Origin of the sequence: Affinirhizobium lemnae (assembly GCF_022968395.1) — a bacterium.
GTDB classification, from domain to species: domain Bacteria; phylum Pseudomonadota; class Alphaproteobacteria; order Rhizobiales; family Rhizobiaceae; genus Neorhizobium; species Neorhizobium lemnae.
This window is the reverse complement of sequence record NZ_JALJQZ010000008.1, coordinates 56128-156601: the sequence shown is the minus strand read 5'-3', so window position 1 is coordinate 156601 and position 100474 is coordinate 56128. Positions and strand designations below refer to the sequence as shown.

The following is a 100474-nucleotide window of genomic DNA, read 5'->3' as shown; positions in this document are numbered from 1 at the left end:
CGATCTCCAAAATCAGCTTTGAATCCGATTTGCGCTCTTTTGGGAATCCCAATCCTTAAATCATCACCACGACCTAGTACAATGACCGAGCGACGCCTGTAGTCCGGGTCTTTCCTCCGAGAGGAAATAGTTTTGATCAGGTGCGTACACAACCGCAGAGCAAACCGCCTATAGAACCTGCAAGGGCACCGATGATCATGGACAGCGCAACACAGGTGCATCCTTTGTGAATGCAGGGTATGCTTCCGCAGAATCATGCAGATACGTCTACGCTATTCTTTCCTTCTCCCGCCTCCCTCGTGCGAAGGGTAAGTGGGAACTTGGCGAACATTACGGTATTGCCGGCAAGCGTCAGGCAAAGGCCGAAAACCCCCGGCCATGTCCAGTGATAATCCTCGAAAATGCTCGACAATGTCAGTGCCACGACGGGAAAGAGAACCGTCGCATAGGCCGCCTTCTGTGAGCCGAGACGCGAGACCAGCATGAGATAGGTCGTGAAACCGACCACGGAGCCGATCGCTGAGAGATAGATCAGTGCAGCGATATAGATCCGATCTGGCGGTGCAACGACAGGTGTCTGCGTGACAGCAACCAGAAACAGCAAGGCCAGAGATCCGTATGTCATGCCCCAGGCATTGGCCGTGATGGGCGAGAGACCAGCGGCACTATTGCGGCGCGACGCCATGTTGCCGAAGGAAAAGAAGAGCGTTCCAAGAGCCGAGAGGGCAATGCCCTTCCAGCTGTCCGGCTTGACCGCCAGAAACACATCCGGTCCAAAAAGCAGGCATAGGCCTGCCACGCCAAGGGCCGCGGCAACAAGCGCCCGTGACTTGATGGGATCGCCGAAAAAGATCCTGGCATTCACGGCATTATAGACGGTGGCCAGAGAGAAGACGACAGAGATCAGTCCTGACGGCACATAGGCAGCCGCATGATAAAAGCAAAGAAAGTTGCAGCAGAAGAGTGATAGCGCCTGAATGACCACGAAAGGCTGCTGCTGGAGTGTCGGAACCTTCAACCGGCCAGAGAGCACGAGCGCTCCAACAAGAATGAGGGCAGCAAGAGCGAAGCGATAGAACACGGACACCAGCACCGGCACAGGCCCGATCTGCAGCGCAATCGCAATCCAGGTCGTTCCCCAGATGAGCACGGTGGAAGAGAAAAGCAGCAGATTGGTCATGTTGGCATCCGAGCGTTAGGTCAGGCAGACCCTAACGCACCGGATGAGGCTCGCTCTTGCAGGATCTTGCGGCGAACTCTCTTTGCATCCAGATTGCAGAATATTTCCGATGGTCAGGCCGCCGCTTTCAATTGTAGGAATAAGGCCTGCCACCACTGAGCTTGCCATGCTGAACACTGCATCCGTTTTTGGTTCCCTGTCTGCTTCCTCCCGGGCTATGAGCCTGGGCGCTCTCGATATGGGTAGCGACAGGGCAGCAGCGCTGTGGAGCAACAGTCATGACCGGATGCGCTATGAACGGCCCGACGGCCATACCTTCAGCTGTTATCTGCGTGGCGGCGACGGAACACGGCGGGTCGACGGCAAAAGATTATCCGGGAGGCCTGGCGCGGTATGCATTATGCCGCAGGGCGCATCTTCGGAATGGGAAATCACGGACCGCTTCGACTTCGTCCATCTCTATCTGGCCGACGACGAACTGAAACGGTTGTTCTCGGAGATCTTTGATCGGGACGCACGGTTGATGCTTCTCCCTGAAGCGACCTTCGAGGACGCGCCTCGTGTTGCCGATGGTCTGGGCAGGCTTGCAACGGCGCTCCAGAGCGACAACCGGAGCCTCGCAGAAGAGGCCATCGTCTCGACGGTGCAGAATCTCTTCAGCGATCCTCGATACGGCGATCAAAACCTGAGACAGTTGCGCGGTGGTCTTGCAGCACATATCCGCCGTCGCCTGCTCGACTATATCGAGGCGCATCTGCAGAGCCAGATTTCGCTGCGCGATCTCGCCGCGATTGCGGATCTCAGCGAATTCCATCTGCAACGAATGTTCAAGCAGAGCTGTGGTATCAGCCCCTATGGCTATATGCTCAATCGCCGGACGGAAAGGGCACGGCTGATGCTGGCGGGGGCGGAGCCCATTGCCCAGATCGCCACTGCCTGCGGTTTCAGCAGCCAGAGCCACCTCACGCGCGCCTTCAAGACGATGACGGGAATGACGCCTTTGGCCTATCGCCTGATGGCCAATGGCACAGCTTGCGAGCTACCAAACGATTACGAGCTGCCAAACAGCTGAAGTCGGCAGCCTCACTGACTGCCGACCCGCCTCATTTTATCAAGCGCGAAGAACGCCGCCTGTTGTCTTCTCGACATTGCCGACAATCTTCTTCGTCAGCGCGTCGAAATCCTCATCCGTCAGCGTCTTGTCCGTCGGCTGGATCAGAACCTCGATCGCGATGGACTTCTTGCCTTCGCCAAGGGATGCGCCCTCAAAGACGTCGAACACATTGACGCCCGTGATCAGCTTGCGATCGGCACTGGTTGCCGCCTTGATGATGGAACCGGCATCAACGGCCTTCTCGACCACGAACGCGAAGTCACGCTTCACCATCTGGAAGGGTGACAGTTCGAGAGCAGCCTTTGTGCGGGTTGCCTTCTTCTTCGGTTCCGGCATGACATCCAGATAGACCTCGAAACCTGCCAGCGCACCAGAGACATCCAGAGCGGAAAGCGTATTTGGATGGAACTCACCGAAATGTCCGAGCACCACTTTCGGGCCCATCTTGATCGTGCCGGAACGACCTGGATGATACCAGGATGGACCGCCCTGCTCGACCTGCACATTCGCCATTGGCATGCCGCACGCTTCGAGAACAGCCAAGGCATCTGCCTTTGCATCGAACACATCGACCGGTTTTCCGCCACCCTTGGCCGCGTTGGACCACAGACGGCCTGAACCGGAAAGCGAGGCCGTGCCACGGCGAATGCCACCGGCAACGCGACGCTGCTTCTCGGGCGTATCGCCCTCATAGGTGCCGGATACCTCGAAGATCGCCACGTCGCCATAGCCCTTGTCGGCGTTGCTCTGGGCGGCAGTCAGCAAACCGGGCAGTAGCGATGGACGCATGTCCGACATGTCGGCTGCAATCGGATTGACCAGCTTCAACGCCGGGCTTCCACCGCCGAACAGCTTAGCCTGATCTTCCGGGATGAAGGACCAGGTGACAGCTTCCAGCATGCCGCGCGAGGCAAGCGCGCGCTTGGCAACACGAGTGCGGATCTGCAGCGTGGTCAGGATACGCGCATTGACCGTGTCCTTCGCGGCAAGCGGTTCCGGCTTGATGTTGTCGACACCGTGGACGCGCATGACCTCTTCCACGAGATCCGCCTTGCCATCGACATCGGGACGCCAGGATGGAACAGCTACCTGCACGCGCTCTTCGTCACCGGAGAGGATCTCGAAGCCGAGACCCGTCAGGATCTGGCGGCTCTCCTCAACGGAAACGTTGAGGCCGGTCAGGCGCTTCACTTCCGAGAAGGGAAAATCCACGACCTTGCGATCATGTCCCTTGTAGCCGGAAACACGCGCCTTTGCAGCGGTGCCCCCGCACAGTTCCAGCACCAGTTCGGTGGTGCGCTCAAGACCCGGCATCATGTATTCGGGATCGACGCCGCGCTCGAACCGGTAGCGGGCATCGGTGATGATGCCCAAAGCACGACCGGACTTGGCAATGTTGATCGGATCCCACAAGGCGGACTCAATCAGCACATCCACCGTGTTTTCATCGCAGCCGGAATGTTCGCCGCCCATGATGCCGCCGATGGATTCGACTCCGTTATCATCGGCGATGATCACATTATTCGGCGATAGCTTGTAGGTACGCGTATCGAGCGCAAGGATCTCCTCTCCCTCTGTCGCACGGCGAACGGTGAGATTGCCCTTCACTTTGGCCGCATCGAACACGTGCATGGGGCGACCCTGGTCGAAGGTCATATAGTTGGTGATGTCGACCAGCGCGTTGATCGGACGCAGACCGATCGCCTTCAGACGCTGCTGCATCCAGGCAGGGCTTGGGCCATTCTTTACGCGGCGAACCAGGCGCAGCGCAAAGCCGGGGCACAGGCGCTCATCGTCCAGATCGATGGAGACTTCGACGGGAGTTTCACCTTCCACCTTGAAGGCGGGCGTCTTTGGCTGCTTCAGCGTACCGAGACCGGAAGCCGCCAGATCGCGGGCGATACCGAAAACGCTCGTGCAATCCGGGCGATTGGGTGTGAGATTGATCTCGATCACCGGATCATCAAGTCCTGCGAAAGATGCAAAGGTCTGGCCGACCGGCGCATCCTCTGGCAAGTCAATGATGCCGTCGTGATTATCGGATATGTTGAGCTCCTTCTCAGAGCACATCATGCCATGGCTTTCGACGCCGCGGATATTGCCGACAGCCAGCGTGACATCAATGCCCGGCACATAAGTGCCCGGACGCGCCAGAGCGCCAACCAGACCAGCACGGGCATTCGGCGCTCCGCAGACAACCTGCACCGGCTTTCCATCACCTGTATCGACCATCAGCACCTTCAACCGATCAGCAGACGGATGCTTCTCGGCGGACACGACCTTGGCAATCACGAACGGCTTGTAGGCTGCACGATCATCGACATCCTCGACTTCGAGGCCGATCGCCGTCAAGCGCTCGCAGACCTCTTCTAACGAGGCATTGGTGTCCAGATGTTCCTTCAGCCAGGAGAGCGTGAATTTCATTTTACTGTCTCGTCTCAAACGATGGGCACAAGTGCCCTAATTTCCTCGATAGAGAGATCGGTCTTTTCAAAGCAATCCGCTCTCATGGACATACAAACATTTGCAACTAGCCGCCGCACTTCAGCGGCATCGCGATTAAAGCGATCATTGTTTGTGATCGCATAGAAGTTCGACAACTTACCAACAGCTTGGACAACGGTATCAGACCCAACGACCAGCAACTCCACTTCACTCTGATAAAGCCGCCGCCGAATTTCGTCGACACCTTGCGGACTATCCGACATTGCCATAAAGGAATTCAGATAGTTGCGGTAAGCTACCCTCCTTAACTCAAGCAAAGCGTGCTTTCTATCAACACGCTTGTTCCATGAATAAGCGAACACTCCAGCGAGAGCGGTCAATAGGGCAACAAGAAGAGGAATCCACGCTGCAATTTCCACAACTACACCCTAAGCCGCCTTTTCCGGCACCTTGGCTCCCGGTGCCTTCCAGCCAGCCAGCATGCCGCGAATGGAAAGATCCTCATCTACATCAGGCCAGTGGACACCAGCCAGCATGAGGTGGACGTTGTTTCGTTGCGCGGGCGTTGCATTCAGAAGACGCGGATACCACCACAAGGGAGTGGAGATCTGACGACCATCGGCAAGGCGCACGTGGACCTCATGCAAATCGCACCAAGCTTCAACCGGGCGTTCGGCTTCCGGATATGGATCATGCGAAATAGTCATTCCATGCCTCCAGCATCTCTTGCCTATGTTCTTCAACCACTTCCAGTATACGTGCAAGGTCTCTTTGACTAAAGCCCCCGGCCTCTGCCAAACGGATCTCCATCAACCAGACCTTGGCTTCGCCACCATTGCCTTCCACGTGAATGTGCGGCGGTTCATACTGGTCACCTGAGTAGAAATGGAAGCGAAAGCCGTATTTGCGCAGAACAGTCGGCATGGCCCTTACGTGCTCAAACCACCGAACAGCGTCGGCATGTCGAGCGGACGGAAGCCGTAATGGCTCATCCAGCGCACGTCCGCGTTGAAGAAGTCACGCAGATCCGGCATGCCGTATTTCAGCATGGCGATACGGTCGAGCCCCATGCCCCACGCAAAGCCCTGATACTCATCGGGATCGAGACCACCGGCGCGCAGGACATTCGGGTGAACCATGCCGCAGCCGAGAATTTCCATCCAGTCGGTCCCTTCGCCGAACTTGACGATCGGGCCGGACGAACGGTCACACTGGATATCCACCTCGAAGCTGGGTTCGGTGAAGGGGAAGAACGAGGGGCGAAAGCGCATGGTCACGCTGTCTACTTCAAAGAAGGCCTTGCAGAACTCTTCCAGGATCCAGCGCATGTTGCCGACATGGCTTTTCTTGTCGACGACCAGACCTTCCACCTGGTGGAACATGGGCGAATGAGTGGCATCGCTGTCCTGCCGGTAGGTCTTGCCGGGAATGATGATGCGGATCGGCGGCTTCTGGGCTTCCATGGTGCGCACCTGCACAGGCGAGGTGTGCGTGCGCAGAACCTTGCGCTCACCCTTCTCGTCCGTGGACAAAAAGAAGGTGTCGTGCATCTCGCGGGCCGGGTGACCCTCCGGGAAGTTCAGCGCCGTGAAATTGTAATAGTCGGTCTCGATATCCGGACCTTCCGCGATGGAGAAACCCATATCTGCAAAGATGGCAGTGATTTCATCGACGATCTGGCTGATCGGATGGATGCGGCCACGCTCGGCGGGCGAAGAGCGTACCGGCAGCGTCACATCCAGCGTCTCGGCTGCAAGCCGGGCATTGATGGCGGCGTCGCGCAGCACGGTCTTGCGCGCGTTCAACGCCTCCGTCACCTCGGTCTTCAAGGCATTGATGGCAGCACCTCGAGTCTGGCGCTCGTCTGGACTCATGGTGCCCAGTGTCTTCAGCAGTTCGGAGACGGAGCCTTTCTTGCCCAGCGCCGAAACGCGAACGCCTTCCAGGGTCGCCTCGTCGGACGCATCGTTGATTTCGGCCAGAAGCGAGGATTTCAGGTTTTCCAGATCGGACATGATGATTTCCGTTTGATGCCGGGCAGTGAGCAGACAGGTTCGGATCGCTGCTTGCGGCATGTGGTCGTAACGGTCAAATGAAAAACCCGCGCCAGCCCAAACCAGCGCGGGTTTCCCAAATCAATGAAGCTCGTGAAGCTTGGGAAGCGCTGGTTAACGAACCGCGCTTTCAAACTCGTTTGCCGTACCGGCATCCTTGAGGTAGGCGAGCGCCTTCTTGGAGGCTTCGACGAGAGCGCCGAATGCTGCCGGCTCATGGATTGCCATGTCCGACAGAACCTTGCGGTCCACTTCAATGCCAGCCTTGTTCAAGCCGTCGATGAAACGACCATAGGTCAGGCCGAATTCGCGGACAGCAGCATTGATACGCTGGATCCACAGAGCGCGGAAGTTGCGCTTCTTGACGCGACGGTCGCGCGTTGCGAACTGACGCGAACGATCGACAGCCGCCTTTGCGGCGCGGATGGTGTTCTTACGACGACCGTAGAAGCCCTTTGCGGCCTTCAGGGTCTTGGTGTGCTTTGCGCGTGAGGTTACGCCACGTTTTACGCGTGCCATGTCATGATCTCCTTAATGTTCCGAAAGCGAAATGGTCTCAGAGACCGTTTGGCAGGTAGTTCTTGATGACCTTCTTGCCGTCAGCTTCGGCCAGAACCATCGTACCGCGAGCATCGCGGATGAACTTGTTGGAACGCTTGATCATGCCGTGGCGCTTGCCAGCAGCAGCGGCGAGAACCTTACCCGTCGCAGTGACCTTGAACCGCTTCTTGGCGGACGATTTCGTCTTCATCTTGGGCATTTTGCTACTCCGTATTCTTGTATCGAAGCTGGCTGATGAGGCTGGCTTCAAGCTATTCAAAAACGGCCACGGCATGCCCTGCCGGACCGTTCGGACGCGCGCTTATACCGACAGACCGGTAAAAGCGCAATGGGGGTGAACAGAATTGCGTGCGCGGCTGGAAATGGGCCGGCACAGGATGGGAAGGCACCGATCAGCGCGGTGCCAGAACCATCATCATCTGGCGGCCTTCCAGCTTCGGCTCGGCTTCAACCTTGGCGATTGCCGCGGTATCTTCCTTGACCTGAAGAAGAAGTTTCATGCCGAGTTCCTGGTGCGCCATTTCGCGGCCACGGAAACGAAGCGTTACGCGAACCTTGTCGCCATCTTCGAAGAAGCGATTGATAGCCTTCATCTTCACCTCATAGTCGTGGGTGTCGATGTTCGGACGCATCTTGATTTCTTTGATTTCGACGATCTTCTGCTTCTTGCGCGCTTCGGCAGCCTTCTTCTGGTTGGCATACTTCAGCTTGCCGAGATCGAGGATCTTGCAGACCGGCGGCTCGGTGTTCGGAGAAATCTCGACGAGATCGAGACCTGCCTCCTCGGCCATTCTCAGCGCCTGGTCTGTCGGCACGATGCCAAGGTTTTGACCCTCTGCGTCGATCAGCTGGACGCGAGGAATGCGGATTTCCCGGTTAGAGCGCGGTCCGTCTTTGACAGGAGCGTCGGTCTTGAATGGTCTGCGAATGGTCGTATTCTCCTCGAATAATTAAAGGGTCGCAGCGGCGGCCCGTGCGCTCGTGGCGCAATGAAAGGGCAATTTCGTCAACGCTGCTCCGAAGTCAATAGCATAGTGTCGCCAATAAATCACCTAGTGCCGCGTTTTTACGAATCTGTTTTGTAGGCGCATCTGTTTGAAGGAGAATGAGCCATGAATCTGCCGGTCGCGCCCGAAAAAAGCACCCACATCACCGTAGGTGAGGGCGGACAAGCCCGGCAGATCGCGCTGGTTCACAGGCAGGGGCGCGCAGCCGATTCCCCCATGCTCGTCTGGCTCGGCGGCTACCGGTCAGACATGAGCGGCACGAAGGCTCTGGAAATGGAGCGGCTGGCGGAAGAGCTCGGCCTGCCGTCCTTGCGTTTCGACTATTCGGGCCATGGCGTTTCCGGAGGCGCGTTTCGCGACGGCACGATCTCGCGCTGGCTGGAGGAAGCGCTCGCCGTCATAAAGGCTCATCCGGCCAGAGACGTCATCCTTGTCGGATCCTCCATGGGCGGGTGGATTGCCTTGCGAGCGCTTCAGGAACTTCGCAAACAAAGCGAGATCGGGATAAAGGGCCTCGTCCTCATCGCTCCGGCGCCCGACTTCACGCATGACCTGATCGAGCCTGCGCTCAGCGAGACCGAACGCCAGTCGCTCCAGGAGCGCGGCTTTTTCGAAGAGCACTCTGAATACAGCTCGGAACCGAATATCTTTACGCGTGATCTGATGGAGGACGGCTTCAGCAACCGCGTTCTGACCGGCATCATCGAAACCGGCTGCCCGGTTCACATTCTGCAAGGCATGAAGGATGCGGATGTCCCATTCCAGCATGCTCTGAAGCTCGTGGAATTCCTGCCTGCTGATGACGTCGTCCTGACACTGATCCGCGACGGTGATCACCGCCTGTCGCGACCCCAAGATATCGAGCGTATGCGGGCAGCAATCATCGGACTGATCTGATTTCCAGCCGCAACATTAGATGTTTCTGAAATGAATCGATCTTAACCATAAATTACGAGCGAGCTTGTTAATCTTTCGTTCATAATTGACACCGCCCCCCAGACGATCTTAACGTTTCGTTAGGATTTGAAGGGACGGGTTCATGATGTATGCCCAGAAGGCACGGCAATTGGCCGTGATCCTCGCGACTGTGCTTGTGTCGGCTTCAGCGGCTGTTCCGGCACCACGCACATCTTCGGCACAAATGATCGTGGGTGGTATTACCTCCCAGCCGATCGGCCATTATGAATTCTGCCAGCGCCTGCCTGCCGAGTGCGATCAGCGTTTTGCATCGACTCCCGCCCCCAAGGTTACGGAGTATGGCTGGGAAATGATCCAGCAGATCAATTTCTCTGTGAACCATCGCATCGAAGCCCGCACGGACATGGAAGTCTATGGCCGCGAAGAATATTGGGCCTATCCGGTGACGGCTGGCGATTGTGAAGATTACGCGCTTCAGAAGCGCAAGGAACTGAAGGACAAGGGTTTCTCGCTCGCGGACCTCCTGATCACCGTCGTCCGCAAGCCTGATGGCGAAGGTCATGCGGTCCTGACCGTCCGTACATCAGAAGGTGACTTCGTGCTCGACAATCTTTCTGACGAGGTCAAGCTCTGGAGCGACACGCCCTACACGTTCCTCAAGCGCCAGGCGTCCTTCAACACGGGGCGCTGGGTATCGATCGAGGATGGCCGCGAAGTGGTCGTCGGCGCATTGCGCTGAGAAATTTCGCAATGAGCGTTTGAAGGCCGGGCGTTTGCTCGGCCTTTTTCGTTGAAGCGTCCGACCCGGCTGTACTTACGAATTGCCGATGAGGATACCGGCAGCGAGAACCAGCGAACCGCCAAAAACAACCTGGAAGACTGCACGCATGAACGGCGTTTCCATATATTTGTTCTGGATGAAGGCAATGGCCCAGAGTTCGATGAACACCACGATGGCGGCGACGATGGTAGCCGTCCAGAAATGCGGGATCAGGTAGGGAAGCGCATGACCCAGGCCACCAATGGTGGTCATGATGCCGCAGGCAAGGCCGCGCTTGAGCGGTGAGCCTCTGCCGGAAAGCTTTCCATCATCATGCGAGGCTTCTGTGAAACCCATGGAGATACCGGCACCAACCGAGGCCGAAAGACCAACAAGGAAGGTTTGCCAGGTATCCTGAGTGGCAAAGGCGGCTGCAAAGATGGGCGCCAGCGTCGAGACGGAGCCGTCCATCAACCCCGCGAGACCGGGCTGAACATAGGTCAGAATGAACTGCCGGCGTTCGCCCGCGGCTTCCTCATCGCGCACTTCATCAGGCGTATGTTTCTCGCCCAGCATGTGCGCAATATCGCTGTGCCCCTGTTCCGCAAGAGCAAGATCGCCGAGCAATTGCCGGGTGGAGGCATCGGTCACACGCTTTTGCGCTTCCACGTAAAAATTATAGGCCTGCTGCTCCATGAGTTCGGCCTGCGCGCGGATCGTCTCCAGCGAAAGATTCTTGACCAGCCAATCAGGCTTGCGCTGATAGAAACCCCGCACGTGCTCACGCCGGATCAGCGGGATCTCTTCGCCGAACCGCTGTCGGAACTGGTTGATCAACATGTTGCGGTGAGTTTGCTCGACCTCGGCCATATCCCGGAAGACTTTTGCCGAAGCCGGCGCATGTGCATGCAGAGCCCGGGCGTATGACAGATAGATGCGGGAATCCTCCTCTTCAGAGGAAATCGCAAGGGCGAGGATTTCCTCTTCGCTGAGGCTTTCGAACGGACGCCGGCCTGAGCCCCGGAACAAATCAAACATGGTAGCCACCTTCTTTAGAATTATTCTAATCTTAGTCTTGCCTGAGGAGAAAGCAAGATGCTGCGGTGCGACGTATGGTCTGCGGCATTACGACCATTGCCTGCAGAGGGAGCGAAAGGAACCATCGCGAGCGCACGGTACACGCGTAACTTCTGTCATTTCCAACTTGCGACATCAGCAACAAAATGTTTTAGCAGAGGCCGATGTGAGCGAGACTCACCTGCACTACTGATGTGAAGGCATTGATTTCATGAACCGCAGAGCATTCTTTCGCCAAGCTGGTACTGCCGGCATTGGCGCCGCCGCCGCAACCGCCCTGGCAGCCCCGGCAATCGCACAGGAAAATCCGGAAATCACCTGGCGCCTGACGTCCTCCTTCCCGAAGAGCCTGGACGTTCTGTTTGAAAGCGCGACGGAAATTGCCAAAAGCGTTTCCGAAGCAACAGGCGGGAAGTTCAAGATCCAGACCTATGCGGCGGGTGAAATCGTCCCTCCGCTTCAGGCAGCCGATGCAGTTTCTTCCGGAACGGTCGAGATGGCGCATACCTGCGCCTATTACTACGTCGGCAAGGACCCGACATTTGCGCTGGGCACCGCCATTCCCTTCGGCCTCAATGCGCGGCTGACGAATTCATGGTTCACGGTGGGTGGCGGCAACGACCTGCTCAACCAGTTTCTGGCCGGTCATAACCTCTATGCCCTTCCTGCTGGCAATACGGGCGCGCAGATGGGCGGCTGGTTCCGCAAGGAAATCAAGACCGTCGACGACCTGAAGGGTCTGAAGATGCGCATCGCAGGCCTGGCCGGTCAGGTTCTGACAAAGGTCGGCGTCACCCCACAGCAGATTGCTGGTGGCGATGTCTATGCCGCTCTGGAAAAGGGCACGATCGACGCGACGGAATTCGTCGGTCCTTATGACGATCACAAGCTCGGCTTCTATAAGGTTGCGAAGTACTACTACTATCCGGCCTTCTGGGAAGGCGGCCCGACGGTTCATGCCTTCTTCAACCGCGAGAAGTTCAATGCGCTGCCGAAGAGCTATCAGCGTATTCTGACGGACGCTTGCGCACGCGTGAACGCACTGATGCTGGAGCGGTACGACGCGCTGAACGCCAAGGCACTGCGCGAACTGGTGGCTCAGGGCGCCATCCTGAAGCCCTTCAGCCAGGACATCATGGACGTCTGCTACAAGGCCGCACAGGAAACCTATGCGGAAATCTCGGCAAAGAACGAGAACTTCAAGAAGATCTACGACAGCCAGCAGGCCTTCAAAAAGGATGGCTATCTCTGGATGCAGATCGCAGACTACAGCTTTGATACATTCATGATGATGCAGCAGCGCAAGGGCACGCTGTAATCTTCACATGAAAAAGAACGCGGCGAGGCGTCGCCGCGTTCTTCTGAGAGGAATTCGATCAAGGATCAGTTGGATCCGTCATTCGGGCGTGCCTTGCCGCCTGAGTGGAGCTTGGTCGTGACGGTTTTGCCATCCGGCTCCTGTCCGTAGTAGGTTCCGCCCAAATGCCCACCGGCACTTGTATTGGCGACCTGCGCCTTTGCGCGTTCCTGCATTGCTTTCACATCGCTTTTCGACATTTTCGTCTCCATTGTTCGATGGGTTGCGAGGGAAAAACGATCGCCGTTGCGAGATGTTCCGACATTCTCACGAGGGACAAGAACGTGATCTTGGACGACCTCGAACAGGTTCAAGGTCGCGTATGATCAGGCAGATCGGGAATTTCGGTTCGTCTCGAAACCGAAAGGCTCCACCATGAAACATCTTCTCTCGCTTGCCGCACTTATTGCCGGCAGCATCGTCCCGTTCGTAGCCTCAGCCGAAACCAGCATCGGCTGGACCACCATCTCCATACCCTCACCCCAGCGCGGCAAGCCTTTGTCCGTCGATGTCTGGTATCCGTCGGATGCCAGGGCGCCGGAGACCCTGGTCGGCGACAACCGCATCTTCACCGGCGCGCCCGCAAAGCCGGATGCTGCCATCAATCCCGGCAAATACCCACTCATCCTGCTGTCACACGGTTCCGGCTCCCGCGCCCAAGGCATGACATGGATTGCCGCACGTCTGGCTGAAAAAGGCTTTATCGTAGCCGGACCGGATCACCCCGGCACGACCAGCGGTGATTCCACGCCCATCGCCACACCCCGTATCTGGGAGCGAACCCAGGATCTCTCCAACATCATCACCTGGATGACCGGCGATGCGAAATGGGCACCGTCCGTCCAGGCGTCGAAGATCGGCGTGCTTGGCTTCTCCCTTGGCGGCAGCACGGCGCTGGAAATCATTGGCGCGCGGGCCGATCTCAATGCCTATGCCGACTACTGCGATCGCTATAGCATGATGATGGATTGCCAGTGGTTTGCGGGCGGCTTCGGTTTCGTCGATGGCAAGCGCGTTGCCTCGCCGGTCGTCAAACTGCGCGAGTTCGACAAGCGGTTCGAGCAATCGAATCATGATCCACGCATAACCTCCGCCGTCATTGTCGATCCCGGTCTAGCGCAGGCCTTCAAGCCGGAGAGCCTGAAACAGATCAAGGCCAAGGCAACCATCATCAATCTGGGCAGCGGTGATACGTTACCCGCAGCGGTGGATGCGGCGAGAATCGTCGCCCAGATGCCGGGCGCGGCCTATCATCAGATTGCCGGCGCCAACCACTTCAGCTTCCTGCCGGTGTGCAAGGCGGGGGCGCAGGATTTCCTCTCCGAAGCCGGTGACGTTGATCCGATTTGCGATGGCAAGGGCTTGCGCGAGCGCGCCGAGGTTCACATGGATGCAACGAAATTGATTGTCGACGCGTTCGAAAAAGCAATGAACTAGGCGATGCGCTTGTAGAAGAAGGTCGAATCGCAAAAGCCGCCTTGCGGCCAGAGCGCGTAATCGGGAATGACGCCAACACGTTGCCAGCCGAAGCGGGGGTAGATCGCCTCCGCTTCACTGCCAGTTGCCGTATCGAGAACGAGAATCGTGCGGCCAAGGCGCGCAGCCTCCTTCTCGACCGTCTCCATCAGTTTGCGGGAAAGGCCAAGCCCGCGGGCCGACCGATGGACGAGAAGCTTCATGAGGTCGCCGCGATGCGGCTGGTTGGGCTTCTGAGCAAGCCCGACCTGAACCGTCCCGACGACCCTTCCCTCATGCTCCGCCACCGCGATCACGGCATGTCCAGCCGCGACAGACTTTTGCACATCCAGCCAATAGGAACGCGCATCTTCAGGCGCAAAAGGCTGCATGAAGCCGAGCGACGCGCCACCGTTGACGCAATCGGCAAGCACCTCACAGAGATCATCGATACGAGGCGTCAGGTCTTCAGCCGCCAGTACATGAATTGTCGTCATATCGAATACCTTTGTCAGCGCCTTCCGCAGTCCAGAATGACAGCGTAACGAGCGGGTTTGTCGGAAGGGTTGTGAAATTCGAAGGCGTCGCCGATATGCATGTAGAGGCAATCGCCGGGCTGCATTTCATAGGTCTGGTCCGGCAGCACCATGTTCAACCGCCCCTCGAACAGCCACACATGCTGGGTCATCTCTCGGCTTTCCTCGCGTGGCGGGAACGACACCCGCGCGCCGGCCGGAAACTCGACCTCGACGATATCGACAGCCGATGCGGTTCCCGGTGGAGAAACCGAACGTCGCAGGTAGCCGGTGACCGGGTCGCGCCATAGTCTTTGATCGTCGTGACGGACAAAAGGGTCAGACGCCGGACCATCCGGCGCAAAGAAATGAGACAGGCTCAAACCAAGCGATTCGCATAGCCGCGCCAGAAGCGAGGCGGTGGGGCTGACCTCCCCTCGTTCGATGCGTGAGATCATGGCTCGGCTGACGCCGGACGCTTTTGCCAGTTCGTCCAGCGTCAGGCCTTCACGTTGCCGCAGGATTTTCAGTCGGCTTCCCGTGGCTTCTGCGAATTGTTGCTGTGCGTCACTCATGGAGCAACGCTACAATTCCACTATAATAGAATAAAGAGGCCTTATATGCGAATTTTTATTTTGCGACCTGCGCGATCCAGTCGTTGAGATTGTAGTAGTTGGTGACGCGGGACACTTTACCGTCGCGAAGTTCGAAGAAGGCTCCCGCGGGCAATGTGTACGTTTGACCATTGGCCTCCGGCAGCCCTTCATCGGTTGCAAGGTACTGCCCATTCACTATGAATTCTGCTGCCGCACGGGTTCCTGCTTCGCTCGCCATGATCATCATGTCCGTCAGCGTTTCCTTGTAGCAGCGGTTCATGTGCTCCATGAAAGTCGCAAAGGCCGCCTTTCCTTCCTGCCGCTCATCCTGGTTGATGTCGTGCACCACGTCATCTGTCAGAAGGCTCAGGAAGGCGTCCATATCCTGCGCGTTGAAGGCATCGTAATAGGCGCGGATGATGTCGCTGGCGCTCATGCGGAATTTCCCTTTTTCTGGCAGCTTCAAATGATCTTGGCGCAAGGCTATAACGCGCCGATCAGGAACAGAACATAGTCTATGGCTCTCATCGTCAAATCCTTTTCCGGCAGCGACGCCACCCCCTTCTTTGACGACCTCGCCCGGTTGCGCATCACTGTCTTTCGCGAATTTCCCTATCTCTATGACGGTGACGCGACTTATGAGCAGGCCTATCTTGCGACCTATGCCCGCTCTGAAGGCTCCGTTTTTGTGCTTGCTTTCGATGATGATGCTGTCGTTGGTGCGGCGACCGCAACACCGATGGCGACAGAGACCGATGAGGTGAAGGCGCCATTTCTCGCGAGCGGTCGTGATCCGCGCGATTTCCTCTATTTCGGCGAAAGCGTACTGCTGCCCACCTATCGCGGACAGGGCATCGGCCTTGCCTTCTTCGAAGGACGAGAAAGACAGGCCAGAACGCTTGGGCTCTCGCATTGCACCTTCTGTGCGGTGGAACGTCCGGCAGATCACCCGCGCCGACCGCAGGATTACGTGCCGCTGAACAGCTTCTGGCAGAAGCGCGGCTATACGCATCACCCGGAGCTTCGCACGACATTCTCATGGCGCGATCTGGACGAAGACCGAGAAAGCCCGAAGCCCCTCTCCTTCTGGATCAAGAGTATGCCCGCATGACCATCACGCTTGCCGCCTGCCAGTATAAGATCGATCTCATCGAAAGCTGGGATGCCTACGTCGCCCATCTCAGCGCGCTTGTCGAAGAGGCTGTCTCGCAAGGTGCGCAACTGCTTCTATTGCCGGAATATGCCGGTCTTGTGCTGACCGGCCTGCTGCCCGAAGCCGAACGCTGCGATCTGCATCAGTCGATTGCGGGCATCCAGACCCACGTTCCAGACTGGATGCAGCTGTGTGAAGATCTGGCCCGCAAGCATCGGATTGTCTTCCAACCGGGAACCATGCCGGTTCTTGATGCGGATGGACAATATCGCAATCGCGCCCCGCTCTTCGGCCCTGAAGGCTTGCTCGGCCATCAGGACAAGCAGATCATGACACGCTTCGAGCGCGAGAAATGGAATATTGCAAGGAGCCTTGAAGGTCTGAGAGCTTTCGATACACCACTTGGTCGCGTCGGCATCCTGATCTGCTACGACAATGAATTTCCCATGCTTGGTCGAAGGCTGGCGGAACTCGGCGTTGAGCTTGTCCTTGCCCCCTCCTGCACGGATACGCTGGCCGGAAGCTTTCGTGTTCGCATCGGTGCGCAGGCGCGTGCGCTGGAAAGTCAGTATGCCGTGCTATCAGCCCCTACCGCGGGCAATGCGCCGTGGTCTCCGGCGCTCGATGAAAACAAGGGACGGGCCGCGCTCTATGTTCCATCAGATTATGGCATGCCGCCCTCTGGAATCTTTGCCGAAAGCCAAAGCGACGATGTTGAGGAAAGCCACTGGCTCATCACGCAGATCGATCTGACGCAGGTTGCGCGGCTCAGGACGGAAGGTCAGGTGGCGACGCGGCGCGACTGGGCCGAGCAGTTCTCGTAAGCTGGTCAGTAAAAACGCCTTGTTTTCTGGCTTTTGAATCAATTTCCCGCTTTGCGATGATACGGCTCGCTGCTATATGCGCCAGCCATGAGCACCGATCGCACGCCCCTTGACCATATCCGCAATTTTTCCATCGTCGCCCATATCGACCATGGCAAATCGACGCTGGCCGACCGCCTGATTCAATCCACGGGCGGCCTTGCCGAACGTGAGATGTCGGAACAGGTGCTTGATTCCATGGATATCGAGCGTGAGCGCGGCATCACGATCAAGGCGCAGACTGTCCGCCTTCACTACAAGGCGAACAATGGCGAAACCTATGTCCTCAACCTGATCGACACGCCCGGCCACGTGGACTTCGCCTACGAAGTCTCCCGTTCGCTATCGGCCTGCGAAGGTTCGCTTCTGGTCGTCGACGCCTCCCAGGGCGTGGAAGCCCAGACTCTCGCCAACGTCTATCAGGCGATTGACAACAATCATGAACTGGTGACCGTTCTCAACAAGATCGACCTGCCAGCCGCCGAGCCGGATCGCATCAAGGACCAGATCGAGGAAGTCATCGGCATCGACGCATCCGATGCAGTTCTGATTTCCGCCAAGACCGGCCTTGGCATTCCCGATGTCCTGGAGGCCATCGTCAACAAGCTGCCAGCGCCAAAGAGCGAAGGCGGCGAGAAGGCTCCCCTGAAGGCGCTGCTGGTCGACAGCTGGTACGATACCTATCTCGGCGTCATGGTCCTCGTGCGCATCATCGATGGCGTGCTGACCAAGGGCCAGCAGATCCGCATGATGGGCACCGGCGCAAAATACGGCGTCGAGCGCGTGGGCGTTCTGACCCCGAAGATGGTCAATGTGGATAGCCTCGGCCCCGGCGAGATCGGTTTCATCACCGCCTCCATCAAGGAAGTGGCCGATACGCGCGTTGGCGATACCATTACCGACGACAAGCGCCCGACCGAAAAGGCGCTGCCGGGCTTCAAACCTGCTCAGCCGGTGGTGTTCTGCGGTCTCTTCCCGGTCGATGCCGCGGACTTCGAAGACCTGCGCGCTGCCATGGGCAAGCTGCGCCTGAACGACGCATCCTTCTCTTTTGAAATGGAAAGCTCTGCCGCTCTCGGCTTCGGCTTCCGTTGCGGCTTCCTGGGTCTGCTTCACCTCGAAATCATTCAGGAGCGCCTGGAGCGCGAGTTCAACCTCGATCTCGTCGCAACCGCGCCTTCGGTCGTCTACCAGATGACGCTGACGGACGGTTCCGAGAAGGAACTGCATAACCCGGCGGATATGCCGGATGTGGTCAAGATCGACGAGATCCGCGAACCCTGGATCAAGGCAACAATTCTGACGCCGGACGAATATCTCGGTTCCGTTTTGAAGCTCTGCCAGGATCGCCGCGGCATCCAGACCGAACTGACCTATGTCGGCACGCGCGCCATGGTAACCTATGAGCTGCCTTTGAACGAAGTCGTGTTCGATTTCTACGATCGCCTGAAGTCGATCTCGAAGGGCTATGCCTCGTTCGACTACCAGATCACCGATTATCGTGCGGGCGATCTCGTCAAGATGTCGATCCTCGTCAACGGCGATCCGGTCGACGCGCTCTCCATGCTGGTTCACCGCTCGGCAGCGGATCGTCGCGGTCGCGGCATGTGCGAGAAGCTGAAGGAACTCATTCCGCCGCACATGTTCCAGATCCCGATCCAGGCCGCATTGGGCGGCAAGGTTATTGCCCGCGAAACGGTTCGCGCCCTGCGCAAGGACGTAACGGCCAAGTGCTACGGTGGCGATGCCACCCGCAAGCGAAAACTTCTGGAAAAGCAGAAGGAAGGCAAGAAGCGCATGCGTCATTTCGGCAAGGTGGAAATCCCGCAGGAAGCCTTCATCGCGGCCTTGAAGATGAATGACGAGTAAAGACAATCCAGACATCGCCTAAGCGAAGGCCTCCCAATCACCATGTTTGGGGGGCCTTTTTCGTTATGCATTGCGCCACCTCGCCTGCAATTCCCCATTTGTTCTTATGCAAACTAACTTTACATAAGAAAAGCATGGATTGACACAATACGGTCGACGGATGCATTATGCATTCAAAGGAGATGGCCATGACCGATTCTGTTGAGACACTATCTGCGATTAAGGGCGTCAGGGACAGCATTCGCCGCAAACTCCAGTCAAATCCGGATTTCATTGCACTAATTGCTTTGGACAAAGTCATTGCGGAGATTGAAGGTACATCGAAGGCAGATGCCAACCACTTGAGAAGCTCCGCTACGCTATCTATACCGAGATCTCTGACGCAGCCAGAAGCAGCTGCGAAGCTGCTGGAGCAACATGGGCCGCTTACAACAGCTGACATACTCGCACGAATTGGGTCTTTTGGCGTTACCGTTTCCGGAAACGACCCGGCGGTTAACCTATCTTCGTCTCTTTCAAAGTCAGGGCAGTTCCAGTCCATTCGCATGAATGGCGCCTCCCATTGGTGGTTCAAAGATCGAGAACTACCAGTGCAATCCGCGTTTGACCCGAGTGCGGATGAATTCAAAGATGTCTGGGGATGAGGGAAATCAGGATGAAAAACATAATACCAATAGCCAATCGCACCCCTGAGCACCGTCGCGGTTGGCTGTAACAAAAAGGGCCACAAAACAGGAAGGCTGGTACCCCGACCTGAGATGTGACCCGTGGTGTCAGCGGACAAGCCCAAATCCGTTGGACGGAGTAACTGGGAGTGCCGATATCTGAACCGTTTGCTTATTCAGAATCGCATTTCCCAGTCTCCGTTTCAAGAGGGCATTATGTCGTAAAAGGAGGTCATGATGACCAACGACAATATGCCGAGCTACGCGCTCACCTTCGATGACGCCGTCCAGATCTGGCTTCGCCATTGGACCGGCGAGTTTCAGAACCGGATTGCGGCCAGTTTCGATGTCAATCCGGGCCGTGTGAACGAAGTTCTCAAGGAACGGAAGTTCATCGGCAGCCGTGACGCGGCTCTTCAGAAACGCACAGCATGACGAAGCGAGGTCGCTGCGAAAGCGGCGGCCTTCCTCCTCACGAGCGAGAAAAGGATTTTGGAAATGACCAAACGCAATCAACACGTCGTCCCGCATCCCAATGGCTGGGCGGTCAAGGGTGCAGGCTCCGAGCGGGCCACTAAGGTCGTCGAAACCCAGCGCGAAGCGATCGGCATTGCCCGTGGCATCGCGCAAAACCAGCAGTCGGAAATGCTGATCCACCGAGAAAACGGTCGCATTCGCGAGCGCAACTCTTATGGCAATGATCCCCATCCACCAAAGGGATGACAGTTTTGCCGGGGGTGGTTATCTGCCCTCGGCTTCCTTTCATCAGTTATCTGAATACCGGGCTTTTCATCGCCGCTTTTCTACGACATACTCCTCTCCTGAACCTGGACGGGATGTTTTCCTATGGTGCAATCGGCGCGCAAAGAAGGTGATATTCCGATCGATCGTCGCCTTCTAGCAGAAGCGCACGATCTTAAGCTTGATGTCACCCGCGCCACCGAAGACGGCATCGCGCGCGCAATTCGCGCTGAGAAGGAACGGCTTTGGCGCATTGAAAATGCCGAGGCCATTGCCGCATCGAACGATTACCTTGAAAGGCATGGACTGCCGCTGGCCAAATATCGGCTGTTTTAATGGCTCGGTTCTTGGTTCATCAGTTTGGAACTGACGGTGCTCTGGCGCTTGATCTTCAGGCGAATATCTTCGACGGTTTAAACACGCGCGTTATGGCACCGCTCGTTCACCATGCAGATGTTGCTCGACTGATACCGAGGCTTAACCCGCGCTTTGAGATTGGCGGAGACGTTTACGTCCTGATGACCCAGTTCATTGCTGCCGTTCCGCTAAAGGATCTGGGTGAGCGCCTCATCGATTTGTCTCATCGATCAGACGATATTACTGCGGCGACCGATTTTCTGTTTCAGGGCTTTTAAGCATGAAAGGACCCCATGGCCGAAGCCACGGGGTCACAATTTCTAGCCATTATCGTTTGATTACCGCGCCGGTGTCATGCCCTGAAAGGCAGACGCCTGTTCAAGCTGCTCGCGCGTGACGTTCAGGACTATCCTCTGTGGAAGACCATCCGCGCCAATCTTGGCTGTATCGGGTGTAGCCTTGGAGTTCGCGTCGGCCGCCATCTGGCTGTTGCCAGTCGCAGGGGCTGCGGGGGTGGTGGTGGAGGAAGTTGTTTCACCAGAAACGGCCGGTGTCTGGTCAGCAGCCTTGTTAGCCTGATCCTGCGTCATGCCGGGGCCAAGCTGTAATGCGCTCATATCGACCGCTACATCCTTCTGGTTGATCCCGAGGAAACCGCCGACACCGACGATCACTGCATTGACGCTTCCATCCTGGCTGACGAGTACATCGCTGATCTCGCCAATGCTTTCACCACCCGTGGTGTAGACCGACTTTCCCTCAAGATCGCTGACACGCCAAGCACCGTACCCCGGTACGGTGATAAAAGGGCCTTCCGTGGTAGCGTGAGTGCTGCGGGGCGCATCAGCCATGCCGCCATGCGCATTGTTCTGGTTCGTTGCCTGCCCTTGCTCAGGGGTGATTGGCGCCGTCGTCTGCGCTTGCGCCATCGCAGACAGTGGCAACGCGACCGCGACCGCGAGGGCTGCGAAACAGGTTTTCGTATGATTGGTCATGGGTGCCTCCTGTATGCTTCAAGACAGCAAAACAGAAGGGATACCGACTTGTTCCATTCCAGAATCACAAGTCGACGGGAAGAGCCGACGAATCCGAGAAGGACCGTCTCAGGCCGTTGCGACGGTCGTATCGTCGATTGAAGCCTCGGCTGCATTCTTCTGGATCGACTCGATCGCCTTCATCGCGGAAGCCTTGGCCTTATAGCCTTCCGAGGCAAACATGGTCTCACCATTGGTTGCCTTGTAGCGAAAACGGAATTCGCCAGCCTTGTCCTTGTACAGTTCGAACTTTGCCATGCTACGTCCTCCACAGTCTATGAGTACCTACGAATTCTATTAACTGGTCGAGAGACCTTCAAGCTTCTTCTTGAGCATGAGCGATTTCCCCTCCTATGGCCGAACATGTCTATGATGCATAAGATATTCACCATCATCAGGGAGGTTGTGCCGAGACAATGAATGAGAAACCCCGAATCGCAATCCGCTACTGCACCCAATGCAACTGGTTGCTCAGATCTGCATGGATGGCGCAGGAACTTCTCCAAACTTTCAGTGATAGCATCGCAGAGGTGGCGCTGATCCCCGGAACCGGCGGCGTGTTCGATATCCGGGTCAATGACGACCTCATCTGGGAACGCGTCAAAGATGGCGGTTTTCCAGGCCCGAAGGATCTTAAACAGCGTGTTCGGAACAACATAGAACCGGGACGGGATCTCGGCCACGTTGACCGAACTACGAATAAAAACAATGTGGATAGCGGCTCCGCCAGTTGACCTTTGCTGGCGTTTTTGACGGCCTCCGTGCGTCGCACAAATTAATTTCGCATCAGGCACAGAAAGTTCAAAAACGCCGTTGACAGTGGCGGCTCAGACCAGTACATCGCTCCTCGTCGCCCAGATGGCGGAATTGGTAGACGCGCCAGCTTCAGGTGCTGGTACTCGCAAGGGTGTGGAGGTTCGAGTCCTCTTCTGGGCACCAAATTCCGGTTTTAGTTGATCCGATGTGATCCTAGAACAACTCAAAAAGCCCGGTTCGCCGGGCTTTTTCGTTGCCCGACGTCCAGAGACGTCCCGTTGCATCCGAAAGTTTTGTTGGTAGCATCGTTGGTACATGGCCTGTCATGCCAACAAGGCCGGGCCACTTACCAACACAAGTTTCGCTAGGTACCAACATGGCACTGACGGATACGGCACTGAAGGCGCTGAAACCATCACCGAAAACCAACAAAGCATAGCGATGGCGGCGGTCTTCATGTTCTGGTGACGGCGCAAGGTTCCAAGCTGTGGCGTCTGTCTTATCGCTTTGATGGAAAGCAGCAGACCTTGGCACTCGGTGCATATCCGGCTGTATCTCTTGCCGACGCCCGACGTCAGCGGGATGGCGTTAAAGCTCTTTTGGCTAAGGGCATAAATCCGGCGCAACATGCAAAGCTGGAGCGGATCGCAAAACAGACCAGCAATGCCGTAACTTTTAAGGTGGTGGCGGAAGAGTACCTTAGAAAAATAGCGAAGGAGGGAAGAGCCGAAACCACCCGGAATAAGAAGGAGTGGCTGCTGGGTCTTGCAATGCCGGATATCGGCTCGAGACCCATTTCTGAAATTACCGCTGCCGAAATCCTTGTCCCGCTACGGAAGATTGAAGACAAAGGAAACTACGAAACGGCGCGTCGTGTACGATCTACGATCGGCCAAATCTTCCGTTACGCCATATCGACGGCGCGCACCGACAATGATCCGACATTTGGCCTGAAGGGCGCTTTAACGGCACCGGTTGTCTCGCATCGCGCAGCGATTACCAACCAAAGGGCATTCGGCGGGCTGCTTCGCGCGATATGGGCCTATGAAGGCATGCCGGAAACGCGCATTGCGTTGCAATTGATGGCGCTCCTGTATCCAAGGCCGGGAGAACTTCGCCAAGCGGAATGGAGCGAGATAGATTTTGAAAAGGCAATTTGGACGATACCGGCCTCCCGCATGAAGATGCGCCGCGAGCACCGCAAACCGCTTAGCCCGCACGTCATAGCGATCCTAGAAGAACTGCGCATGCTCACTGACCAAGGAAAGCTGCTATTTCCTGCCGTTACTTCCCCGAAGCGCACCATGAGTGAAAACACGATGAACAGCGCTCTTCGCCGCATGGGCTTCTCGCAAGATGAAGCAACGTCCCATGGGTTTCGAGCAAGCGCCTCATCGCTGCTAAATGAAAGCGGCAAATGGTCAGCGGATGCGATTGAAGCGGAATTGGCGCATGTGGGGGCAGACGAGGTGCGCAGAGCCTATCACCGGGCACTCTATTGGGAAGAGCGGGTGAAAATGGCCGACTGGTGGGCACAAGAAACGCATCGTTTACGGGAAACCTTGGGATAAAGCCCGGCCTGCAATCCCACGACTCGTTTGAGATCAAATCTTCGTCGATAGTGCAGCAAGCCAAGATTGAGGACTTGCAGCATGTACGTTCAGTTGCCGCAATGGGAAACCGACCCTATCGGATTTGTTATCGATCGGCTTTTTCCTGATCAACGTGTTTTCGCGAACAAAGACTATTGGGAAAAGTATCCAGAGCACCGAATTAGCGAGATGAGCAATCCCCGTTGCAATGATCACTTCAGCAAGGATGCAAAGACATGAGAAAGCACCACCCGAAAAATGAGCGGATCAAGCGTCGCTATTTTGACTATCTGAAGGAAGCCAAAAGGATGGACGCCAGCAGTATTGACCAGATTGCCGCATCGATCGCCGCTTTCGAGCAATGGTCAAACTATCGCGATTTTGCCAGCTTTCATATCGAGCTTGCCAAAGGCTTCAAGGCGCACTTGATCAAACAGCGCAACATAAAGACTGGGAAAGAGCTTTCGAAAGCAACGATCCATTCACACTTGATGGCGCTGAAGGCTTTCGTTTTCTGGCTGGCCGGACAATCGGGTTACAAGTCTCGAATTTCCTATGCCGATGCCGATTACTTCAACCCAAGCGCCAATGACAGCCGCATAGCAACCGCGCGACGTGAACAGAAGGTGCCAACGGTCGAACAGGTCAAGCATGTGCTTTCATGCATGCCGCATAGCAGCGATATCGAGAAGCGCGACCGGGCAATCATTGCATTTACACTACTGACCGGCGCGCGTGACGATGCGGTTGCTTCGTTTCGAATGAAGCATATCGATCTTGCCGCACGCAGCGTGCTTCAGGATGCAAGGGAGGTGAGAACCAAGGGCCGCAAGACATTCAGCACCTTCTTCTTTCCGGTAGGCGAAGAGGTGGAAGCGATGGTTCGCGAATGGGTGCATCACCTGAAATGCACACTTTTGTTTGGGCCGGATGATCCGCTGTTTCCAGCAACCAAGGTTGAATTGACCAATGCGGGCCTTTTCGGTGCTTCAGGGCTTTCGCGGCATAACTGGAAAAACGCTTCCGCAATCCGCAATCCGCCGCATCTTCAAAACTGCTTTCGAGGCAGCGGGGCTTGCCTATGCCAATCCCCACAGCTTGCGCAATACCGTTGCTTTGCTTGGTGAACAGCGCTGCCGGACACCGGAAGAATTCAAAGCGTGGAGCCAGAACCTGGGCCATGAACAGGTGCTGACAACCTTTACCAGCTATGGAACGGTGGCCACCAATCGGCAGGCGGAAATTCTAATATCGCTGTGGAAGCCGCGCGCAGACACGCCAATGTCAGATGATGCAATGTCCGCAATCGCCGCGATCTTGGAACGGGAGCGCAAGAAGGCGTGACAGGGTGAAAGCGGATGAGTACAAGGCATGTCAGCGAACCAATGATAGATTGCAGGACTGCCCATGCCCACACTCGACTGGATCGGCAAAAAGGCCGTGGTGAACCATCATCGGGAGGTTCCCTATAGGCTGATCCATTGCGACAAGGACAAGAGCCATGGTGACCCGGATGCAGGCAATCTCTTGGTTCAAGGCGATAATCTGGAAGCGCTGAAAGCGCTCTTGCCCTACTACGCGGGCAAGGTGAAGTGCATCTATATCGACCCGCCCTATAACACCGGCAATGAAAGCTGGGTCTATAATGACAACGTCAACTCACCGGAAATCCGCGCCTGGCTTGGCAGCGTGGTAGGCAAGGAAGCGGAAGACCTGTCCCGTCACGACAAGTGGTTGTGCATGATGTACCCGCGCTTGCGGTTGCTGAAGGAGTTTTTGAGCGAAGATGGATCAATCTGGATTTCGATTGATGACAATGAATTCCATTCACTAAGATCACTCTGCGACGAGATATTTGGTCGTAAAAATTTCGTTGCTACAATAGTTTGGCATAAAATGGATAGCCCGAAAAATAGTGCGATCCATTTGAGCGAGGATCATGAATACATCGCTTTATACGCCAAAGATGCAGACATTTGGCGACCCAATCCGTTACCTCGAACCGCTGAAATGGTAGCCCGCTACAAGAACCCTGATAATGATCCCCGTGGCCCTTGGTTATTGAGCGATCTTGCTGCGCGAAATTTTTACTCTGAAGGACGTTACTCAATTGAGACACCTTCTGGCAAGATCATAGCCGGGCCACCAGCTGGCAGCTTTTGGCGCATTAGCAGGAGCAAATTTCACGACTTGGACAGGGACAACAGAATTTGGTGGGGTACCAGCGGCTCCAATAGGCCAGGCATCAAGAGGTTTCTGTCTGAAGTAAAAGACGGAGTAGTTCCCCAAACTTACTGGCATTGGAAAGATGTTGGAAGCACTCGGCACTCCAAGCAAGAACTTAGTAAATTACTAGGAGCTAGCGCATCCGAGGATTTATTCGTCACGCCTAAGCCAAGTCGGCTGATCCAGAGAATACTCCAGATCGCGACGGATGCCGACTCAATCGTTCTGGACTCATTCGCGGGAAGTGGAACAACTGGTCAGAGCGTTTACCAGGCCAATAGAGAGGATAATGGTAATCGTAAGTTTATCTTGGCAGAGATCGACGAGACCGTGATACGCACCGCGACGTCAAAACGCCTGATCGCGGGGTCAAGTCAAACTGATACTTCGCAAATGCAAATAGGTTTTGCGCCCGAGAATTCCGGCTTCCGCTTCTGCACCCTTGGCGAACCGCTGTTCGATGCGGATGGCAATGTTTCGCCTGCCGTCACCTTTCCCGATCTTGCAGCCCATGTGTTCTTCTGTGAAACCGGCTCGCCAATCCCCAAGCGCGCCGATGGGTCTTCGGCCCTGATCGGCACCTTCCAGAACCGGGCGGTCTATCTCCTGCATTCGGCGGAAGCTGTGGGCCTTGCCCGCGAACAGGCGGGCAATGTGCTGACCGGCACAATTCTGGAAAGCCTTCCGCTGCCATCGCCTGATTTTACCGGCGCGCGCATTGTCTATGCGGAAGGCTGCACGGTGCCGGATGATCGGCTATCGGCCATTGGCGTCACCTTCAAGCAGATCCCCTATCAGATCGAGGGGATTTGAAGCGATGGGGGAACCTTCGTCCGAAATCCTGTTGTATCAAGCGGAAACCGGAGAAACGCGCATAGAGGTGCGGTTGCTGGATGAAACTGTCTGGCTGACACAGGCCCAGATGGCCGAACTCTTCGACCGGGACGTTCGCACCATTAACGAGCATATCGGCAACATCTATGATGAGGGTGAATGTGAGGAAGCGGCAACTCTCCGGAAATTCCGGATAGTTCGAATGGAGGGCAATCGCGAGGTTTCCCGCGAGGTTGCTCACTACAATCTGGACGTCATCATTTCGGTTGGTTACCGGGCAAAATCCCATCGTGGCGTGCAGTTCCGCCGCTGGGCAACGCAGCGCCTGAAGGAATACATCATCAAGGGCTTCGTCATGGATGACGAGCGGCTGAAGCTGGCCCGGCATGATTATTTCGATGAACTGGTGCGGCGCGTCCGGGCCATTCGCGTGTCGGAACGACGCTTCTATCAGAAGATCACCGATATTTACGCCACCAGCATTGATTACGACCCCAAGAACCCGATGACGCAACAGTTCTTTGCGACGGTGCAGAACAAGTTTCATTTCGCCATTCACGGCATGACGGCACCGGAAGTGATCAAATCTCGCGCCGATGCCAGCAAGCCTATGATGGGCATGACCTCCTTCAAGGGCGATAGCCCACGACCGGAAGATGCGACGGTGGCGCTGAACTATCTCACAGAAGACGAATTGCTTTCCATGGAACGCATTGTGGATCAGTACCTGTCCTTTGCGGAAGAACAAGCCGCGCGGCGCAAACCAATGGCCATGGCAGACTGGATTACCAAACTGCACGGTTTTCTGGAGCTGAACGACCGTGATGTTCTAACCAATAGCGGCAAGGTGAGCCGTAAGGATGCCGATGCCAAGGCTTTGGCCGAATTCGAAAAATACAGGATCGAACAGGATCGGATTTATGTGAGCGATTTCGACCGCTCGACCCGCGAACTCCTGAAGTCCAAGCGGGAGGAAAAGCCATGAGCCTTCCGGTCTTTTCACTCAAGAACTATCAGCTCAAGACGCTCGCCAGCCTTCGCCGCTTTCTGGAAAAGACGGTGGAGCTGAACGATGCGGACACGGCTTTCTACGCAATCACCAAACGGCCATTCGTGGCACCGCCGGGCTTGCCCGGCCTGCCCTATGTGTGCCTACGTGTGCCGACCGGCGGGGGTAAAACCATTCTTGCCGCACATAGCATTGCTATCGCCGCCGATGCCTTCCTTCGTTGCGACAATCCAGCAGTGCTGTGGCTGGTGCCATCAGATACGATCCGCGAACAGACGCTGGCAACACTTTCCGACCGTGCACACCCCAACCGGCGGGCGCTGGCGGATCGCTTCGGCGAGAATGTGCGCGTGATGACCATTCAAGACGCGCTTTATGCCAAGCGTGCCGATTATGACGGCGGTGCTGTTGTCATCGTGGCAACAATCCAAGCGTTTCGCGTGGAAAAGACCGAAGGCCGCAAGGTCTATGAGGCCAATGGCGAGTTGATGGACCATTTCAGCGGTATCGGCCATGAGCAACGCGCCATTTTGGAGGCCGGTCCTTCCGGCGATCCCCTGCCCTCGCTTGCCAATGTGCTGCGCATGCGCCGCCCTATGGTTATTGTGGATGAGGCCCATAATGCCCGAACCGATCTTTCCTTCGACACACTGGGCCGTCTCTCGCCATCTCTGATCGTGGAATTCACGGCAACGCCTGTCACGCCCGAAGAGCACAAGCCCGAAAAGGGCATTTATGCCTCGAACCTGCTGCACCATGTTTCGGCGGCAGAGCTGAAGGCCGAAGAGATGATCAAGCTACCGGTCATTCTTCGTGGTCGGGTCGATCCACGCGATACGATCAGCGATGCCATGGCTTGGCTGGATGAACTTGCAGCCACGGCGCGCGCCGAAGAAAACATCACCCGTGAGTTCGTGCGGCCCGTGATGCTGGTTCAGGCGGAACCTCGCTCAAAAGATAAGCCGACCCTTCATGCCGAAGAGGTGAAGAAGCTTCTGATCGAAGATTTCCGCGTGCCGGAAGAGCATATCGTGATCGCAACCGGAGACAGCAAAGGTCTTGATGGGGTTGATCTGTTCGACCGTGATTGCAAGGTGCGCTTCATCATCACCCAACAGGCGCTGAAAGAGGGCTGGGATTGCTCTTTCGCCTATGTGCTGTGTTCGGTTGCCGAACAGAAGTCAGCGCGCGCGGTGGAACAGTTGTTAGGCCGCGTTCTTCGTCTTCCCCATGCCAAGCGCAAGCACCACGAAGACCTGAACCGGGCCTTCGCCTTTGCCACCACCACAAGCTTTCAGAACGCCGCAAACACGCTTCGCGACGGGTTGGTGAATAACGGATTTGAGCGCGTAGAAGCGCAATCGCTGGTGCGGGCCATTGCCGAACCATTGCAAGGGCTGGAGCCTGGCGGTGCCGCCTATCTTCATGAGGAAGCGGTTCCGTTTGAGCTGGATTATCAGGCATTCGAAAAGAACGTTCACACCCTCACCGGTGGCCGCGTGGAGTTTGATACGGAAAAGCAGGTTATTCGCGCGCGCGGCGCTTTGACAGACTACGATAAAACCGCCCTGCTTCTGGCTCTTCCCGATGCAGCCGCAAACATGATCGAAGCCTTGGTGCATAAGTCACGTGGCGCTCGATTGAAGTCAGTGGAAGTAGACAAAGAACCGGTCCGTTTTGCGGTGCCGCGTCTCACAGTCAAAACCGCCCATGGTTTGCAGCTTTTCGATCGCGGTCATTTCCTCGATATTCCGTGGAAACTGGAAAACGACGACCCGGCTCAAATCATGGATTTCTTCGTTCCGCCTAAACAGGCGCGTGACGAAGCGCATGTTGACGTGGATCAGACTGGCCATGTGAATGTGCAGTTTGTTACCGATCTGCACGAACAGCTGATGCTCAATCTACAAGAACGTGGATGGACGACGAACGCTTTGGTCAACTGGCTGGATCGGCGGCTTCCGTTCACGGCGCGGCGCGACATTACCCGCGTTTCATCCACACTGTTTATTGCCAAGGCGCTGGACCATATTTCCGCACAAACTGGCATGTCGCTTGAAGCATTGGCGCGAGCAAAGTTCCGGCTTGTCGAGGCGCTGGTGAAGGTTATTGCCAAGCACCGTGATGGACGCGAAGCGCAAGCCTTTCAGATGGCGCTCGTTCCTCAGAGCGGATTGGATTTTAAGACGAGCGCTGATGTGGAGCTTGTTTTCGAGGAAAGCCGCTATGCCTATCGCGAACCCTACAAGGGCCGTACCGATTTCAAGAAGCATCTGTTTCGCGTGATTGGAGATCTGGAGCCATCTGGTGAAGAGCATGAATGCGCCGTCTATCTGGAGCGCATGCCCGAGGTTAAGGCGTGGGTGCGCAACACCTCGCAGCAACCAAATTCATTCTGGCTTCAGACTGCAACCGACAAGTTTTATCCCGACTTCGTAGCCTTGCTATCCGACGGGCGCTATTTGGTGGTAGAATACAAGGGTTCGCACATAGCTAGCGGCGATGACGCAAAAGAAAAGCGACTCATCGGCGAGCTTTGGGCGGATCGTTCTGGTGGAACTTGCCTGTTCCTCATGATCGAAAATAAGGAATTCAGCAGGATCGACGCAGCAATTCGGCAGCGAGATTAACTTTGTTGGGGATTGCCGGAAAATTGGTCGGATTGAAGTCGAGGCTGCAAGAGGGATTTCGATTTGTTGGTATCTTTGTTGGCACTTCGAATAATACATGTCATCTAAATATAGATATTCCAATATCTTAAGCGAGAAAGTCGAGTCCTCTTCTAGCACCAAATTCCGGTTTTAGTTGATCCGATGTGATCCTGGAACAAGTCAAAAAAGCCCGGTTCGCCGGGCTTTTTTGTTGTCTTTTTTTCCAATAACCCAACGGTTTGGCGCGGAAAATCATCCCGTCGTTTCTAATGTCAATGCGGCAGGTCGTAAGGGTTCAATCCGGGCACCCAGGGCCGATTGGGCAGTTGCGTGCCGGTGTAGGTCACCCCGTCCTTCTCGCATCGCCAGGCAGCAACAGGAAAATCCGGAAAGACATCGCGGCGATCAAAACGACGATAGAGCGTCGCAGGCTGGCAATCACCGCTGTCCGAAGTCTCCACAAGGCTTTTCTGCGGTTTGACGCCGGGGAGATCCTTGAAGGTCGGAACCGGATTTCGAAGTTGCGGCTTGCCCTGTTCCGCCCCCGCAGCGGCAGGAAGAATGGTCACCAATGCCAGCAGTGTCATCGCAAGTTTACGCGGCGTCATCGTCGATACTCCGGTCGTCGTCCTTTATATAGGAAAGACGCCGGACAAACACCAACAGCGCGGTTGATGACCTTCACGTGAAGGTTTCAGAAGGGTGTCCGGAAGCCGGTCGGCCGATCGTAGAGCCACCCGATCCGCTCTATGGCAGCCTTCAGGTTCTCGCGCGCAACCGTCATGGTATGGCCGTTGGCATGAAGAAGCGTTTCCTCATCTTCCATGATACCGACATGGCCCTTCCAGAACACCATATCCCCCCGCTTCAGCGCGTCCTGAGTGATCTCGCGTCCAAAGGCCGCCAACATGTCGGAATCGCGCGGGGCTTTCATCCCGGCCATCATCATGGCGAGTTGCACGAGACCGGAACAATCAATCCCGAAGCCTGAGCGGCCACCCCAGAGATAGGGCGTATTCAGGAATTCTGCGGCAATCGCTACGTAATCGGCATGCGCCTCTTCGCCGATCGGAACGCAATGTTTAGCGATGATCGCACCACCGGTCGCGAGCAGGAAATAGCGGGTACCGCGCGTTTCCGCCTCGCCCGTCACGGTTACGCGGCTGCCAAGAGACAGCGCATGGAGCGGTACTTTGCGCAGTTCCGCTTCCGGATAGACGAAGGTTCGGGGAACACTGATCCAATGGGTGGGAACTGCCCGCGGCGTGAGGTCGCTTTCCGGCAGGTATCCCACATAACCGTCCTCCTCAGCCTGGACCCAGGCCCAGCCGTCCTTGCGGTCGAACACGCGAACGGGCTCGCCGAACAAAAGCTGCGTATCGATGCCGCGAGACAGATCAGGCGCTGGGCGCAAGTCGGCCACAGGAATGCCGATAGTTGCTGCCTCCCCTTCCACATAGCGCTCTGCTATCACCTGCCCTTCGAGCCGTTGATCGGCAAGATCCGGCCGGAAGGCGAAAAGACGGCGATCGAGGGGTGACGACATGATGAACCTCATGGAGCATTGCGGCGCGCTTCCTTGCGGATCAGGTCGCCGAGTTTTTCGAGATAGAGCGCACCGGCCAAGGTACGCTTGATGATGACGTTGCGGCGATCTGCCGGATCTCGCTCACGCTCGACCAGTTGAAGAGCGCCCAGACTATCCAGAGCGCGCGTGATGACGGGCTTCGTGACCCCGAGGGTCGCTGCCAGGGCCCGCACCGTGTGTGGCGGCGGAACCAGATAGATGTGGAGAAGAATGGAGATTTGCCGCAGCGTAAGATCCTGGCCGTCTTGCCGGACCTGCTCCAGCACGACGCGGTGCCAGAGGCCCAGCGCCTCGGTTGCCGTCAACTCCGCGGGCATTCCGTCTCCCGATTCCCCTTTTGCAGGCGGCACTCTCGCTCAAGGCCGCCTGTGATGCAACGGGGGATGCAACTGCGATGCACCCCATCAGCCAAGGGCGGAAATATGCCGGAACAGGGCGCGGATCGCCTGCGCCTCGCCGCCTACCGGACCCTGCGGCTTCTCGGTCGGCGACCAGGCAAAGATATCGAAATGCACCCAGCTTTCGGCGTTCGATACGAAGCGCTTGAGAAACAGGGCCGCCGTAATGGCACCGGCCATGCCGCCCGAAGGCGCGTTGGTGATGTCTGCCGCGCGGGAGCGGATGTCCTTTTCGTATCCCTTGAACAGCGGCAGCCGCCAGACCGGATCGGACTCCTTTAGCGACGCCGATGCAAGGGCGGATGCAAGAGCCTCGTTGTCGGTGAAGAATGGCGGCAGGTCCGGCCCCAGCGCAACGCGCGCGGCACCGGTCAGGGTCGCCATGTCGATCATCAGGTCCGGAGTTTCCTCATCGGCATAGGCGAGCGCATCCGCCAGAATCAATCGCCCTTCCGCATCGGTGTTGTCGATCTGGACCGAAATACCCTTTCGGCTGCGGTAGATATCCCCCGGTCTGAAGGCATTGGCAGAGATCGAGTTCTCCACGGCGGGAACAAGCACACGCAGATCGAGATCCAGCTCCGCACCCATGATCATGCAGGCGAGTGCCAGGACATTTGCCGCGCCGCCCATATCCTTCTTCATCAGCAGCATCGAAGCCGCAGGCTTGATATCGAGGCCGCCTGTATCGAAACAGACGCCCTTGCCGACAAGCGTAACCTTCTTTGCGCCTTTTCGTCCCCACCGCATCTCCAAAAGTCGCGGCGCCTCGGCACTCGCCCGACCAACCGTGTGAATGAGCGGAAAGTTCTGGGCCAACAGATCATCGCCGACGACGGCCTTCACGGTCGCACCGTAATGCGTGCCGATGGCATGGAAGACTTCGCCAAGCCGCTCTGGCCCCATGTCGTTGGTGGGCGTATTCACGAGATCCCGGGCCAGAAACACCGCTTGCAGGGTTCGTTCCAGCGCCGCCCGATCAACGCTCTCGGCAAGGGCAAGGAAGGCTTCCGGCGTCTTTCCCGTCTTGTAGCTATCGAAACTGTAGCCGCCGAGACCGAAGCCCAGAGCCGCCTGCTGCGGATCGAGGGATGGGGCTTCCAATCGCCAAAGGCCTGCGGGAAGCAGCCGCGCCAGCTTGCCGCAGGCAAACGGCGCCTCTTCAGGGTTCTTGCCGAGACCGAAGACGGCTCCCTTCAGTGTCGCCCCATCCCCTTGGAGCAGAAGAAAACTGCCCGCCTCAGCCTTGAACCCGGCTGCGCGCGCCCACGTCTCGTCAATCTTGGAGAGGACACCTGCTTCCAGTTCGGCGGGCGTGACGGCATAGACCGTCAAGGCCTTTGGATCGGAGGCAACGAAGGGTGACGGTCTTTCGATGAACTGATACGGCAGCATAGCGTCTTTCAACAGTGCGATTAACGATCTGTTAGGGTTAACAGATTATTGCTTGAGGTCATACAGCGCCATCTTCAGTTCGGAAAAATCCGCTACTTCATGGTGCACAGAGACTGGATTTCAGGCCATGACACGCACCTTCTTCACGTTTGCCGCCGAACGCCATTTCTGGATCAAAGCCCTTTGCGGCGTGGTGCTGCCGATCTCGCTCGCGTCCTGCACGACGTCGACGCCGAAGCGCGATAGAATCACCACCGGGTCGATCCCGACACAGATGCAGTCTCTGAACTTCGGCAAGCCGCTCGAACAGATGACCGCGGCAGAACTCGCGCAGGCTGAACAGACGGCAGGAAACGCTTACGAGCGTTCGCCCAAGGACAAGACCATCGGACTTGCCTATGCCAATGTCCTTCGCATGACTGGAAAGAACACGCAGGCGCTCGCCGTCATGCAGCAGGTTGCAATTGCCCATCCAAGCGATCGTGACGTTCTGGCCGCCTATGGCAAGGCGCAGGCGGCTGCAGGCCAGCTTGAGCAGGCACTCGCAACCATCGGCCGTGCGCAGACACCCGATCGTCCTGATTGGCGCCTCTATTCCGCAGAGGGTGCCGTTCTTGACCAGTTGGGGCGCTCCGATGAGGCACGCCAGAAATACAAACTCGCGCTTCAGGGCCAGCCGAACGAACCGAGCGTCATGTCGAACCTCGGCATGTCCTATGTCTTGTCCGGTGATTTGAAGACGGCGGAGAACTATCTCCGTTCCGCATCCAGGCTTCCAACGGCCGACAGCCGGGTTCGCCAGAACCTGTCTCTCGTCGTCGGCTTGCAGGGCCGCTTTTCCGAAGCCGAGCAGATTGCACGGCAGGAACTCAGCCAGAGCCAGGCAAATGCCAATGTGACATATCTGCGCTCGATGCTTTCCCAGCAAAATACCTGGGCCAAGCTTTCGGACAACAAGGGCGCGAAAGCGGATAACGCGACCAATTGATCAAGCCGCACTTTCCTTGAACATCGCATCCAATGAAAAGGGCCTCTCCGGTTTTGGAGCGGCCCTTTCAACATGTACCGGGATGGAGCAAGCCTTGTCAGAAGCGGTCGGCCACCTGAATACCTGCGGGACCGAGAATGACCGCAATGAGCACAGGCAGGAAGAATACGATCATGGGAACCGTCAGCTTCGGCGGAAGTGCTGCAGCCTTCTTTTCGGCCTCGTTCATCCGCTCGTCGCGACCTTCCTGCGCCAGCACGCGAAGAGCCTGTGCCACCGGCGTTCCATAACGGTCGGCCTGGATGAGCGCCGTTGTCACGGCTTTGACGATGTCGAGCTGCGTGCGGATGGCAAGGTTTTCAAGCGCAACACGCCTGTCGGGAAGGAAGGAAAGCTCAGCCGTCGTCAGAACCATTTCTTCGGCCAGAGGCGCTGATTGCTGCGCAATTTCCTCTGCCACGCGGCGCATGGCAGCTTCCAGGGATATGCCGGATTCGACGCAGATCAACATGAGATCGAGAGCATCCGGCCATGCACGCTTAATGGATGCCTGCCGCTTGGTGATACGGTTGGAGACAAAGATGTTCGGTGCGTAAAAGCCGATATAGGCCGCGGCAATCGCCACGAACAGGCGCACGGCAAACGGCTTATCTGCCAAGTTGCCAAGGCCGAAAATCCAGAAGCCGACGACCGCCAGAAACAGAAAGGGAAGCAGAAAGCGCGCGGCAAGAAACACGTTGAGGGCGTTTTGCGTGCGAAGACCCGCCGCCTTCAGCCGGTTGACCGTGTTGTCGTCGACAAGTGCCTGGCGAAGGTTGAACCGTTCCACAATCTGCATAGCGGATGTGTTGTTCTGTGTCCTGAGCGTTGCCCGGCTGGTCTCGGAATTCATTCTGGCGCGTTCGCGAAGTCGCATCTGTTCGCGCTCGGTGGAAACAGCCTTCATCCGCTTGTTAAGATCACGTCCCTCGAAAAGAGGCAGAACGAGCGTATAGATTGTTGCAAAGACGGCAACTGCGACAAGCAAGGCCAGCAGCATTGCAGGATCTGTAAGGCTGGCAGCCAGTTCTTCCGACATATCAGACCTCAGATGTCAAAGTTGATCATATTGCGCATGATGAAGATTCCGATCGCCATCCAGAAACCGGAGAACAATAGGATGATATGGCCTCTCGGATCGGTGAAGAGGATCGAGATGTAATGCGGCGAAGTGAGGTAGACGAGCGTTGCCACGATGAAGGGAAGCGCGCCGATAATGACCGCTGACGCCTTCGCTTCCATCGAAAGCGCGTTGACCTTGGCCTTCATCTTGCGGCGCTCGCGCAGAACCCTGGCGAGATTCTGAAGGGCCTCGGAAAGGTTGCCGCCAGCCTGAGACTGGATCGTGATGACGATCGAGAAGAAGTTGACTTCGGATAAAGGCATGGTCAACAGCATGCGGGCACAAGCTTCCGGCACACTCAGGCCCACCTGCTGCGCTTCGACTACACGCCGAAATTCGCTCTTGACGGGCTCCTGACCATCGGTCGCAATCAACCGGATCGCATCGTTCAGCGGCAGGCCGGAACGAATGGAGCGCACCATGACTTCCAGGGCGTTCGGCAATTCTTCGAGAAACCTGTCCTGACGTCGCTTGATGAGAAAACCGATGATCCAGCGTGGTACGCCTACGCCAGCGACAAAGCCCAGGCCGAGTATGGCGACTATCGGCATTCCGGCCATCAGGCACAACAAAGCGACAAGACCACCGAGCAAGGCGCTGAATGTATAGAAGCGACCTGGCGTCAACGGCAGACCCGAGCGCGGGAGCTTTGCCTTGATGCTCTGGCCGCCGAACTTCCTGTCCTTTTCCTTTTGTTTTTTTTCGAGATCCTTCAGGGACTCCTGCATCGATTTGCGACGCTTGGAAAGCTCCTGAACGCGGTCCTTGGCAGCCTTCACCTGTGCACGATCAATTTCACCTGCGGCCACCCGGCTCACCCGCGTGGTGGTCTTCTTTTCCACTTCGATGCGCGAAAAGAGAAAGGCATAGGCCAGTCCGGAAGCCGCAATGGCAACGAGGCCCGCAAGGGCGATGACAGTCAGATCCATTGCCGGCCTCTCCTCTATCAGTTGGACTTGACTTCCATCTGGTCCAGCGCCGCAGCCAGACGCCGCTCTTCGTTGTAATAGCGGGCGCGATCCCAGAAATGCGGCTTTGATATACCGGTCGATACGTGGCGACCGATGATGCGACCCATCGCATCTTCGCCCTCCATCTCGTAGCGGACGAGATCCTGCGTGACGATGACGTCACCTTCCATGCCCACCACTTCGGTGATGTGGGTGATGCGACGTGTGCCATCACGTAGACGCGCGGCCTGGACGATGACATCCACCGAACCCGATATGATTTCACGTACTGTCTTCGCGGGCAGGCTGAAACCACCCATTGCAATCATCGATTCCATGCGCGACAGGCACTCGCGCGGGGTATTGGCGTGGATGGTACCCATGGAACCGTCGTGACCGGTGTTCATCGCCTGTAAGAGGTCGAAAACCTCCGGTCCACGCACTTCACCAACGATGATGCGCTCCGGGCGCATACGAAGGCAGTTCTTGACGAGATCGCGCATGGTGATTTCGCCCTCGCCTTCGATATTGGGCGGTCGGGTTTCAAGCCTCACGACATGCGGCTGCTGAAGCTGCAATTCGGCCGTATCTTCGCAAGTAATGATGCGCTCATGTCCGTCGATATAGCGCGTCAGGCAGTTGAGCAGCGTTGTCTTACCAGAGCCCGTACCGCCAGAAATGACAACGTTACAGCGAACGCGTCCGATGATCTGCAGGACTGCGGCACCCTCCGGCGTGATCGACCCGAACTTGACCAACTGATCGAGCGTCAGCTTGTCCTTTTTGAACTTACGAATGGTCAGTGCGGGGCCATCCAGCGCTAAGGGCGGCGCGATGACGTTTACACGCGAACCGTCTGGCAGGCGCGCGTCGCAGATGGGCGAGGACTCATCCACCCGTCGGCCCACCTGGCTCACGATGCGCTGGCAGATCGACAGGAGCTGACCGTTGTCGCGGAACCGAATTTCCGATTCGACAGTCTTGCCGCTGACTTCGATAAAGGTTTGGCCGGCGCCATTCACCATGATGTCAGCAATATCGTCACGCGCCAGCAGAGGCTCCAGAGGACCGTAGCCCAGAACGTCATTGCAAATGTCTTCAAGCAGTTCTTCCTGCTCGGCGATCGACATCGCAAAATTCTTGATCGTGATGATATCATTGACGATATCGCGAATTTCCTCGCGGGCACTTTCACCGTCGAGCTTGGCAAGCTGGGAAAGATCGATCGTGTCGATGAGAGCAGAAAAGACCTGGGCTTTCGTATCGTAATAGCCTTCATCCCGGGCAGGACGGCGGCGTTGAGCCGCTCCGGGCGCTAGCGGAGGCGTTGCAACCGCCTGCCGGGATACCGACGCTGTCGGACCACTTCCGATATCGAGGAGAAGATCGGTAGATCCGTCAGGCTGAACACCCTGGCCCATCGAAGCCGTTGTCGGCTGAATAGGCTGAGGCACCGCCGTCGGCGAAACCGACTTGCCGAAGCCTTCATGTCCACGTTTTCCAAACATTCCGCGATCCAGTTCCTAAACCTGATGTCAGTCTTACTTACGAGCGAGCAGTCCCAACATCTTACTGAGACCACCCTTCCTGATCTTCTTTGCAGAATTGCGGCCCGTCACCACGTGAGCGATCTGGGAAAAGGTTTCCGCCGTTGGCGATTTCGCATCGAGTTCCGAAATCATGCGACCACTGTTTGCGGCATTGCCGAACAGCTGGGCGTCGAACGGAATGATGGCAATCGGTTCGACTTCCAGCGGCTGCAGGAAATCGGATGGCGCTATTTCCGGACGCTTTGGCATGCCGACCTGATTGAGAACCAGATGCGGCGCCTTGTCGTTGGGGCGCAGCCTCTTCAGGGCATCCAGCAAATTCTTCGTGTTGCGCAGATTGGCAAGGTCGGGAGTGGCGGTGATGACGATCTCGTCGACCTCCGCCAACAGCGAACGGGTCCACTCGTTCCAAGCATGTGGAACATCCAGAACAGCGACTGGAGCGCTGCGCTGCAGCACGTCGACGACGGGCTGGAAGGCAGCACGATCGAAATCATAGGCGCGGTCCAGCAATGAGGGCGCAGCCAGCAGAGACAGGTGTTCAGAACATTTTGTCAGCAGACGGTCGAGAAAGACTTCATCCAGTCGTTCAGGCGCATAAACCGCTTCTGCGATGCCTTGGGCCGGATCCTGGTCGAAATCGATATTCGCCGTTCCATAGGCAAGGTCCAGATCGGCAAGGATGGTCTCGGTAGAGAAAAGCGACGAGATGCCGAAGGCGCAGTTATGTGCAATCGTGGACGATCCCACGCCGCCCTTTGCGCCTATGAAGGCGATGGAACGACCAAGTGGTTCCGCTTCCGGGTCGACGAAGATCGCTGCGATAGCACCGAGCAGATCAGGCATCTTCACCGGCCCGACCAGATATTCGGAAATGCCATTGCGAATCAGATCGCGGTAGAGCGAAATATCGTTATGTCTGCCGATGACGATGACGCGCGTGGAAGGATCACAAACCTGTGCCAGCGGAGCAAGCTCCATCAGCACATCGGCAGGTTCAGCATCGGTTTCGAGGATGATCAGATTGGGCGTTGGTGCCGCGGCAAACATGTTTGCTGCCGCATCCGTGCTGCCACTGGTAACCCGAAGGTTAACCTTGGCCATGCGCCGATCCTGACCCAGACGCTCCATCACCCGATGCATCGTATCGGTTTCACAGAATGCATGCACGGAAATGCGCGGCAGCGGACGCAGCGCCTCCAGATCGGCGGGGCGGCTGTGTTCCTCGATTGCCTCTGGCGATCCGCCCGGCGTCCGGATCTCGTAATCGATCGCGCTCATGTCAGCTTACCTGCTCAGTTCGAGTTGATCGTGATCGTCGTGCTGTTCGTGTTCGTACCGCGATAGGTGTTGATCACCTGAGAGCGCTGAACGGCATCGATCGGGGTCTGGGCGCGCGGTCCGAGCAGATCGGTCGGGCTTTCCAACTGGGCAGCCAGATTGTTCTGCGAGGCGCAACCGAAATTATACCAGTTACGATTGCCAAAGGTATTGTCGGACAGGTCTTCCGGCCATTCGCCGCAAGCGCCTGTCACGGCCTTGGTGGCGACAAAGGAGAGCCGGATGGGGGCGGCATCGTTATGGCCGCCTGCGCTGTAGCGTGCCATGACGATGCGGTCGCCACGAATTCCGGCCGTCTGCAGGGTCTTCCGGATATCGCCAGCCATGTGCGCCGCCGCACCGGCGTTGACCGATCCCTGCGGTACCTGGATCTGCATGAAACCGGCAGAGGAGTTGGCGAAGTTCTGTGCGAAGCCCTTGACCGTGTCACGCATCCCCAGCGTCATGCGGCTATCGTTTGCGCCAACCGGAATATCGAGCGCCGTCTGGGCGTCGGTCAGAACGATTGGGTGACGTTCGCGGTAGTCCATGGGGATGGAGCCGGTTGTCAGTTGGCTATTGCCGCAGCCCGTAAGGAGACCGGCAGAAAGTAGAAGGAGAGCCGGAGCAATGGATTTCGTGAACATTCTCGTGCCTCTCACTTATAGATGAAACCAACGGCGCCATGGTAGGGAGCGGCCGGAACGGGGTCTTTCCGTCCGTAGATCTTGTTGACGCGGTTGAGGAAATACATTGCTGCATCGTTTTCGGGATTGAAGTTGTCATCCGGGCGCGCAAGCTGATTGCGGGCAACCGGGCGCACAAGATACGGCGTCGCTATGATGACGAGTTCCGTCTCGTTGCGGATGAAGTCCTTGCTGCGGAACAGGGTGCCCAATACCGGCACCTTGGAGATACCCGGCAGACCGGACATGGCCTGGCGGACATTGTCCTGAACAAGCCCGGCAATCACGATCGAACCGCCCGATGGGAGTTCAACGGATGTTGATGCCTCACGCTTGCGGATCGAGAGGTAGGTGTTGCCCGGTACAGAGAGCGAGGAGCCATTGCCGGTCGTCGCAGAACCTTCGTATGTGGGCTCGGAAACATTGGTCTCGATATTGAGGGCAATGCGTCCGGCCGAGAGCACCACCGGCTTGAAGTTCAGCTCGACACCATAATTGACGGTCTCGAGGCTCCGAGAAACCGTAGGACGGTTCGTCGTGGTATCCAGCGACACCTCCTGCTGGCCTGCCAGGCGGAATTCGCCACCGACGTAGAACTTAGCCTGCTGACCGGAGATCGCTGTCAGGCTGGGCTCCGCGAGCGTTCGCATGACGCCTGCCTGCTCCATGGCATTGACATAGGTCGAGATCGCAGTGGTTCCGATTGAACCGACGACACCACCCAATCCACCGACCGCTGCAGCGTTTCCGAGGTTGACCGGATTGGCGAAGGAAATGCCACCACTGGCCGAGCTGCCTGTCGTTTGCACCGAACCATTAAAGCCCAATTGCTTCAGGACCTGACGATTGACCTCGGCAACGGTGACCTTCAGCGTTACCTGATCCTCGCCTTGAATTGTTAGAAGATTGACGATCTGCGACACTTGGCGATCTTCGGCATAGATCGCGACACCCTGCTGATTACCGCCGCCCGAAGCGGTGCGATTTCTCGTGGTTGCTTCACCACCCTTGAGGAAGGCCTGCGCCAGCTTTTCTGCCTGCGCGGCGTCCTGCGGCGTGCGCACGGTGCCGGTCAAAACGATATTGTCCGACACGATTTCGACCTTGATGTCCGATTCCGGCAGGAAGCGACGCAGATTGGCCTGAAGGCCATCGATGTCGCGCTCGACTTCAAGATCCAGGCTCACGATCTCCTGCCCGCCGGGGCCAAAGATGAAGATGTTCGTCTGACCGACCGACTTTCCGAACAGATAGATGCGTCGCGAGGTTCTTGTCACCGCATCGGCCAAAGCGGGATCGGCAACAAGGATATCATGCGCATCCTGCGGCAGATCAACGACCAGCGCCTTGTTGAGGCCAAGCTTCAGCCGCTTGTGCACGCCCTTCCCCGATTCGGAGATCCGCACTATATTGTCTGATGCGGCTTCGGCGGTATCCGTTGACCGGAGGACCGCCAGATCCGATAGGGCAAGGCAGACGCTCAAGGAAGCGACTGCGGAGGCTCTGTAAATTCTTTTCCAGGATGTCACGGTGACTGCTCCCTAAAATCTTAACGCTGGATCGAGCCGGTGGAGTTCATGTTGACGATGGAGCCTGATTTGATGATCTGCACCTCGCCCTTTCCACCACCCGCCAGCAAATGATCAGCAAATTGCGTATCCGACTCCTGCACGTCGGCGATTGATCGCAACGACAGCGTCAGGCGATCTGCCATCTGCTGTGCCACAGCAATCACGCGCGCCTGATCGGGAGTAAGTTCCAGCGTGGCGGTCGTACCAATGACCGCCTGCGATCCGTCTTCCTTCTGTTCGATACGCTGATCAATCGCCAGAACACGGATATTGTTGAGAACATTCTCAGTGGAGTAGGTGCCCTGTTCGTTTTTGCGAACCATGATGACATCGACGCGGTCATTAGGGAGCACGAAGCCGCCAGCGCCGGTGGCGACGGAAATTTCAGTTGCAACGGCGCGCTTGCCACTCGGTAGAATGGACGACATGATTCGGTTGGAGGAATCTGCGACTTTTTCGGCGCGAATCGGTTCGCCTGCAAACAGCGGAAGACGGACGATGGCGCCGTTCAGTTCCTGGACCGCCTTTGGCCTTGCGGTCTCGGTGATGAAACCTTCCATCAAGCCGCTTTCAGGCCAGGCCATCCAGTGAATCGATTTTTCGTTGAGGCGTGCACCGACAGGGAGATTGGCCGAGGAGACAAGGACGTTGATTGTCGGCTCCTTACGGATAATCTCCGTAGGAGTCTCGACAACAGTCTTCTCACCTGACAGCCTCAATGCCAGCATACCGGCAAGGCCGGCTGCAACCACAGCGACGGTAAGAATGATCAGACGGGCGGGTTTCATGGCAAATCCTTGACGGGACCAACTGGTTCCCCGCAGATTTGACCGCGAATGGTGTAATTATGGTTAACGTCCGCCTATGAGACATGGTTAAGCAGAGTTTAAATCAATTTGTTGCAAGTCTTCGAACTCAGGGAGCCGCCAAAAAGATCGGCGCCTGCGGCATGGCCATGAGCGCGCCCACAGCAATCGCTATCCCATAGGGGATCTTTTTCGTCGTGGTCAGCGATGTGGGCAGCCAGACACCACGATCGGTCACCCAATGCGATTTCCAACGGATTGCGAGTATGGCGAGGGTCAAAACTCCGCCCGCAAACGCCACATTGACAAGGAAGACCAGGAGAGCCGGTGTCAGGCCAAACCAGAGCGCGAGTGCCGTTAGCAGCTTTGCATCGCCTCCACCCATTACGTTCAGCACGAAGAGCAGAAAACAAACCGCGAAAACCGCGACGGCCACTCCGAGGGAGTAGCCTATCGCGGCCGCGGACATTTCAGAAAGCCAAGCGGCTGGTATGAATAGGATGATGAGCGCCAAGCTAAGCCAGTTAGGGATCTTCATTGTTAGAAAATCACTAAGTGCTGCATAGATTAAGCATGCAGAAAAGGCAGCAAAAATAAACTGCATTACCTCATCTTCCACGCTATAGTTGTTGCGAGTCTGAGAGAAACGAGTCCAACAATCCAAAAGCGTCGTCACTGCCCAGCTTTTGTTGCTGCATTGCTCATTTTATTTGAGATATTTTGGAAAGTGTTGTTAAGGTTGTTGCCGAGCGTGCTGGCACCAGCAATGAGCGCGACCGAAATGAGCGCGGCGATCAGGCCATATTCGATAGCCGTTGCACCGGACTCTTCCTTTACGAAACGTGCGAAAATCTTGGACATGCGTCTCTCCTACTCCGGGGATCTCTATTTTCAGCATTGCCGACAACTGTTGTCCGCTGTTCGGTGAGCTCAAATTACGGGGAGGCGATTTCCATTCACTTAATAAAGCTGGTTAGCATTAGGTTAACTAGGCCTTCCAACCCCTGTGGTAAAACACCGATAAAGCGAATCGTTTCAATTTTACCTAAGGGCCTATTTTGATGGCATCATCTCTGTAATCGTTGAGATCGCTTCCATTTTAGCTCTCAGAGAATAATACACGCGCCCCGAAATAAGACAACCTGAGCACGAATAAGCTGTCTCAAATCGACATTTTGGCATGAAATGCGCCATTAAGGTTTCATTCACCAAATTGCGTCATGGTCTGAAACAGTACATCGATTTAGAGGCTCAAAGCCCATGCCGTCGAATTTGCTGGCCGTGCTCTTGGCCGCCATCTCTTTTGCTCTTCCTTCAATGGCCTTCTCCGAAGAAGCTGCGGGGATCATGCGTGTCTACATGAATCAGGCACGGATACTGAAGCTCGATCGACCAGTGAGCAAAGTCATTGTCGGGAATGCTCAGGTGGCAGATGCAACGGTCGCGGACCCACTGACCATCGTTCTGACGGGCCGGTCCTACGGCGCCACGAACCTTGTCCTCCTTGATGCAGAAGGCAATGCCATTGCTGATGAACGGGTGCTTGTCTCGATCGACGAAGGCAATACCGTTCGTGTCTTCCGACAGACGGATCGCGCAGTTCTTTCCTGCACGCCGAACTGCGAACAGCACTCAGCCAATAATGGCGCCAGCGGCGTAACCAATGGAGCGTCGGGTAACTGAGCTGTTCCTTACTGGTGCAAATAGAGCGACTGCGGCAACGGAATTTCAATAAAGTCGGCATAGCGTCGAGCCTTCCACGGAGACGTTACTGCCATGTGTGAGGATCACGGATCCCGGCCCAACATTCCGGCCCAGGCCCCGCGAAAAGGCCCCCGACGGAGGTTCTGGCGATCGCAGGATGGCGCAGCAGCGATTGAGTTCGCCATCCTGGCCATTCCTTATTTTATGATCATCTTTGCGATCATCGAGACATTCGTTGCCTATACTGCGGAACAGCTTATTGGCAACGCGACCGACACGCTGGCGCGGCAGTTGCGTACTGGGCAGATCACGGCTGGTCTCGGTAGAACGACAGACAAGAACCAGACACAATTTCGCCAGCTCTTCTGCAACGAGATCTCGATCATGATCTCATGCTCTGCGTCCGAGATCACGACGCCGAAACAGCTTTATCTCGATGTACGCAGCTTTGCGTCCTTTGCCCTTGTCCCGACCGCGATCCCCCGCAAATCAACGAGCACCTACGCCGATATAGATCCAACGAGCTTCGGCTACAGCCCGGGCGGGCCGAAATCGATCAACATCGTCCGTGCCTATTATCGCTGGCAGATTATCACGGATCTCATCCGGCCCTACATCACGAACATCCGGCCCGCAGACGGATCGCTCCCAACCGATTTCCTAATCGTTGCCACAGCAGCCTTTCAGAACGAGGATTATCCATGAGGATCTTCGGAAGGCAGCTTCGTGATATGAGATCGGACGTTTCCGCTTTTCACGGTGTCATTCTGCAGTTACAGCGTCTGCTGGGTGATCGGCGCGGGGTTGGGGCGGTGGAGTTTGCCATCCTCGCACCAATCCTCATCGCGATCTACATAACCTGCTTCGAGCTGACGATAGGCCTCAGCGTCTCCAAGCGGGTGACCAAGGCTACCGGCACGGTCGCCGACCTTGTCACGCAGCAGACAAGCGTGACGAAGCTCTACCTCGCAAGCATGATCGACGTCAGCAAGGCAATCTTCGTACCCTACAATACCAGCACGACCAACCTGAAACTCAAGATCACTGGTATATCTGTCGATTCAACAGGAACGCCTAAAGTCGTCTGGTCGTGGGACCAGGGTGGCGGTAGGCCTTACACTGTCGGCGCGACGGTAACGGGTGTGCCGACGGAGCTGAAAACGGCCAACTCCTTTCTGGTTCGGTCAGAACTTTCCGTACCCCATGAGCTGTTCATGCTGACGCCGGTTCTATCATCCGCGACACGCTCCATCACAATATCCCGAAGCTACTTTTACCGGCAAAGAATGGGCGACTCCATCGCATGTGGCGATTGCTAATCCAAGTACCTTGGTAGCCGACGTGATACCGGATTTGCTGCTTGAGGCAGCACTGTATAAGAAGGAAGAATGCGGACCAGTGTTCGTAAATTCGTCCCCTCACAGGTGAAATGATGGCGCGTGCTTTTCTTTTTGTTCTGGATTCCTTCGGCATAGGCGGTGCGCGCGATGCAGATCGCTATGGAGATCTTGGGGCAGACACCCTTGGCCACATTGCCGAATACTGCGCAGGCGGAGCCGCAGACCGAAAAGGCCTGCGTGAAGGGCCGCTGAAGCTTCCGAACATGTCGGCACTCGGCCTGCTTCATGCGGCCAAGCTCTCGACGGGCGCCTTTCCGGCAGGAATGCCGGTTCCGGAAAAGCTTTACGGACTCTACGGCGCAGCAAGCGAGGTATCGCGTGGCAAGGATACACCGTCCGGCCATTGGGAAATCGCAGGCGTTCCTGTGACGTTCAACTGGGGTTATTTCCCGACGGAAGGCGACGCTTTCTCTCCTGAACTGGTTGCGGCTATCTGTCGAGAGGCTGAAGTTCCGGGTATTCTTGGCAATTGCCATGCATCGGGAACGGAGATCATCGCCCAATGGGGCGAAGAGCACATCCGCACCGGAAAGCCAATCTGCTACACATCGTCCGATTCAGTATTCCAGATCGCCGCGCATGAGACCCATTTTGGACTCGAGCGACTGTTGAAACTGTGCGAAACCGTTCGAACCCTGCTGGACCCCCTCAATATCGGGCGCGTGATCGCACGGCCCTTCATTGGCGAAAGTGCTTCGACTTTCGAGCGGACCGGGAACCGCCGGGATTTTTCCGTTCTTCCACCAGAACCCACCCTGCTGGACCGGCTCGTCGAAGCCGGACGCAGCGTTCACGCCGTCGGCAAGATCGGAGACATATTTGCTCATCAGGGTGTCTCCCGTATCATCAAGGCAAACGGCAACATGGCCCTGATGGATGCGACACTCAGCGTTATCGATGAGGCTCAGGACGGCGATCTCGTCTTCACCAATTTCGTCGATTTCGACATGCTCTATGGCCACCGACGCGATGTCCCGGGCTATGCTGCAGCACTGGAGGCCTTCGATGCGCGACTTGGCGAAGTCAGCCGCAAGCTGGGTCCGGGCGATCTTCTGATCCTGACCGCGGACCATGGCTGTGACCCGACCTGGCGCGGAACCGATCATACGCGCGAAAGGGTTCCAGTTCTGGCCTTCGGGCAAGGATTGGGCTCACGGACCATCGGCATTCGCGGCACCTATGCCGATATCGGCGAAACCATTGCCGCGCATCTCGGCATTCCGGCAGGCAGACACGGACGGAGCTTCCTGTGACACACCATCTCCTGAAGGCAGAGATCCACTGCCACATCGAGGGCGCTGCGCCGCCCACCCTCGCCATTGCACAGGCGCGTCGGTATGGCGTCGATCCCTCCAGTTTCATGGCAGGAGATACTTACGCGTGGACTGATTTCGCCGAGTTCATCAAGGCCTATGATCGGGTTGCTGCCCTGTTTCGCACCGAGGCCGATTATGCGCTGCTGACCGAGACCTATCTGACCGAGCTGGCAGCCATCAACACAATCTATAGCGAAATCATCGTCTCGCCGGACCATGGAGACCGCATCGGCCTTGGCGCGGACGCCTATCTGGCAGGCATCTGCCAGGGCATTCATTCGGCACGGGAGAAGACCGGCATCGAAACACGCATCATCGTCACGGGCGAGCGTCACTTTGGTCCGGAAAGCGTCGTCAAGGCTGCCCGCTATGCGGCAGCAAGCCGCAACCCGCTCATCACTGGCTTCAATCTGGCCGGTGAAGAGCGGATGAACCGCGTGGCAGATTATGCGTCAGCCTTCGATATCGCGCGGGAGGCCGGACTCGGTCTCACCATTCACGCGGGCGAGGTCTGCGGTGCCTTCAGCGTAACCGATGCTCTGGATCTCATTCATCCGGCGCGCATCGGTCACGGCGTTCGCTCGATCGAGGATCCCTCTCTCATCGAACGGCTGGTCCGTGAACAGGTGGTACTGGAAGTCTGCCCAGGCTCCAACGTGGCGTTGAATGTGTTTCCGAGCTTTGAGAGCCATCCCTTGCCGCAGCTGATCGAGGCAGGCGTCCGGGTCTGCATCAACTCTGACGATCCGCCGTTTTTCGGTACATCGCTGGCTCGGGAATACGAGATCGCTTCCACCATCATGAAACTGACCGATCACCAGCTCAACGCGATGACACGGACAGCGCTGGAATCGGCATTCGTGGACGCGTCTACCAGAGCATCACTTCTTGCACGGTTTGATCAATCCGTGGAAGACACGGCTGGGGATGGCGGCTCAAACGGCGGTTGATGTCTTGCGAAGCTGCGCATTTGCGTAGATGAAGAAACGACAAGAGAAATAAGAAGAGCGAAGGCAGGTTCTCATGGACGGCGTGACAGTCATCAATCATCCTCTGGTGCAGCACAAGCTGACCATCATGCGGCGCAAGGAAACCTCGACCTCGAGTTTTCGCCGGCTGCTTCGGGAGATCTCGACTCTCCTCTGCTATGAGGTCACGCGCGATCTCGAACTGACGATGGAAACGATCGAAACGCCGCTCACGGAGATGCAGTCGCCTATCCTGGAAGGCAAGAAGCTTGTCTTCGCCTCCATTCTGCGGGCTGGCAATGGTCTCCTGGAAGGGATGCTGGAACTCGTGCCGGCTGCCCGCGTCTCCCATGTCGGCGTCTATCGTGATCACGAAACGCTTGAAGCCGTCGAATATTATTTCAAGGCTCCGGAGAATCTTGCAGAGCGCCTGGTCATCGTCGTCGACCCGATGCTGGCCACCGGCAATTCATCCATTGCAGCCATCGAGAAGCTCAAGGAGCGCGGCGCGAGGAACATTCGCTTCCTGTGCCTGTTGGCAGCGCCGGAAGGCATCAAGAATTTCCAGGAAGCACATCCCGATGTGCCGATCTTCACCGCCTCTATCGACAGCCATCTGAACGAGAAGGGCTATATCATGCCAGGTCTCGGCGATGCCGGCGACCGCATGTACGGCACAAAGTAAGCTGCCGTTAACCACGACTGAAATAACGCCCGCCGTTCATCGCTGCGGGCGTTTTTCGTTCAACCTTGTGATGTAGGGTTCGTCGACAATCATAATAGTCAAGGTTCCCATGCTGCGCTTCGTCCTCCTGTTAAGCTTTGTCGCCGCAGCTGCATCGCAGATCCCTTATGTGATGGGCCTTACGCAATCCAAGCCTGCATCGCAGGAAGGAACCGCTGCTTTACGCTCCGCTTCCGGGCAAGGCGCAGCCACAGGCAGTGGTTTGGGCGTCACACTCAGTGCCGATGCTCGTGGGCATTTTCAGGCAACCTTCCGCTTGAATGGCAAGCCCGTGGAGGGGATGATCGACACTGGTGCATCCTCTATCGCCATCAACGAAGCGACGGCAAAACGGCTCGGCTTCTCCAGCAATTCTCTTGACTACCGCTATGCCATCAGCACCGCGAACGGCTCGACCAAAGGCGCTCTGGTGCGTCTTGACAGGGTGGAGATCGGCAGCATCCGGGTCACTGGCGTCGATGCAATGGTTCTCAAGGATGATGCTCTCAGCGGCACTCTCATTGGCATGAGTTTTCTGAAACGGCTCTCGTCGTTTCAGGTCGCCGACGGCTCACTAAGGCTCGTCCAGTAGAAGCGAAAACCGGATTCAGCTCTTTTTCAGATTGAGCTGCGTGGTAACGATGCTCTTGCCCGACTTCGGGTCCTTGTCGATGGTCCGGATCTGGAGACCGTTGGCCCCAACCTTTCGAACCTCCATCCTCGCCTTCCGATCGCCATAGACCACGTTGGCCCAGGTCACATCAAAGCTGATGGTATTGCCGAAGCGCGACCCGACGAGTGTTGACGGCTTTCCAGACACGCCAACATAGGTTCCGGAATAGCGGGCGCCGGATGCCGTGACATTGGCATTGAAGCCGCGCGATATCACCACCAGTGCGCGACAGGATCCGTCCATCTGGAAGCGTGAAGCATTCGCCTTCGACTGCATGTTGCAGGTCACATTGACCTTCTGTCCGCCAAGTTCTCGAAGAACGAGCCCGCCACCGGTCCACCGCCCCTCGATGGATTTCAGAAATTGCTCTTCGGATGCGGATGCGGTTTCAACAGAAAGACAGGAAAATGCGAGCACTGCGGCGATCAGCAACTTCATGAGGGTGTCTCCGGCGTTGGATGACACAGAACATCATGACCGCGCGATTCGTTCCGTTAGACGAGCGACGCTGGTGACTGCGTGGTGCTCAAATCGTCAATATTTCGGAACATCGGCGGGATGGCGGACAGAGAGGGATTCGAACCCTCGATACGCTTTCACGTATACACGCGTTCCAGGCGTGCGCCTTCAACCACTCGGCCACCTGTCCTTGCTATCCAAGGGCTGCCTTGCGGTGTTGTGCGAAGCAGCGGTCGGGGCGGATATATACCGATGAATTTCAAAGGATCAACCCGATTCTGAAAGAAATGTGACCTGTCCCCAAACTCTCTTCAAATCCATGCCTTGCGATGCAGCGTTTGCAATCCGCGGAAGACACCTATAGGTTGGCGAAAATCCAGTCCGGCTCGAGGGATCACGCACCGATGGCGTTCTTTTTGCGCTTCCTAAGCCTGCTTCTTCTCCTCGGGGCAATTGCCGCCGGCACCGTTGATTCCATCGTATCCGTAGCATCTTCGAAAGTCATCCTGACCAGCTTCGAACAGGACTGGCTGGCGTTAAGCCCGGATTCGCTCCCCCTAGCGAAGCAGTGGGTTGAACACTATATTCACCCTGAAGCTTGGCGCAGCGGACTTGCCGTCATCATTGCACAACCGGCCTTTGTCGTTCTTCTCGGTTTGTCGCTCCTGTTCTGGATGATCGGCTACCGTCGCCCGCGCCCGCAAGCATTGCTGGTTTAGCCTCCATTCCGGGGGCACAGCGCCTCTCCGCACCGAATCTGTCGGAATGCGGAAGCAGGCTCACGCAAGGAGGCAAGGATGTTTTTGATCGACATGTTCAACAAGAAGACGGTCATGCCCACGCCAGACACCGCTCTGCCGGGGCGCACGGACCCTCTGCCGACCGCCACGCATCACTTCGTCAACGGCAACCCTCTCAAGGGTCCCTATCCCGATCATCTGAATATTGCCTATGTTGGCATGGGCTGCTTCTGGGGCGCTGAGCGTCTGTTCTGGAAAACGCCGGGTGTCTGGGTCACGGCTGTCGGTTATCAGGGAGGGATTACCAGGAACCCCACCTATCACGAAACGACAACGGGCATGACCGGGCACACGGAAATCGTCAAAGTCGTGTTCGATCCGTCGCAGGTTTCCTACGATCAGTTGCTGAAGATCTTTTTCGAAGAGCACGATCCGACGCAGGGCATGCGGCAGGGCAATGATATCGGCACGACATACCGTTCGGCAATCTACACGACCAGTCCGGAACAGCAGGCGGCGGCCGAAGCGGCACGGGATCGTTTCCAGCAAGCCCTGAACGATGCCGGAAACCGGTCCCAGATCACGACTGAGATCAAGCCGGCGGAAGAGTTCTACTATGCCGAAGACTATCACCAGCAATATCTGGCCAAGAATCCCGGTGGATATTGCGGCCTGCGCGGCACCGGCGTTTCCTGCCCGATCGAGCGTTGATCTGACGAAATTCTGATCAGAAAGCCGCGGAATTCATCGCTTCCGCGGCTTTATTTGTGCAGTCCTTCAACAATATCTGCGTTTTTTACCAGATGAAAAATTTCTGGTGAATTTCCTTCGCAGCCATGCAAGGATGGGCTCTAGCCAGTCATAATAGACAACCGCTGGCGACCGCAGACATGCCTCGAACAGGGCATGCGGGGGGACCCATGATGAACGCAAAAAATAATAGGGCTGCACGATGAAGAAAACCCTTCTCTCAATTCTTGCCTTGGCCGCGCTTTCGACCACGGCTCTGGCCGCTGATGTCAAGCCGGCGCTGGTTTACGGCACGGGCGGCAAGTTCGACAAATCCTTCAACGAAGCGGCCTATCAGGGCGCCGAGAAGTTCAAGAAGGAAACGGGTACCGACTACCGCGATTTCGAGCCGACCAGCGACACGCAGGGCGAACAGGCAATCCGCAACTTCGCCTCCAAGGGCTTCAACCCGGTTGTTGCCGTGTCCTTTGCCTGGACATCGGCCATGGAGAAGGTCGCTGCTGAGTTTCCGAACACCAAGTTCGTGATCGTTGACTCCGTCGTCAAGCTGCCTAACGTCCGCTCCGTCGTCTTCAAGGAAGAGGAAGGTTCCTACCTCGTTGGCGTCATGGCGGGTCTGGCTTCGAAGTCCGGCAAGGTCGGCTTCATCGGCGGCATGGACATTCCGCTGATCCGCAAGTTCGCCTGCGGCTACGCCCAGGGCGCCAAGGCCGCAAATGCAAAGATCCAGGTCTTGCAGAACATGACAGGCACCACTGGTGCTGCATGGAACGACCCGGTTCGCGGCGGTGAACTGACGAAGAACCAGATCGACCAGGGCGCGGATGTCATCTACGCGGCAGCCGGTGCAACGGGTCTCGGCGTTCTGCAGACGGCAGCCGACAACAAGAAGCTTTCGATTGGCGTGGATTCCAACCAGAATCACCTGCATCCGGGTTCCGTCCTGACCTCGATGGTCAAGCGCGTCGATCTGGCTGTCTACAACGCCTACAAGGATACCGCTTCGGACAAGTTCACCGGCGGCATCCAGGCCAATGGCGTAAAGGAAGAAGGCGTCGGCTACGCGATGGACGACAACAACGCCAAGCTGGTAACGCCGGAAATGAAGGCCGCCGTCGAAAAGGCGAAGGCCGATATCATTGCGGGAACGATCAAGGTTCACGACTACATGTCGAGCAACAGCTGCCCGATGTAATCAACGCGAGGGGGCGTATGGTGCAAACGGTGCATCATACGCCCTCTTCATGTCCGGCTTCCGGAAAGGAAAGGCAAGACGCGTGAGCCATAACCCAGCGATCGAACTGGTGGGCATCGACAAGAGTTTCGGTGCTGTTCATGCCAACAAGAATATCCACCTGAAGGTGGAAAAGGGCACAATTCACGGCATCATCGGGGAAAACGGTGCCGGTAAATCCACACTCATGTCCATTCTCTACGGCTTCTACCAGGCCGATAGCGGGGAGATCCGCATCAACGGCCAGGCCTTAAGCATCAAGGACAGCCAGACGGCCATCGCATCCGGCATTGGCATGGTGCACCAGCATTTCATGCTGGTCGAGAACTTCACGGTTCTGGAAAACATCATGCTGGGCGCAGAAGGCGGGCAATTGCTGGCCAAGGGGGTTTCGTCGGCGCGCAAGGAATTGAAGCGCCTGGAGGACGAGTACGACCTGAAGGTCAACCCCGATGCCGTGATCGAAGACCTGCCCGTCGGAACGCAGCAGCGCGTGGAAATCCTCAAAGCTCTCTATCGCGGCGCAGACATCCTCATTCTGGATGAACCGACCGGCGTTCTGACTCCTGCCGAAGCGGACCACCTGTTCAAGGTACTCAAAGTCCTGCGCGACCAGGGCAAGACGATCATTCTCATCACCCACAAGCTGCGCGAGATCATGGCGATCACTGATGAGGTTTCCGTCATGCGCCGCGGCGAGATGGTGGCGACGCGCAAGACTGCCGAGACGACGGTGGAAGAACTGGCGGAACTGATGGTCGGTCGCCGCGTGCTGCTTCGAGTGGAAAAGGGCGAAGCCAATCCCGGCAAGATCCTGCTGTCGGTCAAGAACCTGACCGTCAAGGACAGCCGTGGCGTGACCATGGTCGACAATGTCTCCTTCGATGTGCGAGAAGGCGAGATCGTCGGTATTGCAGGCGTTGCCGGAAACGGCCAATCGGAATTGCTAGAGGCCATTGCAGGTATCCGCAAACCCTCCTCCGGCGAAATCCTCATCGATGGCAAGCCCATTGCCAATGCAGACCCTGCACGCCTGCGTGAACTGGGGCTTGCGCATATTCCTGAAGACCGGCACCACATGGGTCTCGTGCTGAAGTTCGAGGAGTACGAAAATGCCGTCCTCGGCTATCACCGCGATCCGAAATACGGCAAAGGCGCCCTGCTCGACCTGAAGGCCATCCAAGCGGAAGCTGTTGAGAAGATCGAGAAGTATGACATTCGGCCGCCGAACCCGCGGCTCAAGACCGCCAATTTCTCCGGCGGCAACCAGCAGAAGATCGTCGTTGCCCGCGAGATCGAACGCGATCCGAAAGCACTGATCATCGGCCAGCCGACACGCGGCGTCGATATTGGTGCCATCGAGTTCATTCACCGGCGCATCGTTGAAATGCGGGATGCCTCCAAGGCGATCCTGCTTGTCTCGGTCGAGCTCGACGAGATCCGCTCGCTGTCCGACCGTATCATCGTCATGTTCGCGGGCAGGATCGTCGGCGAAAAAACGCCGGAAGCGGACGAACAGACACTTGGCCTGATGATGGCGGGGATTGCGGCATGACCCTTCCCGCCCACAGCATCATCCCCCCCTATTCTGACGGCATGGAGAGCAGGGAGATCGGGTTTGCCCGCACCGTCTCCATGACGATGAGGACCACCTGCCCATGAGCACAGCCTCCGTACCCTTGCCCAACTGGATTACTTACGGATTGATTCCGCTGCTCAACCTGATTGTGGCCTTCTTCATTTCCGGCCTCGTAGTCTGGTGGATTGGCGAAAATCCGTTCACGGCGCTCCGCCTGCTCATCGAAGGTGCGCTCGGTCGCGGAGACGCCATCGGATTCACGCTGTTCTATACCACGAGCTTCATCTTCACGGGCTTATCCGTCGCGGTCGCCTTTCATGCGGGCCTGTTCAATATCGGGTCTGAAGGTCAGGCCTATATTGGCGGCCTGGGTGCAGCTCTCGTGGCGCTTGCACTTGATCAATATGTGCCGTGGTATGTCACCATGCCGTTCGCCATCATGGGCGCGGCACTCTTCGGCGCGGGCTGGGCGTTCATTCCCGCCTGGTTGCAGGCCAAGCGCGGAAGCCACATCGTCATCACCACCATCATGTTCAACTTCATCGGCGCGGCGCTGATGGTCTATCTGTTGGTGAACGTGCTGATCGTTCCGGGCAAGATGGCACCGGAAACCCGCACCTTCCTGCCGGGTGGGCAATTGCCGAAGCTGGACTGGCTGATGGCGCTCTTCGGAGCGAAGCTCGGACCTGCGCCTTTCAACGTCTCTTTCATCATCGCGCTCGTGATGTGCTATCTGGTCTGGCTACTGATCTGGCGCACGAAGCTCGGCTACGAGATGCGCACGCTCGGCATCAGCCCTTCGGCGGCGGTCTATGCAGGCATTCCCTATTCGCGCACGGTCATCATCGCCATGCTGATTTCCGGCGGCCTTGCAGGCATGATGGCTCTCAATCCTGTCATGGGAGCATCGGCGCGCCTGCAGGTCGAGTTCGTCGGCGGTGCAGGGTTCGTCGGTATCGCTGTTTCCCTGATGGGTCGAAGCCATCCGGTCGGCATCATCTTCGCGGCGTTGTTGTTTGGCATTCTCTATCAGGGCGGCGCGGATCTCTCGTTCGAAATGCCCAATATCACGCGTGAGATGATCGTCGTCATCCAGGGTCTGGTGATCCTGTTTGCCGGTGCGTTGGAATACATGTTCCGGCCAGCTCTCGTTCATGTCTACCAACGTTTCAAGCGGGCTTGAGGAGGACGTCATGGATTTCTTCGATATCGTCGTCAGCATCCTCGGTTCGACAATCCGCCTGTCGATCCCGCTGCTGTTTACAGCACTCGCCGGATTGTTTTCCGAACGCGCCGGCATTTTCGACATCGGCCTTGAAGGCAAGATGCTTGCTGCCGCCTTTGCATCCGCCTGTGTCGCCTATATCACCGGCAACGCCTGGCTTGGGCTTCTGGGCGGCATTGGTGTTTCGCTGGTCTTCTCGCTGATCCATGGCTTTGCCTCGATCACCAATCGCGGCAACCAGATCGTGTCCGGCGTCGCGCTGAATTTCGTGGCTGCCGGATTGACTATCGTTCTGGGTCAGGCCTGGTTCGGCCAGGGCGGACGTACGCCGCAATTGACCGGTGAAGGGCGTTTTGCGCCGATCATCCTGCCCTTCGTCGATGTGGTGCGCGATGTACCGATCATCGGGCCGCTTTATGCAAATGTGATTTCCGGCAACAACATCCTGACCTATCTGGCCTTTGCGGCGGTGCCGCTGTCCTGGTGGGTGCTGTTCCGCACGCGTTTCGGTCTTCGCCTGCGTGCCGTTGGCGAAAATCCGGGCGCTGTCGATACGGCGGGCATTTCTGTCACCTGGCTTCGCTATCGCGCTGTGCTGGTCGCCGGCTTCCTCTGCGGCTTCTCTGGCGCCTATCTGGCCATTGCGCAATCCGCCGCCTTCATCAAGGACATGTCTGCGGGCAAGGGCTATATCGCGCTGGCCGCACTGATCTTCGCCAAATGGAAGCCGGTGCCTGTCATGTTCGCCTGCCTGCTATTCGGCTTCCTCGATGCATTTGCCAACTTCATGCAGGGTAAGGCGGTTCCGGGCATTGGCGAAGTGCCGGTACAGATCTTCCAGGCGCTGCCCTATATCCTGACCTGTATCCTGCTTGCAGGCTTTATCGGCATCGCACATCCGCCAAAGGCTGGTGGCGTGCCCTATACGAAGGAGCGTTGAGTTTCCATGTCCCACGACCTGTTCGAAGCAGCGCGCGATGCCATGGCTCGCGCCTACGCTCCTTATTCCAAGTTTCCGGTTGGCGCGGCTATCCGCGCCGATGATGGCAAGATCTATGTCGGCGCCAATATTGAAAACCTGTCCTTTCCGCAGGGCTGGTGCGCAGAGCCAACCGCCATCGGCAATATGGTGATGGGCGGCGGGCGCAGAATCGTCGAAATGGCGGTGATTGCGGAAAAGCTGGCGCTCTGCCCGCCCTGCGGCGGCTGCCGCCAGAAGATTGCCGAGTTCGCCGGTCCAGAAACCCGCGTCTATCTCTGCGATGAGGTCGGCGTGCAAAAGACCATGACCATGGAAGAGCTGCTCCCCTTCTCGTTCAAGACCGAGATGCTCGGATGAGATCCGTCATCGACCTTCTCGTCGACCGCTTCAACGGGCTGATGCCCCGCCATGCCATCGTGCTGGGCTCGGGGCTCGGCTCGCTGGTCTCCGGCATGGATGATCCGGTCCGGGTGTCCTATGCCGAACTGCCGGGCTTTCCGGCAAGCGGTGTGACGGGCCATGCGGGTGAACTGGTGGCCGGGATGCTGGGAAACCATCCCGTCGTCATGCTGTCAGGTCGCGCGCATTATTATGAGCACGGCGATGCGGCGGCAATGCGCTTCCCGATCGAGGTGCTTCACGGCCTAGGCGTTCAATCACTGATCCTTACCAATTCGGCGGGCTCCGTCCGCGAAGACATGCCGCCCGGCTCCGTCATGCAGATGACGGATCACATCAATTATTCCGGCATGAACCCGCTGATCGGGACCTCCGGTGACAAGCGGTTCGTCGGCATGACCAATGCCTATGACGAAGGTCTTTCAACCGCGATCCGAAATGCCGCCATCCGCACGACCACGCCCCTTTTCCAAGGCGTCTATATGTGGTTTTCAGGCCCAAGCTTCGAGACGCCTGCCGAAATCCGCATGGCGCGTATTCTGGGCGCCGATGCCGTCGGCATGTCGACGGTGCCGGAAGTCATTCTGGCGCGCTATGTGGGCCTGAAGGTTGCCGCCTGCTCGGTGATCACCAATTACGGGGCCGGAATGACCGGTGCGGAACTGTCCCACGAAGAGACCAAGGAAATGGCGCCCAAAGGCGGTCAACGTCTCGCCGCCATTCTGAAGGATATGTTCATCCAGCCGAGCATTGCCTGAACGACCTTCTCGCTCAAATTCATTCACGAACCCGACATGGGTTGCGTCTAATCGATTGAAGGATAATTATGCATTCTCCGACCAACCCGGGAGGGATCACCATGGAATTGCTGGGCCCGCGCGAGATTGCCGCGTTTGCGCTTTCGCTTCTGGATCTGACCAACCTGCGTGACGATTGCGATGCATCCGCCATCGAGACACTGTGCAAGCGTGCGCAAGGACCGAATGGAAATGCAGCCGCCATCTGCATCTGGCCGCGTTTCGTAGCGCAGGCCCGTGGCATCCTCGGCACCAGCAATCCGGTTCGCATTGCGACGGTGGTCAATTTCCCATCCGGCAATCTGCCCGTTTCAGAGGTCGTGGAAGAAACGCGCAAGGCAATCGCCGATGGCGCAGATGAAATCGATCTCGTCATCCCCTATGCGAAGTTTCTGGCGGGTGACGAGGCGTCCGTCAGCGAGATGGTACGCGCGGTTCGCGCCGCATGCCCGAATTCCTGCCTGAAGGTCATTCTGGAAACCGGCGAAATCAAGGATGCGGCTCTTATTCGCCGTGCCTCGGAGCTGGCGATTGCAGAGGGTGCGGATTTCATCAAGACCTCCACCGGCAAGGTGCAGGTCAATGCAACGCTCGAAGCTGCCGATATCATGCTGCAGGCCATCCGCGACAGCCGCAAGAAGGTAGGCTTCAAGCCGGCGGGCGGCATATCGACCGTGGCGGATGCGGATCTCTACCTGCGACTTGCGGAAACCATCATGGGTGCCAACTGGCTGATGCCGTCTACCTTCCGCTTCGGCGCGTCCGGTCTGCTGGACGATATCAGCGCCGTGCTGAGCGGTTCCACGTCTGCGCGCGCCTCCACCGGATATTGATTGACCATGCTGCCGCAGGAAATCATTCGTCGCAAACGCGACGGCCACGCGCTGTCTGAGGCGCAGATCCGCGCATTCATCAGAGGTCTGACCAACGAAAGCATTTCGGAAGGCCAGGTTGCGGCCTTTGCCATGGCAACCTTCTTCAGGGGAATGGATCGCGATGAGGTGATTGCACTGACGCTTGCCATGCGCGATAGCGGCGATGTGCTGAACTGGTCGGAAACCGGCAAGCCGATCGTGGACAAGCATTCGACGGGCGGCGTTGGAGACAATGTATCGCTGATGCTTGCGCCGATCGTTGCCAGCTGGGGCCTGACCGTGCCGATGATTTCGGGACGTGGCCTTGGCCATACCGGCGGTACGCTGGACAAGCTGCAAAGCATTCCAGGCTATCAGGTCATGCCAGGCACGGATGTGCTGCGCAAGGCGATCAAGGAGGTTGGCTGCGCCATCATCGGCCAGACCACCGACCTTGCGCCGGCTGACAAGCGCCTCTATGCCGTGCGCGACGTGACGGCGACTGTGGAATCCATCCCGCTGATCACCGCCTCGATCCTGTCCAAGAAATTGGCCGCAGGCCTGCAAAGCCTCGTGCTCGATGTGAAGTTCGGCAACGGCGCCTTCATGCAGGAACTTGGCGATGCCGAGGCCCTGGCGCAATCACTGGTCGAGGTCGCCAACGGCGCGGGCGTGAAGACCTCGGCCATGCTGACGGACATGAACGAGCCATTGGCCGATGCTGCGGGCAATGCGCTGGAGGTCGTCCACGCGATCGATTTTCTTCAGGGCAAGAAGCAAGGTACTCGTATCGAAACAGTTACCTTTGCCTTTGCAGCCGAGATGCTGCTGCAGGGCGGCGTGGCTGAAACGCTGGAAGACGGTGTCGAAAAGGCGCGCAAGTCGGTCTCCTCCGGGCGCGCGCTCGATACCTTCGCCCGCATGGTGAATGCGCTTGGCGGGCCGCAGGATTTCGTGGCGCATCCGCAGGACCACATGTTCCGCGCACCGTTCATTACCGCCGTCACAGCTCCCTCCAGCGGTTATCTTTCCGCGTGCGACACACGGGGGATTGGCCTTGCAGTGGTGGAACTCGGCGGTGGGCGCATGCGTGCCTCTGACGATATCGATCCGCGTGTCGGGCTGGACCGCATTCTTCCGCTTGGCACACGGGTCGAAAAGGGTGAACCCATTGCCTATGTCCACGCGGCCGATCAGGAGAGCGCGGATCGGGTCGCGGCGCGGGTCGCTTCTCTCTACACGCTGTCGGACGTACCGGTCCTGACACGTCCGCCGGTGCTCAAGAAGATCGGCTGATCAGGCGCTAGCCACGAGATCGAGAATCTGGCGTTCGGAGATCTCCTTGCGATTACGCACCTGCCAGTGAACGAAGGCGGTATCCGGCTTCGTTTCCTTCGCCCGATAGTCCTCGCCAATGTCGCCCTGCTCGAGAATGCGGTTCCAGCGCTGCTCGAGCGCGGTAAACTGCATGCCGGCGCGGAAGCAGGAAATCCCGAGATAGTTCTGGTCCAGCCTGTAGAAGCGCGGAAGAATGGCGACGCGCATCGCCATGACATAGGTCCTGATCTGCGGAAAATGCTGGTATGCCGCCATCATGCCTTCCCGGGTATAGGCGATGACGCCTGAATTGAAGACACGCGGGCTGCGATCCGCCGTGCGTGGCGGCGTCGCGTGAAAGAAGGCGCTGCCGAACGCTCCCCAACGCATGTCATTGCTGTGACGGATGGGCGATTTCCGCTCTTTTCGCAGCTGGGGCTGGGCCAGTTCCTCTACCATGCCGATGTGGTTGACGGGCGTGGTCAGGATTTCACCGGAGGCATTGTCCTTTGGAAACACATCTGCATCAACGTAGATGACGCGATCATAGTTGTGAAAATCCGGGTCCCAGACGGGTCGAACCGCATGATAATATTCGGCATATTTGCCGGTGAAGAAGGTCGGGTTTTCCTCGAAGAAATAGTCGGCGCCATGCCGGTCGGCATAATCCCGGAACAGACGACGGCTCAGGCGGGCATAGTCGGGAATCTCGCCCTTCCAGAACTGATAGATCAAGGTCTTCACGCCATACCCCTGCAGTGCTCCGCCCCATCGGCGATATCACTCCTTACCCATTGGCCGGGGAATCGTCCATCTTTGGATGTAAGGGCTGCGGTTCAGGCTTTGCCGAGACGAAGGATCGAGCCACCAGAGCACAACCGACAGCCCAGGTGGCACCGGCACACCAGCCGCCCAGAACATCGGTCGGGTAATGCACGCCGAGGAAGATACGGCTGAGACCGATCATCAGCGTCAGGAAAAGCGCTGCAGCGATCATGAAGAGGCGCGTCGCTCTCGTCGTCTGCGTTCGGGCCAGAAGCGCTCCAAGCGTGAGATAGGTCACCGCAGAGAGCATGGCGTGACCGCTCGGAAAGCTTAAGTCTCGCACATCGACAAGATGCGGCACGATATCGGGACGAGGCCGCGCGATGATGACTTTGAGCGCAGTGCTGGCAAGCCAGCCGCCCAGGATCGAACAGGCGGTAAAGATCGCAATCCTGATGCGACGGGAAATGACAAGATAGGTCGTTGTCAGCAGGGTCATCAGCGAAAGCACCGTCACGCCGCCCAGACTGGTGATGTCCTGAACGGCATGGGTCAGCCAGTAGGGCCCGATCGTCTCTCCCAGATCGCCTGAGCGACGAAGCGCCAGCAGGATCGCTTCGTCGAGCGCGTGCGTATCGCCTTCCACAACCTCGCCTGCCAGCATGGCAAACAGCAGCGCGCCGCCCGTCAGAATGCCGAAGAAAACAAGAGTCGTGAGTTCGAAGCGCTTCAGACGATCAATCAGGGATTGGGCATAGCGTAAGTTCGTCATTGGCACTCTGTTGCCTCAGATGGCAGGAATGGAGCGACGGGCCTGATCGAGGCTTGGGGGTGCAACGCGACGGTAACGGGCTTCGACGAAGCCATAGATACCGAAACAGGCCAGACCAAGACCGATCGCGAGATAAAGCACACCACCCAAGGGCAACTGACGAACCCATGTCAAGGCATCGGCCATGCTTCCCGCCTGGTCCGGATCAACCATGAAAGCCGCATAGAGAAAAAATACTGCAATGATCAGGAAGACGATACCCTTGGCGACGAGACCATAAACGCAACAACTGTCCAGCGCGGGATGCAAATTGGCGTCGAAGGCCAGATAGCGATGGTAGCTGCGTCGGATGCCTTTGACGATGTGGGCTGCACCAGCACCAAGGATGCACAGACCGACGATCCCGACCAGATAGCGACCGTAGGGTTGCTGCATCAACCATTCGGTCCAACTCGAGGAGTCCTCGCCGGATTGCCCCGTACTCATCATCAGCGCATGGGTCACGGCAAAGAGTGCCAGACCGCTATAGGTAATGGCGCTGATCAACAATCCGGCCCTGACCACGTAGCCCTTCAGGTCAGCCGGGTGGTTATCCGCGTTGGCAAGCGACTGGGCCAGCCGCCAGACAATGAATCCAATGAGACAGATACCGATAAATCCGAGCCAGATGCGACCAAATGGCTGAGACAGCACCATTTGCAGTGCGGATTCGGAATCCGGGCTACCGCCACCGATACTGCCAAGGACCGCCATCATTCCCACGAGAACATAAACCAGCCCTCGTGCGGCATAGCCTGCTCTTGCCATCCATTCGAATTTTTCGCTGCCCATGGGTCCAATCTTTCAATGGAAGAGGCCCGTCAACGCGTGACGGGCCTCTGTTGTTTCATGAAGAAGTCATAAAGGGTGACCCAAGCTCAATGCGGGCGTGGGGCCGACCCATTGCTCGGGGTGTGGAACTGGCGCGCCTCTTCGACAATGCGGTCTTTCGCAGCATCATGGACGTCAGAAACAACAGCAGCTGCAGTGTGCGAGACCTCCGTTGCCACGGCTTCCGCCTTGTCCATGGCGTGAGACGCTTCTGCCGCCACCCTGCCCTTTACGTCATCGGACATTTCGCCCATCAGAGCGTCCTCGCGCTCTGTCCGAGGAAGGGCAGCGCCAATGGCCGCACCGACCGCGAAAGCAAGAGCGCCACCAACAAGCGGTTGATCACGAAACTGGCGAAAGATCGTTTCATTGAGAGCCTGTGCCGAATCCCGGACAGAAGCGCCCATGTCCATCGTCGTGCGGCCTGCGGTTCGTCCCGCCTCCGAAACATGGTGACCGGCACGGGCCGCCGAATGTTTGAGATCCTGCCAGGATGCGGCGACCCAGCCCGAGGCATCATCGAACAAGCGTCCGGTCTCGTCCCGGATATCGTGGATTTGACGACCTGTCTTATCCGCAAAGCCGCGATAGGTTCTCCCGGCCTCATCCGTAAAGTGTCCGGCACGATTTCCCGCAGCATCGGACATTGCCCTGAATTTTGCGCCGGCCTCATCCGTAAAGTGGCTATAGCGGCTTTCACCGATCTGCTCGACAGGGCCGGTGCGGCGTATTGTGCCGGTCACGGGTACCAGCGGATGCTCTTGCGACTTTCCGACATCCGTTTGAGCCGAAGGTTTCTGGCCAGACATGAGCCAGGTCAGGCTAACGCCCATCAGGGCCACAGGGATCGGGTTCGATTTCATGGAGCCGGTGAGGTTCGAAAGAAACTCCGCGCCGCCACTCCCCTTTGCGTAAGCGATCGCCTCATCAACAAGCTGGCCGGGCGACATGCGGTTCTGGATCTCGTCGAGCTTGGCGTTGATGCGCTGGCGATCCTGTTCGATTTCGCGCTCGATCTCTTCCGGGGTGCGTTCCGTAGAATAGGCCATTATGTTCTCTCCTTCAGCACCTGAACATCGCGTTGCAGGGAATGGGTCGTGCGGTCGAGGTTCATCGAGCTGCCCTTCAACACAGCGAGGCCGCGCGAAATCATGCCCCAGCCGATGACGGCGACGACGAGACCCACAACCACGGCTGCGATGGCGTCTGCATTACGTTCAGCAAAGCCCATTGAAAGCAGGAGGGCCGAAAGCCCGCTGACGGCGGCTGCAAGCAAGACGCCGATGGCGCCAATGGCAAACACCAGGCCTGCCGCCATCATCTCGACGCCTGTCATGGCCTTGGAGACTTTCTCGGAGGCCTCTGCTTTCGCCAGATTGATCTCTTTGCGAAACAGGCCGGACACATCGCCTACGAGGCCCGTCAGAAGTTCAGACAAGGGGCGGTTTTCAACGGGATTAGACATTCGACGCTCCTGTCGTGCGAGGGATCGAGGAACCAGCACTGGAGGTGCTGGACGGAGGGGACGCAGGAGCACTGGTGGCGGGAGCCTGGCGCATCGCGGATTCCGCAACAGAATGGCGAGCGTGAAGATCGCCTGTCGATGTCGTCTGAGACGAGCCTGCCTGACGGCTGGCCGATGCTGTTACGAAGCGGCTTGCCGCAAGACCTGCCATTGCAGCAAGTCCGAGAAACGCAAGCGGCTGGCGTCGACCGAAGTCTTCCGCCATGCCTGCAATCTCGCCCATGCTGCGGCCTTTGATGTCGTCCGCAAACCGATGGACACTTTCACCCATCTGGCGCGCCATTCGGCCGACTTCGCGGTTCTCGCCCTGTTCAAGCTCGGCACCAACCTTTTCCATCGCCTGGGCCAGTCCCGCCACGCGCTCGGCGGCGTATCCCTTCTGGCTATCGGCCAGTTCCTCGGCTTTCGTGGTCGCCTGCGAGATCTTGTCTCTTGCGATATCCTTGACCTCGGCAACATCATCCTTGGCCTTCTGGCTCAGCTCCACCATAGGCGGCTTGGACGACGCGGATGTCTGGCCGGGTTCCGGCCGCATGCTGCCATAGGTGGTGCTTGCGCGACCATCCCCGGGGAAGGTAGTGTCCCTGTCTGTCATGTCTCTCTCCTGTTGACGATCCTGGCTCTGCAGGACCGAACAGGAGTGAATGCGCTTTGTTCCAGAGAAGCGTGGAGCTTGTTAAAGCGGCTCAGCCGACAATTTTTTGCGTGATCGCAAGGCCTGCGGCGGCCGCGACACCGGAGAGGATTGTTCCCCAGGCCATATCCACAAGGCTCATGGCGAGCGGCCAGTTTTTCAATGTGGAAAGATTGGTAATGTCATAGGTCCCGTAAGCGATGAGACCGAGGATTGCGCCGGACAAAAGCGCCTGCGTCCAGCTGCCGCCGGACAGATAGGGCTGTACGGCGAAATAGACGAGACCGGCCACATAGATGAGATAGAAGGCACCGGCTGCCAGAAAATCCGGGCGCTCGCGCATCATGTCGCCGAGCTGGCTTCGATAGAAGCCGGTCGCGACCTTGCCGAGCCAGACAAAATCGAGACCGAAGAAGACTGCCGCTGTCGCAAGGTAGGCCACCACGTAGACATACATCAGTACTTCCTTTCACCTACCAAAAAAATCAGCCGGTCAGGGGACCGGCTGATGGAACCTCAGATCTTGAGGATTGGCTGGATCATTCTCACGACCCAGCTTGAGAATTTCAGCGGACGTTCCGTCACTGCAAGACAGATGCAGTCCTCGCCTTCCGTGGCGGTCGGGGTGTGGAGAAGCGAGCCATCTGCCTCTTCCAAATCGCCACGGGCAAACAGGTCCTGACCGTCGTGGAAGCTGCCAGCCAGAACGAGCGTCAACTCACGACCGTCATGCGTGTGCTCCGGCACTGGCTTTCCAGCCGGAATGCGCAGCAGGCGCACTTGGGTGTCTGGATCCGCGGTATCGATGCGGATCTGATAGGCACCACGTCCAAGTGCCTTCCACTTCAGGCTGGACACATCACCACCCAGATAGGAGCGCAGTGGCTCCGGGATGACGCCTTCCGATTGGGATGGCCGCGAAATAGCCTGACCCGCAGTCCGAGAACCGGAAAGCTTCGCCTTCATCTTGTCCCAGTCGGTGTCCGTCGCCTTTTCGCTTACGGAGATCTTGTCGAACAGCGCACCGGCCGCACCCTCCATGGCCTGAAGGCGGCGGCGGGCCTGCGGACAAAGCGCCAGATGCGTAGCTACGGCCAGACTCCAGCCTTCAGACAGGTTTCCGGATGCATAGTCGAGCAGAAGCTCGTCGCTGACTTGGTGTTGAACGTTCATCGCACGGCCTCCAGGGTCGAACGCAATTTCTCAAAGGCCAACCGGATACGGGACTTCACAGTTCCAAGAGGAATGCCCATGTCCTGCGCGATCGTGGAATGCGATGCCTCATCGAAGAAGGCACGCTTCAGAACGTCGAGCTGCTCTGGCGGCAGTGTTTCCATGGCCTTGCGAAGAAGCTCCGCATCCTGGCGCTCTTCGAGCTCCAAGTCCGCAGGCGGAATATCGTCCTTCACAAATGCCGGATCATTTTCATCGAACATCGGGCGTTTGCGGCGAAACGCGTCAATCCGCTGATTTCTGGCTATGGTAAAGATCCACGCGGAGACATTGCCTCGCGCCGGATCGAACTGCATCGCCTTGTTCCAGACGGCCATCATGGTTTCTTGCATCAGCTCTTCCGCGAGCTGCGTGTCCCTGGTCTTCATCGCCATGAAGGAGCGCACGCGCGGCCCGTAATGGCGGAACAGTGTTTCAAAGGCATCCACGTCGCGCTGCTGCCCGACACGGGTCAGCAATTTGGACAAGTCTGCCGGGGAAAGTTCATGTTCCGGCGTAGTCAAATCAGTCCGTTTCATCCTTTGGCCAAGCTGAACGCGAGCACGCGGCCGGTTGGCCGCTTGTTGTTCGTTGTGGCACGTCCTTGCCGAGATGGAAACAGTCAAGCTCATGTTTGGCGTTACGCCAGACATCCTGCGGCGGATCATGGGAGGGAAAAGAAATTTATCAGCAATCCGTTTCGTGATCGCCGCCGTAGAGCCTAAGCATAGGTAAACAGTGGAAAATCAAAATGGTTTCATACACGGCAGGAAATCGTCGCATCGCGGTTATCGGGTCTGGCATCAGCGGCCTGTCTGCAGCGTGGCTTGCCTCGCGATCCAATCGTGTCGTGCTTTATGAAGCGGATCATCGTCTGGGCGGTCACTCCAATACGGCAATCGTTCCCACTGCCTATGGCGATATCCCGGTCGATACGGGGTTCATAGTCTATAATGACAAGAATTATCCCAATCTGGTGGCTCTGTTCCAGCATCTGAATGTCCCGACCATTGCTTCTGACATGAGCTTTGCGGCCTCCATCGACGATGGAAGGTTTGAATATTCCGGCACCGGTCTGAAGGGGCTGCTCGGACAGCGGCTGAACATCGCCCGCCCCCGCTTCTGGCGGATGCTGACGGATGTGTTGCGGTTCTATCGCGAAGCCGAAGGCCTTCTGAAACGTCCGGAGCTTGAGGGTCTGACGCTCGGCGAATATCTCGACCGCGAAAACTATTCGAAAGCCTTCATTGAAGATCATCTTTTGCCGATGGGAGCTGCCATCTGGTCGATGACCACAATCGATATGCGCGCCTATCCGCTTCACGCCTTCGTGCGCTTTTTCGTTCATCACGGTCTGATCCTCCTTAAGGGCCGTCCTCGCTGGCGCACAGTCCTGGGTGGCAGCCGCGAATATGTCCGCCGCCTGATTGCCGACTTTGCCGGCGAGATCCGCCTCTCGACGCCGGTAGCCCGCATTCAACGGATGGCAAACGGCGTGATCGTGACCGACAAGTCCGGTCACGCCGACCGCTTCGACGACGTGATCATCGCAACCCATGCGAACGATGCTTTGTCCATGCTCGGTGATGCAGATCACCTTGAGCGTGAAATTCTCGGGTCCTTCCGATACACGGACAATGTTGCGGTCCTTCATAGCGATGAAAACCTGATGCCGAAGCGTAAATCTGTCTGGTCCAGCTGGAATTATATTGCCGGTCGGCAGGCAGCCGACGGGGCTCCGCTCTGCGTGACCTACTGGATGAATCTGTTGCAGGATCTCGACCGTCGTCAAAACCTGTTTGTCACGCTGAATGCCTGTCGAGAGATCCGCAAGGACAAGATCGTCGCGACGTACAATTATACGCATCCGCTGTTCGACCTCAGCGCCATGGCAGCTCAAAAGCGGATCTGGGATCTCCAGGGTCGCCGGAACACATTCTTCTGTGGCGCCCATTTCGGCAGTGGCTTCCATGAGGATGGTCTGCAGGCAGGACTTGCCGCCGCAGAGGCTGCAACAGGCTCACGCCGCCCCTGGCAGGTCGCGGACGAGTCGGGTCGGATCTTTTCGACACCCCTTCTGGCAGCGGCAGAATGACCCTATCCTCCGCCATCTATGCGGGCAACGTGATCCATGCCCGGCACCGGCCGAAGACGCATCGTCTGCGCTATAGTGTGTTTTCGCTATTGCTGGATCTGGATGAACTTCCGCTGCTCGACCGTTCGCTGAAGCTTTTCGGCCATAACCGCCGCGCATTGTTCAGTTTCTACGATCAGGATCATGGAAACGGCGAGAGGAATGGGCTCAGAGCCTGGGCCGAAAATCACTTGCGCATGGCAGGGATCGAGACCTTTCCGGCGCGCATTCGGGTTCTATGTTATCCGCGCATCTTCGGATATGTTTTCAATCCGTTGACGGTTTATTTCTGCGAAGACAAACAGGGCAATCTTCTGGCGCTGCTCTACGAGGTCTGCAATACATTCCATGAGCGGCATACTTACGTGATACCGGCGGGTTCTCATCGGGAAGGCCCGGTCCGCCATTCCTGCGAGAAGGCCATGTACGTCTCTCCGTTTGTTCCTATGGACTGCGCCTACGACTTCGATATCCTCCCACCCGGAGCCAATGTAACGGGCGACAAGGTGAAGGTGGCGATCAATGAACGCGATGCCGAGGGCGATCTGCTCTATGCAAGTTTTGCCGGCGCACGTTCCGAACTATCCGATGCGGGTCTTGCCCGCGTCTTCATGCGTTATCCGCTGATGACCATGAAGGTCATGGCGGGGATCCACTGGGAGGCGCTTCGTCTCTGGCTGAAGGGTGTGCCGATCTACAGGCACAAGCCCGCGGCGGAGCGGGTTGCGAGTTCGGTGGAACAGACCATTGTTTGAGTGGAGGAGTGCATCATGACGCATGCCGGACATGGAGATCCCTTTCTCGTCACAGAGCGCAGACCCTTCTGGGAGAAGATGCTGTGCCGCATGCTGGCGCGCACACGCCATGGTCGCCTGACGGTGCTGTTTCCAACAGGGCGTGAATACCATTTTGGCAACAGCGCGCAGGGTCCGTCGGCCACCATCCGCTTCCATCGCGCAAGTGTCTTGCGGCAGGTGATGACCGGTGGAAGCCTTGGCTTTGCCCGCGCCTACATGGATGGAGACTGGTCGACACCGGATCTTGGCAATGTTCTCGATCTTGCCATGGCCAACGAGAAGGATTGGGAAAAACTCGTCAAGCCAATGGCGCTGTTTGGCCGGCTGGCACATCTGCGTCACCGCCTTCGCCGTAATTCCAAGGCGGGGAGCCGTCGCAACATCGCCTTCCACTATGATCTCGGCAATGATTTCTATCGGCTCTGGCTGGACAGATCCATGACCTATTCGTCAGCGATCTACACGCGCGCCGATATGCCGCTTGAAGAGGCGCAGCGAGAAAAATACGGCCGCATCATTCGCGATCTCGGCATTGGTCCGGACGACCATGTCCTGGAAATCGGCTGCGGCTGGGGCGGTTTCATGGAACAGGCGATCCGCGAGACAGGATGCCGTGCGACGGGTCTCACCCTTTCCAAGGAACAGGCAACCTATGCGCGCCAGCGGCTGGCGGACGCCGGACTCGCTGAACGTGGCGAAATTCGCCTCGAGGATTACCGCGATGTACGCGGCCAGTTCACCAAGATCGTCTCGATCGAGATGTTCGAGGCGGTCGGTGAAGAACATTGGCCGATTTATTTCGAGCAGGTGCGCGATCTGCTGGTCCTGGGCGGGGAAGCCATGATCCAGGTCATCACCATTGATGAAAGCCGCTTCGAGCTCTATCGACGGCACGCGGATTTCATCCAGACCTACATCTTCCCGGGCGGCATGCTGCCTACGGTGACCAATTTTGGAGAGATTGCCGAAAAGGCCAGGTTGAAGGTTCAGGATTCCTTCCGGTTTGGCCGGGATTACGAGCGGACCCTGCTCGTGTGGGATCGGGCTTTCCAGGCCGCCTGGGCGAAGATCGCCCCCTTGGGATTTGACGAGCGGTTCTTCCGCATGTGGCACTACTACCTGCACTACTGCGCTGCCGGTTTTCGCACCGGCCGGATCGACGTCGCGCAGTTTCGTTTGGCAAAATCATCCTGACGGCCTCTCCCGGGATCAATATCCCGGGAGAAAGCCCCTTCATTTCCGCAGCATCTTCCGGGTCAGTGCAAATCGCAGCCTGTGCGGCAGCGCATGCAGGAACTTGATGGCAAACGCCATTTTCCATGGGAATATGATCTCGAACTTGTTTGTCTTCAGACCATCGACGATGCTCTCTGCTGCCTCATCGACACTGATCAGAAATGGCATCGGAAAATCGTTCTTGGCCGTCAGAGGCGTATCGACGAAGCCGGGATTGATGACACGCATGCGCACCCCTTCCCGCTCCAGTTCCGGATAAAGCGCTTCGCACAGATTGTTGAGAGCTGCTTTTGTGGCTCCGTAAAAGCCGCCGCCCGGCAAACCGACATAGCCTGCAACGGAGGCGACGACGCAGATTTCGCCGCTTCGCCGCGCAATCATATCCGGTATCACCGCTTCCAGCGTATGGGCGGTACCGATAACATTCAGGTTCAGTGTTTCTGCGAAGGCTCCGCTGTTGAAACGACGAACGCTGTCGCGCTTGTAGCTCCCTGCGGAAAAGATGGCCAGATCGATCGGCCCGAGGCTGGCCCGGATGGCGTTTGCGACCGAACTTGCGGCGGCACGGTCCGTCACGTCCAGCGGAAAGGCAAAAATGCGGTCCGGCATTTCGGCCTGAAGCTCCATCAGCTTGTCGGCGCTGCGAGCGCTTACCGCCACGCGGTAACCTTCACGCGCGAGCTTGATTGCCACTGCACGTCCAATACCCGAGCTGGCACCCGTGATCCAGGCAAGCTTCCCCGTCTGCACTGGCGGGGACGATAGGGTGGTGTCTGTCATCGAAAGCCTCCATTTGCCTTCTACTACGCAGAGCGACCGATTTGGTTCTCAGGCCGTCGTTGCACAGGCTTGTCGAGCGTGGCGCAACATGCAACATCCATCGCTTGATGCTTATCAAGGCGCTTGCCTTACAAGACCAAGAAGAGACCTATCATGCCGCAAAAGATCATCATTGATACAGATCCGGGCCAGGACGATGCGCTTGCCATTCTTCTGGCGCTGGGAAGTCCGGAAATCAAGGTGCTGGGCATCACGGCGGCAGCTGGTAATGTGCCGGTAGCGCTGACGTCGAAAAACATCCGCAAGGTTTGCGAACTCGCCGGACGTTCCGACGTGAAGGTGTTTGCAGGCTGCGATGGCCCCATGGAGGGCACGCTGTTCACCGCCGAATATGTGCATGGCGCAACCGGCATGGATGGTGCCGATCTGCCGGAGCCGACCATGCCGCTTCAGGCGCAGCACGGCGTCGATTTCATCATCGAGACCGTCATGAACAGTGAGCCAGGCAGTGTCGTGATCTGCACGCTCGGTCCGCTGACCAACCTCGGAACCGCACTGAAGCGCGAGCCAAAGCTTGCTGAACGCTTCCAGAAGATCGTGTTGATGGGCGGCGGCCTGTTCGAGGGCGGAAACGTGACGCCCGCCGCCGAGTTCAACATTTTCGTTGACCCGGCTGCCGCCAAGATCGTGTTCGGCTGCGGTGCACCCATCGTCATGATGCCGTTGGACGTCACCCATCAGGTGCTGACGACAGCAAAGCGCGTGGCCGCCATCAAGGCGCTTGGCACGCCGCTTTCGGAAGCCGTTGTCGGCTGGCTGGAATTCTTCGAGCGTTTCGACGAACAGAAATACGGCACCGATGGCGGACCGCTGCACGATCCAAACGTCATCGCCTATCTCATCAAGCCAGAGCTTTATTCGGGCCGTCTCTGCAATGTGGAAATCGAAGCGGATAGCGCACTCACCAAGGGCATGACGGTTGTCGACTGGTGGGGCGTGACCAACCGCCCGAAGAATGCGACCTTCATGCGCGATGTCGATGCCGATGGCTTCTACGCGCTTCTGACAGAGCGTCTGGCACGTCTGCCAGCGTAAAGCGCTTACGCCGCCAGAGGATACGGCTCAACCAGACAATCGGCGGGGATGTGCCATTCCCGCCGCAAACTGTTGATCATGTCCAGAGTCAGCGCGCGCCTGCGGCGAAGGATTTCAGACGCCCGTGAACGGGAGCCGAGGACATCAGCCAGATCCGACTGGGTGCGCCCCGTCGTTTCCATGTAGAACGTCAGCACGTCGATAGGATCGGCAGCCGCCAGGGTTACAGTGCGGTTCTCATAAGCCTCGATAAGATCGGACAGAATATCGAAGCGATCCGCCTCTTCTGAGCCAGCCGCGGGCGGCGCATCGAAATAGGGCTCGATTTCACCGAACGCCCAATCAAGATCGGCTTGTGTTCTGATGGGTCTGATCTCTTTCATTCGACAATCTCCGCATCAATCCTGTCATAATCTGCGTGCGTTCCGACAAACTTGATCAGAACACGCTGATAGGCATAGGCCACGTGCACGATCAGCCGATACTTGTTGCCGGAAATATCGAAGATGATCCGGTTATCGGCGACGAAATCGACAGAGCTTCCGAACATTGCCTTCACGTCGGAAGGAGCCGACCATTTTGCCGCCGACACCAGTCGATACCAATCCGACAAGGGCTTTCGCGCCTGAGGGTGGCGCTCCCAGAAATCCCTCAGACGCGATTTCGCGATGATCTGCATACTCTCTTTTATTCCCATTTTGGGAACAAAACAAGGGAATTGTCGCCGATCAGCCCTTCTTCAGCGCCGCGTAGGCAACGGCCATGCGTGCTGCGAGCGCCGCATTGCTCTTTACCAGCGCGATGTTGGCCTTGAGACTTTCGCCCTTTGAAAGCTCATTGATGCGCGCCAGCAGGAAGGGCGTCAGTTCCTTGCGGCCAATGCCGCGCTCTTCCGCCTCGCGCACCGCATCGGCAATCGTGCCGTCGATGAATGCGTTGGAGAGAGCGGCTTCTTCAGGGATCGGGTTTGCAATCAGCAGGCCGGTTCCGGTTCCAAGCTTGTGATGCAGGTGCATGGCGCTGGCGATCTCTTCTGCCGTATCCAGCCGGTGATCTGCCTTGAAGCCGCTGGTGCGGGTGAAGAAGGCCGGAAACTCGTCCGTACCGTAGGCAATGACCGGCACGCGCTGTGTTTCGAGATATTCCAGCGTTTTGGCGATATCGAGGATGGACTTCACGCCCGCGCAGACGACAGCTGTCTTCGTGCGGCCCAGTTCAGTCAGGTCGGCGGAGATATCGAAGCTCTGTTCCGCGCCGCGATGCACGCCACCGACACCACCGGTTGCAAAGATATCGATGCCCGCGAGATCTGCCAGCAGCATTGTCGCTGACACCGTCGTCCCCGCGGACTGCCTGCGTACCATGGCAACCGCCAGATCACGACCGGAGGCCTTCACCACGCCCTTGGCCTGCGCCAGCGCCTCAAGCTCGGCGCGCTCCAGACCGGCGCGTAACTCACCGTCGATCACAGCAATCGTCGCGGGCACGGCACCGTTCTGCCGAACGACATCTTCCACCGCCAGTGCCGTTTCAAGGTTGGCGGGATAGGGCATACCATGGGTGATGATGGTCGATTCCAGCGCAACGACGGGGCCGCCAGCGGCAAGAGCCTCTGCCACTTCGCGGCTGAGTTTCGGTTTGTGAAGGGTCATGTCAAATCCTTTCGATCGGCTGGAGCCGGTGCATGTTCGCCTCAATGAAGCGGGGGGAGAGTTCAGGGTGGACGCTGGCGGCGCTTTCTGTAGTCAAGGCACCCAGTAGTGTACCCATACGCACGGCTTCGAAGGCAGGTTTTCCAGAGAGCAAGGCCTGTAGCGTTCCGGCAATCATCGCGTCGCCCGCACCCGTCATTTCAACGGGTTCTGCCGTGACCGCAGGAACGGCTCGAACCTGCGTTCCTTCGGCAACGACAGCACCGGATGCCCCACGCGTCACGATCGCATGGGCAACGCCGGCATTCACAAGGGCAAGGGCAGCAGCTTCGGCGTCCCGGAAAGGTCCGAGCGAGCGCCGCGCCATCAGCGCATTGGCCTCATCCAGATTCATGAACAGGAAATCGATCCCGCTCAGATCATCCGGCAATCGCATGACCTTATGGGTGGAAACGGCATCGAAAGCCAGGCGGAAGCGCGCGCCCCTGCGGCGTTCGATCAATAGTCTCAGCGTTTCGGCTGGCAAGTTGCAATCACAGAAGACCAGGCTTGCAGACGCCAGATGCGGCCAAACCCGTTCCAGATGGGCAGGCTGAAAAAGATCAAAGATGCCCATATCAGCCAGACCAATGGCAAGGTCACCCTTCTCGTCCAGAACGGCGGCATATTCCGCAGTCGGGCGCTCCGTGCTTGTCAAAACCTGCGATACGTCGATACCGATCTGTCGCAGATGCGCCAGCATTGCGCTGCCGGTTTCATCATCGCCGAGAATGGAAATGAAACTGGTCGAGGCACCAAGCAAGCCAAGGTTTTCGGCGACATTGCGGGCAACACCGCCAAAGCTACGCATTCCATCGACCGGGTTCGAGGTTTCAGGAACCAGCGGTTGGCGCGCGCGATATTTACGATCGAAGACGGCGCCGCCCATGCACACGACACGAGACACGTGGGGGAGGACATAGCCACGCCCCAGGATGTAGCCTTTCTGGACAAGCTGGACGATATGGGCTGCCACCGTGGAACGCGCCAGCCCCAGAGCATCGGCAATCTCTTGCTGTCCGACGAATGGGTTCTCCTCAATCAGCTTGAGTACGGCAGCTTCCTGTTGAGCTAGATCGGGGAACATTATTAATCCTTATCGAGAGGCTGATATCATAAAAACACATGTTTAGTTTGTAAACATATGTTTTAGAGTAGCTACTCACTGCCTTCGGCGGCGTGTCGCTTGCAAAAAGTAACTTTCTATCACTTTTCGTGTGGCAGACTCGGGAACGGGTTGCCGACGTTGGGAGTTCTTGAGCCGAACTGAAACAACGAGAGGAGATAAACTGATGCGTAAGATCATTCTGGCTGCCACGGCAGTTCTGACCCTCGCCACGATTGGTACAGCTTCTGCTCAGGATGGCACCGTCAGCGGTGCAGCTGGCGGCGCCGTGACAGGCGCAATCGTAGGCGGTCCCATCGGTGCGGCCGTTGGTGGCATTGCGGGTGCCGCGCTTGGCACAGCCATTGATCCGCCGCCGCGCGAAGTCGTCACCTATGTTCGCGAGCAACCGGTCGCAGCACCCGTTGTTGTCGAACGTAAGGTAGTCGTCGGTGAACCTCTGCCGGAAACCGTTGTGCTGACGCCGGTTCCGCAGCACCGCGAATATTCCTACGCCATCGTCAACGATCAGCGCGTGATCGTCGATCCTCGTACCCATACGGTTGTGCAGATCATCGAGTAAACTCTGTGCCGTGAGGCGGGCCACCCGGCCCGCTTCACACTGTCCGGTCACACGAAAATTTCGTGCTCGACCAGATCTTCCTGTCCAAAGAACTTCAGATATCTCTCGACTTCGGATGGATCGCCCGTTGCCTTCAACGGGTTATCAGAGAGCTTGACGGCAGGACGGCCGTTTGCCTCACTTACCTTGCAAACGATGGAAATCGGCTTCAGACCGGCGATGTCTTCCGGAGCGCAGCCTGCGAAATCATTCGTCAGGTTTGTACCCCAACCAAAGGACATGCGCACCTTGCCCTGAAAATGCTGATAGGTGTCGATAATCGCATCGACGTCCAGACCGTCTGAGAAGATCAGCAACTTCTGGCGCGGATCCCGCCCCATCTTCTTCCACCATTCGATGATCTTCTCACCGCCTTCGATTGGCGGCGCGCTGTCCGGCCTGAAGCCCGTCCAGTCAGCCACCCATTCCGGCGCATTGCGCAGAAAGGCCGTCGTGCCATAGGCGTCTGGAAGCACGATCAGCAGATTGCCGCCATAGAGCCGGTTCCAGTCTTTCAGAACCTTATAGGGCGCAGCCCTCAGCTCTTCATCATTGTTAGCCAAGGCCGCCATGACCATGGGGAGTTCATGGGCATTCGTTCCCACCGCTTCCAGATCGGAATCCATGGCCAGAAGGACGTTGCTGGTACCGGTAAAGGCAGGACCGACACCTTCCTTCAACGCTTCCACGCACCAGCGCTGCCAGAGAAAGCTATGGCGGCGACGTGTACCGAAGTCGGAAATCCGCAGGCCCGGAAGAGAGCGCAGGCGCTCTACCTTTTCCCACATGCGCGCCTTGGCGCGGGCATAGAGAACATCCAGCGTGAAGAGGCCTAATGACCGGATCGCTGCCCGTGAACGCAGTTCGTTGATGATCGCCAGTGCCGGGATCTCCCACATGGTGGTATCCACCCAGCGGCCATGGAAGGTCAGTTCATACTGACCGTCGCGCTTGGAAAGCTCGTATTCCGGCAATTGATAATTGGCGAGAAAGGCGAGGAAATCCGGCTCGAAAATCTGCGACTTGCCATAGAAGCTGTTACCGGCCAGCCAGATCGCTTCCTTTTTTGAAAGCCGAAGCGTTCGCGCATGGTCCAGTTGCGCCCGCAATTCGCCCTCATCGATCTCGTCGGCAAGGCGCACACGCTTGGTTCGGTTGATCAAGGAAAAGGTAACGTCCACCTGAGGATAAAGCTTCCAGATCATCTGAAGCATGAGAAGCTTGTAGAAATCCGTGTCGATCAGGCTTCGAACGATCGGATCGAGTTTCCAGGTGTGATTGTAGACGCGCTTTGCAATATCCGTCTTGGTTGCCATGATTGCCTTTGCCCAACGGCCGAAGAACGGCGCGTTTGCACTTCCTCTGATCGAGGCATCGACTGACAACCTCGCCGGTTGTTATCGAAAAAAGCCGTTGGGATGTCCAGCCGTCATGTCAATCGATTTGAACAGATGCCAGAGTCAACCAAACCACAGTCCGAAAAAATATTTTCTACTTATTAGGTAGAATTTGTTAATTCCTCCGACGACCTAGTGGTTCTGTACGATTTAATTGAACCCGACATGGCGAACAACCGCCATGAGGACGTACAAGGATTTTTAGATGAACAAGTTTTTAGCAGCATCGCTCGTCATCCTCGCTTCATTTGGAACAGCTCATGCCGACCGGCTGGATGACATCAAGAAGGCTGGCGTTTTGAAAGTGGCCGCCTTCGACGCAAATCCGCCCTTCGGCTATGTCGATGCCGCGAGCAAGCAGATCGTGGGTCTTGATGTAGACTACGCGAAGATTCTCGCCGAAAAGCTGGGCGTAGAACTGGAAATCAAACCGACCAACCCGGCCAATCGTATTCCGCTTCTGGTTTCAGGCAGTGTGGATCTGGTGCTCGCCAATTTCACCATTACGGAGGAACGCGCCAAGCAGGTGGATTTCAGCATTCCCTACTTTGCATCCGGCCAGCAGTTCCTGGCCAAGAAGGGCACTCTTTCCTCGCCCGATCAGTTGAACACTCTACGCATCGGTGCGGATAAGGGTACGGTCAACGAGATTGTTCTACGCCGGGATTTTCCCAAGGCAACCATTGTTTCCTATGATGACACGCCCTTCGCCTTCACAGCGCTTAGAAATGGCAATGTGCAGGCCATTACACAGGATGGCCCAAAGCTTATTGGCCTTCTGGCCAATGTGCCGGACAAAGAAAACTATGAAATTCCTGCCTTTTCCATTTCCAACGACTATATCGGCATCGGCATTCCCAAGGGCGAAGCACGCTTGAAGGATCTGGTCGACAAGACGCTTGTCGAACTGGAAGACAATGGAACCGCCGCCAAGATTTATGACACCTGGTTTGGTCCAAAGACCACGCAACCGCTCGCTCGTATTTTCAAGATCGGCGACAAGATCTAGTCCGAGCATCACTGAAGGGTGTCGCATACATGATGCGGCACCCCTCAACCATTTGCATTCCCAGCATGAAATCGCACGGATGACTCTGAGTTCTCTTAGCGCCGTCTTCGGCGAGCCGATGGCATGGCGCTACTTCGTATGGATGTTGGAAGGCTTTGCCGTCACGCTCATCCTGTCTGCGGCCGTCTGCGTTACTGGCAGTGTGTGCGGTGCTCTGCTCTGTGGTATGAAACTTTCTGGGCGCTCCGTCTTCGCAACGTCAGCCCGCATCATCATCAGCGCCTTGCGCAACACACCTCTGCTTGTGCAGCTGTTTTTCTGGTACTTCGGCATGTCGGCCTTTCTGCCGTCACCCCTCATGCAATGGCTTAACACCCCGCACATCCTCAGCCTGCCATTCGTTTCGCTTCGACTTCCCGGCTTTGAATCAATAGCAGCTTTCTTCGCCCTGACCCTCTATGCCGGAAGCTATATCGCGGAGGAACTGCAGGCTGGCATCAATCAGGTCGACAAAGGGCAGGAAGAAACGGCAAGGGCGCTCGGTTTCAACAAATTTCAGTGTTTACGGCTCATCATCCTGCCGCAGGCAGTTGCCTTTGCCTGGATGCCAATCACCGGCCAATACCTTAACACCATAAAAAATACATCGCTGACCATGGCCATCGGCGTTGCGGAACTTTCTTATGCTTCGCGGCAGGTTGAAACGGAAACCTTCCTGACATTTCAGGCCTTTGGCATCGCAACAGTGTTCTACATTGTGGCCGTGTGCCTCACCGAAGCTGCTGCCTCCCGCCTCCATTCAAAGCGCAGGATGCGTATCTCCCTTCCCGAAACGGCAGGGAGCGGAACATGAGCCCCGCCATTATTCTGGACAATCTGGATTACCTGCTCATCGGGGCATGGCCGAATGGACCTGTCGGCGGGCTCGCTCTCACCGTCATGATGTCGGCTCTTTCCGCCATTGCTTCAGCGGTCATCGGCATCACGCTCGGCATTGCACTGAGCATCAGCAGCGGTTGGTCGCGCAAGGGTCTTAGGATCGTCCTCGGCTTCTTCCGCGCCATTCCCGTGCTCATGCTGATCTTCTGGACCTACTTCCTGCTGCCGATCCTCACTGGCTTCCGCCCACCGGAAATCGCGACCGTCGTGGCGGCTCTGTCCTTGATCGGAGGTTCCTATCTTGCAGGAACTGTGTCCGCCGGCATTGATGGCATTGCCCAAGGCCAATGGCAGGCAGGTTATGCGTTGGGGTTGCGGAGGCGACAGATATTGAGGCTCATCATTCTTCCGCAAGCGCTGCGGGCCGTGGTGCCCTCATTCGTCAATCAGTGGGCGACCCTTATCAAGGATACTTCGCTTGCCTACATTGTCGGAGTGCCGGAGCTGTCTTTTCTAGCTGCTCAGGTGAACAACCGCGCAATGGTCTACCCTACGGAAATCTTTCTGTTTATCGGCGCAATCTATTGGTTCTTGTGTGTTGGCACCGACCGGTTGACGGCTCTCGTCGCCCGCACCGGACAGAAGGTTTAGAGCGCTTCAGGGTTAAATGGAAACAGTTCTGTTTGGGAGGGCGGGAGCATATGAAGGCCAGGTTATAAGGCACAGTGTTCTGGCGCCTCGCTGCAAAGCATTGGCAGGAAAAGTGCGAAGCAGTTTTCCTGCCAATGCGAAAGAAAGAACTACTCAGAGCGTTCGCCACTGCAATCAATTCACTGGATCGATTTTACCGGGCGCTTTGCGCCCGGTCGCTCCTCACCCCTCAAAAAACTCTTTCATCCGTGCGAAGAAGCCGGTTGATTCCGGGTTATTCTCCTTCGAGGAGATCTCCTCGAATTCCTGCAACAGTTCGCGCTGACGCTTGGTGAGCTTCTGCGGGGTTTCAATCTGGATCTGGATGTAGAGATCACCTGTCTGCGACGAGCGCAGAACCGGCATTCCCTTGCCCTTGAGGCGGAACTGCTTGCCCGGCTGCGTCCCCTCCGGCACCGTCACACGAGACTTCGTGCCATCCAGTGTCCCAACGTCGAAGGTGCCGCCGAGGGCTGCCGTCGTCATGGAAATCGGAACAGTGCAATAGAGGTCGGCTCCATCGCGCTGGAAGAACTGGTGTGGCTTGACCGACAGGAAGATGTAAAGATCGCCTGATGGACCGCCACGTGCACCGGCCTCGCCCTCGCCTTGCAGGCGAATGCGTGTGCCGTCTTCAATGCCCGACGGAATATTGACCGAAAGCGAACGCTCTTCCGTCACCCGGCCCTGGCCGTGGCACTTGGTGCAGGGGTCGGGAATGATCTGGCCACGCCCGTGGCAGGTCGGACAGGTGCGCTCGACCGAGAAGAAGCCCTGGCTTGCACGTACGCGACCGGAACCCTGACAGGTGCCACAGGTTTTCGGTTGCGTACCGGGCTTTGCACCCGAACCGGTGCAGACATCGCATGTCACCGCTGTTGGAACGCGGATCTGCGCCGTCTTGCCGGTGAAGCATTCCTCAAGCGTGATTTCCATGTTGTAGCGAAGATCGGCACCGCGCTCGCGACCACCGGAAGACCGGCGCGCACGACCGCCACCCATCATCTCGCCAAAGATGTCTTCGAAGATATCGGAGAAGCCACCGGCGCCGAAGCCACCCTGGCCTCCGCCGAAGCCGCCGCCACCCATACCGCCCTGTTCGAAGGCTGCATGACCAAAACGGTCATAGGCTGCGCGCTTCTGGGGATCCTTCAAAGTTTCGTAAGCCTCGTTGATCTCCTTGAATTTCTTCTCGGCTTCCTGGTCATCCGGGTTTTTGTCCGGATGATACTTCATCGCCATTTTGCGGAAGGCGCTTTTCAGCTCCTTCTCGTCCGCTGTTTTGCCGACACCCAGCAATTCGTAATAGTCAGCTTTCGCCATGAAGATTGCGGCTCCCGAAAGGATTCCGGCTGCACGAGGGCAGCCGGATACTCAACGCAGTTATACCAGGTGGAAGAAGCCTCGCATCAAGCGGACTTCTTGTCGTCCTTGATTTCCTCGTAGTCGGCGTCGACTACACCATCTTCGGACTTGCCTCCGTTTCCGGCTTCAGCCTGCTGCGATTCATAGATGGCCTGACCAAGCTTCATGGAAACTTCCATAAGCGTCTGGGTCTTGGCCTGAATGTCATCCGCATCCGGCTCAGAGGCTTCGATTGCCGTCTTCACGCTGGCAATCGCGTCTTCGATAGCCTTGCGATCCGTTTCGGAAACCTTGTCGCCATACTCCTTGAGAGACTTCTCGGTGGAGTGAACAAGGCTTTCGGCCTGGTTCTTGGCTTCAACACCAGCGCGGCGCTTCTTGTCTTCCTCGGCATGCGCCTCGGCGTCCTTCACCATCTTTTCGATGTCGGCGTCGGACAGACCACCGGAGGCCTGAATGCGGATCTGCTGTTCCTTGCCCGTGCCCTTATCCTTCGCGGATACCTGCACGATACCGTTGGCGTCGATGTCGAAGGTGACTTCGATCTGCGGCATGCCACGGGGTGCTGGCGGCAGGCCAACGAGATCAAACTGACCGAGCAGCTTGTTATCGGCAGCCATTTCACGCTCGCCCTGGCTGACGCGGATCGTCACGGCCTGCTGGTTGTCTTCAGCGGTCGAGAAGGTCTGGCTCTTCTTCGTCGGGATCGTCGTGTTGCGATCGATCAGACGGGTGAAGACACCGCCCAGCGTTTCGATGCCGAGCGACAGCGGGGTCACGTCGAGCAGCAGAACGTCCTTCACGTCACCCTGCAGAACACCGGCCTGGATTGCAGCACCCATGGCGACCACTTCATCCGGGTTCACGCCCTTGTGTGGCTCCTTGCCGAACAGCTGCTTGACGACTTCCTGCACCTTCGGCATGCGGCTCATACCACCGACGAGAACGACTTCGTCGATTTCGGACGCGGAAACGCCAGCATCCTTGAGGGCGGCCTTGCACGGCGCCACGGTGCGCTGGACCAGATCATCGACCAGGCTTTCGAACTTGGCGCGGGTAAGCTTCATCGTCAGGTGCTTCGGACCGGATGCATCCGCCGTGATGAACGGCAGGTTGATTTCGGTCTGCTGCGAGGAGGACAGCTCGATCTTTGCCTTTTCTGCAGCTTCCTTCAAACGCTGAAGCGCCAGCTTGTCGCCCTTCAGGTCGATGCCGCTGTCCTTCTTGAATTCGCCTGCGAGATACTCGACCAGACGCATGTCGAAGTCTTCACCGCCGAGGAAGGTGTCGCCGTTAGTGGACTTCACTTCGAAGACGCCGTCACCGATTTCGAGAACGGAGATATCAAACGTACCGCCACCCAAGTCGTAAACGGCGATCGTCTTGCCGTCCTTCTTGTCGAGACCATAGGCAAGTGCGGCAGCCGTCGGCTCGTTGATGATGCGCAGGACTTCAAGACCTGCGATGCGACCTGCATCCTTGGTGGCCTGACGCTGGGCATCGTTGAAGTAGGCCGGAACGGTGATGACGGCCTTTTCGACCTTTTCGCCGAGATAGGCTTCGGCCGTTTCCTTCATTTTCTGAAGGATCATGGCGGAGATCTGCGAAGGAGAATAGCCCTTGCCATTGGCCTTCACCCAGGCATCGCCATTGTCACCGCGGGAGATTTCGTAAGGGACGAGGCCCTTGTCCTTCTCAACCGTCGGGTCGTCATAGCGGCGACCGATCAGGCGCTTGACGGCAAACAGCGTGTTCGTGGGATTTGTTACAGCCTGACGCTTGGCCGGCTGGCCGACCAGACGCTCGCCATCATCGCTGAATGCAACCATGGACGGCGTGGTACGTGCGCCTTCGGCATTCTCGATCACCTTCGCGTCCTTGCCGTCCATGACGGAAACGCAGGAGTTGGTCGTGCCAAGGTCGATGCCAATTACTTTTGCCATTTCTTCTCTCTCCTTTAAGCGAACTGTCGGAACCCCTTCTCAAGGCATTCCACTGACAGTTCCTCGACTGGGATGGTTTCGCAGCATCGGCTGCTGTCATGCGGCGTATATAAGGACCGCTTTTTCCGACTGCAAGGCAGGAAAGTCACCGGTCTTGCGCAAAAAATTCGGAATGCGCAGCGGATCAAGCCTCGCGCAAGGGCACTTGCGTCGCGAGAAGAGCTACGGGAAAAGCAAGCTTCAATCCAGCGGTCTCTATTGGCCCATGATGATGTCGAAAAGTGTCGATTCGCGTGGCTGTCCGCGACGACTGCTTCCCCCCACATCCCCCGGCGGAACAGGCCCTTCCAGCACCGCATCGGGTGGAGCCCGGCCTTCGAGAACGGCATCCGGCGGGATATGATCGTCATAGGGTCCGCGATACTGGCGATAGTCCTGGTAGCCTCGATTTGGTACATCGGCCGGAGGCACCATCTGCCCGCCATCGTGAGCCCTGTAATCGGGAATGGTTCCAGGCGGATAGTTCGGTTGAACCGCCTGCTGGCGTCGGTCCACAGGGGCTGGATCACGCTGGGCGGGCGCCCGTTGAGCAGGTTCGCGCATTGCAGGTTCCCGTGTCACGGGCTGCTGCGGTTGTACTGGAGATCCCTGCTGGACCGGCTGCGGCGCTGCCGGATAGCGTGCCTGGCCCTGTACGGGCACATCTTCCGGCGGCGCATCCGGTGCGGGCGGGAAATCGTCGCGCGACCCACCAACACCCGGGAGAACACCGGAAATGATATCGCTCAAGGTTGTCTGCGGCTCCGGCTTGGCGGGCTGGATGCCAACGCCAAAGAGAGGCGTCGGCTTGTAGCCCTCAAGCGCTGCCGTCATGTAAGTCTTCCAGGCGCGGGCGGGCAGTCCGCCGCCGGTCACCTTCTTCATCGGCGTCCCATCGTCATTGCCGAACCAGATGCCCGTCGTCATGGTGCTGGTGAAACCCACGAAGATCGCGTCTCGGAACGATTGCGTCGTACCGGATTTGCCCGCCGCCTGCCATTTGGAGAGCTGCGCCGCACGACCCGTACCCTCCGTCATCACGCGGTTCAGCATGCCGTTCAGATTGGCCACAACCTGTTCGCTCAGCACGCGCGGCGGGTTGGAATAGTCTGCCTCGTAAAGAACCTTGCCGCTCGTATCGGTGATGCGGGTCACCAGATGCGGTGTTGCCTTCATGCCCCCGTTCATGAAGGCCGCGTAGGACGAGGTCAGCTCCACCAGCGAGACTTCCGATGTTCCAAGCGCGATGGATGCGTTTTCCTGCAGATCGGAATCAATGCCCAGCCGGTGCGCGACTGAAATAACATTCTTCGGACCGACCTGCATCACGAGCTGGGCCGCAATCGTGTTCAGCGAGTGGGCGAGCGCGGTCGAGAGGGTGACTTGGCCGCGATATTTCTGGTCATAGTTTTCTGGCGTCCAGTTGCCGATCCTGACCGGCTCGTCATTCATCAGGGTGTCGGGCCTGTAACCGGCCTCAAGGGCCGCGGCATAGACGAAGGGCTTGAAGGCAGAGCCCGGCTGGCGTTTGGCCTTGGCCGCGCGATTGAACTGGCTATCGGTATAATCTCGCCCACCAACCACGGCGCGGATGGCTCCGCTCGCATCCACCGAAACGAGAGCCGCCTGGGACGCGTTGACCTTGCGGCCTTCCTTGTCCAGCGCGGCGGTCAGTGCGGCTTCCGCCTGCTTTTCCAGCCGCATGTCCAGGGTCGTTTGAACGTTGATGTCCGTCTTCACATCACCAATGAGCGCCTTGACCTCGTCGATCACCATGTCGGCTGCGTAATGCTCGGCTCCGGACCAGTAGGAACGTGCCTTTGCCGGCGGCTGCGACATGGCGGTCTTTGCTTCCTCAGCGGTCACATAACCTTCCTCACGCATGGCACCCAATACGACTTGCGCCCGCTCTTCGGCCGCTTTCGGGTCGCGAGCTGGAGAAAGACGGCTGGGCGCCTTTAGAAGACCGGCAAGTGTGGCAGCTTCCGCAAGGTTCACGTCACGGGCCGACTTGTTGAAAAATCGCTGGGACGCCGCCTCCACGCCATAGGCGTTGGAACCGAAATACATCCGGTTCAGATACATCGCCAGAATCTGATCCTTGGTGAACTTATGCTCAAGCCAAAAAGACAGAAGTACCTCCTGGATCTTCCGCTCGAATGTCCTCTCCGGCGATAGAAACAGATTCTTGGCTAGTTGCTGGGTCAGCGTCGAACCGCCCTGAATGCTGCGACCCGTCAGATTGTTGATGAAGGCGCGTGCTAGACCAAGAGGATCCACGCCAAAATGGTAGTAGAAGCGTCTGTCTTCTATGGCCATGACGGCTTGCGGCAGATAGGGCGACATCTCCTCGAGCGCGATCGCCTCGCCTCCGGTGGTACCGCGATTGGCGACCAGCGTTCCATCGAGAGCGGTGATCTTCACATTGGGAGGACGGTCGGGGATCGACCAGGTGCTTGCACTCGGCATCTGAGCGGCGAAATAGATAACCACACCGCCGACCGCGATTCCGGCCCAAATGCCCAAAACGATGCACCAGTAGATCAATGAGCGGATTACACCGAAGAAGCCACCGCCGCGTCGCTCGCGGGACCGTCGTTTTGCCTTCGCCGCTTTTGACGTGCGCCGCGTGCGAGGCACTATCTCCTCTTCCTCGCCGTCGTCATCTTTATCGACGTTTTCGACAAGAACACGCTTCGACTTACGGGATAAGTGACCAACGATCCGTTCGCCCGCGCCCAGCCGCAGTTCGCTCGGATCATTGTCCTGGTCGGCGCCAAAAGATGGCTCGACGCGTTCACGCGGTCTCTTGCCCGATGCCATATCTCCTGGTCATGCTCCCCGGTTGCTGGTGGTCCATTATGGCTGTCTTGTGCCAAAGGAAACGACGCAAGAGATAGTTGCTCCACAGACACCATCATTTCTCGCCGCCTTGCAAGCTAAATGCGGCGATTTAAGGGGGCGTTAAAGCTAGTTCACATCAGCAAGGCCTCTAGGCTTGCGCGATTGGTTGCAGAACAATGAAATCTACAACCAATTACACTTTCAAAGTGTAAAAACGGCTGACCCGCAATAGATCCCTCTGGATGTATGCATCTGGTACAGGAAAATTATGAGCCTGCGCTAAATCATCTACAAAGAATGCTAGTTGCCTTCGAAAGGACAACAAATACATATAACCGTTACCTAATCACAATGTTACGTTCTTACGGCACGAAAACGCTCTTGCGTATTAGCGCCATCACGGACAGCAAAAAGCTTGTGATTGGATGATCTGACGGCAGCTCTGGAAGACTGCCACCGACGGATGGAGGTTCAGTTGCATTCCAAACAGATACGACGTCCTGTCGGCCCCGCGCAATTGACCCTCCTGCAACAAGTTTTTGATACTGCTTGCCAACAGTACCAGATCAGCAAGGACAGTCCGGACGGCGAAGCACTGGCGCTTATACTGGTCAATTCTCTACAAAAGGGAATGGATGAAAAGGAAGCTCTGGCGGCGTTGGCAGAGGCGATGGCTCAAAGCCGATAAGCCGCAATTTACTGCGGGTTGAATTGTAGCCCATCTGCGTCGGACTCAACCCTTGCCCGAACAGGGGCTGATCACAAAAGCTTACGATGAGAACGGGTCACAAGGAACCTATCACGGGCTTGGTAGTTAACCGGCGTCTTTTGAGGTTGATGAACAAGGAGATCGCGTCATGATCGAAGCCGGAAGAGAAGGGTCGCTTGAAGCACGTGACCAGCGCATTGCCAGCGGGACCGACGATGCTCTGCGTAACGAATTGTCTGCACTGCGCCAGGAGATGGATAGCATTCGCGCATCGCTGGGTAATTTTGGCGCCGAGGCCTATGATACCGTCAAAGAAAAGGCGAGCGATGCGGCCCGGTACGCCCAGGAAGAAGCTACATCCGTTGCTGGCGTCATTCGCGAGCATCCCGCAACTGCCGGAACCCTTCTAACGGTTGTCGGCGGAGTGTTCTTTGCTCTCGGCTATCTTGTCGGTTCGAACTCGTTTGAACAGAAGCAAGCCTGGTATCGTCGCTACTACAGCTAAGCTTCTGGCGCCTTCGGCGAAGCTTATTCCCCCTGCGCCTTCGGCGAAGCCTATTCCCCCTGCGCCTTCGGCGGCTGGCAGACATCAACCCAAATGGCGGAGGTCAACTCCGCCATTTTTTGTGGTGAAATTTTAACGGCGGCATTGGTTGCGCCGGCTGCTGGAACAACTATGTCAAACCGTCGCAGCGACTCGTCGCAGTAGATCTGCAAGGGTTCTGCCACACCGAAAGGGCAGACACCTCCGACAGGATGGCTTGTGCGTGCCAGCACCTCCTCTGCGTCCAGCATGCGCGGCTTAACCCCAAACCGGTCCCTGAATTTCCGATTGTCAAGACGGCTCGTCCCTGAGGCGACGAGGAGCACAACCTCATCCCCCGCCCTCAGGCAGATTGTCTTGGCGATCTGGTCCGGATCGACCCCATGCGCCTCGGCGGCAAGGGTGACAGTAGCCGAACTGGCTTCGGTCTCTATAACCGAAATATCAGGAGCATGGGCGGCGAAGAAAACTTTGACGGACTGAAGGCTCATATCGTCACGCTATCTAGAACACCCGTTGAGCGCAAGTCCAGAGAAGCCATGCGAAAAACGCAATGCTGCACTGCAAAATCTTGACTGTTTTTTAAGCTTTCCTGTATTATCTTAGGGTCATCGGCAAACGCACTCCTCCTCCCAGTGTTTGCCGACGGGACCAACAACACCTCCTCCTCCCAGTTGTTGGTCAGTATCTGAAGCCCGGCGTATCCTCCTCCCACGCCGGGCTTCTGCTATTTTTATGTGGGAGTTGTGATATTTCGTCAGCCTTGACACAGGCGGCGTGGCGAGGCTAACTCCCTGACATCGATATTTGTTTGACAAGCGGCACTACAGCGCTGACTGCGCTTACGACGACCTTTCCTTCAAATACGACCTTCCACGTTTCGCGCCTTCGGGCACGGAACAAAGTCAACGTTGCGAAAGAAAGGACTTCGTAATGGCTACTGGTACTGTAAAGTGGTTCAACGCAACCAAGGGATTCGGCTTCATCCAGCCTGATGATGGCGCTGCCGACGTTTTCGTTCATATCTCTGCTGTTGAGCGCGCTGGCATGGCTGGCCTTAAGGACGGCCAGAAGATCGCTTACGAACTGGTCACCGACCGTCGTTCGGGCCGCGTTTCGGCTGACAGCCTGAAGGCAGCCTGATAGCTTTATCTGTCTATTCGGATTTGTTTTTGAATGGCGCCCTTGCAATCGCGGGGCGCCATTCCCATTTCAGAATCAAGCGGCATGACGACGCGATCTTCCGCCAGCCTCACGGCTGCGTTGCCTTTCGAAGGTCTACGGTTTCATTAACCGAACGTTTACCTTCTTGAGAGACCATGAAGATATAGAAGCGCTGATTTAGGTCGGCGCCGTCGAAATGCCGGACCTGTTTTGCAAACTGACCACGGATGTACTGGCAGAGCGAAATAGGCAGATAAAAGGTCGGGTTCGTCCCGGCCTTTTTGTTTTTGAACGCTTCAGGTTTTTGAAGACTGCGATCGGCAAGAACGCAGTCTTCGTTTTCTCTCTGCATCAAAGAGCCGCAAGAATACGCACCCAGGAGCGGATGCCCTTGTGGAAGGAATTGAGATCGTACTTCTCGTTCGGCGAATGAATTCGGTCATCGATCAGGCCGAAACCAACCAGCAGGGAATCCATTCCAAGATAGGTCTGGAAGTCGCCGACGATCGGGATCGAGCCACCCATGCCGACGATGACGGCAGGCTTTGGCCATTCGTCGGAAAGAGCCGCCTTCGCCTTCGTCAGCACGGGCGAGTCATAAGACAGCTGGATGGCAGGCGACCCGCCATGCTCATGAAATTCCACCGAGCAATCTGCGGGGATCATTGAGCGGATATAGGCGCGGAAACTCTCGCGGATCTTTTCAGGGTCCTGTGTTCCCACAAGTCGGAAGGAGATCTTGGCGGACGCCTTGGCGGCAATGACCGTCTTGAACCCTTCGCCTGTGTAGCCACCCCAGATTCCATTGACCTCGCAGGTCGGGCGCGCCCAGGTGAGTTCCAGGACGGAGCGGCCCTTCTCGCCGGATGGTTCGGACAGGCCAACTTCGCCGAGGAAACTTTTGGCATCGCGACCGAGCGTTCCCCAGCTTGCCTTGATGTTTTCCGGCGTTTCCTCGACATCATCATAAAAGCCGGGAAGCGTGATGCGGCCTGTTTCATCCCGAAGGCCGGCAAGCGCAGTCGTCAGGATGTGGATCGGGTTCGCAGCAGCGCCGCCGAACAGGCCGGAATGCAGGTCACGATCGGCAGCTTGCACCGTGACTTCTTCTCCGACGAGACCGCGAAGGGTCGCGGCGATTGCGGGCGTTTGCGCGTCCCACATCCCCGTGTCGCAAACGAGCGCATACTCCGCCTTCAGCTCATCCCGGTTCGCCTCCAGAAATGGCTTCAACGACGGAGAGCCGGACTCCTCTTCACCCTCGAACAGGATGGTGATCTTCACCGGCAGGGAGCCGACAGTGTCCTTGTAGGCGCGGCAGGCTTCGAGGAAGGTCAGCAACTGGCCCTTGTCGTCGGAGGTGCCGCGACCAGTGATGATCTTGCGGCCACCTTCGAGCTCCTTGATGGCTGGAGCAAACGGATCGTTTTCCCAAAGTTCCAGCGGATCGACCGGCTGGACGTCATAGTGACCGTAGAACAGCACATGCGGCGCATCGGCACGACCGGCCTCATGGTGGGCGACCACCATCGGGTGGCCGGGGGTATCGCGAACCGAAGCCGTGAACCCCAGTTCCGTGAGCGTCGACACCAGCCACTCGGCGGCCTTTCGGCAATCGGCCTTGTAGGATGGATCGGTAGAGATCGAGGGAATGCGCACCAGTTCGAAAAGGCGCTCAAGGCTTTTGTCGAGGTTCTTGTCCGCCCGGTCGAGAACAGGAGTGAGATCGGTCATGGAGATCAGCTCTTACTAAATTGCGAAGGCCTGAACCTAGACCGATCCGTACCGAGAAGAAACCGGGCGTACACAGAAATTCAGGAGCGACCCGGCTCCGGAGCATCGTCCAGCCTGCGCGCATTGGCGATGGCCATGCGCATGTATTCCATCAACAGTTCTCGCTCGAAACGACGAAACCCGGCAAAGACCTCATCATCCGCATGGGCTGCGGCGTCGATCGCCAGACGTTCCAGCGAACGACCGTGTTCCGTCAGAATAATGATCTGGGCACGCCGGTCGGTGGGATGCGGCGTTCGATGGATCAGGCCATCGCGCTCCATACGCGCCAGCGTATTTGCCAGTGTTGCCTGCTCGACATCCAGCCGGTCGAGAAGCTGGCGCTGGGTCAGTCCGTCCTCGTGCCAGAGAGACAGAAGCACTGGAAACTGGCCTGGGGAGAAACCCAGCGCCGTTGCCCGTTTCTGCAAGGCGCGAGAAAGCCCCTTGGCCAGTTGCGTGGCAAGATACAGCGCAGAATCCGAGCGTTCAAATGCCATGGCATCCCTGAGCCTGTTTTGACGACCTCTCTCTGCCCGACGGTCTAGGCCATCCGCCTGCCGAGCAACAGCCATATGATTCGGGCAGCAGTTACATAGCACCGTATGCTTTTTTGAGGCTTTTAAAAGGGGATTTGCCGAACGTGAAACCGCCACGACCGGGGAGGGGGACGGTCGTGGCGGAATGGAGGGACAAAGGCCCGGAGAGGGGGGATGAGCCTTTGCCCGGCCTGCCGCGGCGGGGGACGAGCCAGCGGTCAGGCTGCGGCGTGATCAATCGCCGGTACTATTGAGATGGTTTCCGTATCGAGCAGATTCAAGGCGAGGCTCGATGACAACGAGGTAACGTTGCGGTGATCGTTGGACTAAAGGCAATTCAGATAATCCGGCGTTGAACCCTGATTAAAACGTGGCCGAGCCGGTCTCGCCGATGGACCTTTTGCCGCTGTCGCGCTATCCATCCTTCCATGAAAACAGGCGATCATCTCTTCCTCGTTGACGGTTCGGGTTTCATCTTCCGCGCCTTTCACGCCATCCCTCCCCTGAACCGCAAGTCGGACGGCCTGCCCGTCAATGCGGTCTCAGGCTTCTGCAACATGCTGTGGAAGCTCTTGCGCGATGCGCGCAACACCGATGTCGGAGTGACGCCGACGCATCTCGCCGTCATCTTCGACTACTCGTCGACGACCTTTCGCAAGGAAATCTACCCTCTCTACAAGGCGAACCGCTCGGCCCCGCCGGAGGACCTGATCCCGCAATTCGGTCTGATCCGCCACGCGACGCGCGCCTTTAATCTGCCCTGCGTCGAGACGGAAGGGTTCGAGGCGGACGACATCATCGCGACCTATGCCCGTGCGGCAGAGGCCATCGGCGCCGATGTCACCATCGTTTCCTCCGACAAGGACCTGATGCAGCTCGTCACGCCCAACGTGCATATGTACGACGCGATGAAGGACAAGCAGATCGGCATTCCCGATGTCATCGAGAAATGGGGCGTGCCGCCCGAAAAGATGATCGATCTTCAGGCGATGACCGGCGATTCGACCGACAACGTACCCGGCATTCCCGGAATTGGGCCCAAGACGGCCGCTCAGCTTCTGGAAGAATTCGGCGATCTCGAAACCCTATTGACCCGGGCCTCGGAGATCAAACAGGTCAAGCGACGCGAAAACATTGTCGCCAATGCGGATCTCGCCCGTCTTTCCCGCCAGTTGGTGGCGCTTCGCACGGATGTGCCGCTGGAGCTTGGTCTCGAAGAGCTGGTTCTGGAAAAACAGGACGGACCGAAACTCGTCGCCTTCCTGAAGGCCATGGAATTCACAACGCTGACCCGTCGCGTTGCAGAGACCTGTGATTGCGATGCGTCTGCCATCGAGCCTGCGGAAGTGCCGGTCGAATGGGGGGCAACAGCCCATGGACCGGATCTCGATCCGGGCGTGGCCGAGGGTCAGGATGCGGAAACGCCGATGGCTGCGAAAGCGTCCGCCAAGCCCTCCTCTGCTTCCTCGGCGGATGGCGCACGGGCCATGGATCTGGCGGCGCAGAGGCATGAGGCCTTTTCCGGTCACAAGATCGACCATGGCTCCTATGCAACGATCCGCACGGTCGAAAACCTGAAGCTCTGGATCGCTGCTGCCCGCGAAACGGGCATCGTGGCCTTTGATACGGAAACGACTTCGCTTGATCCCATGCAGGCGGGACTGGTGGGTGTCTCGCTTGCCGTTCAGGACAATACCCAACAGCCGAACGCGAACGAGATCCGCGCGGCCTATCTGCCTTTGGCGCACAAGGCGGGTGCCGACGATCTGTTCAGCGATGGCGTGAAGCTTGTCGAGAACCAGGTGCCGATGGCAGAGGCTCTGGCGCTCCTGAAGGAGCTGCTGGAAGATCCGTCTGTCCTGAAGGTCGCGCAAAACCTCAAATACGACTATCTCGTCATGAAGCGCCACGGCATCACGCTGCAGGGCTTCGATGATACCATGCTCATTTCCTATGTGCTGGAAGCGGGTGCTGGCAATCACGGTATGGATGCGCTTTCGGAGCGCTGGCTTGGCCACACGCCGATCCCCTATAAGGATGTGGCTGGCAGCGGGAAATCCGCCGTGACGTTCGATTATGTCGACATCGACAAGGCCACCGCCTATGCCGCCGAAGATGCCGATGTGACGCTACGTCTCTGGCTGACCCTGAAGCCGCGGCTGGCCGCTGCCGGCCTCACCCGCGTCTATGAGCGGCTGGAGCGTCCGCTCGTGCCGGTTCTCGCTCATATGGAAGAGCGCGGCATCACCATCGACCGGCAGATCCTGTCGCGCCTTTCCGGCGAACTGGCGCAAAAGGCGGCAAGCTTCGAGGACGAGATCTATGAGCTGGCGGGCGAGCGCTTCAATATCGGCTCGCCGAAGCAGCTGGGCGATATCCTGTTCGGCAAAATGGGCCTTCCCGGCGGCTCCAAAACCAAGACCGGGCAATGGTCCACGTCGGCGCAGGTTCTGGAAGATCTGGCAGCGCAGGGCGAGCCCCTGCCGCGCAAGATCGTGGACTGGCGCCAGCTGACCAAGCTCAAGAGCACCTATACGGATGCCCTGCCCTCTTATGTCCATCCGGAGACGAAGAGAGTACATACGAGCTATTCTCTCGCATCCACCACCACGGGTCGCCTCTCTTCCTCCGAGCCGAACCTGCAGAACATTCCGGTGCGCAATGCGGAAGGCCGCAAGATCCGCACCGCCTTCATTTCGACGCCCGGACACAAGCTGCTTTCGGCTGACTACAGCCAGATCGAACTGCGTGTTCTCGCACATGTCGCCGACATCCCACAGCTTCGTCAGGCCTTTGCCGAGGGGATCGATATTCACGCGATGACAGCTTCTGAAATGTTCGGCGTGCCGGTGGAAGGCATGCCCTCCGAGGTTCGTCGCCGCGCAAAAGCAATCAACTTCGGCATCATCTACGGCATTTCAGCTTTCGGTCTTGCCAACCAGCTTTCCATCGAACGCTCAGAAGCCGGCGACTACATCAAGAAATACTTCGAGCGCTTCCCCGGCATTCGCGACTACATGGAGAGCACGAAAGCGTTTGCGCGGGAGAACGGCTATGTCGAAACCATTTTCGGACGCCGCGCCCACTATCCGGAGATCAAGTCGTCCAACCCTTCGGTAAGAGCGTTCAACGAGCGCGCAGCAATTAACGCGCCGATCCAGGGCTCAGCGGCGGATATCATCCGCCGTGCCATGGTGCAGATCGAACCGGCGCTTGCTAAAGCTGGTTTGGACGAGAAGGTCCGAATGTTGCTGCAGGTCCACGACGAGCTGATTTTTGAAGTGGAAGACGAGGCGGTGGATGTCGCTATGCCGGTCATCGTTCATACGATGGAAAACGCAGCTCTCCCGGCGCTCGAACTTAAGGTTCCTTTGAAAGTCGATGCGCGTGCCGCCTCCAACTGGGACGAGGCGCATTGACCGGCCTCATCGGGGCTTCCGCAAGCTTGTTCAAAGGGGCTACGCGTCCAGGTTTTCCATCGAAATATCGGGCATACGGTTGCTGGGTTTCAAAACTCAATCAGGGTTTGGCCCTTCCTGGAGCCTCGCTCCTGAAGCAGAACCATTCTTTCGCAGACCGAGTTCCAAACCCTCAGTATCAAAAGACCCTAAGCCAACATAGAGAAACTCATTATGTGTATGATGGTTCTGCACGAGCCGACGCAAGGCTGACAGGCCTGGGACCAAAATTCGCGTTTTGATCATAGAGCGCTTCAGGGTTAAATGGAAACAGTTCTATTTGGGAGGGCGGGAGCAGATGCGAGGAGAAGGGCGCGTGTCGTAGCCTCAGCATACGGCCAAGCCCTGCGACAAAGCAGATGACCCGCCATCTCAAACCCGGAGTGCCGGATCATTTTCAGCCATTATCTGCGGCTTTTGTCTCGATCGTACCTTGCGGGTATGCCCTTCGCCAAAAGCCTTGATCCTGACTGAAACCGAGCACGGCAGAACGATTCCATTGAGCCCTGAACGCTCTAAGCGATCCGCTTGCCGTTGCGCCATACAGCGCGACTGACCGGGGCGCCGCTAACCCAATGCACCCGAACGAGATCCGCCCGGGCGCCCTCGGCGATCCGGCCTCGATCCGTCAGACCCACCGCATCAGCTGGGGCTTTCGTCACCATTGAAATGGCGCGTGGCAAGTCAAGGCCATCAACCGTCTCCGCCAAAATGAACGGAGCATGCAATAGGCTGAAGGGTACGTAATCTGAAGAAAGAACATCCAGCAGGCCGCGCTCCGCCAAGTCGCGCGCCGCAATGTTTCCGGAGTGCGATTTGCCGCGCACGACATTCGGCGCGCCCATCAAAACGCTTAGACCCGCCGCATGCGACGCCTCCGCCGCTTCGATGCTCGTGGGGAATTCCGCAAGCCGCACTCCATGGCTAATTGCTTCATCCACATGCGCAAGGGTGGCATCGTCATGGCTTGCTACAAAGATGCCATTGGCGGCGCAGCGCTCCGCCAGAGCATCGCGGTGTCTGGCCGAATAGCGCGCGGAAGCTTCCATCCTGCGGCGCGTAAACGCCTGGAATGCTTCGTCATCTAACCCCCGCTTTGTCTTGTAGAAGAAGATGTATTGCTCCAGCGTCTGAAACTGCCGCTGCCCAGGTGCATGATCCATCAGGGATGCTAGGCGCACATTCGGATCGCCCTCGAAATCCGAGAACTGCTCCAGCACGTCCGGACACGGTACTTCGCAGCGTAAATGCAGGAAATGCTGCGCTCTCAATCGGCCTTCATTTTGCGCCTTTTCGATGACATTGGCCAGTTCGCGCATTTCGCCGCGTGCGAACCCACCGGCTTCATCCGAGCCCAACCGCAGGCAATCGAAGACCGTGGTGATACCAGAGGTGGCGATCTGTGCATCATGCGCCTGCAAGGCGGCCGTCAGATCCCATTTCACCCCCGGACGAGGTGCATAATGCGTTTCGAGGTGGTCGGTGTGCAGTTCCACCAGTCCGGGAATGAGATAATCCCCGTCCAGATCTTCGCCGGTCCGGGTTGGGGATTCGCTGATTTCGGCAATCAGCCCGTCGCGGATGACCACTGCACCGCTGATGACACTCTCCGGCAGGACGATCCGTGCATTGGTAAACACTTGCTCGTGGCTCATGGACGATCCCCCATGCCGCGCAGCTCAGCGTGGCGAACCACCGTAAAGGGTGCACCGCGCTCCGCTTCAACGAAAAGACCCAGATGCTCAATGGGCAGCGGCATGCCAAGATGCTCCGAGAAGACAGTCTGTAGGATGTCCCGGACCTTGGACTTGCTGCCTTCCTCGACAGGTCCAGTCAGCGTCATGTGAAACCGGAATTCCTCGAAGACGTAAGGATAGCCCCAGCGCTCCAGCAGGTCCCGCTGGCGCTCGCTCAATCGCTCCGGCTTCCGGCGCGCCATATCCTCAGGGGTCAGCGGTGCGCGCCACGGTTCGAATGCTTCAACCACCTCGTTGCAGAGACTGTTGATCCCTTCCGCACTCCCGCCGCAGGTCAGGGCGAAGAAGGGGCCGATCTCCGTCAGTTCGAGCCGCGGCACCAGCGTCGGCGCCTGCCTGCTGCAGAACTCGTCGAAGAAGATCTCCAACGCCCCTTGCGTTCGGTCCTGCGGCAGAAGGAAAGGCGCTTTCAAGGTTGCATGAAATCCATAGCGAGCTGGTTCCGAAGTCAGCTGCCGGTGCTCTTCTACCGATAATCCCGCAGTAAAGGCTTCAGCGGAGAGCGCTCCAAAGGCGCTGCGTCCCAGCCAGGCGCTCGCGGTCTTCGTCAAAGCATGAGTTTCTGGCGGCGAGAAATAGATGGCATTGCGCATGCGGGGTGATGACCTGTTCTGTCGGATCGATAATCTGCTCTACAAACAGGATGTTTATGACATTTATCTCACAGCCCTATGCAACTTATGTTGCTGGCTGAAATGAAATCCAGAGCCTCATCGCAACCAAATGCTTTGTTTGTGCATTATCACGCAAACAGAAGGAGAATGACGATGGATGCAGAAATCCTGATGGCAACCTTCATGGCAGTCTTTGCGGCGAGCGGCGTGCTTACTGCCTACTGGTACGCCAAGTAAAAGTTTCGAGTAAATTTCCCGGAAGCGGTGCAGATGCGTGCAAAATCCGTCCTCTTCCTTCCTCCGGATGAATCCCCTGATCCGGATGGCAAGCGGCCCCGTCGAGCAATCGCGGGGCCGCTCTCATCTAACGGCGCGTCAGTGCGCGCCAGACATATCGCCAAGCACCTGCTTTGACGCAACGGTCGAATCAGCGTTCAGCTTGTAGACCATGGGCACGCCGGTCGCGAGGTTCAGTTTCAGGATCTCTTCCTTCGAAAGCCGATCCAGAACCATGACGAGCGAACGCAGAGAATTGCCATGCGCCGCCACCAGTACCGTCTGTCCCTTCAAGACGCGCGGCAGGATCTCGGTCAGGTAATAGGGCCATACGCGAGCACCGGTGTCACGCAGGGATTCGCCACCCGGAGGCGGAATGTCGTAGGAACGGCGCCAGATATGCACCTGCTCTTCGCCCCACTTTGCACGTGCATCGTCCTTGTTCAGGCCAGAAAGATCGCCATAGTCACGCTCGTTGAGGGCGAGATCGCGGATCGTCTCCAGACCGCTCTGACCGACCTTTTCCAGAACAATGCGGCAGGTTTCCTGTGCGCGCTTCAGTTCGGAGGTAAAGGCGATATCGAACTTGATGCCAGTTTCCGCCAGCGCCTGTCCGCCTGCGGTGGCTTCCTGCACGCCAAGCTCGGTCAGTTCAGGGTCCTTCCAGCCGGTGAACAGGTTTTTCAGGTTCCAGTCACTCTGTCCGTGACGGACGAGTACGAGAGTTCCGCTCATGAATTCCTCCAGATATAAGGGTGATCAGCTGTTGAGCCCGAGAACATCGAGCATGGTATAGAAACCTGGCTTTTGCGGATGGGCCCACAGGGCTGCGGCCACGGCACCACGGGCAAAAATCGAGCGGTCTCCCGCACTGTGCGAGAGCGTGACGATTTCCCCCTCGCCGGCAAAAAGAACCGAATGTTCGCCAATAACCGAGCCGCCACGCAGCGTGGCAAATCCTATGGAGCCAGCCTCACGCGGGCCGGTATGGCCATCGCGTACGCGCACCGAATGGTATTTCAAAGCAATTTTCCGGCCCTTCGCTGCCGCCTCGCCAAGCAGAAGGGCTGTGCCGGAAGGGGCATCCACCTTGTGCTTGTGGTGCATTTCCAGCACTTCGATGTCCCAGCCCTCGGCGGGAAGCGCACGGGCAGCCTGCTCCGCCAGGACACCGAGAAGGTTCACGCCAAGGCTCATATTGCCGGATTTGACGATCCGGGCATGGCGTGCGGCGGCCTGGAATTTGTCCTCGTCCGCCTGCGCACAGCCCGTCGTTCCAATCACATGGACGATCCGCGCCTGTGCGGCCAGACCGGCGAAATTGACGCTGGCGGCAGGTGAGGTGAAATCCAGAACGCCATCGGCATGCAGGAAGGCTTCGAGTGGATCAGATGTCACCGGAACGCCGATGAAGCCGGCACCCGCCAGCTCGCCTGCATCCTTGCCGATGAAGGGCGAACCTTCCCGCTCCACCGCCGCATGAAGTTTCGCACCCTTGGTTTCCTGAATGATGCGGATCAGTGTCTGGCCCATACGCCCTGCGGCGCCCACGACCACCAGCTTCATGTCATGCTCGCTCATCGGAAACTCTGTTCTCCATTCAGGATTGATCAGTTCGGCGCTTGCAGATTGTTAAGGCGAGCGTAAAGCCCGTCCTGACGACGCGCAAGCTCGTCGTGACTGCCTTCTTCCACCACGCGGCCTTCCGCCATCACCACGATCTTATCGGCCTTGACGACCGTAGAAAGTCGGTGGGCCACGACCAAAACGGTTCGTCCGTTCATGGCTGTTTCAAGCGCCTTCTGGACCGCGGCCTCGGATTCGTTATCGAGTGCGGAGGTTGCCTCATCCAGCAGCAGGATAGGCGCATTACGCACCAAAGCACGCGCGATGGACAGGCGCTGACGCTGTCCGCCGGAAAGCGTCACGCCGTTTTCGCCGACAGGCGTGTCGTAGCCAAGCGGCTGGGCCAGAATGAAATCATGGGCATAGGCAAGCTTTGCTGCCTGCTCCACCTCCGCATCCGTTGCGGTCGGCCTGCCATAGCGGATGTTGTCGCGAATGGTGCCCTCAAACAGATAGGGCTGCTGCGACACATAGGCGATGTGATTGCGAAGCGAGGCTTTGGTGACCTTCGCAATGTCCTGCCCGTCGATCAGGATCGTGCCCTCTGCCGGATCGTAAAATCGCGGGATCAGCGCAATGATCGTGGATTTGCCCGCACCCGAGGGGCCTACGAGTGCAGTCGTCTTGCCACCTTCAGCTACAATGCTGACTCCCCTCAGCACCGGCTCATTCAGGCCATAGCGGAACACGACGTCGCGCAGTTCGACAGTGGCGGAGGTAATCACCAGATCCTTGGCATCCGGATGCTCCCGCTGCATGGGCTGGAGATCAAGCAGATCGTAGATCATGCGTGCGTTGACCACAGCGCGTTCAATATTGACCTGCAGCTTGGCAAGACGTCTGGCGGGATCGTAAGACATCAGCAGCGCGGTCACGAAGGAGAAGAAAGCGCCCGGCGGCACGTCGTTATAGATCGAGCGGAAGGCTGCATAGGCCAGAACGCTGGAGATCGCCACGCCGGCAAACGTTTCCGTCAGGGGCGCCGTGCGTTCCGAAAGCCTCGCAATACGATTGGCACGATTTTCTGCAGAACCGATAATCGAATCGACCTTGCGGCTCAGTTCCTGCTCCATCGTGAAGGCCTTGACGATGGAAATGCCCTGGATCGTCTCCTGCATCGCACCCACGACATGGCTGTTAAACTCGACAGATTCCCGGGTCACGCTGCGCAGCCGCTTCGATACATAGCGCAGCGCATAGAGCAGCGGCGGAGCGACGAAAAACACGATGAGCGAAAGGATCCAGTCTTTGCTGATCATCACGCCGATCAGCGCAATCAGGGTCAGGAGATCGCGCGAGGCGGATGTAATCGTCAGGTTCATTACGTCACGGATACCGTTCACGTTCTGGCTGATTTGCGCAGCCAGATGCGCGGAGCGGGACTCGTTGTAGAAACCGACCGACAGCTTCATCAAATGGTCGTAAAGGCGGCGCTGATAGACGGCGACGATATTATTGCCGATCTTTGAAAGCGTCACCGCTTCGAAATAGGAAGCGAAACCGCGAACGAGGAAGGCGACGAAGATCGAGCCGCAGATAAGGAGAACCAGGTCGGCTCGCTTGTTGGCAAAGGCCTCGTTGACTACGGCTTCCATAATCCAGGCCGTAAAAGCAGTGGACAGCGCCACGAGCACCAGACAGCTGATGGCGAAAGCATAGCCCCTAACGTGCTCGCGACCGTTTTCCGCGATGATACGCTTCAACATGCTGGTAACTGTCCCGGCGTCGACGCGGGAGGCGGCCAGTCTCTCTTTTTCGCTTTGCTCCAACAGCAATGTCCCATGTCACATGGCGGCAAGATTGCCGAGCCCAAGGCGGTCTTAGACAGTCCGTGCCTGTTTTGCTAGCACACCATTGCGTGTCTGCCGTGCTGTTGCTGCAAAGTGTTCCCGCCTTGCAACAGAAGAAGCGGCAAGAACTTACGGCTTTACATTAACCGCGCCAACGGCGCCCTGCGGTGTTCAGGCCGAATTCATCCGGTGTGCGTGCAAAGGCTGCAAGTCCGGAGAGAGCGGCCTGCGGATGCGTGACCACAAAGGTTGGAATCTGGCGCATTAGGCCGTTGTGCGGGGCCTTGTCCTCGAAGGCGGCACGGAATTCCGGCCAGCGGAAGGCTGGAATGATTTTCTGGCTAATACCGCCCGCCAGATAGACGCCGCCCTTTGCCATCATGATCAGTGCGAGATCGCCCGCATAGCGACCTATATAGGTGACGAACAGCGACAGCGTTTCAGTCGCCTGGGGGTCGGACTTCGCCAGACCGTGCGAAGTGATCTCTGCCGGATC

At 57.5% G+C, this 100474-nt stretch carries 107 protein-coding genes and 2 tRNA genes (1 of these 109 cut by a window edge); 50 read left to right on the top strand and 59 right to left on the bottom strand.

The features are described from left to right. Positions 1-253: 253 nt before the first annotated feature. Entirely contained in the window at positions 254-1180 is a 927-nt protein-coding gene (locus MUU53_RS07715; RefSeq protein WP_247260380.1) for a DMT family transporter, read from the bottom strand. Positions 1181-1346: 166 nt separating this feature from the next. Here MUU53_RS07715 and MUU53_RS07710 point away from each other — a divergent pair, with 166 nt between their 5' ends. Continuing rightward, positions 1347-2252, top strand: a complete 906-nt coding sequence (locus MUU53_RS07710; RefSeq protein ID WP_479683722.1) for a helix-turn-helix transcriptional regulator — start codon at positions 1347-1349, stop codon at positions 2250-2252. Positions 2253-2291: 39 nt separating this feature from the next. Here the strand turns inward: MUU53_RS07710 and pheT are convergent, their stop codons facing one another. From pheT to infC, 8 genes are all read right to left on the bottom strand, one after another. After that, on the bottom strand, positions 2292-4718 hold the full coding sequence (pheT, locus tag MUU53_RS07705; protein WP_247260379.1) for a phenylalanine--tRNA ligase subunit beta: 2427 nt from the start codon (positions 4716-4718) through the stop codon (positions 2292-2294). 14 nt (positions 4719-4732) lie between these two features. Further along, a complete protein-coding gene (locus MUU53_RS07700) occupies positions 4733-5158 on the bottom strand; it encodes a hypothetical protein (protein ID WP_247260378.1) in 426 nt (141 codons plus the stop codon). A gap of 9 nt (positions 5159-5167) precedes the next feature. Beyond that, positions 5168-5446, bottom strand: coding sequence for a DUF2442 domain-containing protein (locus tag MUU53_RS07695; RefSeq protein ID WP_247260377.1), 279 nt, complete (start codon positions 5444-5446; stop codon positions 5168-5170). Next, positions 5430-5663 carry a DUF4160 domain-containing protein gene (locus MUU53_RS07690; RefSeq protein WP_247260376.1) on the bottom strand — a complete coding sequence of 78 codons (234 nt, stop codon included), beginning with the start codon at positions 5661-5663 and terminating at the stop codon, positions 5430-5432. The genes MUU53_RS07695 and MUU53_RS07690 overlap by 17 nt, the downstream gene beginning before the upstream one ends. A 5-nt stretch (positions 5664-5668) precedes the next feature. Continuing rightward, entirely contained in the window at positions 5669-6754 is a 1086-nt protein-coding gene (pheS, locus tag MUU53_RS07685) for a phenylalanine--tRNA ligase subunit alpha (RefSeq protein WP_247260375.1), read from the bottom strand. Between the two features lie 153 nt (positions 6755-6907). Continuing rightward, a complete protein-coding gene (gene rplT, locus MUU53_RS07680; RefSeq protein ID WP_137134867.1) occupies positions 6908-7312 on the bottom strand; it encodes a 50S ribosomal protein L20 in 405 nt (134 codons plus the stop codon). 37 nt (positions 7313-7349) lie between these two features. After that, positions 7350-7553: a 50S ribosomal protein L35 gene (gene rpmI / locus MUU53_RS07675; protein ID WP_062555095.1), complete on the bottom strand. Its 204-nt coding sequence runs from the start codon at positions 7551-7553 to the stop codon at positions 7350-7352. Between the two features lie 193 nt (positions 7554-7746). Continuing rightward, entirely contained in the window at positions 7747-8283 is a 537-nt protein-coding gene (gene infC / locus MUU53_RS07670; protein WP_137134868.1) for a translation initiation factor IF-3, read from the bottom strand. 183 nt (positions 8284-8466) lie between these two features. Between infC and MUU53_RS07665 the strand changes: the two genes are divergently transcribed. After that, complete coding sequence (locus MUU53_RS07665; protein ID WP_247260374.1) at positions 8467-9258, top strand: alpha/beta hydrolase; 792 nt, start codon at positions 8467-8469, stop codon at positions 9256-9258. A gap of 142 nt (positions 9259-9400) precedes the next feature. Next, positions 9401-10018, top strand: coding sequence for a transglutaminase-like cysteine peptidase (locus MUU53_RS07660; protein WP_062555092.1), 618 nt, complete (start codon positions 9401-9403; stop codon positions 10016-10018). A 75-nt stretch (positions 10019-10093) separates the two neighbouring features. Here the strand turns inward: MUU53_RS07660 and mbfA are convergent, their stop codons facing one another. Beyond that, a complete protein-coding gene (mbfA, locus tag MUU53_RS07655) occupies positions 10094-11077 on the bottom strand; it encodes an iron exporter MbfA (protein WP_247260373.1) in 984 nt (327 codons plus the stop codon). Positions 11078-11327: 250 nt separating this feature from the next. Between mbfA and MUU53_RS07650 the strand changes: the two genes are divergently transcribed. Continuing rightward, complete coding sequence (locus MUU53_RS07650) at positions 11328-12434, top strand: TRAP transporter substrate-binding protein (RefSeq protein WP_247260372.1); 1107 nt, start codon at positions 11328-11330, stop codon at positions 12432-12434. 65 nt (positions 12435-12499) lie between these two features. Here the strand turns inward: MUU53_RS07650 and MUU53_RS07645 are convergent, their stop codons facing one another. Further along, positions 12500-12673 carry a hypothetical protein gene (locus MUU53_RS07645; RefSeq protein ID WP_247260371.1) on the bottom strand — a complete coding sequence of 58 codons (174 nt, stop codon included), beginning with the start codon at positions 12671-12673 and terminating at the stop codon, positions 12500-12502. Positions 12674-12848: 175 nt separating this feature from the next. Here MUU53_RS07645 and MUU53_RS07640 point away from each other — a divergent pair, with 175 nt between their 5' ends. Then, complete coding sequence (locus MUU53_RS07640; protein WP_247260370.1) at positions 12849-13910, top strand: alpha/beta hydrolase family protein; 1062 nt, start codon at positions 12849-12851, stop codon at positions 13908-13910. On the opposite strand, the gene MUU53_RS07635 is transcribed toward MUU53_RS07640, so the two are convergent. Genes MUU53_RS07635 through MUU53_RS07625 form a run of 3 tightly spaced genes read right to left on the bottom strand, consistent with a single transcriptional unit; the run spans position 13907 to position 15475 of the window. After that, entirely contained in the window at positions 13907-14425 is a 519-nt protein-coding gene (locus MUU53_RS07635) for a GNAT family N-acetyltransferase (protein ID WP_247260369.1), read from the bottom strand. The two genes, MUU53_RS07640 and MUU53_RS07635, sit on opposite strands and share 4 nt — an antisense overlap. A gap of 14 nt (positions 14426-14439) precedes the next feature. Then, the gene (locus tag MUU53_RS07630; protein WP_247260368.1) at positions 14440-15018 is read right to left on the bottom strand and encodes a helix-turn-helix domain-containing protein; all 579 of its coding nucleotides are present in this window, start codon (positions 15016-15018) and stop codon (positions 14440-14442) included. A 55-nt stretch (positions 15019-15073) separates the two neighbouring features. Then, entirely contained in the window at positions 15074-15475 is a 402-nt protein-coding gene (locus MUU53_RS07625; protein ID WP_247260367.1) for a ketosteroid isomerase-related protein, read from the bottom strand. Between the two features lie 81 nt (positions 15476-15556). Here MUU53_RS07625 and MUU53_RS07620 point away from each other — a divergent pair, with 81 nt between their 5' ends. The 8 genes from MUU53_RS07620 (at position 15557) to MUU53_RS07585 (ending at position 20965) form a co-directional block, all read left to right on the top strand. Next, a complete protein-coding gene (locus MUU53_RS07620; RefSeq protein ID WP_247260366.1) occupies positions 15557-16150 on the top strand; it encodes a GNAT family N-acetyltransferase in 594 nt (197 codons plus the stop codon). Then, the gene (locus MUU53_RS07615; protein WP_247260365.1) at positions 16147-17016 is read left to right on the top strand and encodes a carbon-nitrogen hydrolase family protein; all 870 of its coding nucleotides are present in this window, start codon (positions 16147-16149) and stop codon (positions 17014-17016) included. The genes MUU53_RS07620 and MUU53_RS07615 overlap by 4 nt, the downstream gene beginning before the upstream one ends. 87 nt (positions 17017-17103) lie before the next feature. Then, positions 17104-18924: a translation elongation factor 4 gene (lepA, locus tag MUU53_RS07610; RefSeq protein ID WP_247260364.1), complete on the top strand. Its 1821-nt coding sequence runs from the start codon at positions 17104-17106 to the stop codon at positions 18922-18924. Positions 18925-19112: 188 nt separating this feature from the next. Next, positions 19113-19568, top strand: coding sequence for a hypothetical protein (locus MUU53_RS07605; RefSeq protein WP_247260363.1), 456 nt, complete (start codon positions 19113-19115; stop codon positions 19566-19568). A gap of 258 nt (positions 19569-19826) precedes the next feature. Beyond that, positions 19827-20024 carry a hypothetical protein gene (locus MUU53_RS07600; protein ID WP_247260362.1) on the top strand — a complete coding sequence of 66 codons (198 nt, stop codon included), beginning with the start codon at positions 19827-19829 and terminating at the stop codon, positions 20022-20024. Positions 20025-20087: 63 nt separating this feature from the next. Then, positions 20088-20312: a DUF2188 domain-containing protein gene (locus tag MUU53_RS07595; RefSeq protein WP_247260361.1), complete on the top strand. Its 225-nt coding sequence runs from the start codon at positions 20088-20090 to the stop codon at positions 20310-20312. 123 nt (positions 20313-20435) lie between these two features. Continuing rightward, the gene (locus MUU53_RS07590; RefSeq protein ID WP_247260360.1) at positions 20436-20666 is read left to right on the top strand and encodes a type II toxin-antitoxin system CcdA family antitoxin; all 231 of its coding nucleotides are present in this window, start codon (positions 20436-20438) and stop codon (positions 20664-20666) included. After that, positions 20666-20965 (top strand): CcdB family protein, encoded by a 300-nt coding sequence (locus MUU53_RS07585; RefSeq protein WP_247260359.1) that lies wholly within the window; start codon positions 20666-20668, stop codon positions 20963-20965. Before MUU53_RS07590 ends, MUU53_RS07585 begins: the two co-directional genes overlap by 1 nt. Positions 20966-21025: 60 nt before the next feature. Here MUU53_RS07585 and MUU53_RS07580 read toward each other — a convergent pair whose 3' ends face one another. Beyond that, positions 21026-21682: a PRC-barrel domain-containing protein gene (locus MUU53_RS07580; RefSeq protein WP_247260358.1), complete on the bottom strand. Its 657-nt coding sequence runs from the start codon at positions 21680-21682 to the stop codon at positions 21026-21028. Positions 21683-21790: 108 nt separating this feature from the next. Then, a complete protein-coding gene (locus tag MUU53_RS07575; protein ID WP_062555080.1) occupies positions 21791-21979 on the bottom strand; it encodes a YegP family protein in 189 nt (62 codons plus the stop codon). A gap of 158 nt (positions 21980-22137) precedes the next feature. Here MUU53_RS07575 and MUU53_RS07570 point away from each other — a divergent pair, with 158 nt between their 5' ends. The 7 genes from MUU53_RS07570 to MUU53_RS07540 all read left to right on the top strand — a co-directional run bounded on the left by MUU53_RS07570 (position 22138) and on the right by MUU53_RS07540 (position 30768). After that, entirely contained in the window at positions 22138-22455 is a 318-nt protein-coding gene (locus MUU53_RS07570; protein WP_247260357.1) for an Rdx family protein, read from the top strand. A 118-nt stretch (positions 22456-22573) separates the two neighbouring features. Further along, positions 22574-22660, top strand: a tRNA-Leu gene (locus MUU53_RS07565). A 281-nt stretch (positions 22661-22941) separates the two neighbouring features. After that, positions 22942-24048: a tyrosine-type recombinase/integrase gene (locus MUU53_RS07560; RefSeq protein WP_343229104.1), complete on the top strand. Its 1107-nt coding sequence runs from the start codon at positions 22942-22944 to the stop codon at positions 24046-24048. 257 nt (positions 24049-24305) lie between these two features. After that, complete coding sequence (locus tag MUU53_RS07555) at positions 24306-25196, top strand: site-specific integrase (RefSeq protein ID WP_247260356.1); 891 nt, start codon at positions 24306-24308, stop codon at positions 25194-25196. Between the two features lie 280 nt (positions 25197-25476). Then, positions 25477-27108, top strand: a complete 1632-nt coding sequence (locus MUU53_RS07550; protein ID WP_247260355.1) for a site-specific DNA-methyltransferase — start codon at positions 25477-25479, stop codon at positions 27106-27108. Positions 27109-27112: 4 nt separating this feature from the next. Further along, positions 27113-28114 (top strand): virulence RhuM family protein, encoded by a 1002-nt coding sequence (locus tag MUU53_RS07545; RefSeq protein WP_247260354.1) that lies wholly within the window; start codon positions 27113-27115, stop codon positions 28112-28114. Further along, on the top strand, positions 28111-30768 hold the full coding sequence (locus MUU53_RS07540) for a DEAD/DEAH box helicase (protein WP_247260353.1): 2658 nt from the start codon (positions 28111-28113) through the stop codon (positions 30766-30768). Before MUU53_RS07545 ends, MUU53_RS07540 begins: the two co-directional genes overlap by 4 nt. Before the next feature lie 293 nt (positions 30769-31061). Here the strand turns inward: MUU53_RS07540 and MUU53_RS07535 are convergent, their stop codons facing one another. From MUU53_RS07535 to MUU53_RS07520, 4 genes are all read right to left on the bottom strand, one after another. Continuing rightward, positions 31062-31397 (bottom strand): hypothetical protein, encoded by a 336-nt coding sequence (locus MUU53_RS07535; protein ID WP_247260352.1) that lies wholly within the window; start codon positions 31395-31397, stop codon positions 31062-31064. A gap of 86 nt (positions 31398-31483) precedes the next feature. Next, positions 31484-32335: a C40 family peptidase gene (locus MUU53_RS07530; RefSeq protein WP_247260351.1), complete on the bottom strand. Its 852-nt coding sequence runs from the start codon at positions 32333-32335 to the stop codon at positions 31484-31486. An 8-nt stretch (positions 32336-32343) separates the two neighbouring features. Then, positions 32344-32694, bottom strand: coding sequence for a MarR family winged helix-turn-helix transcriptional regulator (locus tag MUU53_RS07525; protein ID WP_137134886.1), 351 nt, complete (start codon positions 32692-32694; stop codon positions 32344-32346). An 87-nt stretch (positions 32695-32781) separates the two neighbouring features. Beyond that, entirely contained in the window at positions 32782-34170 is a 1389-nt protein-coding gene (locus MUU53_RS07520) for a leucyl aminopeptidase family protein (RefSeq protein ID WP_247260350.1), read from the bottom strand. 127 nt (positions 34171-34297) lie between these two features. On the opposite strand from MUU53_RS07520, the gene MUU53_RS07515 reads away from it, so the two are divergent. Continuing rightward, a complete protein-coding gene (locus MUU53_RS07515; protein ID WP_247260349.1) occupies positions 34298-35158 on the top strand; it encodes a tetratricopeptide repeat protein in 861 nt (286 codons plus the stop codon). Between the two features lie 97 nt (positions 35159-35255). On the opposite strand, the gene MUU53_RS07510 is transcribed toward MUU53_RS07515, so the two are convergent. From MUU53_RS07510 to MUU53_RS07470, 9 genes are all read right to left on the bottom strand, one after another. Further along, positions 35256-36236 carry a type II secretion system F family protein gene (locus MUU53_RS07510; protein ID WP_247260348.1) on the bottom strand — a complete coding sequence of 327 codons (981 nt, stop codon included), beginning with the start codon at positions 36234-36236 and terminating at the stop codon, positions 35256-35258. Positions 36237-36244: 8 nt separating this feature from the next. Beyond that, the gene (locus MUU53_RS07505) at positions 36245-37249 is read right to left on the bottom strand and encodes a type II secretion system F family protein (protein ID WP_247260347.1); all 1005 of its coding nucleotides are present in this window, start codon (positions 37247-37249) and stop codon (positions 36245-36247) included. 17 nt (positions 37250-37266) lie between these two features. Next, positions 37267-38778, bottom strand: coding sequence for a TadA family conjugal transfer-associated ATPase (locus MUU53_RS07500; protein ID WP_247260346.1), 1512 nt, complete (start codon positions 38776-38778; stop codon positions 37267-37269). 33 nt (positions 38779-38811) lie between these two features. Beyond that, positions 38812-40101, bottom strand: a complete 1290-nt coding sequence (locus MUU53_RS07495) for a CpaE/TadZ family protein (protein WP_247260345.1) — start codon at positions 40099-40101, stop codon at positions 38812-38814. Positions 40102-40115: 14 nt separating this feature from the next. Beyond that, positions 40116-40787: a CpaD family pilus assembly protein gene (locus tag MUU53_RS07490; protein ID WP_247260344.1), complete on the bottom strand. Its 672-nt coding sequence runs from the start codon at positions 40785-40787 to the stop codon at positions 40116-40118. 11 nt (positions 40788-40798) lie between these two features. After that, positions 40799-42355, bottom strand: coding sequence for a type II and III secretion system protein family protein (locus MUU53_RS07485; protein WP_377307191.1), 1557 nt, complete (start codon positions 42353-42355; stop codon positions 40799-40801). A 20-nt stretch (positions 42356-42375) separates the two neighbouring features. Next, positions 42376-43185: a Flp pilus assembly protein CpaB gene (gene cpaB / locus MUU53_RS07480; RefSeq protein WP_247260342.1), complete on the bottom strand. Its 810-nt coding sequence runs from the start codon at positions 43183-43185 to the stop codon at positions 42376-42378. A 127-nt stretch (positions 43186-43312) separates the two neighbouring features. Next, entirely contained in the window at positions 43313-43879 is a 567-nt protein-coding gene (locus MUU53_RS07475; protein ID WP_343229103.1) for an A24 family peptidase, read from the bottom strand. Further along, entirely contained in the window at positions 43876-44064 is a 189-nt protein-coding gene (locus MUU53_RS07470) for a Flp family type IVb pilin (protein ID WP_247260341.1), read from the bottom strand. Before MUU53_RS07470 ends, MUU53_RS07475 begins: the two co-directional genes overlap by 4 nt. A gap of 399 nt (positions 44065-44463) precedes the next feature. Here MUU53_RS07470 and MUU53_RS07465 point away from each other — a divergent pair, with 399 nt between their 5' ends. The 7 genes from MUU53_RS07465 to MUU53_RS07435 all read left to right on the top strand — a co-directional run bounded on the left by MUU53_RS07465 (position 44464) and on the right by MUU53_RS07435 (position 49907). Further along, positions 44464-44886, top strand: coding sequence for a pilus assembly protein N-terminal domain-containing protein (locus tag MUU53_RS07465; RefSeq protein ID WP_247260340.1), 423 nt, complete (start codon positions 44464-44466; stop codon positions 44884-44886). A 93-nt stretch (positions 44887-44979) separates the two neighbouring features. Continuing rightward, positions 44980-45612, top strand: a complete 633-nt coding sequence (locus MUU53_RS07460; protein ID WP_247260339.1) for a TadE/TadG family type IV pilus assembly protein — start codon at positions 44980-44982, stop codon at positions 45610-45612. Positions 45613-45638: 26 nt separating this feature from the next. After that, positions 45639-46226 (top strand): TadE/TadG family type IV pilus assembly protein, encoded by a 588-nt coding sequence (locus MUU53_RS07455; RefSeq protein WP_247260338.1) that lies wholly within the window; start codon positions 45639-45641, stop codon positions 46224-46226. 113 nt (positions 46227-46339) lie between these two features. After that, positions 46340-47560 carry a phosphopentomutase gene (locus MUU53_RS07450; RefSeq protein ID WP_247260337.1) on the top strand — a complete coding sequence of 407 codons (1221 nt, stop codon included), beginning with the start codon at positions 46340-46342 and terminating at the stop codon, positions 47558-47560. Then, complete coding sequence (locus tag MUU53_RS07445) at positions 47557-48573, top strand: adenosine deaminase (protein ID WP_247260336.1); 1017 nt, start codon at positions 47557-47559, stop codon at positions 48571-48573. The genes MUU53_RS07450 and MUU53_RS07445 overlap by 4 nt, the downstream gene beginning before the upstream one ends. Positions 48574-48646: 73 nt before the next feature. Next, a complete protein-coding gene (gene upp / locus MUU53_RS07440; RefSeq protein WP_247260335.1) occupies positions 48647-49276 on the top strand; it encodes a uracil phosphoribosyltransferase in 630 nt (209 codons plus the stop codon). Between the two features lie 109 nt (positions 49277-49385). Next, positions 49386-49907: a TIGR02281 family clan AA aspartic protease gene (locus MUU53_RS07435; protein WP_247260334.1), complete on the top strand. Its 522-nt coding sequence runs from the start codon at positions 49386-49388 to the stop codon at positions 49905-49907. Between the two features lie 15 nt (positions 49908-49922). Here MUU53_RS07435 and MUU53_RS07430 read toward each other — a convergent pair whose 3' ends face one another. Both MUU53_RS07430 and MUU53_RS07425 read right to left on the bottom strand, forming a co-directional pair. Further along, a complete protein-coding gene (locus MUU53_RS07430) occupies positions 49923-50426 on the bottom strand; it encodes a hypothetical protein (protein ID WP_247260333.1) in 504 nt (167 codons plus the stop codon). A gap of 121 nt (positions 50427-50547) precedes the next feature. Further along, a tRNA-Ser gene (locus tag MUU53_RS07425) sits at positions 50548-50637 on the bottom strand. A gap of 214 nt (positions 50638-50851) precedes the next feature. On the opposite strand from MUU53_RS07425, the gene MUU53_RS07420 reads away from it, so the two are divergent. The 10 genes from MUU53_RS07420 to deoA all read left to right on the top strand — a co-directional run bounded on the left by MUU53_RS07420 (position 50852) and on the right by deoA (position 60303). Next, on the top strand, positions 50852-51166 hold the full coding sequence (locus MUU53_RS07420; RefSeq protein ID WP_165133440.1) for a hypothetical protein: 315 nt from the start codon (positions 50852-50854) through the stop codon (positions 51164-51166). Between the two features lie 78 nt (positions 51167-51244). Next, a complete protein-coding gene (msrA, locus tag MUU53_RS07415) occupies positions 51245-51898 on the top strand; it encodes a peptide-methionine (S)-S-oxide reductase MsrA (protein WP_247260332.1) in 654 nt (217 codons plus the stop codon). Between the two features lie 241 nt (positions 51899-52139). After that, a complete protein-coding gene (locus tag MUU53_RS07410; protein WP_247260331.1) occupies positions 52140-53132 on the top strand; it encodes a BMP family lipoprotein in 993 nt (330 codons plus the stop codon). 82 nt (positions 53133-53214) lie between these two features. Further along, entirely contained in the window at positions 53215-54726 is a 1512-nt protein-coding gene (locus tag MUU53_RS07405; protein WP_062555462.1) for an ABC transporter ATP-binding protein, read from the top strand. Positions 54727-54829: 103 nt separating this feature from the next. Further along, positions 54830-55933 carry an ABC transporter permease gene (locus MUU53_RS07400; RefSeq protein ID WP_247260330.1) on the top strand — a complete coding sequence of 368 codons (1104 nt, stop codon included), beginning with the start codon at positions 54830-54832 and terminating at the stop codon, positions 55931-55933. 10 nt (positions 55934-55943) lie between these two features. Beyond that, entirely contained in the window at positions 55944-56915 is a 972-nt protein-coding gene (locus MUU53_RS07395; protein WP_247260329.1) for an ABC transporter permease, read from the top strand. A 6-nt stretch (positions 56916-56921) separates the two neighbouring features. Further along, positions 56922-57314, top strand: a complete 393-nt coding sequence (locus tag MUU53_RS07390) for a cytidine deaminase (RefSeq protein ID WP_062555047.1) — start codon at positions 56922-56924, stop codon at positions 57312-57314. Further along, entirely contained in the window at positions 57311-58114 is an 804-nt protein-coding gene (locus MUU53_RS07385; protein WP_247260328.1) for a purine-nucleoside phosphorylase, read from the top strand. The genes MUU53_RS07390 and MUU53_RS07385 overlap by 4 nt, the downstream gene beginning before the upstream one ends. A 101-nt stretch (positions 58115-58215) precedes the next feature. Further along, complete coding sequence (deoC, locus tag MUU53_RS07380; RefSeq protein WP_247260327.1) at positions 58216-58986, top strand: deoxyribose-phosphate aldolase; 771 nt, start codon at positions 58216-58218, stop codon at positions 58984-58986. After that, on the top strand, positions 58987-60303 hold the full coding sequence (gene deoA, locus MUU53_RS07375) for a thymidine phosphorylase (protein ID WP_247260326.1): 1317 nt from the start codon (positions 58987-58989) through the stop codon (positions 60301-60303). On the opposite strand, the gene MUU53_RS07370 is transcribed toward deoA, so the two are convergent. From MUU53_RS07370 to MUU53_RS07330, 9 genes are all read right to left on the bottom strand, one after another. Continuing rightward, entirely contained in the window at positions 60304-61068 is a 765-nt protein-coding gene (locus tag MUU53_RS07370) for a glycosyltransferase (protein ID WP_247260325.1), read from the bottom strand. It lies immediately after the preceding gene. A gap of 43 nt (positions 61069-61111) precedes the next feature. Further along, complete coding sequence (locus MUU53_RS07365; RefSeq protein ID WP_247260324.1) at positions 61112-61861, bottom strand: phosphatase PAP2 family protein; 750 nt, start codon at positions 61859-61861, stop codon at positions 61112-61114. Positions 61862-61876: 15 nt separating this feature from the next. Then, positions 61877-62692 carry a DUF1206 domain-containing protein gene (locus MUU53_RS07360; RefSeq protein ID WP_247260323.1) on the bottom strand — a complete coding sequence of 272 codons (816 nt, stop codon included), beginning with the start codon at positions 62690-62692 and terminating at the stop codon, positions 61877-61879. An 86-nt stretch (positions 62693-62778) separates the two neighbouring features. Then, a complete protein-coding gene (locus MUU53_RS07355) occupies positions 62779-63780 on the bottom strand; it encodes a DUF3618 domain-containing protein (RefSeq protein WP_247260322.1) in 1002 nt (333 codons plus the stop codon). Beyond that, positions 63780-64196 (bottom strand): phage holin family protein, encoded by a 417-nt coding sequence (locus MUU53_RS07350; protein ID WP_247260321.1) that lies wholly within the window; start codon positions 64194-64196, stop codon positions 63780-63782. Before MUU53_RS07350 ends, MUU53_RS07355 begins: the two co-directional genes overlap by 1 nt. Beyond that, the gene (locus tag MUU53_RS07345; protein ID WP_247260320.1) at positions 64189-64851 is read right to left on the bottom strand and encodes a nutrient deprivation-induced protein; all 663 of its coding nucleotides are present in this window, start codon (positions 64849-64851) and stop codon (positions 64189-64191) included. Before MUU53_RS07345 ends, MUU53_RS07350 begins: the two co-directional genes overlap by 8 nt. Before the next feature lie 91 nt (positions 64852-64942). Then, positions 64943-65347 carry a DUF2177 family protein gene (locus MUU53_RS07340; RefSeq protein ID WP_247260319.1) on the bottom strand — a complete coding sequence of 135 codons (405 nt, stop codon included), beginning with the start codon at positions 65345-65347 and terminating at the stop codon, positions 64943-64945. 59 nt (positions 65348-65406) lie between these two features. Beyond that, positions 65407-66063: a ChrR family anti-sigma-E factor gene (locus MUU53_RS07335; protein ID WP_247260318.1), complete on the bottom strand. Its 657-nt coding sequence runs from the start codon at positions 66061-66063 to the stop codon at positions 65407-65409. Then, entirely contained in the window at positions 66060-66626 is a 567-nt protein-coding gene (locus tag MUU53_RS07330) for a sigma-70 family RNA polymerase sigma factor (protein WP_247260317.1), read from the bottom strand. The genes MUU53_RS07335 and MUU53_RS07330 overlap by 4 nt, the downstream gene beginning before the upstream one ends. Before the next feature lie 227 nt (positions 66627-66853). Here MUU53_RS07330 and MUU53_RS07325 point away from each other — a divergent pair, with 227 nt between their 5' ends. From MUU53_RS07325 to MUU53_RS07315, 3 genes are read left to right on the top strand one after another with little or no spacing between them, the layout of a single operon-like run. Beyond that, positions 66854-68197 (top strand): NAD(P)/FAD-dependent oxidoreductase, encoded by a 1344-nt coding sequence (locus MUU53_RS07325; RefSeq protein WP_247260316.1) that lies wholly within the window; start codon positions 66854-66856, stop codon positions 68195-68197. After that, positions 68194-68991: a DUF1365 domain-containing protein gene (locus MUU53_RS07320; RefSeq protein ID WP_247260315.1), complete on the top strand. Its 798-nt coding sequence runs from the start codon at positions 68194-68196 to the stop codon at positions 68989-68991. Before MUU53_RS07325 ends, MUU53_RS07320 begins: the two co-directional genes overlap by 4 nt. A gap of 15 nt (positions 68992-69006) precedes the next feature. Further along, positions 69007-70227, top strand: coding sequence for an SAM-dependent methyltransferase (locus MUU53_RS07315; RefSeq protein WP_247260314.1), 1221 nt, complete (start codon positions 69007-69009; stop codon positions 70225-70227). A 39-nt stretch (positions 70228-70266) separates the two neighbouring features. On the opposite strand, the gene MUU53_RS07310 is transcribed toward MUU53_RS07315, so the two are convergent. Beyond that, on the bottom strand, positions 70267-71049 hold the full coding sequence (locus MUU53_RS07310; RefSeq protein ID WP_247260313.1) for an SDR family NAD(P)-dependent oxidoreductase: 783 nt from the start codon (positions 71047-71049) through the stop codon (positions 70267-70269). A 153-nt stretch (positions 71050-71202) separates the two neighbouring features. Between MUU53_RS07310 and MUU53_RS07305 the strand changes: the two genes are divergently transcribed. Beyond that, complete coding sequence (locus MUU53_RS07305; protein WP_247260312.1) at positions 71203-72144, top strand: nucleoside hydrolase; 942 nt, start codon at positions 71203-71205, stop codon at positions 72142-72144. A gap of 5 nt (positions 72145-72149) precedes the next feature. On the opposite strand, the gene MUU53_RS07300 is transcribed toward MUU53_RS07305, so the two are convergent. The 4 genes from MUU53_RS07300 to MUU53_RS07285 are packed head-to-tail and all read right to left on the bottom strand — an operon-like array spanning position 72150 to position 74922. After that, on the bottom strand, positions 72150-72527 hold the full coding sequence (locus MUU53_RS07300; protein WP_247260311.1) for a helix-turn-helix domain-containing protein: 378 nt from the start codon (positions 72525-72527) through the stop codon (positions 72150-72152). Beyond that, positions 72524-72823, bottom strand: coding sequence for a type II toxin-antitoxin system HigB family toxin (locus MUU53_RS07295; protein ID WP_247260310.1), 300 nt, complete (start codon positions 72821-72823; stop codon positions 72524-72526). The genes MUU53_RS07300 and MUU53_RS07295 overlap by 4 nt, the downstream gene beginning before the upstream one ends. A 49-nt stretch (positions 72824-72872) precedes the next feature. Further along, positions 72873-73796, bottom strand: coding sequence for a pseudouridine-5'-phosphate glycosidase (locus MUU53_RS07290; protein WP_247260309.1), 924 nt, complete (start codon positions 73794-73796; stop codon positions 72873-72875). A gap of 1 nt (position 73797) precedes the next feature. Continuing rightward, positions 73798-74922, bottom strand: a complete 1125-nt coding sequence (locus MUU53_RS07285) for a carbohydrate kinase (protein WP_247260308.1) — start codon at positions 74920-74922, stop codon at positions 73798-73800. A 202-nt stretch (positions 74923-75124) separates the two neighbouring features. On the opposite strand from MUU53_RS07285, the gene MUU53_RS07280 reads away from it, so the two are divergent. Then, a complete protein-coding gene (locus tag MUU53_RS07280) occupies positions 75125-75523 on the top strand; it encodes a DUF1236 domain-containing protein (protein WP_247260384.1) in 399 nt (132 codons plus the stop codon). A gap of 47 nt (positions 75524-75570) precedes the next feature. On the opposite strand, the gene pncB is transcribed toward MUU53_RS07280, so the two are convergent. Next, entirely contained in the window at positions 75571-76878 is a 1308-nt protein-coding gene (gene pncB, locus MUU53_RS07275; protein WP_247260307.1) for a nicotinate phosphoribosyltransferase, read from the bottom strand. A 286-nt stretch (positions 76879-77164) separates the two neighbouring features. Between pncB and MUU53_RS07270 the strand changes: the two genes are divergently transcribed. From MUU53_RS07270 to MUU53_RS07260, 3 genes are all read left to right on the top strand, one after another. Further along, positions 77165-77968 carry an ABC transporter substrate-binding protein gene (locus tag MUU53_RS07270; RefSeq protein ID WP_247260306.1) on the top strand — a complete coding sequence of 268 codons (804 nt, stop codon included), beginning with the start codon at positions 77165-77167 and terminating at the stop codon, positions 77966-77968. A gap of 79 nt (positions 77969-78047) precedes the next feature. Next, entirely contained in the window at positions 78048-78821 is a 774-nt protein-coding gene (locus tag MUU53_RS07265) for an amino acid ABC transporter permease (protein ID WP_247260305.1), read from the top strand. Then, positions 78818-79498 (top strand): amino acid ABC transporter permease, encoded by a 681-nt coding sequence (locus MUU53_RS07260; RefSeq protein ID WP_247260304.1) that lies wholly within the window; start codon positions 78818-78820, stop codon positions 79496-79498. Before MUU53_RS07265 ends, MUU53_RS07260 begins: the two co-directional genes overlap by 4 nt. 222 nt (positions 79499-79720) lie before the next feature. Here the strand turns inward: MUU53_RS07260 and dnaJ are convergent, their stop codons facing one another. The 3 genes from dnaJ to MUU53_RS07245 all read right to left on the bottom strand — a co-directional run bounded on the left by dnaJ (position 79721) and on the right by MUU53_RS07245 (position 85707). Then, positions 79721-80860, bottom strand: a complete 1140-nt coding sequence (gene dnaJ, locus MUU53_RS07255) for a molecular chaperone DnaJ (RefSeq protein WP_247260303.1) — start codon at positions 80858-80860, stop codon at positions 79721-79723. Positions 80861-80946: 86 nt separating this feature from the next. Beyond that, complete coding sequence (gene dnaK / locus MUU53_RS07250) at positions 80947-82845, bottom strand: molecular chaperone DnaK (protein ID WP_062555027.1); 1899 nt, start codon at positions 82843-82845, stop codon at positions 80947-80949. A 255-nt stretch (positions 82846-83100) separates the two neighbouring features. Continuing rightward, positions 83101-85707: a PBP1A family penicillin-binding protein gene (locus tag MUU53_RS07245; protein WP_247260302.1), complete on the bottom strand. Its 2607-nt coding sequence runs from the start codon at positions 85705-85707 to the stop codon at positions 83101-83103. Between the two features lie 442 nt (positions 85708-86149). Between MUU53_RS07245 and MUU53_RS07240 the strand changes: the two genes are divergently transcribed. After that, positions 86150-86416, top strand: a complete 267-nt coding sequence (locus MUU53_RS07240; RefSeq protein WP_247260301.1) for a hypothetical protein — start codon at positions 86150-86152, stop codon at positions 86414-86416. Between the two features lie 169 nt (positions 86417-86585). Beyond that, positions 86586-86942 (top strand): hypothetical protein, encoded by a 357-nt coding sequence (locus tag MUU53_RS07235; RefSeq protein WP_247260300.1) that lies wholly within the window; start codon positions 86586-86588, stop codon positions 86940-86942. 50 nt (positions 86943-86992) lie between these two features. Here MUU53_RS07235 and MUU53_RS07230 read toward each other — a convergent pair whose 3' ends face one another. After that, entirely contained in the window at positions 86993-87472 is a 480-nt protein-coding gene (locus MUU53_RS07230; protein ID WP_247260299.1) for a YbaK/EbsC family protein, read from the bottom strand. A gap of 442 nt (positions 87473-87914) precedes the next feature. On the opposite strand from MUU53_RS07230, the gene MUU53_RS07225 reads away from it, so the two are divergent. After that, complete coding sequence (locus tag MUU53_RS07225) at positions 87915-88124, top strand: cold-shock protein (RefSeq protein ID WP_247260298.1); 210 nt, start codon at positions 87915-87917, stop codon at positions 88122-88124. 109 nt (positions 88125-88233) lie between these two features. Here the strand turns inward: MUU53_RS07225 and MUU53_RS07220 are convergent, their stop codons facing one another. The 3 genes from MUU53_RS07220 to MUU53_RS07210 form a co-directional block, all read right to left on the bottom strand. Then, positions 88234-88497, bottom strand: coding sequence for a hypothetical protein (locus MUU53_RS07220; RefSeq protein WP_247260297.1), 264 nt, complete (start codon positions 88495-88497; stop codon positions 88234-88236). Continuing rightward, complete coding sequence (locus MUU53_RS07215; protein WP_247260296.1) at positions 88497-89879, bottom strand: dipeptidase; 1383 nt, start codon at positions 89877-89879, stop codon at positions 88497-88499. Before MUU53_RS07215 ends, MUU53_RS07220 begins: the two co-directional genes overlap by 1 nt. Before the next feature lie 80 nt (positions 89880-89959). Beyond that, a complete protein-coding gene (locus MUU53_RS07210; RefSeq protein WP_247260295.1) occupies positions 89960-90418 on the bottom strand; it encodes a MarR family winged helix-turn-helix transcriptional regulator in 459 nt (152 codons plus the stop codon). A gap of 467 nt (positions 90419-90885) precedes the next feature. Here MUU53_RS07210 and polA point away from each other — a divergent pair, with 467 nt between their 5' ends. After that, entirely contained in the window at positions 90886-93876 is a 2991-nt protein-coding gene (gene polA / locus MUU53_RS07205; RefSeq protein WP_247260294.1) for a DNA polymerase I, read from the top strand. 554 nt (positions 93877-94430) lie between these two features. Here the strand turns inward: polA and MUU53_RS07200 are convergent. The 6 genes from MUU53_RS07200 to MUU53_RS07175 form a co-directional block, all read right to left on the bottom strand. Then, positions 94431-95570 carry an alpha-D-ribose 1-methylphosphonate 5-triphosphate diphosphatase gene (locus tag MUU53_RS07200; RefSeq protein WP_247260293.1) on the bottom strand — a complete coding sequence of 380 codons (1140 nt, stop codon included), beginning with the start codon at positions 95568-95570 and terminating at the stop codon, positions 94431-94433. After that, complete coding sequence (locus MUU53_RS07195) at positions 95567-96265, bottom strand: DUF1045 domain-containing protein (protein WP_247260292.1); 699 nt, start codon at positions 96263-96265, stop codon at positions 95567-95569. The genes MUU53_RS07200 and MUU53_RS07195 overlap by 4 nt, the downstream gene beginning before the upstream one ends. A 396-nt stretch (positions 96266-96661) precedes the next feature. Then, complete coding sequence (locus MUU53_RS07190) at positions 96662-97297, bottom strand: 2,3-bisphosphoglycerate-dependent phosphoglycerate mutase (protein WP_062555013.1); 636 nt, start codon at positions 97295-97297, stop codon at positions 96662-96664. A 24-nt stretch (positions 97298-97321) separates the two neighbouring features. Further along, positions 97322-98143, bottom strand: a complete 822-nt coding sequence (gene dapB, locus MUU53_RS07185) for a 4-hydroxy-tetrahydrodipicolinate reductase (protein ID WP_247260291.1) — start codon at positions 98141-98143, stop codon at positions 97322-97324. Between the two features lie 29 nt (positions 98144-98172). Next, positions 98173-99894 carry an ABC transporter ATP-binding protein gene (locus tag MUU53_RS07180; protein WP_247260290.1) on the bottom strand — a complete coding sequence of 574 codons (1722 nt, stop codon included), beginning with the start codon at positions 99892-99894 and terminating at the stop codon, positions 98173-98175. Between the two features lie 226 nt (positions 99895-100120). Beyond that, a protein-coding gene (locus MUU53_RS07175; protein ID WP_247260289.1) for a glucokinase crosses the window boundary here: on the bottom strand, positions 100121-100474 show its end. It continues 669 nt past the right edge of the window; 354 of the gene's 1023 nt are visible here — the last part of the coding sequence; the start codon falls outside the window, past its right edge — the gene reads right to left on this strand; the stop codon is at positions 100121-100123.

Coding starts and splice junctions, on each gene's coding strand:
- MUU53_RS07540 (WP_247260353.1), top strand. CDS start 28,111: ATGAGCCTTCCGGTCTTTTCACTCAAGAACTATCAGCTCAAGACGCTC.
- MUU53_RS07210 (WP_247260295.1), bottom strand. CDS start 90,418: ATGGCATTTGAACGCTCGGATTCTGCGCTGTATCTTGCCACGCAACTG.
- MUU53_RS07195 (WP_247260292.1), bottom strand. CDS start 96,265: ATGCGCAATGCCATCTATTTCTCGCCGCCAGAAACTCATGCTTTGACG.
- MUU53_RS07245 (WP_247260302.1), bottom strand. CDS start 85,707: ATGGCATCGGGCAAGAGACCGCGTGAACGCGTCGAGCCATCTTTTGGC.
- MUU53_RS07200 (WP_247260293.1), bottom strand. CDS start 95,570: ATGAGCCACGAGCAAGTGTTTACCAATGCACGGATCGTCCTGCCGGAG.
- MUU53_RS07615 (WP_247260365.1), top strand. CDS start 16,147: ATGACCATCACGCTTGCCGCCTGCCAGTATAAGATCGATCTCATCGAA.
- MUU53_RS07595 (WP_247260361.1), top strand. CDS start 20,088: ATGACCAAACGCAATCAACACGTCGTCCCGCATCCCAATGGCTGGGCG.
- rplT (WP_137134867.1), bottom strand. CDS start 7,312: ATGGCACGCGTAAAACGTGGCGTAACCTCACGCGCAAAGCACACCAAG.
- MUU53_RS07290 (WP_247260309.1), bottom strand. CDS start 73,796: ATGACCCTTCACAAACCGAAACTCAGCCGCGAAGTGGCAGAGGCTCTT.
- MUU53_RS07270 (WP_247260306.1), top strand. CDS start 77,165: ATGAACAAGTTTTTAGCAGCATCGCTCGTCATCCTCGCTTCATTTGGA.
- MUU53_RS07305 (WP_247260312.1), top strand. CDS start 71,203: ATGCCGCAAAAGATCATCATTGATACAGATCCGGGCCAGGACGATGCG.
- MUU53_RS07355 (WP_247260322.1), bottom strand. CDS start 63,780: ATGGCCTATTCTACGGAACGCACCCCGGAAGAGATCGAGCGCGAAATC.
- MUU53_RS07235 (WP_247260300.1), top strand. CDS start 86,586: ATGATCGAAGCCGGAAGAGAAGGGTCGCTTGAAGCACGTGACCAGCGC.
- mbfA (WP_247260373.1), bottom strand. CDS start 11,077: ATGTTTGATTTGTTCCGGGGCTCAGGCCGGCGTCCGTTCGAAAGCCTC.
- pheT (WP_247260379.1), bottom strand. CDS start 4,718: ATGAAATTCACGCTCTCCTGGCTGAAGGAACATCTGGACACCAATGCC.
- MUU53_RS07630 (WP_247260368.1), bottom strand. CDS start 15,018: ATGAGTGACGCACAGCAACAATTCGCAGAAGCCACGGGAAGCCGACTG.
- MUU53_RS07585 (WP_247260359.1), top strand. CDS start 20,666: ATGGCTCGGTTCTTGGTTCATCAGTTTGGAACTGACGGTGCTCTGGCG.
- MUU53_RS07625 (WP_247260367.1), bottom strand. CDS start 15,475: ATGAGCGCCAGCGACATCATCCGCGCCTATTACGATGCCTTCAACGCG.
- deoC (WP_247260327.1), top strand. CDS start 58,216: ATGGAATTGCTGGGCCCGCGCGAGATTGCCGCGTTTGCGCTTTCGCTT.
- MUU53_RS07635 (WP_247260369.1), bottom strand. CDS start 14,425: ATGACGACAATTCATGTACTGGCGGCTGAAGACCTGACGCCTCGTATC.
- MUU53_RS07450 (WP_247260337.1), top strand. CDS start 46,340: ATGGCGCGTGCTTTTCTTTTTGTTCTGGATTCCTTCGGCATAGGCGGT.
- MUU53_RS07510 (WP_247260348.1), bottom strand. CDS start 36,236: ATGTCGGAAGAACTGGCTGCCAGCCTTACAGATCCTGCAATGCTGCTG.
- MUU53_RS07570 (WP_247260357.1), top strand. CDS start 22,138: ATGAATGAGAAACCCCGAATCGCAATCCGCTACTGCACCCAATGCAAC.
- MUU53_RS07435 (WP_247260334.1), top strand. CDS start 49,386: ATGCTGCGCTTCGTCCTCCTGTTAAGCTTTGTCGCCGCAGCTGCATCG.
- MUU53_RS07295 (WP_247260310.1), bottom strand. CDS start 72,823: ATGCAGATCATCGCGAAATCGCGTCTGAGGGATTTCTGGGAGCGCCAC.
- lepA (WP_247260364.1), top strand. CDS start 17,104: ATGAGCACCGATCGCACGCCCCTTGACCATATCCGCAATTTTTCCATC.
- MUU53_RS07365 (WP_247260324.1), bottom strand. CDS start 61,861: ATGACGAACTTACGCTATGCCCAATCCCTGATTGATCGTCTGAAGCGC.
- MUU53_RS07470 (WP_247260341.1), bottom strand. CDS start 44,064: ATGTCCAAGATTTTCGCACGTTTCGTAAAGGAAGAGTCCGGTGCAACG.
- MUU53_RS07690 (WP_247260376.1), bottom strand. CDS start 5,663: ATGCCGACTGTTCTGCGCAAATACGGCTTTCGCTTCCATTTCTACTCA.
- MUU53_RS07430 (WP_247260333.1), bottom strand. CDS start 50,426: ATGAAGTTGCTGATCGCCGCAGTGCTCGCATTTTCCTGTCTTTCTGTT.
- MUU53_RS07500 (WP_247260346.1), bottom strand. CDS start 38,778: ATGTTTGGAAAACGTGGACATGAAGGCTTCGGCAAGTCGGTTTCGCCG.
- MUU53_RS07310 (WP_247260313.1), bottom strand. CDS start 71,049: ATGACAGACACCACCCTATCGTCCCCGCCAGTGCAGACGGGGAAGCTT.
- MUU53_RS07535 (WP_247260352.1), bottom strand. CDS start 31,397: ATGACGCCGCGTAAACTTGCGATGACACTGCTGGCATTGGTGACCATT.
- MUU53_RS07350 (WP_247260321.1), bottom strand. CDS start 64,196: ATGTCTAATCCCGTTGAAAACCGCCCCTTGTCTGAACTTCTGACGGGC.
- MUU53_RS07710 (WP_479683722.1), top strand. CDS start 1,347: ATGCTGAACACTGCATCCGTTTTTGGTTCCCTGTCTGCTTCCTCCCGG.
- MUU53_RS07265 (WP_247260305.1), top strand. CDS start 78,048: ATGACTCTGAGTTCTCTTAGCGCCGTCTTCGGCGAGCCGATGGCATGG.
- MUU53_RS07660 (WP_062555092.1), top strand. CDS start 9,401: ATGATGTATGCCCAGAAGGCACGGCAATTGGCCGTGATCCTCGCGACT.
- MUU53_RS07345 (WP_247260320.1), bottom strand. CDS start 64,851: ATGACAGACAGGGACACTACCTTCCCCGGGGATGGTCGCGCAAGCACC.
- polA (WP_247260294.1), top strand. CDS start 90,886: ATGAAAACAGGCGATCATCTCTTCCTCGTTGACGGTTCGGGTTTCATC.
- MUU53_RS07590 (WP_247260360.1), top strand. CDS start 20,436: ATGGTGCAATCGGCGCGCAAAGAAGGTGATATTCCGATCGATCGTCGC.
- MUU53_RS07495 (WP_247260345.1), bottom strand. CDS start 40,101: ATGAGCGCGATCGATTACGAGATCCGGACGCCGGGCGGATCGCCAGAG.
- MUU53_RS07300 (WP_247260311.1), bottom strand. CDS start 72,527: ATGAAAGAGATCAGACCCATCAGAACACAAGCCGATCTTGATTGGGCG.
- pncB (WP_247260307.1), bottom strand. CDS start 76,878: ATGGCAACCAAGACGGATATTGCAAAGCGCGTCTACAATCACACCTGG.
- dnaK (WP_062555027.1), bottom strand. CDS start 82,845: ATGGCAAAAGTAATTGGCATCGACCTTGGCACGACCAACTCCTGCGTT.
- MUU53_RS07215 (WP_247260296.1), bottom strand. CDS start 89,879: ATGACCGATCTCACTCCTGTTCTCGACCGGGCGGACAAGAACCTCGAC.
- MUU53_RS07695 (WP_247260377.1), bottom strand. CDS start 5,446: ATGACTATTTCGCATGATCCATATCCGGAAGCCGAACGCCCGGTTGAA.
- MUU53_RS07455 (WP_247260338.1), top strand. CDS start 45,639: ATGAGATCGGACGTTTCCGCTTTTCACGGTGTCATTCTGCAGTTACAG.
- MUU53_RS07360 (WP_247260323.1), bottom strand. CDS start 62,692: ATGGGCAGCGAAAAATTCGAATGGATGGCAAGAGCAGGCTATGCCGCA.
- MUU53_RS07285 (WP_247260308.1), bottom strand. CDS start 74,922: ATGTTCCCCGATCTAGCTCAACAGGAAGCTGCCGTACTCAAGCTGATT.
- upp (WP_247260335.1), top strand. CDS start 48,647: ATGGACGGCGTGACAGTCATCAATCATCCTCTGGTGCAGCACAAGCTG.
- MUU53_RS07460 (WP_247260339.1), top strand. CDS start 44,980: ATGTGTGAGGATCACGGATCCCGGCCCAACATTCCGGCCCAGGCCCCG.
- MUU53_RS07605 (WP_247260363.1), top strand. CDS start 19,113: ATGACCGATTCTGTTGAGACACTATCTGCGATTAAGGGCGTCAGGGAC.
- MUU53_RS07580 (WP_247260358.1), bottom strand. CDS start 21,682: ATGACCAATCATACGAAAACCTGTTTCGCAGCCCTCGCGGTCGCGGTC.
- rpmI (WP_062555095.1), bottom strand. CDS start 7,553: ATGCCCAAGATGAAGACGAAATCGTCCGCCAAGAAGCGGTTCAAGGTC.
- MUU53_RS07335 (WP_247260318.1), bottom strand. CDS start 66,063: ATGAACGTTCAACACCAAGTCAGCGACGAGCTTCTGCTCGACTATGCA.
- MUU53_RS07190 (WP_062555013.1), bottom strand. CDS start 97,297: ATGAGCGGAACTCTCGTACTCGTCCGTCACGGACAGAGTGACTGGAAC.
- MUU53_RS07465 (WP_247260340.1), top strand. CDS start 44,464: ATGCCGTCGAATTTGCTGGCCGTGCTCTTGGCCGCCATCTCTTTTGCT.
- MUU53_RS07645 (WP_247260371.1), bottom strand. CDS start 12,673: ATGTCGAAAAGCGATGTGAAAGCAATGCAGGAACGCGCAAAGGCGCAG.
- MUU53_RS07715 (WP_247260380.1), bottom strand. CDS start 1,180: ATGACCAATCTGCTGCTTTTCTCTTCCACCGTGCTCATCTGGGGAACG.
- MUU53_RS07600 (WP_247260362.1), top strand. CDS start 19,827: ATGACCAACGACAATATGCCGAGCTACGCGCTCACCTTCGATGACGCC.
- MUU53_RS07400 (WP_247260330.1), top strand. CDS start 54,830: ATGAGCACAGCCTCCGTACCCTTGCCCAACTGGATTACTTACGGATTG.
- MUU53_RS07550 (WP_247260355.1), top strand. CDS start 25,477: ATGCCCACACTCGACTGGATCGGCAAAAAGGCCGTGGTGAACCATCAT.
- MUU53_RS07650 (WP_247260372.1), top strand. CDS start 11,328: ATGAACCGCAGAGCATTCTTTCGCCAAGCTGGTACTGCCGGCATTGGC.
- MUU53_RS07640 (WP_247260370.1), top strand. CDS start 12,849: ATGAAACATCTTCTCTCGCTTGCCGCACTTATTGCCGGCAGCATCGTC.
- MUU53_RS07520 (WP_247260350.1), bottom strand. CDS start 34,170: ATGCTGCCGTATCAGTTCATCGAAAGACCGTCACCCTTCGTTGCCTCC.
- msrA (WP_247260332.1), top strand. CDS start 51,245: ATGTTTTTGATCGACATGTTCAACAAGAAGACGGTCATGCCCACGCCA.
- MUU53_RS07530 (WP_247260351.1), bottom strand. CDS start 32,335: ATGTCGTCACCCCTCGATCGCCGTCTTTTCGCCTTCCGGCCGGATCTT.
- MUU53_RS07420 (WP_165133440.1), top strand. CDS start 50,852: ATGGCGTTCTTTTTGCGCTTCCTAAGCCTGCTTCTTCTCCTCGGGGCA.
- MUU53_RS07320 (WP_247260315.1), top strand. CDS start 68,194: ATGACCCTATCCTCCGCCATCTATGCGGGCAACGTGATCCATGCCCGG.
- MUU53_RS07225 (WP_247260298.1), top strand. CDS start 87,915: ATGGCTACTGGTACTGTAAAGTGGTTCAACGCAACCAAGGGATTCGGC.
- MUU53_RS07410 (WP_247260331.1), top strand. CDS start 52,140: ATGAAGAAAACCCTTCTCTCAATTCTTGCCTTGGCCGCGCTTTCGACC.
- MUU53_RS07490 (WP_247260344.1), bottom strand. CDS start 40,787: ATGTTCACGAAATCCATTGCTCCGGCTCTCCTTCTACTTTCTGCCGGT.
- pheS (WP_247260375.1), bottom strand. CDS start 6,754: ATGTCCGATCTGGAAAACCTGAAATCCTCGCTTCTGGCCGAAATCAAC.
- MUU53_RS07515 (WP_247260349.1), top strand. CDS start 34,298: ATGACACGCACCTTCTTCACGTTTGCCGCCGAACGCCATTTCTGGATC.
- MUU53_RS07385 (WP_247260328.1), top strand. CDS start 57,311: ATGAGATCCGTCATCGACCTTCTCGTCGACCGCTTCAACGGGCTGATG.
- MUU53_RS07390 (WP_062555047.1), top strand. CDS start 56,922: ATGTCCCACGACCTGTTCGAAGCAGCGCGCGATGCCATGGCTCGCGCC.
- MUU53_RS07525 (WP_137134886.1), bottom strand. CDS start 32,694: ATGCCCGCGGAGTTGACGGCAACCGAGGCGCTGGGCCTCTGGCACCGC.
- MUU53_RS07575 (WP_062555080.1), bottom strand. CDS start 21,979: ATGGCAAAGTTCGAACTGTACAAGGACAAGGCTGGCGAATTCCGTTTT.
- MUU53_RS07665 (WP_247260374.1), top strand. CDS start 8,467: ATGAATCTGCCGGTCGCGCCCGAAAAAAGCACCCACATCACCGTAGGT.
- MUU53_RS07325 (WP_247260316.1), top strand. CDS start 66,854: ATGGTTTCATACACGGCAGGAAATCGTCGCATCGCGGTTATCGGGTCT.
- MUU53_RS07260 (WP_247260304.1), top strand. CDS start 78,818: ATGAGCCCCGCCATTATTCTGGACAATCTGGATTACCTGCTCATCGGG.
- MUU53_RS07230 (WP_247260299.1), bottom strand. CDS start 87,472: ATGAGCCTTCAGTCCGTCAAAGTTTTCTTCGCCGCCCATGCTCCTGAT.
- MUU53_RS07555 (WP_247260356.1), top strand. CDS start 24,306: ATGAGAAAGCACCACCCGAAAAATGAGCGGATCAAGCGTCGCTATTTT.
- MUU53_RS07545 (WP_247260354.1), top strand. CDS start 27,113: ATGGGGGAACCTTCGTCCGAAATCCTGTTGTATCAAGCGGAAACCGGA.
- MUU53_RS07315 (WP_247260314.1), top strand. CDS start 69,007: ATGACGCATGCCGGACATGGAGATCCCTTTCTCGTCACAGAGCGCAGA.
- MUU53_RS07340 (WP_247260319.1), bottom strand. CDS start 65,347: ATGTATGTCTACGTGGTGGCCTACCTTGCGACAGCGGCAGTCTTCTTC.
- MUU53_RS07395 (WP_247260329.1), top strand. CDS start 55,944: ATGGATTTCTTCGATATCGTCGTCAGCATCCTCGGTTCGACAATCCGC.
- MUU53_RS07620 (WP_247260366.1), top strand. CDS start 15,557: ATGGCTCTCATCGTCAAATCCTTTTCCGGCAGCGACGCCACCCCCTTC.
- dnaJ (WP_247260303.1), bottom strand. CDS start 80,860: ATGGCGAAAGCTGACTATTACGAATTGCTGGGTGTCGGCAAAACAGCG.
- MUU53_RS07180 (WP_247260290.1), bottom strand. CDS start 99,894: ATGTTGAAGCGTATCATCGCGGAAAACGGTCGCGAGCACGTTAGGGGC.
- dapB (WP_247260291.1), bottom strand. CDS start 98,143: ATGAGCGAGCATGACATGAAGCTGGTGGTCGTGGGCGCCGCAGGGCGT.
- MUU53_RS07220 (WP_247260297.1), bottom strand. CDS start 88,497: ATGCAGAGAGAAAACGAAGACTGCGTTCTTGCCGATCGCAGTCTTCAA.
- cpaB (WP_247260342.1), bottom strand. CDS start 43,185: ATGAAACCCGCCCGTCTGATCATTCTTACCGTCGCTGTGGTTGCAGCC.
- MUU53_RS07505 (WP_247260347.1), bottom strand. CDS start 37,249: ATGGATCTGACTGTCATCGCCCTTGCGGGCCTCGTTGCCATTGCGGCT.